The organism is Cohnella terricola (assembly GCF_007786475.1).
GTDB lineage: Bacteria > Bacillota > Bacilli > Paenibacillales > Paenibacillaceae > Cohnella > Cohnella terricola.
This window is the reverse complement of record NZ_VNJJ01000014.1, coordinates 1-115,343: the sequence shown is the minus strand read 5'-3', so window position 1 is coordinate 115,343 and position 115,343 is coordinate 1. Positions and strand designations below refer to the sequence as shown.

The following is a 115,343-nucleotide window of genomic DNA, read 5'->3' as shown; positions in this document are numbered from 1 at the left end:
CCGCCCGAGAGTTTCTGCTAGACAGTCTTCTTGCGGAATCGGGACTGGAGAACGAAGCCCATCTGATTTCCGTGCGAATCCAGGGCTCTCCCCAAGCTTTGGACGATCTGTGCGCCCACTGGCTGTTGGGGCACGCGCTCGCGGAACGGACGCCGGAGCTTGCGCATTTCAAGCTGGACGAACCGAAGCTTGCGCAGGTGGCCTATTATTTGTTGTCTTACGGCGGTACGATCAGGATCGTGGAACCCCTAGAACTGAAAGAATACATTGTAGACATCGCGGCATCTTTATCGGAGTATCATCGGACCTAGCCTAGCTTCGTGAACGCTGACCGTCTTTGTCAGGATTATTGTGGTATCGTCATATCCAAAAGCACCGGGAGGGGTGAGTGCATGGCAGGCTCCATCTTCAAGCAAGAGCTTAAGCAAGCGACAGGCAGCTCGTGGGAAGAGTGGATCGGCAAGCTGGACCGGAACGTGGACAAGCTGTGGTCTCATGAGCAAATCAAGCGGCATATCGTTGAGGAGTATGAAGTGACGGATGATTGGGGCGAATGGATCGCCGTCATGTATGAGCAATTGATGGGCCGGAATCCCGTCGGAATGACCAAAGACGCGGGCGTACAGATCGGCGTCCGAAGGACGATCGACGTTCCCAAGGAGATGGCTTGGGATTTCCTGACTTCGCCGCAAGGTTTGTCGTTATGGATTGGGGAAGCGCCCAATTTCAGGTTGCAGGCTGGTCATGAGTACGAGTCCAAGGAAGGCATATTCGGCAAAATCACGGTGGCCGTTCCCTATCATAAGCTGCGCATGACTTGGCAGCGGCCGGAATGGGATGCCCCTTCCCGACTGCAGTTATACGTTACGTCAACGAATGCCGGAAGAACGACCGTTGCGATTCATCAGGAAATGCTGGAAGACGTTTATATGAGAGAGGTTATGAGGCGGCACTGGGAAGAGATGCTGAAGCGGTTCAAAAATCATATGGAGACGGCTCTCGAGCGCCTGTAGTTCGACGAAACCGAACTAAAATGCACGAAACCGCGTCTCAGGCCCCTGTAGTCCGACGAAACCGAACTAAAATGCACAAAACCGCGTCTCGAGCGCCTGCAGTCCGGCAAAACCGAACTAACATGCACGAAACCGTGTACCAAGCACCTGTAGTCCGGCGAAACCGAACTAAAATGCACAAAACCGCGTCTCGGTCGCCTGCAGTTCGTCGAAACCTGACTAACCCCGATAACCCCAAACGATACGCTCCGCGGATCGTAGGGGTTATTTTTGTACTGCCCGTCTATGCCGAGCGAGTTATTACCGCCCGGACCAATGAGGCGGCAGGGTGAGAGAAGGTGACAGCTTGGTGTAGGCATCGCCCTTGGCAGAGTTAACCTGCATCTGTGTGAGAAAAAGGACGTCGGTCAGATCGGCTCCCCGGATATCCGCATCGCGGAAATCAGCTCCGATCAGATCGGCGTAGCGCAGATCGGCCTCTCTAAGGTCCGAGGCAATCAGATAAGCGCCTCTCAAGTTGGCGTATCGGAGGTCGGCGCCCTTGAGCTTGGCGCCGATGAGGTCCGCCCCTCGTCCCAATTTCATCCCGCGGCCCTTTGGACCCTGATGTTGCCGGCGTGCTTCGTCCCGCACCAGCTCGCTTGTGCGAAGGAGTAACGCATTAACCTCGGCGCGGTGAGCCGCAACGTTGAGCTGCAACAGGGAGGCGGGATCGAGGTCGGCGAGACGGGTCGTCTCTTCGAGTGCCCGACGAAGCTCGTCTCGGATCGAATCGGCCGGTTGCAGCGTTATCGCTTCGGTCAAATACCAGAGCAGTTCGTGAAGTTGCCACATGACGGGGAATACTTCGAACATTTGCCGCGCCGATTCCGGAGCTTGCCGCCAATCGCGACCGCCGAAGGTCGCCTGCGACACTTTCTGGCCCGCGCCGAAACAGTCATAAACCGTGCAGCCGCGTAATCCCTTCTGCCTAAGGCTCGTGTGCGTCCCACAGCGGAAATCCGTTTGCAGGTTCGTGCAAGGATTCCCCGCCTCTTTATCCATAGCGAAGTCGGTCGATTTGGCAAAGGGCAGCGCGACGCAGCACAGACCGAAGCAGCTCTCGCAATCGCCTTGCATATCGCGGCGGTTGATTGGAGCATAAGACGCCGATTGTTCGCGGTTTTCGGACATATGTTTCTTCCTTCCAGACTTATGAATATTCTTTCATGTTAATCCGAATCGTTTGCCGCGTCAAAGCCGCCCGATATCGGAAAGAGAGATTGAAAGATTCGAATTTCGCTGTTACGATAAAAATACAATATTAATCTGCGTGTGACTGGCGGAGCATGGGTAACCATGGTGGAGCACGCGGGTAACGGCCGTACGCCTGGGCAGAGGTAAGGGGAGCATGTATCCCCTTGCCTCTTTATGTTTTCAATCCCCAATAAAGGAGAAAAGAAGATGACGGCGGAAAAATTAATTTTAGACGGCAACCGAGTGGCGGAGGAGATCAAGGATCGGTTGAAAGAGAGAATCGCTCGCCTGTCCGACCAAGGCATCGTTCCTTGTTTGGCGACGATCTTGGTTGGGGACGATCCTTCGTCGGAGACTTACGTGAGAATGAAAGGGAACGCATGCAAGCGCCTCGGAATGGAGTCGATTCGGATCGATCTTCCCGAGAGCATATCGACGGAAGAACTCGTCGCGGAGATTGACAAGCTGAATGCCGACCCTGGCGTTCACGGCATTTTGCTGCAGCATCCCGTTCCAAGCCATATCGACGAGAGAGCGGCCTTCGAAGCCATCCACATTGACAAGGATTTGGACGGGGTAACTACGCTGGGTTTTGCCCGCAACGCCTTCGGCTTCGCCGATTACCCCTCCTGTACACCGGCAGCGATCTTGGCGATTCTGGACTATTACCGTATTCCGATCGAAGGCAAACACGCAGTCGTCATCGGGAGGAGCCCGATTCTCGGCAAACCGGTATCCCTCATGCTCTTGAACAGGAACGCGACGGTCACGACGTGCCACTCTCGAACCGTCCAGCTGGAAGAAGCGGTGCGCTTGGGAGACATTGTCGTGGCCGCAGTCGGCAAGCCTAAGTTCGTTCGAGGAGATTGGATCAAACCCGGGGCCGTCGTGATCGACGCCGGATACAATACCGGCAACGTCGGAGACGTGGACTACGACGAATGCCTGCAGCATGCTTCCGCGATTACTCCAGTTCCGGCGGGAGTCGGACCGGTGACGATCGCTACGCTGCTGAAACATACCGTAGACGCCGCCGAGAAGCGGGCTTAAGAACAATTGCTTTGACCTCAGTTTCGGCTTGACCTCGAACGTTCCGGACTCTATAATAAAACCAATTCTACATTTCAGGCCGTGACCAAAGACACGATCCCCTTCAAGGGCTGGACAGAGAATGAGGTGAAAGCTGAGAGCCTCTGCAGCGACCGGTGGGGGATTACCCCTTTGCAGCCGTGGCGTTGAACCCGGGATCGTACTCGCTCCCGATAGTAATCGTCGCCGTTTTATCCTCGTTACCGGATACCGAATAAGGATTTGCCCCGATGCCGCATGCGCGGAAGGAGGCAAATCGAATGAGGGTGGAACCACGAGCTGAACGCACTCGTCCCTTAGGGGATAGAGGCGTTTTTTTGCGTTCAGACAAATTCGAAGGAGGAATTTATCGTGGCGATTCAAGCGGTATTGGCGGATGGAAAAGCAAAGGAATTTCGCGAAGGAACGACGATCGGGCAAGTCGCCGAATCGATCGGCCCCGGCTTAAAGAAAAGCGCCGTCGCGGGCAAGATCGACGGAGTTCCCGTGGACTTGAGCAGGCAGTTGGAGCGAGACTGCCGGGTCGAGATCGTGACGCTCGATAGTCCGGAAGGACTGGAGATTTATCGGCACAGCGCGGCCCATCTGATGGCTCAAGCGATTAAACGGATTTACGGCAACAAAGCGGTTAAACTGGGCATCGGACCGGTGATCGAGGACGGATTTTATTACGACATCGATATCGAGAAGCCGTTGTCCGTCGACGATCTCGCCGCGATCGAGCAAGAGATGAGGAAGATCGTCTCGGAGGATCTGCCGATCGTTCGCCGGGTCGTTGGCAGGGCAGAAGCGATCGCAATCTTCGAAGAGCTGGAAGACCCACTGAAGCTGGAACTGATTCGCGATCTGCCGGAAGAGGCCGTGATCACGATCTACGATCAGGGGGAGTTTTTCGATCTATGCAGGGGGCCGCACCTTCCGTCCACGGGGAGTATCAAGGCGTTTAAGCTGTTGAGCGTGGCGGGCGCGTACTGGCGCGGGGATTCCCGCAACAAAATGCTGCAGCGGATCTACGGGACGGCTTTCCCGAAGGAATCCCAACTGGCGGAGCATCTGCTCATGCTGGAAGAGGCGAAGAAGCGGGATCATCGGAAGCTGGGCAAAGAACTGGAGCTATTCATGTTCTCAGAGGAAGCGCCGGGAATGCCGTTCTATCTTCCGAAGGGCATGACGATTCGCACGGAGCTCGAGAACTTCTCCCGCGAGATGCAAGGCCGACACGGTTACGACGAGGTGCGTACGCCCCTTATGATGAACAACCGGATTTGGGAGCAGTCGGGACACTGGGATCATTACAAGGAAAACATGTATTTTACGGACGTGGACGAGACGAAGTTCGCGCTGAAGCCGATGAACTGCCCGGGTCACATGATCATTTACAAGAACAGCCTGCATTCTTATCGGGACCTGCCTATCCGGCTATCGGAGTTCGGGCAGGTTCACCGCCATGAGTTTTCCGGCGCGCTCAGCGGGATGATGCGGGTTCGGACGTTCTGCCAGGACGACGCTCACATTTTCGCCAGACCGGACCAGATCGAAGAGGAAGTAGGGCTCGCGATCGACCTGATCGACCGTATATATCAGGTGTTCGGCTTCGAGTATAAGCTCGAGCTGTCTACGCGGCCGGAGGATTACATGGGTTCGGAGGAACTGTGGGATCGCGCGGAAGCGTCTCTGCAAAGCGTATTGGATAAGCGCGGAATCCCGTATCAGATTAACGAAGGGGACGGGGCGTTCTACGGTCCGAAGATCGACTTCCACATTCTCGACGCGCTGAAGCGCAGTTGGCAGTGCGGCACGGTCCAGCTCGATTTCCAAATGCCGGAGAAATTCGATTTGACGTATATCGGCGAGGACGGCTTGAAGCATCGTCCGGTCGTGCTTCATCGCGCGATCTTCGGCTCGATCGACCGGTTCATGGGCATTCTGACCGAGCACTACGGCGGGGCTTTCCCGCTCTGGCTTGCTCCAGTTCAGGCGAAGCTGCTACCCGTGTCGGACAATTTCATCGCTTACGCTTTGGAGGTCAAACAGGTGTTAGAGAAGGCCGGCATTCGCGTGGAAACGGATATCCGCAACGAAAAATTGGGCTACAAAATTCGCGAAGCCCAGCTCGAGAAGGCGCCGTATATGCTCGTGCTCGGAGAGAACGAGAAAAACGCGCGTACGGCCTCCATCCGAAAACGGGGAGAAGGCGACCTAGGCCCGATCGGCGTTCAAGAGTTCGCGGAGCGAATCACCGAAGAAATCCGTCTGAAGCGATAACACTCGACGCTTGGCGTTGCACGAAAGAATCGAGGGTACCTCGCCTACGTCAAATGGATTACACAGAAAATGGAGAGAGACTATGAAATTCGTATTCGATCTGGACGGCACGATTTGTTTCAAGGGCAGGCCGGTGACCGAGAAAATATTAGGCGCACTGGAGAATCTTCAATCGAACGGGCACGAGGTGATCTTCGCTTCGGCAAGACCGATCCGCGACATGCTGCCCGTGCTGCACGAACGGTTTCATAAGCACACGATGATCGGCGGGAACGGCTCGCTGATCGCCCGCCATGGCGCGCTGGAGCATGCGGCTTCATTTTCCGAGGACAAAACGAACGTCATCATACGACTCATTGCCGAGTTCGAAGCCAAGTATCTGATTGACGGAGAGTGGGATTATTCCTATACGGGCGATCCGGACCATCCCATTTTGAATAACCTTGATCCTGCGAAACTTGCGAAAAAGATTCCTTTGGACGCTCATCAGTCGATCGTGAAAGTGCTGATTCTAGCAGCCAACGACATGAAGGGGCTTGCCGAGAGATTGTCCGCGATGGACGTCGTCGTTCATAAGCACGGGAAGGAAAATGTTCTCGATATCAGTCCGAAGGGGATTCATAAATGGGACGCACTTAGCCGGATGAATGTACGGAAAGGGGAATACGTGGCGTTCGGGAATGACGCCAATGATATTACGATGTTCATGAACGCATCGCGTTCGGTCATGATCGGTCATCATGAAGAGCTCGCGAAGCATGCTTCGGAGTCGATTCTTCTGGACGAGAACGTCGAGGATCGCATCGTCTCCAAGCTGGAGAGTTTGTCTAACAATTGCAAAATGTGCAACTAATTGCGGCGAATACGGAGCGAATAGAAACTTAGTTGTATATCATGCAACTAAATTGCCCCCCACTTCGGCTGCAGGCGCGAAAACCCCAAGATTAGTTGTACAATCTGCAATTCATTGTCCGTTTGCGGCAAAATCCTGAAGATTAGTTGCACTAATTGCAACTATATAAAAATCTAGAAGTCCCCGCCTTGATCGCAAAGCGGGGACTTTATCATTAACCCATGTGAAGGCCTTCGAGCGCTTTATCCGTTGTCGGGGCTTGCACGCCTTGAGCAGCGGAAGGTTTATTTCCTCGGCGCAGCAACAATCCTAGCAGGATACCGCACAAGGCTACGCCCAGCATGACCCGGAATGTATAATCGAATGCTTTCGGCGCGAGCGCGATCATCGCCTGCAAGTTGTCGGGCGCAATGCCTTCGGCGGCGGTAATGGTTTTCAGGCGGGAGGTCAGGATGGTGACGACCCCGGCGACCGCGAGCGAGCTGATGACTTGCTGCATGGCATTGGTCAGAGAGGTGACCCTGCTGACGAGCTCGCGCGGCGCTTTGTTGATGAGATGCGAGTTCAAAGGCATCATCATCAACCCCATTCCAGCGCCGGCCATAATGAGCGGAAGCAGCAAATCCGAGCGTGTCGTCGTCATGTCTACCTGAGCGTATTGGAAGATGGCTCCCGATACGAGTCCAAGTCCGATCACGACCAGCCAGCGCACCCCGATTCGGTCGAACAGGTAACCGCCGATCGGCATCATACATGCCGAAGCCAGCGCCTGCGGGAATAGCGTGAGGCCGGTGTCGAAAGCCCCGAAGCCGCGAGCCTGCTGCAAGAATTGGGGCAGTAGGAAAATCGCGCCGAACAGGGAAAATTGAACGACCCACTGCGCCACGATGGCGAGCGAGAAATCTCTCGATCGGAAAACGCGCAGCTCAAGCAGCGGTATCTTCGCGCGCAACTCGATAACAATGAACGCAATCAGGGCGATTCCGCCGATAATAAGGCCCGACAGGGTCTGAACGGATGTCCAATCGTGAGCCCCGGAGCTAACGCCGTAAGACAACGCGGCGAACGCGATCGGCCCCGTTATCATTCCCGGCAAGTCGAAGCCTGCCACCTTCTGACGACCGATCTTCGGCAATTTCCAGAGGCCGAACAGAACGCTGAGGATGCCCACGGGAATGTTGATCAGGAAAATCCACCGCCAGGAGTGATATTCCACGAGCCAGCCGGATAAGAGCGAACCGACGGAAGGCGCGAGCAGAATCGGGATGCCGAGCATGCCCATGACGATGCCGATCTTGTTCGAAGGAGTAAGCCTATATACGTAAGCCATCGATACCGGCATGACGAATCCGCCGCCAAGCCCCTGAATAATCCGAAAGACGATCAGCCATTCCGCACTGTTCGGCGTGGCGCACAACAGCGAGCCGAGTGTGAACAGGACGACGGAAGTGAGAAATACGTTCTTCGCGCCGAACCGATCCGACAACCATCCGGCAAGCGGGATGACGGCGGCGGTCGCCAGCATGTAGCCGGTGACGACCCATTCCAGGGTAGGGAGCGTGGTATGAAATTCCCCTACCAGCTTGGATAAGGCGACATTCATAGCGGTCGTATCGAGAATGACCATGAAACAGCCCAGAATAAGGGCGAACAACGGGATGAGGATACTGATCATCCGAAATTCCGAAGGGGGTCCTCCGGCAGTGCTGGCTTGCTCCATCTTTCTTCCACTCCTTCCACGTTCGACTCCCGTATGCGCAGACATCTATATATATTTTTGCTCGGGTGAAACGCAACGGCGGTCGATTGTGTGTTATATTTAATCTACGGACAATTGTCCGCCACTAAAATATACCGGACAATTGTCCGCGGAGTCAACAGAAAATGGAATTTTTTCCGCGAGAGGAGATTTTGACGTGGAAATTAAAAATAAGTCGGGCGGTAAAACGGCCTCCGGGACGGAGTATCACCGCCGTATTCTCGATGCGGCCGCCAGATTGATGGAGCGCAACGGCATCGATTCGGTCAACATGTACCAAATCGCGCAGGAAGCCGGGATCGGGCAGGGGACGCTGTATCGGCGATACGAGCATCCGGGGGAGATCTATTCCGAGCTGCTGCGAACGAGCATGGAGCAGTTTGTCGATCGGTTGGAGGCCCAGCTAGAGCTGGACGGCGATTCGTCGGCCGCCATTCTCGGTCGTCTTCGCGACGCTATAGAGCGGGCTGTCGATTATATTGACGATCATGTCGATCTGCTGGACTCCATCAATTGTATGTATGCGGGGAAAAAGAGCTCCATGCTCGATAAGCGTCCCGTCATGATCCGTCTTCGAACTCTTGTCACCTCGTACTTGGATCTTGCCGTGGAACGCGGGGAGACGAGAGAGATCGACGTTACGCTGACTACGAGCTTCCTGCTGGCCGCGCTCGGTCCCGGGCAGTATATGTATCATCGCGATACAATGGGTTATACCAAGGAGCGATATTTAGCCGAAGTCGTTCGCCTGTTCATAGACGGTTCGCGCAAATAAGAGATCAGCGCAAGTCGGGTTCGTTCACGGCTTGCGCATTAATTGCTCCAGCTTCGTTCTCGTAGACGTATCCGGAGCGGGCGTGTAGATGCTGCATCTTAGATCCGCGCTGCCGTGAACTTGTAGAGAGGTGAGATTGAACAACATCTTTCTTGCTTTGGCATGCCGGAATTCAAGCAAGACTTCCGGGGCGGAGCTCACTTTGCTCTGCTCCCATAGCCGATTGAAGTCGGGATGCGTTTCTTTCATTTCCTCTAGGAATTCCTCGTACCATTCATCTTCGACGTATTGCCCGTAATAAGCTCTGAAGATCGCCAGGAATCCGCTGGCGAACTGTTCCCAATTCACCGCCAGCCGCTCGAATTCTTTTCTCGTAAACAGCAGTCGGATCATGTTCCGCTGTTCCGGCGGGATCTGCTCGAAGTCCAGGAAAACATGGGCGGCCGCCTCGTTCCATCCAACGATATGACATCTGCGATCGGATATGATCGTAGGACAATAGGTGAGCTCGCGAAGAATGATTTGCAGGGAAGGGCTGATCCGGGGAAGCTCATCTTCCGCCAGGCTTATCGCCGAATAACTCTCCAGCGCCAGGGAAAACAAGTATTTGCGCTCGTCGACTGACAACTGCAGCGCCGTGGCGACGTTATCCAGAACAGACGAAGATACTTTGATGTCTCGTCCTTGCTCCAGCCAGGTGTACCAGGTAGAGCTGACCCCGGCCAGCTGCGCGACCTCTTCCCTTCTTAACCCTGGAGTTCTGCGGCGGCTTCCTTCCGGCAGTCCGACGGATTGCGGGGTCAGCTTGGCTCTTTGGGCTTTCAGGAACACAGACAAGGCTTGCAGACGGGTTTGCGAATTCATTCAAAATCCTCCTTGGAACTCGTTATCATATTATCACCTATACTAGGATAATCTACAACTTGTAATAGGATAAAACGCGTGACATGATGATTATAGTTTTTGAACCGCGAACGTTCAAGGAGGCAGTATTTATGGAAAAAGAAAGAGTCGTCATTACGGGCATGGGGGCGGTCACGCCGCTTGGCAACGATGTCGAGACGTTCTGGGAGCAGCTTGTGCGGGGAGAGTCAGGTATATCTGCGATAGATTCTTTCGATACGAGCCGGTATAAAGCGAAAATCGCCGGTTCGGTACGGAATTTCGATGCCAAGGCGTTGTTTGGCGTGAAGGAGGCGCGGCGTATGGATCGATTCGCCCAGTTCGCTTTGGCGGCGGCCGATCAGGCCTTGGCGGATTCGGGCCTCGTTCTGGAACAGATCGATAAAGAAAGGCTAGGTGTCTACGTCGGCTCTGGAATCGGGGGCATTCAGACATTGCTTGAGCAATGCGGCCTGCTGAGCGAACGAGGGCCGGAGCGGGTCAGTCCGACGCTCGTCCCGATGATGATTTCCAATATGGCCGCCTCGTTGATCAGCATCAGACTCGGGGCGTTAGGCGCTACGCTGTCGCCCGTTACGGCCTGCTCGATCGGAAATACGGCGATCGGCGAAGCGTTCTTCCAGATTCAGTCCGGACGAGCCGACATTCTTTTCGCGGGAGGAACGGATGCGGCGGTCACTGAAATTTCACTGGCCAGCTTCTCGAACGCCACGGCTTTGTCGACACGTAACGAAGAGCCGGAGAAAGCCAGCAGGCCGTTCGATAAGAGCCGGGACGGCTTCGTCATGGCTGAGGGAGCGGGAATTGTGGTACTCGAATCGTTCTCCCATGCGCTGCGTCGCGGGGCGAACATCTATGCGGAAGTGATCGGATACGGAGCCAGCTCCGACGCCTACCACATGGTCGCGACCCATCCGGAAGGCGACGGGGCATACCGTGCCATGAAGTTGGCGATTCAGACGGCGGGCATCCGCCCGGACCAAGTGGACGTCATCAGTGCGCATGCGACGGGCACGGAGCTCGGGGACAAATCCGAATCGGCGGCGATCCGCAAGCTGTTCGGCCAGGACGCTTACCGGATTCCGGTCACGGCGAACAAGTCCATGACGGGACACATGTTCGGGGCCGCCGGAGGCGTGGAAGCGGTCGCGCTGGCGAAAAGCCTGCAGACCGGCATCATCCCGCCGACGATCAACCTGGACGAGAACGGAGAAGGCTGCGACCTCGACTACGTTCCGAATAACGCTCGCACCGCCGATCTCGAGATCGGGATGTCTAATTCCTTCGGCTTCGGCGGCCATAACGCGGTGATTATTTTGAAGAAAATATAAGCTCCAATTGTGCTCGCAGTTCCGGCGTGATCGGCGTCATCGGCAGGCGTACAGTATCGGAGGAAATTTCGTCCTGCCAGGCAAGCAGCCATTTTAGCGGAGAAGGATTAGACTCCTGGAACAGCGCTCGAATGAGCGGAACCAACCGGTCGAATGCCTTCTTCGCCGATCGGATATCACCCTGGCCGGCAAGGTGGGAGACTTCGACGAATTCGCTCGTGCGAACGTTCGCCGATGCTACAATGCCGCCAGTTGCGCCTTGGCTTAACATGGCGTGATAATAAATATCTTCGCCGCATAGCACCGGTTTCGCGCCAAGTCTCGTCAGCTCCGAGACGAGCTCGATTCCGCCCGAACTGTCTTTCAGTCCGATGACCCCGTCCAACTCCAATATTCTTCTAACCGTATCGACGGTTAACCTGACGCCCGTTCGCGCAGGAACCTCGTAGGCGATGACGGGCACTCCGGTCCTCGCCACCGTGCGGTAATGTTCGATGATTCCTTCCTGCGAAGGGCGATTGTAATAGGGCGTCGAGACAAGCACGGCGTCGGCGCCCAGCAATCCCGCCATTTCCGTTCGTTTGACGGTCGTGGCGGTATCGTTCGTTCCCGTCCCGATGACGATCGGAACACGCTTGTTCGCGTTCTCCGCCGCGATGCGGGACAATCGCACAAGCTCCTCGACTTCCTCCCAACGTACCGTAGGCGATTCCCCCGTAGTCCCGTTTACGACGATTCCCTGAATGTCCTGCGCCAGAAGCCGATTCAGATAATTTTCATAGGATAGCGGGTCCAATTCTCCGTTCGCGAGGAAGGGAGTGACGACCGGCACGTAAACGCCTTTCAAATCCCGTTCTTTTAGCATAGGATTGCCTCCCGTCATATTTGGTTGAAATGAATTTAACATATAATTAAGCATCAGAGTTATCTATAATAAGTGATAGACATTATCGAAAATATTGATACGACGGCTGGGAAGGGCGGAAGGCATTATGGACTTAACCTACTATCAGACGTTTCGCGAAGTCGCCTTGCGTCAGAGCTTTACGCGCGCGGCTGCGGAGCTGGGCTATGCCCAATCGAGCGTGACGACGCAAATTCAGAAGTTGGAAAAGGAATACGACGTACAATTGTTCGAGCGTTATGGCAGAGGGCTCAGATTGACTTCGGCGGGAGAAGAGTTGCTGAAGATCACCGTCGGAATGCTGGAATTGCATCAGCAGTCCAAAGAGAAGCTGACCCGGCAAGGCGGGGGAACGCTTACGATCGGGACGATCGATTCGATCGCCGCGTATTATCTTCCCCCGCTGCTGCAGCGAATCCGGCAGGAATATCCCGATCTCAGCATCCGGCTTCAGACGGATCGCGAAGACGCAATCGCAGGCAAAGTCAGGGAAGGCGATATCGACATCGGCCTGATTCTCGAAGACAAGCCTTCCGATTCCGCGTTGCGCTGGACCGTTCTCCGGGAAGAACCGCTCGTTCTTGTCGTGAATCCCGGGCATGCGTTGACCCTTACGGGACCTTTGGAGTTAGACCGTCTGGATGGAATGGAGTGGATGATGACGGAGGACAGCTGCAACTATCGAATGATGTTGGAGAAGGTTCTGCGGGCGAGCGGGATCTCGTACCGGGTCGGGCTGGAGCTCGGCAATCCCGAAGCCGTCAAAAGATGCGTCATGGCCGGTTCGGGAATCGCGATCTTGCCCCGGATGGCGGCGGAGGATGAGCTTCGGAGAGGGGAGTTGGCCGCTCTGAAGTTCGACCATCCCGAGATTAGGCTGAATCTACAAATGTTCTATCATCCCAAGAAGTGGCTCTCGCGGCCGCTTAGGACATTAATCGGGATGCTTACGGAATGAGTCCCGAATAGTAATATATACCTTAATAATCATCCGCAGTCATGCGAGGAGGAACGAAGTTGAACGAGGAGTCTGAGCAATGGGAATACGAGTCTCCCTGCCATTATCGGAGAGCGCTTGAAGTGGTGTCTAGCAAATGGACCGTTCTTGTTTTCTACGAATTGGAAAGCGGGACGAAACGTTACGGGGATCTGAAAAGGAGCATAGAAGGGGTGACGCAGAAAATGCTGACCCAGACGCTGCGCCAACTGGAAAGGGACGGATTGGTCGACCGCCGAGTGTATCCGTCCGTCCCCCCTACCGTTGAGTATTCGCTGACGCCCCTAGGCGAAACTTTGATCGAACCGATGCGAATATTGCATAAGTGGACGGATGCTCATTACGACTCCGTCTTGCAAGCCCGAAGGGAATACGATCGCGATCATTCTTAATTCAGCGATTGCAGATTCCGCTTGATCAGATCGTAGACATCGTGCCCGTCCTCGAACACGTCGGTCATGGCGTAGAAGAGATGGATCATGCCGTCATAACGCTTCAGGACCGTGCGAACGCCGCTATCGGCGAGTTTCCGCGCGTAGCTTTCCCCTTCGTCGCGTAGAGGGTCGTACTCCGCGGTAACGACCAGCGCAGGAGGCAAGCCGTTCGTGTCCCCAAGCAGAGGCGAGGCTAACGGATCGGCCTTGTCGGCCTCGTTCCTGAAATAATGCCCCGCGCAATAATCAAGCAAAGCCATCGTAAGAAAGTACCCTTCCCCGTATTGTCGCTTCGATTCATACTCTCTCGACCAATCCGTCAGAGGACATATCAGAATTTGAAAATAGATAGGTAGGGAGCCAAGCTTGCGCGCTTGCTGAGCGACTCCGGCGGCGAGATTGGCTCCGGCGCTTTCGCCGGCAACGGCGATTCGTTTCGGATCCAGCCCTAGGGAGACTGCTCGATCGTATACCCACTGCGTAGCATAGAACGCTTCGTCCGCCGGAACCGGGAACTTATGCTCCGGGGCAAGGCGATAGTCCACGGATACGACGGCGTGGCCCGTCGCCAGCGCAAGCTTGCCGCACATCGGGTCGTAGTGCTCCATCCGGTTAAAGACGAAACCGCCCCCGTGGAAAAATACGATAACGGGAAGACTGGCCTCTCTCGTCGGTCGATAAATCCGGATGACTAGTTCTCCGTGAGGGCCGTTCAGCAGCACGTCTTCCGTGCCAGCCAGATCGTGGCTTTCGGTTATCGCGTTGGCGACGACCGCTTTCCTGATTTCTTCGGGCGACATCAGATGGAGCGGCGGGAACTCGGAGACGTCCTTCAGAAACTTGCGGGTTTGTTCGGGCATGCTCATGAGCGTTACCTTCTTTCGTTGGAGGGAGTGATGAAATCTTTAACACCACATTAAACGACAACGGAAAAGTTCGTAAGAAGGCACTATAATGTGGTATAGGTACTTTAAAGTGCCTCATGTACCTGATAACGACGACGGAGGAAAGGGATCATTCGTTTTTTGTCGAATGATAGAAGTATGACAAACACAAGAAAAACTATTTTCATTCTAGGATGTTTCATCCTTGCACTTACAGGCCTGCGGCTCTGCTGGCTGTTCCTGTCGTCACCGAACAAAGCGCAGGTGATCCAAGGTACTGCGGATTTAAGGGAGTGGGATTTTTCCTCCAACCAAACGGTCTTGCTTAACGGCGAATGGGAGTTTTTCCCCTACCGATTTATTATGAATCCCGCTGAAGCTCTTTCCCCGAACGAACGGGGAGAGGCTCTTAAAGTTCCCGGGAAATGGGATGCCAAGATGGAGGAAGGGAACTCAACGTTCGGTTACGGTTCCTATCGCTTGCGAATCCACGTCGCGTCCGACGGAGAGCGCATATACGGAATCCGGATCCCCCTGATCCCTTCTTCCTCCGAATTGTTCGTGAACGGCCGCCTGTTGGCGCAGGCCGGACAACCGGGCACCGAAGCGGACCGGTATTCGCCCGGCGTCGTGCCCTATATCGGCTCTTTCGTGTCCGACCGCGATGAGATCGAGGTAGTTATCCAAGTCGCCAATTACGACGACCTGAACGGGGGCGGAATCTACGGACGGGTTCAGATCGGAAGCGATCGCGCGGTACATCGCGCATCCCAGATCTCGGCGGATCTGCAGATGACGGTCGTTCTGATCCTGGCGGTGCATGGGATCTATTCCGTACTGCTATACTTCATGGGGCTCCGCGAACGGGGGCTGCTTTATTTTTTCCTACTCGTCCTTAGTGGTATGGCGACGGTGCTGGTCGATGACGATCGGTTGCTGCTCGCGGTGTTCTCCGTCAATTATGAATGGATGATCAAGCTTCGTTATCTGGCTTACGTGGGGTCGGCGGCATTTCTATTGCAATTCGTCAGGCATCTGCTAACCGGTCGCAAGCTGAACAAGGTCATCCGCATTTATCTGGCAATCTGCGCAGTCTATGCCGTATCCGCGCTCTTCTTGCCGAGCGAGATACTGACGCTTACCGACGGTATACATACGTTGATTATCCTGTTTTCCTACCTGATCGTTCCTGTAATTGCTTTCCGATCGTTCGCGCAGAAAAACAGTAACGCGATTTTTATTTTACTCGGATTAACTACGCTGACCTTAAACTTGATCTGGGGGCTGATCAGAGCCTCGGGTTGGCTAGACATGGGCTACTACCCGATCGATATTATTTTCGTGTTCATTTGTTTCGCTTCCTATTGGTTCAAACATTATCTTCATAACTCAGCCCAGACGGCCAAGCTCGCCGAACGGCTAATTGACGAGGACAGACGTAAAGACCAGTTTCTGGTCAGAACATCGCACGAGCTGCGAAATCCGCTTCACGGGATCCTGAATATCGCCCATACGGTCATCGATAGCGGCCATTCGCCGAGCGAAGGCGAGAACCGCGAGAACATGAAGCTGCTCGTCACCGTTGGCAGGCGGATGTCCTTACTGCTTAACGACCTGATGGATATCGCTCGGCTAAAGGAAAACCGCATTCGCTTGCAGCTCGCGAACGTTCAAGTTCAAGCGCTGGTGTCAGGCGTGCTTGACATGGTTCGGTTTACGGTCGAAGGCAAGCCGATCCGGTTGCTGAATCAAGTGCCGGATACGTTCCCGCCCGTTGTCGCGGACGAGAATCGGTTGATTCAAGTCCTGTTTAATCTGCTGCACAATGCGGCGAAGTTCACGAATGAAGGAACGATCGTGGTTGCTGCCTCGGTCAGGGAAGGCCAAGCGTTCATTACGGTGTCGGACACCGGAATCGGCATGAACGCGGAGACGCTGCGAACGGCATTCGACCCGTACGTGCAGGGAGAATCCTCGAGCTCGGGGGACGTTGCCGAAGGAATCGGGCTCGGACTCAGCATTTGCAAGCAGCTCGTGGAACTGCACGGGAGCGAGCTGACGGTTGAATCCACGCCGGGCCAGGGTTCCACGTTCACCTTTGCACTGCCCATCTCCGAAGCTTCCGGTCGTCGATCGGAAACGCCCGGAATGAAGGCGGCCGACACCGTCGCCATGCAGGAAACCGCGGCAACTTCGACGGTTACTCCCGCGGAGCGAAACTTCGGTCGCCTCTCCGATCGCGCCCAGATTCTGGCGGTCGACGACGATCCGATAAACTTGAGCGTATTGGAGAGGGTTCTCTCGTCGGAGGATTACGATATCGTGAAGACGACGAGCGGCTCTGAGGCTTTGTCGCTGATCGCGGGAAGGGAATGGGATCTGATCATTGCCGACGTGATGATGCCAGGCATGTCCGGCTACCAATTGTCGAGCGCCGTGCGGGAACGGTTCACCCTGTCGGAAATGCCCATTCTGCTCCTTACCGCCCGAAGCCAGCCCGAGGATATCGAAGCAGGTTTCCGAGCCGGCGCGAATGATTACTTGATCAAGCCGGTGGACGGCATGGAGCTGAAGTCGCGCGTAAGGGCGCTGACGGATGGCAGACGGTCTTTCCGCGAGCGGGTGCGTATGGAGGGGGCTTGGCTGCAAGCGCAGATTCAGCCGCATTTTCTGTTCAACACGTTGAATTCGATAGCCGCTCTTAGCGAGATCGATACGGCAAGAATGCGCAATCTTCTTGAAGTATTCGGCAATTACTTGCGGGCAAGCTTTAATCCGCGGAATATGGAGCGATTCGTCACGCTGCAGCAAGAACTAGAACTTGTGCGTTCTTACTTATATATCGAGAAGGAACGGTTCGAAGAAAGACTGCAGGTCGAATGGGAGGTCGAAGAGGGAATCCGTCTGTCGATTCCTCCGCTATCGATTCAACCGCTTGTGGAAAACGCAGTCCGGCATGGCGTCCTTAAACGGGCCGGAGGGGGCAAGGTTCGGATTCGGATCTCGGATTGCGGAGATTACGTGGAGGTAGAAGTCGAGGATGACGGCGTCGGCATGGACGAGCATGCCGTGAGGCGGGCGCTCGGCATTCAGGGCGGCCGCGCGCGGGGCATTGGTCTGCGCAATACGGACCGGCGGCTTAGGCAGCTTTACGGCCAAGGTTTGCGCATTCGCAGCGTTCCCGGACGCGGCACCCGGATTTCGTTTTTCGTCATGAAATCGCAGCGCTAATCCAACCGAAGACGGAGCGGGAATTCCGTTCCGTCTATAAGACTTGCTCGAGGAAGCGGACGGCGCGTTCGCTCTGCGGACGAGTGAAGAAACTGTCCGGCGTCGCTCTCTCGACAAGCTTGCCGTCGTCGAGGAAATAGATCGTGTCCGCGGCTTCCCTAGCGAATTTCATTTCGTGGGTGACGATGAGCATCGTCATGCCGCTGTCGGCGAGGCCGCGAATGACGCTCAGAACCTCTTTGACCATCTCGGGATCGAGTGCCGAAGTAGGCTCGTCGAACAGCAGGATGTCCGGTTCCATAGCAAGGCTGCGGGCAATCGCGACCCGCTGCTTCTGCCCGCCAGATAGCTTGGAAGGATAGCTGTCTGCTTTGTCCGACAGACCGACCCGCGCGAGTAATTCATGCGCTTTGGATCGGGCGGCTTCCGGCGGAATGCCTTTCACTTCAATGGGAGCAAACGTAATATTATCGAGCACGGTCATATGCGGAAACAAATGAAAATGCTGAAATACCATGCCTATCCGTTGACGGACGCGGGCGATATCGGTCTGCGGATTCGTCAGTTCGATTCCGTCGATGGCGATCGTGCCGGAGGTCGGAGTTTCGAGCATGTTCAGACACCGTAGGAACGTGGACTTGCCGGAACCGGAAGGCCCGATCAGAGCGACGACTTCTCCTTGATCGACTTGGGTCGTGATACCTTTGAGTACCTGGTGTTTACCGAAGGTTTTCTTCAGATCGGTTACGTTAATCACTTCTGCGCAATCTCCTTTCCAGCACGCGTGCAAGAGATGTAAGGACGAGCACGAGCACGTAATAGATTGCGGCCACGAGCAGCAAGGCTTCGAAGGAGCGGAAGGTGCTGGCTCTGACGACATCGGCTCGCCGCATCAATTCGGTGACTCCGATGACGGACACAAGCGAAGATTCTTTAAGCAAAGCGACGAATTCGTTCACTAGCGCGGGCAAAATATGACGAAGAGCCTGCGGGAAAATAATGCGCGCCATCATCTTGCGATAAGGGACCCCTAGAGCGATCGCGGCTTCGCGTTGCCCTTTGTCGACGGCCATGATGCCGCCGCGGATCGTCTCCGACAAGTAAGCGGCCGAGTTCAGCCCGAACGCTAATCCCGCCGCGAGCAACGCGGGGATATCGAAGCCGGTGAGCTGCGGGGTGGCGTAATAGATCAAAGTCAACTGCACGAGCAACGGAGTTCCGCGGAATACGGAGGTATAAGCCGTAGCGAACCATTGAAGAGGCCGAATGCTGGAAATTTTGAAGAGGGACAGAATCGTTCCCCAGATTAACCCGAGCAGGGCGGAGACAAGAGTGAACAGCAGCGTAACGTATATGCCCTTGAGAATGTAGGGAACGTATCCTTCCAATACGCGGAAATCGATATTGAGAGAGCCAGAGCTCCCGTTATTCGAGGGTTCCATATCCGCGAACCATTTGTCGATAATTTTCTGCAGCTCGCCGTTTGTTTGCATCTCGGCAAGGACGCGATTGAAATCGTCGACCAGCCCGCTCTTCAGCGGGAATGCGACCGCGTATCCGTTATCGTCTTCCTCTGCAGGCAGAAAGTTGATCGTAAGCCCCGGATTGGCGGAGACCATATCGATGGCCACGGCGTCTTCCACGATGGCGGCATCGATTCTTCCAGTATTTAGTTCCTGAATCAAGTCGGCGATTTTGTTCAGTTTCTTATGCGAGGCACCCGGGATTGTATCCGCAAACAGATCCTGTATCGAGCCGAGCTGCGCTCCGACGACCTTGCCGGAGAGCTGATCTACGCTGTAGAAGCCGTTCGTTTTCTTGGATACGATCGTATTGCGCGCCGCATAATAGCTGTCGGAGAAAGCGACACTTTTCTTGCGCTCATCCGTCACCGACATGGCGGACATGACGAAGTCGACGCGGCCGGTTTGCAAGGCGGCGATCAATCCGTTGAAGTCCATCGGCGCGATCTCCAGCTTATAGCCTAGCCGATCCGCGATATAACGAGCAATGTCGATGTCCATTCCGATGATCTCGCCGTTATTTTTTGCATCCACGCTTTCGTAAGGGGGATAGTCGGGCGACGTCCCCAGAATGATTTTCTGGCCTGCCGCCGGCGCGGCCTCCGCGTAAGAAGCGCTCGAGCCTAGCGTAGGCGCCAGGACCGCAAAGGCAATGAGCCAGATAGGTCCGATTCGTAGCTTGTTCCTGTTCATATTTTCCTCTCTTTCGTGCGGCGATCGATTCGAACTGTTCTAACGAGCCTGCCCGGCACCCGAATGGCTGAGGCGGGTTTTTGCTATTTTCCGCGAAGGCGGGCGGTTTCCAGTTCTGTATGATCTTGTTGTTGACAAGCATTCTCCGTCATAAGTAAGATGAAGCGCATAGACATCCAATCATCCCATGTTTGTCAGTGGGGTTTTAGAAGGTGAGACGATGGATACGGGTACGGGTCCCTTGAAAAAAGAAACATTGGTGGAGCAGGCGATTAAACGAATGGAGCGGATGATCGAGACCGAAGCGTGGCCGCTCGGCAGCCGTATTCCTCCCGAGCCGGAGCTAGTCCAATTATTCGGAGTAAGCCGCAATAGTATACGCGAAGCGGTAAAGTCGCTAATTCACGTGGGCGTCCTCGAAGCCAGGCAAGGCGATGGTACGTACGTTTGTTCCAAAAGCAGCTTAAACGCGGTACTCTGCAATCAATTCCGGAAAGCGGATGATGGGGAAATCCTGGAGGTTCGCCGTTGCCTGGAGAGGGAGATTGCCCGATTGGCCTCGAAAAGGAGGACAAACGGGGATATCCTCGAAATGCAGAACTGGCTGCGTCTTACGGAGGAAGCTTATTGCATGGGCGATTATGATGCCTACGTGCAGAACGATTATCGCTTCCATCTGGCGATTGCTTCCGCGACGCACAACCGGTTGATGATCAGCTTGTACGACAGCATCGCGGAATCCGTTCAAGGAACGGTCGGCGCTTCGATCGGGCGAAGAGTGAACCAATTCGTCGAGACGATGCGCATCCATAAGGATCTGCTGGGGGCGATCGAACGGCAGGAAGAGGATCGTGCGGCAAATCATGTTGAAGAGCTGCTCTCGCTCATGAGAAGAACGTTGGACAGCTAGAGAAAGTCGAGGAGAGATTCGCGATGAGTGTGGATTTAACGGTTGAGCGCCAAACGGCTTCAACCGGCAAATTGTTGTTTTTGTTGTTGGGTATTTTATTGGCCGGCGCGAACATGCGTGCCGCGATCGCTTCGGTTGGCCCGCTTACCGGTTTTATTCGGGAAGATTTCGGCCTGTCGAATGGGGCGATGGGCTGGATGACGACGATACCGTTGATCGGCTTTGCCTTATTGTCTCCGTTTGCGCCTTCGATCGCCCGCCGGTTCGGCATTGAGCGTACGCTTATCGCCAGCTTGCTGGTTATGACAATAGGGATCGCCGTGCGTGTCATGAGCTCTGTTCCGATGCTGTTTATCGGCACTGCGGCGGTTGGCGTGGCCATCGCGATCTGCAATGTGCTGCTGCCGAGCATCGTCAAGAAAAATTTCGCGAACCGGGTAGGCATGATGACCGGATTGTACAGCATGACGATGACGATCTTCGCCTCGATCGCGGCCAGCGTCAGCGTGCCTCTCGCGCAGGGCGCGGGATGGGGCTGGCGCAACGCGCTGCTCGTATGGGCAGGTATGTCGCTCGTCGGGTTTATGGCATGGTTGCCGATGGCGCGCTTCGGTAAAGTCGGAGCGAAGAGCGTTGTCTCCGCGGCGCCGGGACAGCAATCGAATGTTTGGAAATCGGGATTGGCATGGAAAATCACGTTCTTCATGGGTTTTCAATCGTTTAATTTTTACGTATGCGTTGCTTGGTTGCCCGATATTCTGATCAGTAAGGGGTGGTCGTCGGAGAGCGCCGGGTATATGCTGAGTCTAATGCAGCTTTCCGGAATCCCCTTTAATTTCCTGATTCCGACGATCGCCGAGCGGATGAAGGACCAGAAACTCGTGGCTGTCGGCGGTGCAACCGTGAGCCTGATCGGATATGCGGGATTGTTCACGAACAGTACTGCAACGCTGACTGCTTCCATTGTACTCATCGGGATGGGACAAGGGGTCTGCATTAGCCTCGCGCTAATGTTTATCGCGATGCGGGCGAAGAACGCGACGCAAGCGGCTTCCCTATCCGGCATGGTGCAGTCGATGGGCTATACGCTGGCAGCGCTCGGCCCGATCTGCCTAGGGATACTGCACGACGCGGTCGGTTCGTGGACGTGGCCGATTGCGGCGTTGATGTGCTCTGCCGGCACGATGATTTTCTCCGGCTACGGCTCGGGTCGCAACCGGCATGTGGAATAAGTTCTAAAGGTTGAAGGGGCTGTCCCAAAGTGATAGAAGACTTTGGGACAGCCCCTTAGTGCGCTATTAGTTGTTCGATTGTTTCGAGCAATTCCCGGGGTTTGGTCCGGTGTGGCGCGAGTTGTTCGATTATTTCGAGCAATTCCCGGGGTTTGGTCCGGTGCGGCGTGAGTTGTTCGATTATTTCGAGCAATTCCCGGGGTTTGGTCCGGTGCGGCGCGAGTTGTTCGATTATTTCGAGCAATCCGGGCTCATGTCGCCAGCGTTAATCCGATTTGTTCTGCTTCTCCATCGCCGCCTTGAGCAGGTCGCCAAGACTGTTGCCCATCGACTCTTGTTGCTTGGAGAATTGGTTGACGAGACGCTGCTGCTCGCGTTTGTTCATGTGCTTGCTGTCCTTGTTCAGCGTCTCCGTCAGGCCGCAAGGCAAGCATTGCACGTACTTGCCGGCTTTGCCTTCCTTCAGCAGCATTTTCTTATGGCATTGCGGGCATCGGCGATTCGACAATTGCTGCTGATCGGAGCGGCGGTAGCCGCAGTCTTCGTTCGGACAGACGAGTAGCAGTCCGCGCTTCGTCTTCTTCTCGAGCATCCGCGTGCCGCAATCCGGGCAATGGCTGGCCGACACGTTATGCGGCACGTAGGAAGCGTCGCTCGCCTTGACGCCGGAGACGAGCTCCTTCGCCATGTCGCGAATGCCCTTCAGGAACGGATCGGGTTTGCCTTGGCCGCGTGCGATCCTCTCCAGCTCCGCCTCCCACTTGGCGGTTAGCTCCGGCGTGCGAAGATCGGCGGGAGCCAGCTCGATCAGCTGCTTCCCTTTGCCGGTCGGATGAAGCAGATTGCCTTGCCGTTCGATCGTATCTGAACCGATCAGCTTCTCGATGATGTCCGCCCGCGTGGCGGGCGTGCCCAGCCCGTGTTTCTCCATCTGCGTCAGCAGAGCGGCCTCCGTATACCGTTTCGGCGGAGACGTTCTCCCGGTCTGAATGCGGCATTGCTTGACTTCGAGAGACTCTCCTTCCCTCAGCTCGGGTAGCTTCGCGTCCCCGCCTTCGTCCGCGTCCTCTCCGTCTTCTTCGTCATCCATCGTCTGCCCGTCGTAGACGGCTCTCCACCCGGCATCTTTGATCGTCGTTCCTTTGGCCGACAGCGTCTCACCCGCAACTTCGACAGTTACGGCAACTTGATCGAAGCGCGCAGGCCCGAAGAACAAACTGATGAATCGCCTAACGATCAGATCGTACAGCTTCCGCTCCTCCGTGCTGAGCGCATTAAGAAAAACGGTCTGCTCCGTCGGAATAATCGCGTGGTGGTCGGTGACTTTGCTGTCGTCGACGACTCGTTTGCTCAGCGGCAAAGCACCTCGCAGCAGCGGACGAGCTAGCGACGCGTAAGGGCCGATTGCAACGGCGGATAAGCGTTCCTTGAGCGTGCCGGCCATATCGGACGTCAGGTAACGCGAATCCGTTCGCGGATAAGTAACCAGCTTATGCTGCTCGTACAACCGCTGTAGGACGTTGGACGTTTGCTTCGCCGAGAACCCGAGCAAGCGGTTCGCGTCCCGCTGTAGTTCCGTCAGGTCGTACGCGAGCGGATGAGGCACGGATTTCTCGCTTTTCTTCAACTTGGCGATACGTCCGGAGCGTCCGGCAAGCTTGTCTTGCAGCTCTTTCGCCTTCGCGGCGTCGAAGATGCGCGAGTCCCCGTTCGCCCCTCGCCATAACGCGTCGAACTTGCCGAGATTGACGCGCAATTGGCTATACTCCTCGGAACGGAACGCCAAAATCTCCTTTTCCCGTTGCATGATCATGCCAAGGGTCGGCGTCTGCACGCGCCCGGCCGATAGCGGGGAACCGAATTTGCACGTCAACGCGCGGGTGACGTTCAGCCCGATCATCCAATCTGCTTCCGCGCGGCAGCGAGCGGAATGATACAGCCGTTCGAACTGGCTGCCCGGCTTCAGTGTCGCGAAGCCTTCTTTGATCGCTTTATCGGTCTGCGAGGAGATCCATAGCCGTTGAAATGGCTTTGTCCACTTGACCATATCGATAATCCATCTGGCGAGCAGCTCGCCTTCCCGCGCCGCGTCGGTCGCCACGATCAGTTCTCCGATGTCCGGCCTGCGCATCAACTGCTGCACCGCCTTGTATTGATGGCTGCTCTCCCGCAGCACCTTCAGCTTCATGCGGTCGGGCAGAATCGGGAGATCCTCCAGCGCCCACGTTCCGAGTTTGCCGTCGTAGTCTTCCGGCTCGGCCAAGCCTACCAGATGTCCGAGCGCCCAAGTCACTACGTACTTCGGCCCTTCGATATAGCTTTTATTCTTATTATGGCTCCCCATCACGCGCGCGATTTCTCTCGCTACGGACGGTTTTTCCGCCAATACTAATGTTTTCATCGTTTCGTTAAGCACTCCCTTCCTTATGTTCATTATACTATTCGACTTGCGGAATGAAAGAAGAGAGCCGACGGTATTCTCCCTTCGAACGCAGGAATACACGCGGCTAGGGAAGAATAGGTTCACGATAGGTGCGATTTTATTGTCCACCTTTAAAAAGTAAACATTTCCTCTTAAGTAACTTCATTGTTTGCGTTTACACTTCGAAGGATAATGAATCTATCAAACCTCAAGGGGGATGTACCATGAAGCCAATAAACAAAAAAATGCTTATGACGACATTGGCGGGTTTGCTTGCGGTCAGCTTGTCCGCTTGCGGATCCAAGAACAACAGCGGTTCCGAGTCGAGCGCTCCGGCTAGCAGCCCGGCCGCAACAACGAGCGAAAGCCCAAGCGCAAAACCCACCAAACAAGAAAACATTACGATCACGTTCCAGAACATCTACCCGGATCCGACCGATCCGAAATACACGATGCTTCGCAAGATCGTCTCGCAATACGAGAACGACCACCCGAACATCAAGATCGAGCTCGACTCCCTGAATACCGACCAGCAGAAGGCGAAGCTGAAAACGCAAGCCGCTTCGAGAGAAGTTCCGGACATCACGATCGTGAACCCGGCCGCTCAAATGAAACCGTTCGTGGACGCCGACCTGTTCGCGCCGCTGAACGACATGGTTCAGCAGAACGGTCTGAAAGATACGTTCCAATCCGGCATTCTGGATTACTATTCCTTCAACGGCAACCTGTACGCTCTGCCTGACGGCAACAACATCGCACTGGTCTACTATAACAAGAAAATGTTCGAAGAAGCCGGCGCCAAAGTGCCGACAACGTTCGAAGAACTGGTCGATGCCGTCAAATTGTTGAAATCCAAAGGCAAGACGCCGATCACGATCGGTGAGAAAGATTCCTGGACCGGTTCCTTCCTGTTCATGAACATCCTGCTCCGCACGAACGGCGGACCGGGCTTCCTGCAAGACGTGCTTGACGGCAAGAAAAATTTCGAAGATCCAGCGTTCGTAGAAGCCGTAAACGCGTTCGAAACTCTTGTTCAAGCGGGAGCGTTCCAAGAAGGCGCGACTTCCTTCGACTACAACGCAGGTGAGAACCTGTTCAAAACCGGAAAAGCAGCCATGTACTTCATGGGAAGCTGGGCTACCGGCGGTATCGAGACTTCTACGGTCGGACAGAACGGCGAAGTAGGCGTCTTCAAATTCCCGACGGTCGGCGGCAAAGGCAATCCGGACGAATTCATGCTCGCTCCGGGCAGCGCGTTCGCGGTCTCCAAAGACAGCAAACATCTGCCTGAAACGCTCGATTTCCTGAACTACTTCATGCTGAACTATCCGAAAGAAGCGTTCGCGGTTAAAGGCGCTGTAGGCGTTGCTCAAATCATCAACGAAGATTTCAAGGCAGCCGGCTACTCCGATATGGCCATGGAAGTACTGGGCATGTTCAAAGACGTTAAAGGCGGCGACCTGGCATTCGATAACACGATGAATCCGGGAACAGCTCAAGTGCATCTGTCCAGCATTCAAAACCTGTTCGTAGCGAAGAAAGATGCGGCCGACGTGGCTAAAGAACATCAAAAAGGCTACGAAGAGAACAAGGAGTAACATCCGTCGCATCGGTACGGAGGGGGCGCCAAGCGCCCCCCTTTCGTCATCGTAGAGAGGGTCAGAAGGAGGCGGGAGCCATTGAAAGTATTAAAAGTATCTAGCTGGACGATCGCGGCATTCGTGCTGCCGTGCTTGCTCCTGTATGTCAGTCTCGTATTTGCACCGATCCTTGTTTCCGTCTATAACGGAATGCTGGATTGGAACGGAATCGGCGTTTCCAAATTCGTCGGATTGGCGAATTTCAATAAAATGCTGACGAACGATTCCCTTTTCTGGCCTGCGGTAGGCCGCACGTTCTTGCTCGCGGGTTTCTCGATGGCGATTCAATTGCCGATCGCCTTGTTCGTTGCGATCTTGATCAGCCGTTTCGTTCGCAGGACGGGATTTCTCGTCTCGAGCTATTTTTTGCCTGTCATTTTGTCCGTGGCCGTCATCGGCCAACTGTGGAAAACGATCTATAATCCCGCCTCAATGGGGGGGATGATCAACCAGATTCTCATCAAGTTCGGGTTGGAGTCCTGGACGCATTCCTGGCTGACCGAGCCGAAAATCGCGATCTATGCAATCATTGTCGTCGGTTTATGGCAGTACTTGGGTTACCATATCTTAATACAGTTTACCGGAATCCAGAATATTCCGGCGGATATTTACGAAGCCGCCAAGATTGACGGCGCCTCGGGTCTCAAGGCGGATCTCTACGTGACGCTGCCGTTGATCGTCCCGATCTTCAAAATTTCCGTCGTTCTCTCCTTTATCGGTTCGCTTCAATCGTTCGACCTAATTATGGTCATGACGGGCGGTGGACCCGCGCATGCGACCGACGTTACCGCCAGCTATATGTACAACATGTCCTTCCTGTCCATGAAATACGGATACGGCAGCGCCATCGCTTCATTCCTGGTCGTCGTCTGCCTAGCGGCAACCCTGCTCATCAACCTGCTTTTCAACCGTCTAGACAAACGATTCTCGTAATAAAGGAGGCGTTATCGCATGAGCCAATCCGCAAGCCTTGGGGCCGTCAAGCCCGCCGTTCAGGAGCGGGGCAAACGCCGCGTGTCTTTCGTCAAAATCATTGTATTCCTATTCTTCGGGATTCTGCTCGTGACGCAGCTCTATCCGCTGGTCTGGCTGCTTATTTATTCCCTGAAGACAAATGAGGAGATATTATCCGGCAGCTTCTTCTCTTTGCCGGAAGTTTTACAGTGGAGCAATTATACTGCTGCCCTCGGCGGAGGAAGCTACTGGAAGTATCTCTACAATAGCGCGTTCGTCACCATTGTTACGATGATCAGCATCATCCTGCTGGCCGCTCTCACGGCGTTCGCGATTACGCGTTTCCGCTGGAAATACGGTCAGTTTGTGATGCTCCTGTTTCTGCTCGGCATGATGATTCCTCTGCAGGCGACGCTGTTGCCGCTGATGCTTATTTTCAAGAACATGAATATCCTGAATACGCATCTGTCGTTGATCTTGCCGTATATCGCCTTTCAGACGCCGATCGCCGTATTTATTCTAAGCGGCTTTATGAGGACGATTCCGACGGAGATCGAAGAATCGGCCATCGTGGACGGTGCCGGAGTGCTGCGCATTTTCAGCTCCATCGTACTGCCGGTTTCCGTACCGCCGATCATGACCGTATGCATTCTGGCCTTCATCAACATTTGGAACGAATATATTTTGGCGGCAACCTTCATTTCCTCGGAGAAACTCAAGACGCTTCCGTTCGGGGTATACAGTTTTGTTAGCCAATATTCAGTCAATTACGGCGCGATTGGCGCGTTCCTCGTACTTGGCGCACTTCCAGTCGTCATCATTTATTTCCTACTCGCGGAAAAAATAACAAAAGGGATGGTCGCGGGTGCCGTAAAGGGGTAACATGGAAGTATGATCAATTTCCGATCCATACACGGCCGGTTATTCCTAATCTTTCTGTTCTGTATGCTCGGCCTGCTTCTGGTCGTCAGTCTTGTCTATTATCAGCGGGCGTCGGATCAGGTGAGAAGCAAGGTCAGCGTCGTTGCCGAGAAAAACATTTCGCAGACGGCGGGTTTGTTTGACCTTCTGCTGAGAAGTTACGACAGCGTAACGAAATCATTGAACAGCAATAACGAATTAATGAGATTGCTGCGAAGCTCTGCGGACGGGAGTTCGGTCGAAGGGGTAAATCTGGAACGGCGAATTACCGACACCCTTGGGGCGATTTTCTATTCGCGCTACGATATCGTCGGTATTCATATCGTTACCTACCAAGGCAAGGTGTTCAGCTTCGACCGGTCCGTCGGCGCCGCCGTTCGGGATCACTCCGAGAAGATGTGGTATACGGAGCTTAAGCAATCGACTGGTGAAATGATCTGGCTCGGTGTCTATCCCCAATCGCTGATGAGCGGGGGTATCGACCGGCCAGTCTTTGCGTTTGGCCGCAAACTATTTGAATTAAGCGCGCTGAAGCCGATCGGGATCGTCTTGATCGAGACCGACGCGGACGCCATCGTGTCTGCCTTGACGAACGCGAGCCTGGGACCGGGCAGCAGCGTCATCATTCAAGGGTCGGACGGAAGCGAGATCATTAGGACGAAGCCGGCAGAGAGTGATTGGGAACGAATTCCTCCCGGTTGGCCGGGACCGATGAAGAGCGGCGAAGTGATTCTCACCGAGCGGAAGGACGCCATGATTACCGCGGCTCCGGTCCAAATGGCGGATTGGACGGTCATCGGGGTGACGCCGACGAAGGATTTGCAGCTGGAGCTGAGGGAGACGCAGCGGTTTTTGCTCACGGTCGTAGTCTTGCTTCTTCTAGCGGCTACGCTATTGGCGACTTTAGTGTCACGGTCGTTCTCATCTCCGTTCAAACGATTGATACAGCAAATGAAACAAGTGGAATTGGGAAACTTTAAAGGCCAGGTTCACGTTCAATCTTATCAGGAGCTTAACGTGCTTGTAGGTTCTTTTAACCGCATGGTAAATCAGATGGATGAATTGATCGAGCGCATCAAGCTATCTTCAATCAGCGAGAAGAACGCCCAGCTTCAGGCCCTGCAATCCCAAGTGAATCCGCATTTCTTATTCAATACGCTCGACATGATCTACTGGATGCTCGACGAACGGGAGAACGACAGACTGGGCAAGGTCATTCTGGCTCTTTCCCAGATTTTTCGTTACGGAAGCGAGTGGGAGGAAGCATCGCGTGCGACGCTTCGCCGTGAACTCGACCAGTTACACCATTACTTAACGATCATTCAGACCCGGCTCGGGGGAAGAGTGCGAACGGAGTTCAACGTAGAAGAGCGCTGGCTCGATATCGAGGTTCCGAAGATGTTCCTGCAGCCGATCGTCGAGAACGCTGTGAAATACGGATTGGAGCCGCTCGATCGGCCCGGTCTGTTGCGGATTTCTTCGAGACAGAAGGACAATCGGCTTGAGATCGTCGTGAAGGACAACGGCGTCGGCATGGATGAAGAGACGCTTCGGCGTCTTGTTCGAACGCTCGACGAACCCGAACATGCCGAATTGGCCGGGGGAGCGACCAGTCGGAGAGGAATCGGATTGCAGAACGTTCATCTCCGGGTTCGATTAATGTTCGGAGAAGGCTTCGGAGTAAAAGTCGAAAGTCGATCGAATCAAGGGACGACCGTTTCCGTCGCGATCCCTATTCCGCCCGAGAGGGGGTAAAAGGCTACATGAACATTCTCGTCGTTGACGATGAAAGCGTCATTCGGAGCGGTATCGAGCGGACGATCCGAAACCATTTTCCGGAGCACCGCGTCTTTCAGGCCTCTAATCCGGAGGGGGCCGTTCATCTGCTCAGGAACGAGCAGATCGATCTGGTCCTTACCGATGTCCTCATGCCGGGAATGACGGGTCTCGAGCTCATGGAAATTTCCCGCAAGAGCCACGCGCACGTGAAATGGGTCGTCATCTCCGCTTATTCGGAATTCGCGTATGCAAAAGAAGCCGTTCGTCTGGGAGCCAAGGATTACTTGCTCAAGCCGATCGGCAAGGATGTCCTGGTCGAGATGATCCGGGAAATGGGTGACGAGATCGCGCAGGAGAATGAACGTTCCAAGGAAACGTATCTCCTGAAAGGCAATCTTCGGCTGTTGAGAGAAGCCGTGTTCGCCAGGTGGGCATCGGGACTGGACCTGGGCGGCATCGATATTAAAGCTTTTACCGAGAAACATCCGCACTTCCATCTGCTCATGGTACGCATGGAGAGCGACCGCGATATGAAGCTGGAGCATTTTATCGTGGAGAACGTGCTTTCCGAATTAATCGAGTCGGTGGGAATCGGTTTCGTGGCTAGCATCGACGCCAAAAGTTTGCTTGGTCTCGTTACCTTAAACGACGAAAGCGGGCTGAGCAGGCTGATCGAACAACTGCGAAGCCACTTAAAGCGATATTTGAAAGCCCCGTTCCAAGTGATGCATACCGAACGAATCACCGATTATGCCAAAGTTTCTGCCGAAGTGCTGAGCATGAGGAAAGCCGCGGCAAGCCAAGTATATGACCACTATGCAAGCGGTGGCGACCAGGCTGTCGAAGTAGCGCTCCAATACATCCAGACACAATTCTCGGCCGAGCTCTCGCTAGAGAAGGTGGCATCCATCGTATACTTGAACCCGATTTACTTCAGTCAACTATTCAAGCAGAAGACGGGCATAGGGTTTAAGGAATACGTCACCAATCTGCGCCTGGATAGGGCGATGGAGCTTCTTCGAGAGTCCGAATTAAAGATCGCCGACATTTCCGAACGCGTCGGCTATCCGGACATGCGGCATTTCTCGCAAATTTTTCGCAAGAAGAACGGGGTTACCCCGTCCGAGTACCGCCAGAGCATGAGCGCCGTCGATACGGCGGAGAAATAAGCGGGAAAGGAGTGAGCGGATGTGAAAGCGACGGATCAAGGCGAGAATGGAGAATATTACGCCGTTATATTTTCCAGCCAACGTACAGATGGAGACAACGGATATGTCCGGATGGCGGAGGAGATGGAGCGATTGGCGGCAGAGCAGCCCGGTTTTATCGGCGTGGATAGCGTTCGCGACGCTTCGGGTGCGGGTATAACAATCTCCTACTGGGAGAGCCTCGAGGCGATTGCGAATTGGAAGCGCGATGAGGCGCATCTGGCTGCGCAGCGGCGAGGTAAACAAGATTGGTACAGGGATTATAAAGTGAGAATATGCAAGGTCGAAAGAGAGTATTCGTTTCCCATGGAAATAGAACGATAATCGGAGGAGCCGCTTTCCGCAAGGGAGGTGGCTTCTTTTATGTTTCGGGCAATTTTCGCAGGGGTTCCTCGAGTAACTTTTTACCGTTCTTCGCGTCTATATATTGGATGAAATTCCTGATAGCGGATTGGATGTGATAGAGGGTTGAGGAGTATAAGGTTCGCGCTGAGTTCGAGTTTACACCGACGAACGATTAACTATACGTAAAAGCTGAATGTTCGCTGAAAATAATCATGGCTTTGCTGAAACTTTTGGCTTTATTATAACGTCAAAATACCAAGATCATGCAAGTCATTGAGAGGACATGCGATGAAAGACAACACTGGAGGATGAATCAAGTGCGAAAACTACTAGCCTCGCTAACCGCTTTTGCAATCGTATTTTCTGCTTTTAATCAACCGCAAGATGCGAAGGCCGAATCCCCGATCAGGATCTTCATCGACGGGCAGATTTTGGCAACCGATCAAGACCCTGTCGCTATCGCGGGATACACGATGGTTCCCCTTCGCGGTATTTTTGAAGCGCTGAACGCGAGAGTGCAATGGAATCAGAAAGCCCAGACGGTAACCGCTACGAAGCGGGATACGACCGTTGTGCTTACGCTCGGCGCGAAGACGGCAACGATCAACAACAAAGTCGTGACACTGGACTCGCCGGCGCGCGCGATTCACGGCAGAACGATGGTGCCCGTGCGTTTCGTGAGCGAGGCTCTCGGAGACGATGTCGCGTGGGATAAACTTTCCCAGAGCGTCCTGATTACGACGAAGGCGGTCAAAGAAGTCGGAGCCGCGTCTTCATTATCCGTATCGACCGTAAGCCAGTACGGAGATGGGCGGGATTTGCAAGTCAGCTTCGCGCCCCCCTCGGACCAATCGAACGTGGACAGCTACCGGATTCTAGTCGTGAAGGCGGAGAATGCTTCGTCCTTTAACCTGGCCAATGCTCAGAGTGTGTCCTCGTCGAACTATACGGCGATCTCCAAATCGACCCAAAGAACGACGCTTTCCTCGCAAAGCAGGGACGTAGACGGAGCATTGCTTCGGACGAATCAATCCTATCGGGTATTCGTGCTGACGCTCGGCAAAGACTCTTACGCTTTATCCAGTCCCTCGGTATCGATTAGCCTGAGCGCTATCCAGTCCGTGAACGCCGCGACGAACGTCAAGATCGAGAGCATTAGCGACCTCGGCGACGGCCGTGACATGCGGGTAACCTTCACTAAAGCATCGAATGAAAGCAATATTACCGGTTATCGCGTCATGATCGTAAAATCCTCTGATGCGTCGAGATTCGATCTGACTGCTGCTAATGGCATGTCCAGCTCGTACTATACATCCGTGTCCAAGACGGGGAACAACAACACGTTGAGCGTAACGTTGAACTCGGCGGCAAGAGATACGTCCGGCGCGTTGATCAGGAACGGCGAAGCGTATACCGCATTTGTCCTTGCGCTCAGCTCGAACACGGGAAGTATGACGCACGCGTTGTCCGCAGGCTCCGCTTCGGTGACGCTGGGCACTTCTCCTCAAACTCCTAGGATTACCGGTGTAGCAGACATCGATGATAACGGCGACGGTCGCGATCTGCAAGTCACGTTCAACAAGGCTTCCGACGAGTCGCGCATCGTCTCGTACCGTATCTTTGTGGTAAGAGAATCCGATTTCGGGAGCTTTAACTTGACGGAAGCGAACAAAACATCGTATTTTTACGACCAGTATAAAACGGGCGGCAGCAACTACAGCGTGACACTGACCTCGAACATGAGGGACGTGAAAGGTAACTCCGTAACGAACGGGATCGCTTATCGCGTATTCGTGATGGGTGTTTCCAATAACAGCGCCTATCCGAATACACTCTCGGCTTCGTCCGACAGCATTACGCTTTCGTACTCCGGCATTAGCGCCGTTACAAATGTTTTTGCGAGCGACGTTAACGATTATAATAACGGCCGCGATCTTCAGATATCTTTCACGAAAGTGGTCAATGAGTCCCTGATTAAAAATTATCGCGTATTCGTCGTCAAAGAAGCGTATGCCGCCAGCTTTAATCTGGCTGCTGCGAATGCGGTCACCAACTCGAATAACTACACGACGTTTAATAAAACGAACGCGAACATTATCCAAACGTTGAATGCCACCTCGCGCGACGTGGACGGCGCGTTGATACAGAACGGAACCCCTTACCGGGTATTCGTCATGACCGTAGGCAACGGCAGCAATGCGTTGTCAGCCGCTTCGAATCCGATCATGCTGTCGAGTAACAACGTCACGGCAATCACCAACTTGGCCGTTAGCGATGTAGGGGATTATGGCGATGGCCGCGGTCTGAAAGTTTCGTTCACGAAAGCCGCGAATGAAACGAATATCGCTCATTACCGGGTGTTCGTCGTAAAGGAAAACGCGGTAAACTACTTTAATTTGAATTACGCCAATGCGTCGAACTATTATACTGTGATCAACAAGACCGGCTCTAATATTGTTGGTCAATCGCTCAACGCCGATTCACGCGATATCGATGGGGCATTGATCCAAAACAGTATAAACTACAAAGTATTCGTCCTGTCGGTCGGAACCTCGACTGCTTACGGCAATGCGTTGTCCGCTGCATCTTCGACTATTAAGCTGACTAACAAGGGTACGGTGACTGCGGTTACGAACATCGCAGTGAGCAAAGTATCGGATTATGGCGATGGCCGGGATTTGAAGGTTTCTTTCACTAAAGCATCGCCTGAAGCCAACATTAGCCATTATCGGATCTTCGTCGTTCCGGAAGCCGCCGCGAACCAGTTTAATCTAAATGCCGCCAATGCGATTTCGGATTCGAGATTGTTCACAGTAGCTAATATTGGATCGGACTATAATCAGCCGCTCCTGCAGACTGCGAATGATATCTATTACCAACCGATTCAAAACGGCATGCCTTACAGGGTATTCGTTCTATCCGTCGGTTATGGTGTAGCAAACGGAACGAATGCATTATCTCTAGCTTCTCCGTCGATCACCTTGACCAGTACGGGCGTCCCCGCTGTGACAGGTGTAGTTGCCAGCGCCAATAACGGAACAGATTTACAAGTATCCTTTAACAAGGCTTCGGATGAGACGAATATCAGCCATTACCGCATGTATGTCGTGAAAGAAAACTCCGCTAGCGGTTTCACGGCGAACACTGCCATGAGTATTACGGATCCGGCGCGCTTTGCTATTGTCAACAAGACAGGGAACAGTCCATATTACTACAGGTTTGCTGCAAATGCTGTGGATACGGACGGAGCGCCAATCGTCAGTAATGTGGGCTATCGCGTATTCGTGGTGTCGGTAGCCAATAACGGACTCGGCGTGATCTCTCCAGCATCGAACCCTGTGACGCTTGTATCGACTGGTATTCCGGTTCAGGCAGTCACGGGCATTCAGGCGGTGCAGGTTGCACCCGGAACAATTAATGTTTCCTTTACCGCACCTACAGGGGAATTCGGGATTTCTCAATATGCCGTGTTCGTGACGCAAGGGGCATTGCAGGAATCCTTAGCCATTGATTACTTCAAGTCGGGAAATGCTTCGTTGTTCACAAATGTTTATAGGAACGGTCAGAACGGACCATACTCCGTTAATATCGCATCTAGCATTACGGGGCAAGCGCTTGTCGCTCCGAGCGTTTATCAAGTCTATGTACTTTCGATTGCCGATCAAACCAACGCGACGTTGCACAAGCTTTCTGTTCCGGCTAGCGCCAACTTGACTTATTAATCATTTGATCATGTACGAGAGAAAGCCGGAAAACTCCGAACGCGGAGTGTTTCCGGCTTCGCTCTATCCTCGGGACGATTAGCGATGAAAAACATCGTACTTCCGCCTCGTGAAGCACGTGTCGGGGGCAAGTATGATGAGAAATATCGCTATTTGAGGCGAAGTGCTACTTTTGCCCGATTCCCGAGACGAATAGTGATGAAAAACATCGTACTTCCACTTCGTGGAGCGCATGTTGAGGGCAAGTACGATGAGAAACATCGCTATTGGCGGTGTGAAGCCTATTACTCTCTTCCAAGGCGGTAGTTCACGCATCAGATCTCCCTAGCGCTCGTTATCGCTGCACAATCGTGTTAAAATTAGTAAAAAGCAAAAAGGAGTGTCCGCATGATTCTATTCCGAAAGATTCGAAGCTGGATCAGTTCCCTGGCGATCGCTTGCATTCTGTCGCTGATCATCGGTGTTTTCGTCATTCAACCTTATCGAGTGGACGGACACTCTATGGACCCGACTTTGCACGACCGTCAAAGGCTGCTCGTATCGAAGTTATCCCATACTTTCTCGTATTACCCCGACTACGGCGATATCGTCATTATCGACAGCCGAGTGGACCGCAAGCGTGGTTTCGTGGACGACGTGCTGGAAAATCCGCTGATCCAGCTTCTGACGAACAAGGACGACCGTGCCTTCTATGTCAAAAGAGTGATTGGCAAGCCCGGCGACGTGCTAGAGATCAAAGCCGGCAACGTCTACCGCAACGGCGAACCTCTAGACGAGCCGTATATTAAGGAAGCGATGAACAACTATACCGTCGGCAGGTGGGAAGTGCCGGCGAATCATATTTTCGTCATGGGCGATAACCGTAATCATAGCGAGGATAGCCGGGCGATCGGATTCATTCCGCTAAATCACGTTATCGGGAAAAAGGTGCTGTAGAACTCCATTGAGAGCGAGAATTCTTTACTTTTCGGGCGTTGTCGTCTTAATCGCGTTAGGATTGAGCTCGCGAGCATACTCCAACGAATTGCCAGCATTTGTCGCCAGTCATGCCGGCGATGCGTTGTGGGCCGGAATGATCTATTTCGGCGTGCGTGCGCTATTCGTCCGGAAAACTCGACTCTGGGCTTTCGGAGTCGGAATCGCCTTTTGCTTCGCCATTGAAATCAGCCAGCTATATCAGGCAGATTGGATCAACAGGATCAGGGCAACCGCATTAGGCGCGTTAGTTTTGGGCAAAGGTTTCTTGACCGTCGATCTTATCCGATACTTCATCGGCGCCATGGTTTTCTGCGGGATAGACGTTAGTTTGAAAACTGCCGGTTCGAAGATAAAAGCGACAACCCCTGAATAAGGACGGTTGTCGCTTTCTTTACGAGACGGGTTAACGCCGGATGGAGACTCCGTGCAGCGGGCTGAGCCGGGATTTGAGCAAGCGAGAGAGTGTGTCTTGAATCCGATGGATCGAGGCGAAATCGGGATCATCTGGGTTGAGCAAAGCTACGCCCACGAAGAATCCGGTCAGATAGCTCTCCCAGTCCTCGTAGTCCCTCCGGACGGAAGCCAGGATATCCTCGACGTATTTCCAATGTCGTTCGAAATCGATATAGCCTAGCTTACAGCCGGCCCAGCTTTTAAATATCGCCCACGTATAGTCATGGGCCGCGACTCCGCCTTTAGGCAGACGATAGAAATATTCGTTAACGACGAGAAGCTCGAGTCGATGCTTCTCGTTGGTAATCGACTGGATATAAGCGACTCGCTCGGCAACCGTTTTTCTTTCCAGCGAGCTGCATAATTTTACGTAGTCATTTTGGAGCACGCCGCGCAAATGGGAGTGGAAAGAGGTAAGAAAAGTTTCCTCGTTATGAATTCCCATGCCTTTGAAAAAGGATCTGAGATGCCTTTTCCTGATGGCGAGCGGATTCGTGACCAAGTATTCACGCCCGATCTCGGCATGACAGATTGCGGCGAAGGCGCGCATATATTTCCGCAGGATGTATTGCTTCTTATAGATGTTCATCGGGACTCCCTCCGCGTTCTTCCGTTTCCAGTGAATAGGATGAATCTCCAAATTCTCCTGATTTCCAAACCTAAGGAGCCGTAGAGCAGTACGAGCAACAGGACGCTAATATCCGCGTCGATCAGTGTGGCTTCTTCGTCGAGCTCCGACGACCGGTTGAGCGGCGGCCGCGCGTCGAGATAGGCATCCGGGAGCGTCCGATCGCCGAGCAATCGGCGGACGTCCGGGTTCGCTTTTCCCCACTCGTCGATCTTCTCCCGCAGGTTTTGCGGCATCGGCCGAAAGAGGTTGCCTTCCAGTTCACCTGCTTGAAGATTCTTGCTGTAAGACAGAATCGCGACTACGCCGCCGCCTTCTAACTCGCCGATCCAGACAAGGCCGCTGGTGGTGGGCGGATATCCGTTGTTTTTTCGGGCATCGTCGGGGGACATATAATAGATGAAGCTGCTGCCGTCTTCCGCTTTGTCACGAAATTGATAGATCTTTATAAAGGTCGCGCCGCGGAACATCAAGCTGACGGGAGACCTCTCTCTTGACTGTAAATCGTTCAATTCTTGCAACGAACGAATCGTTACGGGACCCGGGTCCTCAATCGGCTCGTAAAAAAATTGGGCTATCCGGTACCAGGGTGTCTCGCCATTAGGCGAGCCGACCGGTGACAGGATAAAAATATGGGTCGCGACGAGTAGAAGCAAAGTCAGCCACTTTCTAAACAGTAGGGTGGCGAACCCATTGAACAACCGACTGCGCAATGGAAACTTGAAGTGTTGCTTGGACCGTCCTCGAATGCTCGCCAAGTAAATGCCCGCTTCGATATCGTCGGCGTTGCGTTCAAGAAGGCGCTCGAAGGTTTTCTGGGCTTGTTCCGACATACCGAGCTTGAATTGACACTTTCCGAGCAGAGACCATGCTCTGCCTTCTTTCGGCTCGAGCGCGATCAACCGTTCCGCGTCCTTCATCGCTTCGTCCAGTTTTCCTGCCTCCAGCAGAAAGAGGGCACGGTAGTAATAGCCGTCCGCATCGCCGCCGGATGCGCGAATCCACTCGTCGCAAGCCTCCAAGGCGCGCTCGTTGTCTCCGGAGAGCCGATAGCATTCGAACCGGAGCCGCAGCAGGTTGGGATCTTGCCCGAAGATCCCATTAGCTTTCTCTAAGAACAGGGAAGCTTCGTGGCTATCCCTGTTTAACAAAGAAGAATAGGCGGCTTCTCTAAGAAGCAGATACGCCTCGTAATCGATATCCCCCGCGTTCAGGAGGACGGCGTACCCGAGAGAAGCTGCTCCGGTCTCCGAGATCGCATAAGCATGGACGTGGGGGTATCGCTCCTCGAAATCTTCCTCTTCCATAGCCCGGTTTTTCCAATGAAAGGTCGCGTCGAGAAGACGCCAGATCGGCCCGGGCAAGAAATAGTGCGTTTCTAGAAAATCGAGCATTTTCTCGGATGCGATATTATGGCGGTTAGCGTCCCAGACGATATCGGAATTTAACAGTTCAACCCATTTGTTGATATCCAACCTTGCCGGGAAATCGGCGTAGATCGTTTCGGCCTGCTCCAGAAAGGCGTTCAACTGCTTGGCGGGATCCGGCGGTCCGTCCTCGACATGGACCCATCGTTGAACAGGAGAGAACGCGTCGAAATCGCCGAAATCTTCGTCCTCTTCCTCTTCTTGTTCTTCCTCTACTTCCTCTACTTCCTCTACTTCCTCTACTTCCTCTTCTTGTTCTTCCTCTACTTCCTCTACTTCCTCTACTTCCTCTACTTCTACTGCTTCTTCCTCGTCCCATTCGTACACTTGGCGCGGAATTTCGATAGCGGCCGCAAGCTCCCGCTCGGCATTGTTCCGACTTCGCTGTTTAGCCGTCTTCACGGCTTGATCGTAGGCTTCCCGGAGTCGTTGATAGCCTACGGGGTCGTCCTCTGGATGATGAACTCTCAGTTTGAGCGAATAGGCTTTCTTGATCGAGGATACGTCGTCGGTATGGTCAATGCCTAATACATCCCATATGTTCATTAATAGTCGCGCCATCTTTCTATTTCTTCTAATTGTTTTTTAAGATGGGAAGCGGCCTTCTTTACCTCGTGATCGTTCTGGGAGGCAAGAACCCCCTCGAATTGCGTCAGCAAATTAGCGACCTCGTCGCGTTTTTCTCCGAGCATCTCTTCGTAGAGCCGTTCTCCCATGGCCAAGAGCAGCCTGTTCTCGGTTCGATCCCTGGGATGGATCTTGATCCCGTGCAATTGCTTAAGCCGCTCTTCGATTTCCTGCGGAGTCAGCTTTCCTGGCTCTTTCTCGATGACGATCTTCTTTATAGAGCCGGTACTGACCGTTGTTACTTCCACCTCGAGAATGCCGTTAATATCGTAGGTGAAACGAACGTCGATGGACTGATTGCCGGCTTCGTCGGGGGGAACCTCCGCTTCGAGTTGGCCGATCTTGATATTGTTCTCGATTTTACGGCTTTCTCCTTGGTACACGGAAACCTCGATTGCCTTCTGCTTGTCATGCATCGTACAGTACCGCTCCACCCGGCTGACCGGTATAGGGGTATTCCTCTCGATGATCGGACTGAAGTGGCCGTCTTCGAACTTGCCTTTGCCAATTCGGCGGGTGGTTTCGATCCCGAGCGTATACGGGCAGACATCCGTCAAGATCATCTCGCTTAAGGCTTCGTTGCGTTGCTTCAATGCGGCTTGAATGGCCGCGCCCAACGCGACGGTTTCATCCGGATTGATCTCCGTGTAAGGTAGGCGGCCGAACATTCTTCCGACGATCGACCGGATGATCGGCATCCGGGTGGCTCCACCGATCAAGATGACAGCGTCGAGTTCCTCTGGGGAGAGCGCGGCATCTCTTAGCGCGCGTTCGATCGGATGGCGCAGGCGCAGCATTAGTTGGCCTACGATTTTCTCGAATTCCGCGCGGGTCAATACGGATGCGTAAGACCGTTCAGAGTCCGAATAAGAGATTTTGCCGTCTTTGCCTTCGCCGATGGCTAGCTTGCAGGCCTCCGCTTGCTTCAGAAGCTGCGATCGCGTCTTGAGCTCGAATGCTTGAAAATCCAAGCCGTGCGCCTCCGCGAAATGAGAGACGAGAAGTTGAGTGAAATCTTCTCCACCCAAGTAGTTGTCGCCCGCGATCGATTTGACTTCCATGACCCCTTCGAAAAATTCCAGAATCGAGACGTCGAAGGTTCCTCCTCCCAGATCGAAGACGAGAAACTTCGTGTCGGATTGCTGTTGGTTGAGGCCGTAAGCGAGCGCGGCCGCCGTCGGCTCGCTGATGAGGCGCTCGACCTTTAAGCCGGCGAGCTCCGCGGCCCGTTTCGTGGCTTTGCGCTGCGTATCGTTAAAATAGGCGGGGACGCTAATGACCGCTTCCGTGACTTCATGTCCGAAGAAGGCATCTGCATCCGACTTCAACGACCGGATGACAAAGGAGGATAGTTCTTCTGGCGTGAACGTGTGCGGTCCCATTCGATAGAGCTTCTCGGTACCCATATATCGTTTGAAGGCAGCCGCCGTAAGAGAGGGGTGGGTGATCAGACGTTCTTTGGCGATGTGCCCGATTAGAAGTTCTCCGTTTTCGTCTACGCTGACTACGGAGGGCGTCGAAGCGCTCCCGAGCACGTTAGGGATAATAACAGGGCCGGCTTCGGTCCAATAGGCGACCAAGCTGTTCGTCGTGCCCAGATCGATTCCAATTACGGTCACTAAATTCACCTGACTTATGTCATTTATTGTATTTCCAGTTATGCTTCATATTTTATCGGCTGGAAGTACTTGATACTTAAGGGATCAGTTAGGAGAGGAAATTTGCCCTGGGCATGGCAGGGATGGATAATGGGAAGGTTTACGAGAGTGTTTCTCCCTCAACCGTTGACGTCGAGTTCCAGCACGACCGGGCAGTGATCGCTGCCCAGCACGTGGCAGTCGATGGAGGCGCCGGAGATTGAAGGGACGAGCCTCTCGGAGGCGATGAAGTAATCGATTCGCCAGCCGACGTTCCGCTCCCGGACACCGGGCATGTTCGACCACCAGGAATAGACGTCCGTCCGATCAGGGTACTGATGTCTGAACGTATCGACAAATCCGCTGCCGAGCAGACGGGTCATTTTCTCCCGCTCTTCGTCAGTGAAGCCGGAATTGCCGCGGTTGGGCTTAGCGTTCTTGATATCGATCTCCTGATGCGCAACGTTCAAGTCTCCACAAGCGACAACGGGCTTCTTCTTGTCCAAATCCAGCAGATAGTCCCGGAACCGATCTTCCCATTCCATGCGGTAATCAAGCCGCGAGAGATCGCGTTTGGCGTTCGGAGTATAAACAGTGACCAAATAGAAATCTTCGAATTCGAGCGTAATGATCCGGCCCTCAGGCTCCCGGTCTTCCTCGATGCCATATCTGACGGACAACGGCTTGACACGAGTCAGGACGGCCGTGCCGGAATATCCTTTTTTCTCTGCGTAGTTCCAATATCCTTCGTATTCTTCGCCGATCTGGAGCTCGATCTGTCCTTCTTGAAGCTTTGTTTCCTGGAGGCAGAAAATATCGGCGTCGATCTGCTTGAAGTAATCGGTAAATCCTTTGTTGACGCAGGCCCGCAGACCGTTGACGTTCCAAGATACCAGTTTCATTTTCAGGTGTCTCCTTACGTTTCTAGTCATTTTCTACCAGTGTATCACAGTTTGTCCGCTGTACAGAGTTTCCGATTGTTTTTTGCGTCGAAACTGGCTATCCTTAAAGAGGACACACGCAATCTTTCAAACTATTCAATAGGAAAAGATGAGATATGACAATCGGCTTTTTCGACTCGGGAATCGGCGGACTTACGGTGCTGGAGGAATCGCTCCGAAGGCTGCCCGCCCAGGATTACGTATATATGGCGGATACGCTTCACGTGCCTTACGGCCCGAAATCGCAAGAGGAAGTAAAGGGCTATGTTCTGAAAGCGGTCGAGACAATGATGGGCGAAGGGATCGAAGCGCTCGTCGTCGCCTGCAACACGGCTACCAGCATTGCAGTTAACGAGCTGAGGGAACTGTACCCGATTCCGATCGTTGGGATGGAACCGGCGGTGAAACCGGCCGTCGAGATGAATCGCACCACGGGCAAGAGAGTGCTCGTCTTCGCGACCCAGCTTACGCTGAGCATGCCGAAGTATTACGCCCTCGTCTCGCGCGTGGACGATGAGGGGATCGTCGATTCCTTGCCGCTTCCGGAGCTTGTTCGTTTCTGCGAGGAACTGCAATTCGACAGGCGCGTACTTGGCGAATTCTTCAAGGAGAAGTTATCGGAGTACGATCTCGACCGCTACGGAATCGTCGTGCTGGGCTGCACGCATTATCCCTTCTACAAGAACATCTTAAGGGAAATATTGCCGACCCACATTCAGATCGTCGACGGGAACGCGGGAACGATCCGCAGGTTGGCCGCTTTGCTGACCCGGTACGGCGTTGTGTCCGGCAGGGGCAGCGGAGACGTCAAATTCATGTGCACCGACGGCAACCCCGCTTATATCGACAAAATGGCGACCGCATTGCGTTTTCTTCGCGAAGGCGGCGTATAACAAACAAAAAACAACAAGGCCGCGAGATCTCCGTTTAAAGAGGCTGGCGGCCTTGTTCGGTTTACGACGCCCTTCGCAGCCGCAGTCGGCTGGCCGCATAAGTCATGAGAATAGGGACGCTAAGCACGATGCCTAATGTGCCTATAACCTGCAACGATTGGCCGAGAAATCGTGGGGCATCGAATTCGTTGGCGATATAGCGAATGACGAATAGAAGGATAGTAACGAGCGGAAAGAGCAAAAGCGGCTGCAGATTCCGGACGGAACGGCGATATTTCTCCAGATTCGTTTCTTTGTCCGAATAGATCGGCTTCGTACCGGGTACCGCTGAAAAGATGTGAATATCGGCGCCGATAGAGCATACTTTCGTCCAGCCTCCCGCTTTGAACAACCCGACGTAATCATCCATCTCGTCCGGGGCGACCCGATGGTAATCGACGACGTATTCGAGCGCCCGCGGCTCGCCTTTGCGCAGCCGGTAGCCCAAGAACGCGAAGGCTTCCAGATGCCAGCCTTTGGCCGAGAGCCGACTTAGCTTCCGCATATCCCCGCGTTCCGTGAACGCCAATCCTCCCGACGATATATATTTTGTATGTTTACCCATTGTCCGTATCCTCCATTGCGGCGTGCCAGGCGAGATCGCCGTGGTTTGCCATTCTCTTTCTGCGTTCTGTTTCTTTGCGAACCAGATTCTTTCCTTTTTCCGTGATTCTGTAGGTTTTTCGGCGGTCCTGGGCGTCGTCGTACGCCAAGAGAATGCAACCGTTGTCTTGCAGCTTCTTGATCAGGGTATACGCGGTCGCCGGTCCGATGACGACTTCTCCTCCGGTCAGTTCTTCGATATAGCTCATAAGGCCGTAACCGTGCCGGGGGAGGAGCAAGGAGAGCAGAATGTAGTAAGCCGAGTCGGTCAGCTGATCCATCTCCAACGTATTGTTTCGGGACAAGATCGTCACCTCCAATGGCGAGATCGACTATATCCATAATGGATATATCCGTTATTGATATAATATAACAACCTCCTGAAGCTTCGTCAATAACCGAGTGAACCGAAGAAAGATGAAAAAGGCCGAAGCGCTGTTGGCTTCGGCCTTTGAAACGATATTAGTAGTTTGGAGAGACGATATTCGTTTTCGCGGCTGACACGGCTACTGTGGAAGTCGTGGCGCCGACCTCGCCGATCGCTTTCACTAACGCATCCAATTCTTTCTCGACCCGCTGGATTTCGTCCATACTGTTTTCGAGCGTCCGTAGAATGCCGTCGAACGTTTCGCGCGTTTGGTCCGATTGGAGCTGTCCTCGCTCGACGAGTTGCTTGACTTCCCCAATGGACAGAATCACTTCGTCCGCATAGGCGTTGGATTGCTGAATCAGATCTTCGATTTGCTTCACGGCCGCGCCGGTTTCCTCGATTAGCCTTTCCGCTTCGATCGTCACGTGAAACACGCTCCTGTCAAATATCGGGATTCCAGCATGTCCGGGGACATAGGCGGATCGATCAAATACCCTTGTACGATATCGCAGTTCATTGTTCGAAGATCAGCCAATTGTTCATCGTATTCCACGCCTTCGGCGATGACCCGCAGATTCATGCCGTGGGCCATGTCGATAATGGCTTTGGTGATGACGGCGCTTTTTGTATCGCTTGTTAGCTCTTGCACGAAGCTCTTATCGATCTTCAGAATGTCGATCGGAAACTTCTTCATGTACCCGAGCGCCGAGTATTCTTTGCCGAAATCGTCTATGGCGATCCGGAAACCGATCGCCTTGAATTCATGCAGGATCGGCAGCACGGAATCGATATCGTTCATGCTGCTGCTCTCCGTGATTTCGATGACGATCTGCCCGGGATGGCAAGGCGCGCGGTTTACGATGTCCCTGAATGAGGCGACCAGATCGGGCGCCTTGAACTGTCTCGCGGATAAGTTCACGGCGATCGGAGGGACGTTTAACGTTCTGGAATGCCATTGCGCTAATTGGGAACAGACTTCTTTCAACACCCATCGGCCGATATCCATGATGATTCCGGTCTCTTCCGCGATCGGGATGAATTCGCTGGGGGGAACTTGCCCGAGTGTCGGATGGTTCCAACGGAGCAGAGCTTCCAGCCCTTCTACTTGACCGGTGCCGGCTTGGACTTGGGGTTGATAATGCACGTGAAGCTGATTTTTGGAAATGGCCCATCTGAGCTCGTTCTCCAGCTCCAATTTCCGTTGAAAGGTATCGTTAATGCCTGGATCGAATAATTGGCAGCCGCATTTGCGGATTTTCGCCTCGTACATGGCCAGATCGGCGTGCCTGACCAACGTTTCGAAGCTGTCTCCATGTTCGGGGTACATGCAAATCCCGATGCTCGCATTGACATAGAGTTCGTTGTCCCCGACGACAAAAGGTTTCCTGAGATCCGCGATCAATTTGCGGGCGAAGGTTACTGCCTCCTCCGGCTCACGCTGGTTTTTCAGAACAATAATAAATTCGTCTCCGCCTAATCTCGAGACAATATGGTCGTCCATCGTCGCGGAGCTCAGTCGGGCGGCAACTTGTTGCAGCAGGCTGTCCCCGACGTTATGTCCCAGAGAGTCATTGACCATCTTGAATCGATCGAGATCGATAAAGAGGACGGCGAGTTTGCAGTTGGTCCTCTGCGCGGTAATCGTCGCTTCTTTGGCCAACTCGCCCAGCAGGGTTCGGTTAGGCAGCCCCGTCAGCCTATCGAAGTGCGCCAAGTATTTCAGGTGTTCTTCGGATTGCTTGCGTTCCGTAATATCCGTAAACATGCCGATATAGTTCGTGATATGACCGTTCTCGTCCCGCAACGTCGAAATCGACAGCCATTCGGGGTAGATCTCGCCGTTTTTGCGCCGATTCCAGATTTCCCCTTGCCAGTAACCGGAAGCATGGATTCTTTCCCACATCTTGACGTAAAAATATTGATTCTGAATGCCGGAATGCAGCAGGTGCGGAGTGCGTCCGACGGCTTCCTCTTCCGTGTAACCGGTCATAGCCGTAAAGGCTTGGTTCACGGACAGGATGCAAAGCCGTTTGTCCGTAATCATGATGCCTTCGCTGGCATTGCTGAACACTTGCGCGTGGAGCCGCAATTTGGAGATCGTATTTTTGCGGTTCGTCATATCGGAGAACATGCCGACGTAATTGATCAGATTGCCGTCGTCGTCATGTACGGGATTGATGGACAGCCATTCGGGATAGATCTCGCCATTTTTGCGCCGATTCCAAATCTCTCCCTGCCATTTCCCGTTCGCGTGAATGCTAGCCCACATGTTGACGTAAAACTCGCTGTCCTGAACATTCGATTTCAGCAGGCTTGGTGTCCGGCCGATCGCTTCCGCTTCTTCGTATCCGGTAATGGCGACAAACGCCGGGTTTACGCAGACGATAATAGAGTTGCAATCCGTGACCATAATGGCTTCTTGCGAATCGCGAAAAATAGTGGCATAGGGCAGAGCCAGATGCTCGGGAAGTGGATTGGGTTTATGGGTGTGTCGAATCATGCTAGAGCCCCTCTCTGTCGCTTTCCCTTTCAATGATTGTTTAGATCGGGATTCCAGTCTGAATTAGACGCCCGCGAAGCCGATCAGGTACGTCATGGAAGGTGACGTTCGCGTTGCAATCATCGGCTATTTTTTTGACGGCGGACAGCAGTCCGAGACCCGAACTGTCCATATCCGTCACTTCGCTCAGTTGAATATCTACCGAAGCGAAGCCTTGTCGCATGAGCGGAAATAATTGCTGGCGAAGCGAGGTCGCCTCCCGGACCCCGATCGTTCCTGTAAGAGTAACGCTGATCTGCTCACCTGTTTTGCTGAGTTCATAGCACATGCGCGAGCCTCCCGTTTACGGAGTGGATAACCTATCTATACCTCGGATTCCAATAATTATCTGTGACAATTGTCACACCGTGTCGGAAAAGGGAAAAAGCCAGGCGCGCTCGCTTAACGGAAGCGGCCTGGCTATTGATTGCGCGTGCCTGACGTCAGTTTAAATTCGGAATGCTTACGTTCGGATCGACCTCGGCTTCATAATCGATCCCGTCCGTTTCAAAGCCGAACAGTTGGAAGAACTCGCGGCGATAGCCTTCGAGGTCCGTAAGGTCGTAAATATGATCAGTCGTCAACGCTTCCCAGATCTTTGCGACTTCCTGCTGAACGTCGTCGCGCATCTCCCAATCGTCGATGCGAATACGCCCTTCTTCGTCTACCGGCACAGATGCAGACTCCGGAGAATAGAGGCGATCCGCGAACAGGCGATACATCTGCTCGATACAGCCTTCGTGAATGCCCTTCTCCTTCATGACCTTGTACAGCGCAGAGATATACAGCGGCACGACCGGAATGGCCGAACTGGATTGCGTCACGAGCGCTTTGCCGACCGTTACGTAGGCGCGGCCGCCGCCGTGGCTAAGTTGCTCTTGCAGTCGCTTGGCCGTGGCTTCGAGATGGTCTTTGGCTTGTCCGATCGAGCCTTGGCGGTAGATGGCTTGCGTGATGTCGGGGCCGATATAAGAATAAGAGATCGTCGTCGCGTTCGGCGCCAGCACGCCGCCTTCGCGCAGTGCATCGATCCACATCTGCCAATCGTCACCACCCATGACATCGACCGTTCCCTGGATTTCTTCCTCCGTTGCCGGCTCCAGCGTAATCAGGCTGACTTCTCCGTCGTGGAAGTTAACGGTTTTATTCGTATACGGCTTTCCGATAGGTTTTAATACCGAGGTCGACGTCTCGCCCGTTCTCGGATTCGTTCTGCGACCCGTGGCCACGCTGTAGACCACGAGGTCAACTTGACCAAGCTCGCGGCGGATCGTCTCGACGGCTTTCGCTTTCGTCTCGTCCGTGAAGGCGTCGCCGGTCACGCTGAAAGATTTCAGACCGGCTTGCTGCGCCGCCTGTTCGAATGCGGCGGAGTTATACCATCCCGCGGATGCCGTTCGTCCGGAGCGTTCGCCTTGACGGTAGATGCCGATCGTGTTGGCTCCCGCTCCGAATGCCGCCGCGATCCGGGCCGCAAGACCGTAGCCGGCCGAAGCGCCTATGATGAGCGCGTTGCGCGGACCTTGGATGGCCGGGCGCGCCTGCACGTATTCGATCTGTTGCCTGACTTGAGCGGCGCAGCCTTTCGGATGAGCGGTCGTACAGATGAAGCCGCGCGTTCTAGGTTTAATAATCATTTAAGTTGATTTCCCTTCTTTGCTCGATTGCCGATGTCGGTTGCGGTTCCCTGCCGCGATTCGGCTTCGTACGAGAACCGGCATAGCCTCTATTTTACCGATTTTTCATGGAAACGGAAACTGGGAAAAGGCTCGGTATTTCCAGCCTTCAAATCTTCAGATAAGTTTAAGAGAATGTTAAGGATAATGCCCGATAGATTGGATACTCTATTAAGAGAACGGATTTAAGAGAATAAAGAGAGGTAAAGGGTACAAATATATATGAATACTGCGAATCACGATACCGCGGCAACGCGACCCCGGGCCGGCACCGGAAGAAAACGACGTCGTGCGCTGTTGGTATGGGCAGCCGTCTTGGCAATCGCGGTCGTCTATCTGCTCATGAACGCCGGAACGTTCGGACGGTTATTGCCTATCCAGTGGTTTCGCGACGTGCCGCCCGTCTCCCGTTTGCATCCGGTCGTAGCCGAGAAGAAGGACAAGCTGGTCGCCTTGAGCAAAAAAATCGGCATCGACGTCGTTATTACCGACGGCTTCCGAAGTTCGGACGCACAGGATGCCTTATATCGGCAAGGACGCAGCGAAGGAGGCCCGATCGTTACCCAAGTCAAAGGCGGGGAGTCCTATCACAATTACGGGCTGGCCATCGATTTCGCGATCAAGACTCGCGCGGGCAAGGTCATCTGGGACCTGAAATACGACGGCAACGGGAACGGAGAAGCGGATTGGATGGAAGTTGTGGCGATCGCCAAGGAACTTGGCTTTAGCTGGGGGGGCGACTGGAAGGGTTTCCCGGATAATCCACATCTGCAAATGGATTTCGGCTACTCGATCGCCGAGCTCCAGCGGGGATGGAGACCTCCGGATCGAATATCCGCCGTTGAATAATAGAAGGAGAAATCGGGGTTACTAAGTCTGGATCATCCAAAATCAGGAGGGATTTCAGATGGCGTTAATACCCTATGAACCGTTCAGACACCTGGAGAATATGCGCCGGGAACTGGACCGTTTTTTCTCGAACGACCTCTCACCTTTTAAGTTAAGTTTCTCCCAAGGCACGGGGCACATCAACGTAGACTTGTACGAGACGGACAACGAGATCGTCGCGTCGTGCGATATTCCGGGTCTGGAGAAAAAAGAAGACGTGAGCATCGACGTCGAGAACAAGGCGTTATCCATCAGCGGCTCCCTGAACCGGGTGAACGAGGTCAAGGAGGAGCATATGCACCGCCAAGAGCGCTACATAGGCCGCTTTCAGCGTACGATCGCCCTTCCGTCGCCCGTCTCCTCGGAAGGAGTAACGGCAAGCTACAAGAACGGCGTATTGGAAGTTCGAATGCCGAAGCACAAGGGCGAAGCGAAAAGGAAAATCGATGTTCAATTTCAGTAAGGGTTGAGCTTTATGTCAGGCTCAAAGGAGGCCGTCCGGGGAACGTAGAAGCGCTCTCTTGACGGTTTTTTGTCGCGGAACGGCCGGAGTTATCCGATATAATCGTACAACTCTCGACCGTTACGCCTCCGCCGCTAACCCTTTTTAGCCTGCTCCGCCTTCGCGATCTCTGCGAGGAAATATTCCTCAAGCTCGGCAGCTTTGCGCGGATCGGTCATGTCGATTTTACCTGCGAGGAAAGTCTCGGTATACTTCTCCCACGTCTGCGGCTTTTTCTGCGCGAGCATCGTGCGCACGCCGTTTTTGATCATTCTCCGTTCCTTCGAATTCGAGAATTGATCCTTGTACTGCTGTTTCAGATCGAAATCCAGATCGCTGAATACGGCCCGGAACACTTCTGAGGTCATTCGCGCGTCGTCGAGCGCGCGGTGGGCCGAGCCCTCCGCGGCGATGTTCAGATCGAGCAGGGCGGCTTCGACGCTGACGTCGTTCGTCGCTTTCTTATACCGCAAGTACCCTTTTAGCAGATCGAAATAATAAAGGCCCATCCAATAAGCGTCGTTTAGTTTGTGCATACGGGTGTCGAACACGATTCGCTTCATGTCCTCTCCGCCCCAGGTCAAGAGCAAGAATGATTCGCTCCGCCCGAGCCATTCCGCAAACTCGGCGATGACTTTCGGGAAACCGGGAGCGACGTCGATCTCCTCCTGCGGGATTCCCGTCTTTTTCTTAATAAAGCTATTCAGCTTGGAGAAATAAACTGGTTTGATGAGCGAGGAAAATTCGTCTACAAGCCGCAGCGACGAATCCAGCCTTACGGCCCCGATCTCGATGACCTCCATCGGCAAGCTGCTGGCGAATTTTCGTCCGTTAAATTCGATGTCCAATACAATATAATCCAACTTCGTACCCTCCGCTCTCTGTCTCGTACGTTCTATTCTACCAAAAAGCGTGCAGCAACGCTTGTCTTGCCTAATGTGATTTCGGCTCTGGATTTCGGGGGAAGATTGGTTTAAGATGAGATTAAATTATTATGAAACCTTGTTTCGTCAGATGAAACCAATCCCAAAGGAGGATCAGGCATGTCATTCGTTACTCTGGGACTGGATCATGTGCAGGTTGCGGCGCGCGAGGGCTGCGAGTCCGAGGCGAGGAAGTTTTACGGCGAGCGACGACAGAAGAGACGCGGAGAACGTGAGAAGATTTTATGCCAGCGACCCTTTCGGCAATCGGCTCGAATTTCTGGAAACGGAGGAAACACGCGATGAATAGCAAAGAACGGTTTACAAGCAGGGTGGACAAGTATACGAAATATCGTCCCGGCTATCCTTCGGAAGCGATTGACTACTTATATGAGACTGTAGGGATCGGCGAAAGCTCCGAAGTGCTGGATGTCGGGGCTGGGACGGGAATCTTCTCCAGACTTCTACTCGAGAGAGGCACGCGAGTAACGGCCGTGGAACCGAACGAGGCGATGCGGGAGGCGGCGGTCGCGGCATCGCAAGGTAATCCGAGGTTCCGCGCGGTGTCCGGTTCGGCGGAAGAGACGGGGCAACCCGCCCATGCATACGATTTTATCGTGTGCGCACAGGCTTTCCATTGGTTCGATCGGATGGCATCGCAAGCAGAGTTCAAGCGAGTGCTGAAGCCGGGCGGCAAAGCGGTCCTCGTCTGGAACACGAGATTGACGAGCGGAACGCCTTTTCTGGAAGGATACGAACGACTGCTGCATGAACTCGGTACGGACTACGGCCGCGTGAACCATCGCAATATCTCCCATGACATGCTGGTCTCCTTTTTCCAACCGGGAAGTCTGAAGGAGGCGCGTTTCGTGAATCGTCAAGTGTTCGATTTCGACGGGGTGGCCGGGCGCTTGTTGTCTTCCTCCTACGCGCCGGAACCGGGGGATCCCCGGCATGAACCGATGATGCAGAGGCTGCGCGAATTGTTCGACCGGAACGAAGAGAACGGCACGGTGAAATTCGACTACGAAACCGAGGTCTATTGGGGCGAAGTATGACGGGTTGCCGAAGAAGAACCATTCCGATACAAACGGGATGGCTCTTCTTTTATGTCCGGCATAAGGTATAATCCAATTAGAAAGCGCTTAAAGGCGGAAAATAGATAAAGGAGCCGTGCGCCTATGAAATTCGGATTCGATATTGACGATACGTTGCTTAATTTGCGGGAGCATGCTTTTCGCATTTACAATTTGAAGCTGAATCGACAGGTAGACATAGAGGTATTCCACGCTTTGACATGCATTCCGGTTCATGAAGCGTTCGGGTTGTCGACAGAGGAAGGCCGTGAGTTATGGGATCGCCATCGCAGCGAGATTTATTATTCGGCTCCTCCTTTCAACGATGCAGTGGAAGTATTGCAGGAGCTTGACCGTTGCGGGCATGAGGTATATTACATCACGGCGAGAGCCCCGGTGCATTGCGATCAAACGAAGCAGGCGCTTATTCAAACGGGATTCCCGGTTCGGGACGGGAGATTTTATTGCGGAATGGGCGATCTGGAGAAAGTTCATATTATCCGGGACTTGGGCTTGGACTATTATTTCGACGATAAGCCGGCCGTGCTCGAGACGTTGGGGGATTTGAAACTGAGCGTATACGCCAAGGATAATTCATACAATCGGCATCTTGAAGTTGCCCGGATCGTGGAATGGCGGGAGTTGCTTGATATCGTAAATGTCGGACGAAACGAGCGATGACCCAATAATGACTGACCGTATCTGTCAGAGTTAACGGGCTATAATGGGAAAAGTACTAACTCTTGTTAGGAGGCCGCGATGATGGAATGGAACTACTACGACACTTTTATCAAGCTAGCCGGGGATTGTCCCGTTGAGAGAGGCATGATACCACCGGAAAAGAAAAACGGCAAGTCGAAACCAGGGATCGAATACGATCTCGTGTTTCACCAGCCGTATACGTATACGCAAGAAGAGCTGCTTTATCAGACCTACGTCCGCCACAAGGAGATTCCAGAAGAGGAGCTTGCCTCCCGCAGCGAGGAAATCCGCGAAGCTTTTTTCTCCAAACCGATGGCCTGCTTGCGAGCATCCATGCTTCCGAAAAAATACGGCTGGGGTCTCCATTTCGACTCCGAAGGCAAGGTTGCGCTCGTTGCGCGGGAGTCGGAGGAATACGACCGGCTCGCAAGCGGCGACGGCGGGAGATTGCAGGTGCTGGCCGCTATGCGGAACAGCCGCAAATAGCTGGAATTACCAGCCGTAATTCAATACGCGGCCGGATTCCGAGAAAGTTTTGAGACTGCTAAGGATGATCGGCCAGCTCTCCGCTGTTTTGTCGAACGAGGGGTGGTCGGGTGTCCATTGGTCGTTGACGAGGGTGACTTTCGTCGTCTCGCCTACAGGCTCAAGCGTAATCGTGATTCGGCTTTCGAGCTCGGCATGCTTTGGGTTATAGGAAGGCCCGGGATGCTCGAGGCAACTGTATACTTTATGGGGCTCGAATTCGAGAATCGTACCGTAGACGTGAACCGTCTCGTCTCCGTCGTTGCCAGGCCCCACGTATTCGTAGGAACTGCCTTTCTCGAAATCCGATCGGAGGACGCAACCGAAGAAAATGGCTTTCGTACCCTCGGGAGAAACTAACGCCTCCCAGACCCTCTCCGGCGTTGCGCCGATATACGTAGTGAATTTGTGTTCCATAAATAGACTCCTTTCATTGGTCGATTTTCGGAATGCTTTTGCTTACGTGCAATCTGATACCCATCTTAAAATAAAGCGGCGGTCTCGTATTGTAAAAATGCGACAAGCCGTTAATCGGAGGAGCGTACGATGGACCCGATCGACGATCGTTCGACGAAGGGAATATTGCAGGCGGACGCGGGGAAAGGAAAGTTCAAGCTTTCCCGGTACAAACCCGCGGATGAGTTGCAAAGCTATATTCAGCATTACTGGACGGTCGAGTGGGATTTACGGGGACTACAACCTTACCGCCAAACCGTGCTTTCTCATCCAAACGTGAATCTCGTGTTCGAGCCGGGTCGAACGCGCATATACGGAATCTGGGAGAAAACCTCGTCGCAGCTTATGGAAGGTCTGGGCAGCGTCTTCGCCGTTAAATTCAACCCGGGCGGATTTTATCCTTTCTGGCGGCAGCCGCTGTCGAAGCTCACTCGTCTTTCCGCCGACATGGCCGATATTTTCGGAGCGGAGGCTCGAGCTCTGGAACATGACATTCTGGCGGCGGCCGGAGAACCGGGAGATCAAGTCGACAGGATCGACCGGTTCTTCCTGGAACGATTGCCGGAGCCCGACCGCAACGTCGAACTGGTTAACGAGATGGTCTCCGTTCTAGTGGAGGATCGCGACATGCTTCAGGTCGAACAATTAGCCGAGAGATTCGGCGTGGGCGTCCGGACGTTGCAGCGGTTATTCGATCGGTATGTCGGCGTTAGCCCCAAAGGAGTGATTCAGCGATTCAGGATGCACGAGGTCGCCGAAAAGCTCGACAAGGATGAGGCCGTCGATTGGACGAAGCTGTCCCAGGATATGGGGTATTACGATCAGGCTCATTTTATCAAGGATTTCAAAACGGTACTTGGCAAGACGCCGGACGAATATACGAAGGCGATCGGTAAAAGCGGAGCGCGCTAACGCAGGCCGTCGGACGACGTCGATTCATCGGCGATACGGATTTCGCGGCTGCCGCATTCCGCCGCCGCGAATCGAAGAAGGTTATCCCCCTCTTCGTATAAACCTGCCCGATCTTCGGGACGAAGGGGACGGAACGGCTCGATCGTTAGAATGGCGGCGTCGCGCTTGCGATCGATTCGCCACATTCCCGCGACGAATCCGTCGATCAGGAAAGTCGGGCGGATGATGCCGTTGATCGTAAATACGCGCTTCCGATCTTCTTCGGAGATGATGCGAGACCGGTCCGCGTGAGACAGGAGCGCATTGTCGAATTCGGCCATGTACCGCGGCGGTATTGGCATATCCGGATCCGGCAAGGGCGCGTCTAGTACGTCGAACAGTTCTCGCCCTTGCTCGTCATAGTAGATCCTTAAGCGGGGACGTATTCGTTTCACGACCTCTCCCAATCGGGTGAGGCCGGACCACGTCTGCATATCTTTCGCGGATGCGGGACCGAAAGCGGCTAAATAACGCTCAATCATCGTTTCCGGCGAGATTGCCGGGATTGCCGGGCTGCCGAGCCAGGCTTCAGCCGTCGTATGGACCGATTGGCCGCTCTCTCCCCATAACCCGCGCGGAGGAATTTGCACAAGCGGGAGCAACGTGCGCACCGCCGCGGCGAGCGTGTCGGGCTCGCGGTTCCGCCATCGTTCGTCTTCCGCCAGCAAACCGCCGAGCTCGCGGAACGTCATCGGCCGCTTCTCGACGAGCGTCCGGGCTTCGGCCGCTAGATCGGCTTCGTCGATGCCCGCCAGATGTTTGCCATAGTTGCCCTTTAAGCCGCGTTCAAGAGCGGGCTGTACCACAGGGCGAAGAGACAAGGCGTCGCGCGCGGACGTCAGATGGATCGTCGAGCGCATGAGCGCGATCCGCACGGCTTGGCGAGACTCGATCAACCCCGACAGCTCGTCTTGCCGGAAATCTTCCACCCGGGCCCATAGCCCGATATACGGCGGATTGGGTGCCTGCGCTTGAAGGCCGATCAGATGTTCCATGACGTCCAATGCGGGGATCTTTGTCCTTTTGATCAACATTTGCCGTTCCAGCAGGGCGCGGTTAAGCGCGCGACGACTAAGAGTGGCGCCGTTGTCCGCCATACGTCTTTCCCTCCCGATCCATAGATAATTACAGTATAGACCAACAACCCTGACAGGAGACTGTCAGGGTTGTTTCGCGAATTTGATTATTCGGCGGCGAATTTGCGTGTTATTTCATGACCATCACCGGGATGCGCGAGTGAAGAATCACGTTATGGCTGACGCTGCCGAGCATAAATTCCTTAAATGAACTCAGACCTCTGTTGCCCATGACGATCAGATCGCATCCGTTATTGTCCGCATAATCGAGAATAGCCTCCGCCGGCGGTCCAGCCAGGATCACCGCGTTCGCATGGGGGACGTCCCGGGTAATCTGCTTGATCTTATCGATGATCTTTTCTCCGTGCGCTTTGACTTGCTCCTGATAGAAATCGGGTTGGACGAACGTTACGTCCGCGAATGTTACCGGCTGAAGGTTGATCGCGTGCGCGACGGTGAGATGCGGGCCGGAGTCCTTCGCGACGATCTCCAAGGCTTTGTCTAGGGCTCTGGCGGACGGCTCGGACCCGTCGTATGGAACGAGAATGTGTCTGAATATCATAACGAGACCTCCTTCATGCTTCCTGCCGATAATTACCCCGGGTTCGCAGGCGTCAAACCGGTCATACGGTAGTTTTCCACCAATAGGGAAATTTCACTCGGACTCAGTTCCCTGAATCAGCCGGTCGTTCGGGCAATCGGAAAGCGAAGTATGATATGATACAGAAGAAATCGTACCGTACTCTAGAGTTAAAGCGAGTGGATAGCGGGATGCACTTATTATCCGTTGAAAATATAGCGAAAAGCTACAGTGACAAAATTCTGTTCGAAAACGTCACGTTTGGTGTCGAGAGCGGGGACAAGATCGGCATTATCGGCGTGAACGGCACGGGCAAGTCGACGTTGCTCAAGGTGATTGCGGGTCTGGAGCCGGCCGATTCCGGCAAAGTCTCCATCGGTCGATCCGTCGTGCTTCGGATGCTTGTGCAGGATCCGGTGTTCGGTCCGGAGGAAACGGCTCTCGAGCACGTGTTGGGCGGAGATTCGCCGCAGCTTCGGGCCGTGCGCGAACATGCATCGGTGTTAGAGGAGTTGGCGTTGCGGCCGGACGACTCAGGTCTTCAGGAACGGCTGATCGCGGTAGGCGCGCGCATGGACGAATTAAACGCTTGGCAGCTCGAGAGCGAGGCTAAGACGGCGCTGACAAAGCTCGGAATTATGAATGTGAATGATCGGGTTTCTACGTTCTCAGGCGGTCAACGCAAGCGGGTGGCAATGGCGGCGGCGCTGCTGCAGCCGTCCGACGTTCTGATTTTGGACGAGCCGACGAACCATATTGACAACGACTCCGTTGCTTGGCTCGAAGGAATGCTTCAGAAGCGCAAAGGCGCATTATTAATGATCACGCACGACCGGTATTTCTTGGACCGGGTCAGCAATCGGGTGATCGAGCTGGATCGGGGTACGGCGTTTTTCTATGAAGCGAATTACAGCCGCTTCTTGGAATTAAAGCTGGAGCGGGAGGAACGCGAGGCGGCTTCCGAAGCGAAGCGGCAAAACCTGCTGCGCAATGAGCTTGCTTGGATTCGCCGCGGCGTACAGGCGCGCTCCACGAAGCAGAAGGCGCGCATCGATCGGTTCGAGGCGCTGAAAGAACAAGGGCCGAAGGCGTCGGCGGGTAAGCTGGACGTATCGGTGGCATCGACAAGACTCGGCAAAAAAATACTGGAGATCGAGCAATTGTCGAAGCAGTTCGGTGATCGGACGCTGATCAAGGATTTGAGCTACATTGCCGTCCCGGAGGACCGCCTAGGCATCGTCGGGCGCAACGGCAGCGGCAAGTCGACGCTGCTGAAGCTGATCGCCGGGAAGCTTCAGCCGGACGGCGGGCGCGTGGAACTCGGCCCGACAGTTAAGTTGGGCTGGTTCAGTCAAGAGCACGACGAGATGGACGAGTCGCTTCGGGTAATGGAGTATATCCGCGAGGGTGCGGAGCAAGTGAAAACCGCCGACGGGACGACGATCTCGGCGGGGCAGATGCTGGAGCGGTTCCTATTTCCGTCTGCGACGCAGTGGTCGGTTATTTCCAAGCTGTCCGGCGGAGAGAAAAGGCGGCTGCAACTGCTGCGGGTATTAATGGAAGCGCCAAATGTGCTGCTGCTCGACGAGCCGACCAACGATCTCGATATCGCCACTTTAACGGTGTTGGAGGACTATTTGGACGATTTCTCCGGCGTTGTTATCGTCGTCTCGCATGATCGCTATTTCCTCGATCGGACTGTCGACCGCATTCTGGCGTTCGAAGGCGACGGCGCGGTCACGCAGTATACGGGCAATTATTCCGAATACAAGGAGCAGGCGGATCGGAAGGAAGCGGCTATTCAGGTGGGAGGCACACCTGTGAAAGCGGCGTCCGCTTCTTCGGTTTCCGAGTCGGCATCAGCGGAGCGTAAAGAACGTCCGGTCCTTAAGATGTCTTATAAGGATCAGAAGGATTTCGAGCAGATCGACGGCTGGATCGCCGAGACGGAAGAAGCGCTTGCCGCGATCGCCGCGAAGATGGATGCGGCCGCCAGCGATTCCGGGCGATTGCAGGAGCTGATGGAGGAGCAATCGAGCCTGGAGACGAAGCTGGACGGCCTGCTCGAGCGCTGGACCGAGCTGAACGAGCTTGCCGAGCAGATTGCGGCGAACAAGAGCGGGCGGGCGTAGGGGGCACGTACTTGCGCGAGCAAAAAGTGGCATTGATTCGCTAATAGGGATGTTATTCATCGTACTTTCTCTCGTGTTGAGCCACATGAGGAGGAAGTACGATGTTTTTCATCGCAAATAGTCCCGGGATCGGAGCAAAAGTGGCACCACTACGCTAATAGGGATGTTATTCATCGTACTTTCTCTCGTGTTGAGCCTCACGAGTAGGAAGTACGATGTTTTTCATCGCTAATAGTCCCGGGATCGGAGCAAAAGTGGCACCACTGCGCTAATAGGGATGTTATTCATCGTACTTTCTCTCGTGTTGAGCCCCACGAGGAGGAAGTATGATGTTTTTCATCGCTAATAGTCCCGGGATCGGAGCAAAAGTGGCGCCAATACGCTAATAGGGATGTTATTCATCGTACTTTCTCTCGTGTTGAGCCACCTGAGTAGGAAGTACGATGTTTTTCATCGCTAATAGTCTCGGGATCGGGGCAAAAGTGGCATGACTACGCTAATAGGGATGTTATTCATCGTACTTGCTCCCAACATGCACCTCACGAGGAGTAAATATGATGTTTTTCATCGCTAATAGTCTCGGGATCGGGGCAAAAGTGGTACCACTGCGCTAATGGCGATGATTTCGTCGTATTTACTCACAAAGGGAAAGTTGGCTAGGTTACTGAAATAAGTGCGTGCGGCAAGCTTATTGGCGGGAAAATTGGCTGAGTTATGGAAATAAGCGCGTGCGGCGAGATTATAGGCAGGAAAGTTGGTTGGTTTATGTCACCCCTCTAATCGAATGCCAACCCCGAGCCGTTCCGCTTTATGACGGTAAAAGGCCGCTATCGCAATATCGAAAGCCGCCATGCCCATCGGATTGAAGAAGATCGGCACGGAAGGCGCCAAGCCGTTCAAACCTTCCTCGTGTACAGCTCCTCGCAAACTGATCGTGTTCTTCTCTTGAAGCCCCGCCTGCACGTGCAGAAGCTCGATATCGGTATTTTCCCTGCACACCTCTTGCCAGTTGTCCACGACGATCGCGGTTCCTTCTCCGATGCTGTCCGGCAAATATTCGCGCAAGGAAACGTTCATCAGCAGTGCCCCGGGAACCGGAGGCTCGTCGATATAACGTTCGGCCGAGGAAGTGCAAGTAAAGACGATATCGCTCTCGCGATAAAGCTCCCTCCAGGACGATGAGATCTTCGGGCGTATCGGATGCGACGTAACATTCGCCGACTTCGAATCGATCCCTTTGATATCGAACAGCTTAACGCTCGCGATACTATCGCCGAACAGCGCGAAGACCATATCCAGGTGTCTTCTCCCGATCGGTCCCCAACCCATGATCCCAATCCGGTATTTACTCCGGCGCTGCAAGGCAAAATAGCGCCGCAACATGACCGCGCTCACGGCAGCCGTACGGAGTTGGTTAAGCAATCCGCCGCTGAAGATCGCAATGGGAACGCCGGTAGTCGGGTCATTCAACACGATCGTGCCGTGCGCGCGGGATAGCCCGCGCCGAACGTTGTCCGGGAAGCTGGCGATCCATTTGATGCCGCATATCTCTTCATTGCCGCCTACGAATGCGGGCATGGCAATGATTCTGTTCCTGGGTTGCCCGAAACGCAAATAGGGCTTCAGCGGTTGGACGATCTCCGGCGTGCCGAGTTTTCGCAGCGTCGCAAAGATCCGCTCTTCAAGAAGGACCCAATCGATGCCCAACTGCCGAATATGCCCGTCGTTTAAATAAATCATAATGCGCCACTCCTTACCGACGGATTATGGAACGTTGGCGCTAACCCATTCCTCGTTATACACGGTATCGAGATACCGTTCTCCCCGATCGGGCAGCACGGCGGCGCAGACCGCTCCGTCCGGAATCTCGCTGCTCATGGCCCGAATGGCCGCGATGACGCCTCCCGAGGAAGCTCCGGCGAGAATTCCCTCCGTTCGCAGCAATTCCTTGCAGCCTTCGATGCAGTCGCGCTCCGATACATATACGACCTGGTCGATCAGGTCCTGGCGGCTGAGTGAAGGGGATATCGCCGCGCCAAGTCCCGGCAGCCGCCTAACCCCTTTCGCGCCGCCGAAAATGACGCTCCCCTGAGCGTCGACGGCAATGATCTTCGTGGCGCGTCTTTCGTCCTTTAGCCTCTCGGCGCAGCCTCTTATCGTTCCGCAGGAGCTGACTCCACAGAACAAGTAGTCAAGATGAGGCAGCGCCTCCAGAATTTCCGGCATCGTCGTGTCGTAATGCGCCATATAATTGTTCGGATTGCCGTATTGGTTAGTCCAGTAACAATCGCCGATTTCTTCCCGCAGTCGCTGCACTCGTTTAATCCGGGCGAGCAAGTAGTCTCCGCTTGCCGAGTCCGGCTTCTCGACAAGCTCGATCTGCCCTTGAAGCTGACGAATCAGCCTTAAATGGCTCTCGGTCGTGCGCGGATCGACGACACAAATGAAACGCAGCCCCAAATACAGGCAGATCTGCGCCAAGCTGACGGCCATATTGCCCGAGCTCGATTCGATGACGGTCGTGCCGCGGCGAATTTCCCCCGTCCGGATCGCTTCTCTCATGATGCGCAAGGCGGGACGGTCCTTGGCGCTTCCTCCGGGATTCATCATTTCGAGCTTACCGTAGATGTGGCAAGTAGTTTCCGGCAACACGCGGCTCAAACGAACGAGCGGAGTGCGGCCGATCGCCGAGCAGATGCCCGATCCGGTATCCAGGGCGCCCAAATCCGCGGGGCTTCCTAAGCCGATTAACTCGTTATCGTCCAATCCCGCCGCCCCCTCTAGTCATAAAATACTTTTTTCCGTTTCATGACGTTTTCTCCGCTGTCGATGGCAGACGGCAACACCTGTATCGCATCCAGAATCCCGCCCCGAATCATCGCCCCGATCTCCGGAATCCGATCCGCTAATTCAAGTTCGATGCGCTTATAGACGTCCGGACTTTGCTCCTTGCTGTCCACGAGAACCGCAAGCTTGTTCGCGCGCACGCGGATGCAGACTTCGGCGTCCTGTAGGTGTCGATAGACGACGTTCTCGATATCGTAGACGCTTATTTTCTCCCCGTGCTTGAGCTCCGGGCCGATACGACGAACGATCGCTTGAAAGCTTGGCTTCCATACTCCGTTCACAAGAATCGGGCGGAAATCCCGCACGATATCATAAGTGACATACCTCAAGGCAGGAAAAAGATGGCGAACGTAGGAACTTACCACGAGAACGGACTCCCCATCCGGCAGAGGTTCCATGTTTTCGTCCAACGCATGGGAAGGTATTCCTTCTGCTTGGATGCCCTCCGTGAACAAATACCTGCCATGCTCATGAGAATAATAGGCGATCGTTCCGATCTCGATCGATCCATAAGTGTCGGTAATATCGTCCTCCGCCAAGCGAAGCCGTCCCGCCACGCTGCCGCGCCAGGCAGGAGAGGCAATCTCCCCGACGAGCAGGACCCGGCGAATGCCGAAGGAGGAAGCATCATTTCCTGCCGCAGTCAGCAATCGATCCAGGATCGAAGGCATCGTGTATAACACGTGAGGATGCAGCGTCTTCAGCCTCTTCAGGTGACTGCCGATCGGCAATTCGTAAGAAATCGAATCGGCCTGAATGCCGAGCCGGGCGAACACCTCCGGCGCGGTGGCGGCCGCATGTCCCGTACCCATGTCCGAGATTGCCGTGAGAACGCCGGAGGGCGCGAGTAGACGGCGAAAAAGGTCGCTCTTCACCCGGATATAGTTCCGTTCGTCTTCCCCGGAATAAAAAATCGTCTTGCGGATATGAGAACTCGTTCCCGAAGTGCGGTAAGAATAGACTCGATCGGGCGACTCATCGATCGCATAAGGATGCTCCCGGCCGTAATAATAACGTTCCAGTAGCCCGGCTGTTACGAGGGGTAATTGTCCGAGCGCCCGTACAGTGAAGCGATCGATGCCGCTGTCGGCAAGAAGCCTTCCGTACCAGGGGAACGTTCGCGCTGTCCGGTCGATCTTGTCGTGAAAAGGCGATGAGCGCATGTTTTTCCCTCGCTTTCGTCTGAACTGGGCCGATATTCATATATATGTCGGCAAGAGCGTCTCGTTCTTCGTTCGCCGCTGGGCGATCGCCCTTCCTTCCCGGGAGAAATGCCATATTTTATCCTAAGGGCGCTATCCTGTTTTCCCTGGAGGAGAGGAAGACGTACGAACTCAAAAACGGCGGTATCGAGCAAGTGGATCAAAACCAAAGTGCTGGCGGCATCTCCCATGCTGTCGGCGCATATTCCGATGACGCTGCGGCTTTCGAACGATTCGCTCGAACGCATGTTGAGCGGTTTCGGAATGGTGTACGTAAAACCGGAATCTGGTTCTTGTGGAGTGGGCGTGATGAAAGTCGAACGCGCCGGCGGAAAATGGGTCGTTCAGTCCGGGCGGCAACGCAAAACGTTTGGCCGCTATGCGGAACTGATTAGGTGGCTTCGTTGGAGAATGAAAGGGAAGCCTTATCTGGTGCAGAGGGGCATCCGCATGATACGGCGGAACAGCCGGCCGATCGATTTTCGCGTCATGATTCAGAAAGGGAGGAAGGTCGGATGGAAGGTGACGGGGACGGCGGCGCGGGTCGCGTTCCCCGGCAAAGCGGTGACCAACGGCAGCCAAGGCGGGAGCATTCACGGAACCGAAGCGATATTACGCGAAACTTTCGGGCCGCAACGATCGATTCGCATTTTGAACAAATTCGATGCCCTGGCTCATGCAACCGCGCTTCGATTCTCCCGGGTTTATCCCAAGATGAGAGAATTAGGACTGGACATCGCGGTGGACCGGAGGGGGCGGTGCTGGATTCTCGAGGTGAATACGCGGCCCGATCCCTGCCCATTTACGAAACTGTCCGATCCCTCCATGCTTCGCACGATCGTCAAGTTTGCCCGCGAATACGGACGAACGTACAACTTAACTTGCAGGAAAGCGAGAAGAGGAGGCGGTTGACGCTTCACGGGTGGACATGTTCGGCGATTTGTTCGATGAAGTGCCGATGGGCAATGCCGACATTCGGGCTGACCGGGAATTCCCGGTCGGCTTTGTTTTTGGCCGGAATCTTTCGTAATTTTATGATTCTGGGAGGATACGCCTCGATTGCCGTCGAAAAGAGGAAATATAAATCGAATGAGCAAAGGTTGTGTAGACATTGATCTGTACGCAGTGCGGACAAATTTTGCCCGATAACGCCCGATTTTGCAGCAAGTGCGGATCCGAGACGGCTATTGTGGCGGAGGAACGACTAGCGGAACAGCAAGTGAATCAGCAGGAGGAACGGCCGGCAGATCATTCAACGGAATGGTCGACGACGGATCGGCCGGATATCGCGGAGAGCCCGGGTTTGCCTAACGATCCCGAGGATGAGGCAAAAGTCTTCGTGGGGCGGAATGCGGATTACTATATGCGCAAGTGGGGCGGAAAAGCCTCTCCCGGAAAGGACATCAGTTGGAACTGGGCCACGTTTTTCCTTTCCTATTTTTGGCTGGGGTATAGGAAGCAATACGGAGTTTTACTTCTGATCGTAGGCATATGGCTGGCGATTGATGTCGTGGATTTATCTGCGGATTTGGGACTGAACAACAGCAGCATCGGCATTGCCTTGTCGGCCGGATTCGGAGTGGGCGGAAACGCGATGTATTACAGGTATATGATCAAACAAATCGGGAAAATCAATCGTTATCCTCTGGATCGCACCGCCAAATTCAAAGCGCTGGCCGATAAGGGCGGGACGAGCTGGGGCGGCGTATTTTTGGCGATCGGATTGGTCGTCGCGTACCTCGTTATTTTCACTTTCTTCTTGTTTCCGAGTATGGGGAAGACGGAGGTCGAATTCGGGCGCTCGGTATCTGACGGCATCGTCAGGGAGAGGACGAGCGTGTTCGATGAAAGGGATTCGATTCATTATAGGTTCGAGTTCCCGGGAAGCGGCGGGAATGTTGAAGTCGTGCTCGAAACAAGGGAAAGATCCGTTAATGAGGTCGTAGAGCGCTGGCCGCTGGACGTTCCTGCGGATTGGCTGGGGGCAACCCACAGCTTCGATGCTCCCGAGGCAGGGGAATACATACTCAAGGTCATTAAGGACGGCAGAGTGATTTCCAAAGGGAAATTCACGGTGGGAAAATAACGTTCCCGAAAGAAAGGACTTTCCCATTACGTACAAACTGCCACGAAATCGTTATTGACTTTGCTGTTGAGAACGATTATCATTCAACTCATAGATGTTTATTGAGAATCGTTTTCAACAAAGGGTGGATGTAACGATGTCACGTTTAAGCACAGATCAGTTATCCCTCTCCTACGGCAGCCGGCCTATCGTGCAAGGGTTGAACCTGCGCGTACCGGACGGTCTGATCACGGCGCTCGTAGGCGCGAACGGGTCGGGTAAATCGACGATCCTGAAATCGATGGCGCGTATTCTGACCCCGGCGCAAGGCGGGGTTTACCTAGATGGAAAGCTGATTCACCGGCAACCGACGAAAGAAGTCGCCAAGAATTTGGCCATTCTGCCGCAGAATCCGACTTCCCCGGAGGGTCTGACGGTTCGCGAGCTTGTCTCGTTCGGAAGGTATCCCCACCAGAAAGGGTTCGGAATCCTGTCGGCGGAAGACAACCGGATGATCGAATGGGCGATAGAGGCCACGGGCATGACGATGTTCAGGGACAGACCCGTCGATCATCTTTCCGGCGGACAGCGCCAGCGGGCATGGATCGCAATGGCTTTGGCGCAAGGCACGGAAATGCTGCTGCTGGACGAACCGACGACGTTCCTCGACATGGCCCATCAGGTGGAAGTCATGCTCCTGCTGGAGAAGCTCAACAAGGAACAGAAGCGGACGATCGTCATGGTCGTGCACGATTTGAACCACGCGGCAAGATTCGCTCAACATCTCGTGGCGCTTAAAAACGGAACGGTATTGTACGAAGGACATCCGGAAGTCGTCATGACTTCGCAGATGCTGCGAGACGTATTTAATATTGACGCCGATATCATTCCGGATCCCCGGACGGGCGCTCCGCTCTGCCTTCCGTACGGCTTGGCGGAAGAACCGGCAGGGTCTGCCGCTTCCATCGGAGAGCCGGCTACGGCCGACTACCGAGACGAACGCGTTCAAGCGATGGCATAAAAAAGAATATGTGAGTTTTTACAGTTCACACCCTTCTCCGGCATTGTTAAAATATAGAAAACGGAGGAGGGTGTTTTTGTCGTGGATAAACATGAATTGGAGCAGAGGATTTCGACCGTGATCAAGAACGTAGGCTCCGTCGTCGTCGGCAAGGACGGCGTATTGGAACACCTTCTAATCGCGCTGCTAGCATCCGGACATGTGATCCTGGAGGACGTTCCGGGAACGGGTAAGACGCTTCTTGCCAAGTCGCTGGCGAAATCGCTGGCTTGTCAGATGAGACGCATTCAATTTACGGCGGATTTGCTCCCTTCGGATATTACGGGCATTAACTACTACAACCGCCAAACCGATCAGTTCGAGCTTCGGCAAGGCCCGGTGTTTACGAACATTCTGCTGGCGGACGAGCTTAACCGGGCGACTCCGAGAACGCAATCCAGCTTGCTCGAATGTATGGAGGAGCGTCAGGTGACGATCGACGGCGTGACTTACCCTCTGGAAGCTCCGTTCATCGTGGTCGCCACTCAGAATCCGATTGACAATCACGGTACCTTCCCGCTGCCTGAAGCCCAACTGGATCGCTTCATGTTATGCGTCTCGATGGGGTATCCGACGGAAACGGAAGAAGAGGCGATATTGCGGCGGTTTACGGCCGGCAATCCGCTCGAATCGCTTCAGGCTGTCCTTAGCCGGCAAGACATCATAGAGATCCAGAAACTCGTCCCATCCGTGCACGTCAGCGACGAAGTATACGGTTACCTGATCGCGATCGTGACGGCTACGCGTTCTCATCCGGACATCTCGTTCGGGGCGAGCCCTCGCGCAAGCCTCCAGCTTCTGAAGGCGGCACAAGCCCGGGCGTTGCTGGCGGGCAGGGATTACGCGCTTCCCGACGACGTCAAAGCGCTGGTCCGTCCGGTTCTTGCGCATCGTATCATTCTGAAAGATACGTTCAGAGGCGAGACGAACGGCGCAGACCAGCTCTTGGACCGCTTGGTCGCGGACATTACCGTGCCGACGGAAGCCGCATTGGAGACGAGGTAAAATGGCGGTCATCCTGTGGATCGTATTGGTTATGACAGCGCTTTATTTGTTGCAGCGGATATTCTTTTCGATATTTGGCTTTAAAGCCCTGTCTTATACGCGGTCGTTCAGTTCGACCCGGGTTCATGCCGGACAGACGGTATGGATGCGCGAGACGATCGCCAACCGTAAAAGGCTTCCGCTTCCCTGGCTGCGCGTCGAATCGATGCTTCCCGCCCAGCTCGTGTTCAAGCATCGGGAAGCGGATATGTCCATCAACCGAGGAGACCGGCTGCAGAATCATGCCAGCTTGTTCAGCATTCCTTCGTATACGGAGATCGTGCGGAAACACGAAATTGCTTGTCCCTTTCGCGGCAAATACCGAGTGACCAGCTACACGTTATCCATGGGAGATCTGGTCGGATTGTCGGGCAAGTCGATTCAACAGCAAGGAAACTGCGAGGTTGTCGTCTATCCCGCGCTCAAAGAGATTCGCGAGTTCCCGCTCGGCGCGAGGAAGTATCTGCAGAGCGTAAGAAGCATGATTAGTCCGATCATGGAGAACCATCATCATGTGGCTGGAATCAGACCGTACCGGGAAGGGGACTCCTTCCGAATGGTGAACTGGAGCGCGACGGCGAAGACGGGTAACCTTCTGGTCCACAAGCGGGAAAGCATGCAGGACAACGATCTGACGATTATCCTAAACGCAGAATTGCTGGATTCAGCACATAACGCAAGAATAACGTCCGAGGAATTCGAAGGGGCTTTGAGTTACGCCGCATCTGCCGCGCAGTACGTTATTTCCGGCGGAGGCAAAGCGGGGTTTATTTTTAACGGGGCTAATGACGGAGCGGAGAATAGCATATTCCGAGCGCCGGCGCGAGCCGGATCGGCGCATATGGACATGCTGCTGGAGGCAATGGCGGGATTTCGCCCCGTCACGGCACTTGGTTTGTCGTTCCTGCTCGAGCAGCTCGTCGCAGAACGAACCCGCGGAATGAATTATTTTCTGATTACGGGGTTTATCGACGGGAAACAAGAGCAACTCGTTAGCAAACTGAGGGGGCAGGGCAATACGGTTCAGTTGCTTCTTCTCGGGAAAGGGGCGGTCGCGTGATGGAGCGGGTCGGAAAGCTAATCTTGCGCGTACTGGCGGAATGTCTGATCTGGCTGCCCCTGTGGCTGCTTTTTACGGCGAACATGGGACTATCGGACAAGCTGCGGCTAGGCATGGTCATTCTTATTACGATTATCGCCGGTCTCGCCCTGAATCGTCTGCCCGCACTGTGGCGAAAAGTCGTGGTGATCGTCGCCATCTTCGCGCTTGTGGCCTTCGGGATCGTGAACTATACGGATCACCTTCCGATACTCATCTGGCTGGGCATCATGCTCTGGAGAGGGCGCTATGCGAGTCTTGGGTATTGGCATTATGGATTAGGGTTTGGCGTATGCACGCTTGGTTTGATCGCGATTGCCCAGAACGAAGCTTGGACCGATTACCGGCTGCCGTTGATTTTGTTGGCATTGGCATGGGTTGTGGTCTGGTTTGTCGCGTTAAACCGGTCTCTCGTCCAACGTGCTGGTCTTCTCAGCGGTATCGCGACCAAACCGGTCATGCGCGCCAACAGCAAATACGTCATGATCTTCCTTGCCGTAAGCATGCTGGCGATTGCTTTGACCGTCGGTTATGGAGAGAAGCTTTTGACGCCAAAGCAGATCGTTAACCCGAACAATAGTTGGATCGACCCGGAACGCTTCATCCCGCCTCCGCAAGATGCGGGCAGACCCGAATGGCTCGATCAGTTGGGGAAACCGAAGAAGCCGTCCGTCGTGTGGGACTATTTGCTGGGAATCGTGATTGTTTTCGCTGTGATAGGGCTTGTACGTTTTGTTGGCTTGCTCTGGAAGGATAAGAACTGGACCCTTAAAGGAATTTTGGATGCAATTAAAAGTTGGTTCCTAAGGGAGAAACAGCAAGAGACTCTGCCGTATATCGAAGAACAGCGCAGCTTGCGAAAAGAAAAGAAACAAGGAGGCGGCGTGCTCGGAGGCTTGTTGCGCAGGCAGCCTCGCCGAATGGACTGGGAGCGGTTAAGCAATCCGGATAAGGTACGGCGTCTGTACGAGGACGCAGTGGCGGAGGGCATTCGGCAAGGCTACGAGTTTAGAACGTCCGATACGCCGAGCGAAACGCTGGCAGCGCTCGAACGCTGGCAGGCCGACCAAGTAACTGCAACTCACAAGGAGCGTCAATCCGACTTCGGGAACTGGCTTCATCGCGTCCGTAACGCACTAGCTAGTTTATACGGCAAGGCCAGATACAGCCCTCACAACATTTCCTCAGAGGATGTGGAGGAATTGCATTCGGGTTCGCCTCATCGCTATAAATAAGAAATCGGGTGCAACGGCACCCGATTTCTTATTCGGCATCGATGCTTATTCGTTGACGACCCTGATTTCCAACGTTCCCTTTATAAAATAAGAATGAGCGACATGGAATTCGATCCGATTGATCCCTTCTTTGACTCCTTTGATTACGAATTCGCCCGTGTCCACATCTTCGCTCCATCCACCCGTCACTTCGTTATCGCTCTCCTCGTATAGAAGACTCAGCTTCTGCGATTGGGGACGTAGAATCAATTCCTCTCCTATTTTAAGAGTAACCGAAGATTTCGAGAATCGGATGGCTTCCTCTTGATCATAGTCTTTGACATCGTTGATCTCGTAAGTGACTTCGGGTGGATTCGCGACCTCGCGTGATGCTTCCCACGGCTCTCGCCGACTTAATTTCTCTTGCTCATCTTGAACGGTTACAGTATATATCCAGTAATCTTCATTACTTTGAGCATCCTGTTTCGGCTTTTTACTGGAAATCGTCTCCCGGACATAAAGCTTAATGCTGGAGTCGTTTTCTTCGATTTGCTCCAAATCATAATTCTCTAATTCTAGCGCAATGCCATCGTTTGCTTGTTCCTTCATATACTCCTTAAGAAAGCTTGATAATTGGCTATCAGATTCGACATATCGCTCTACGAGAGAATAGTCATTTTGATTGATGGCCTCTATGACGGCGGATTCATAGGCTTGCAGCAGCAATTCCGAATTGTAGGTATCCGCTTTTGCCGAGCCGGGAAGCATCGACGGACTTAGGTTCGACGGACTCGGGTTCGACTGACTAGGCGAATTTGATGTAAACGGGCTGAACTCTTGTACGTCGGAATTGGAACGTGAACACCCCGTAGATACCATGATCATGAAAATCACAATGAAAACATAATAAACGCGCAACAAGTGTTAATCCCCCACTCAACGATTATTGATTAGTATTAGTCGAACGTAATCGAATTAGCCATCTCAAGAAGGGCCTCATAGTTGGCGCTATAGAAATCTTCGGTAACCATAGCGTAGAGGTGACATTGAATCGTACTGCCTTTCACGATAAAGTGAAACAAGCGCTGATTGTCCACCGATGTTTGAATTAACTGTCCATCCCCTGCCGCAATCCCGATCGTTTCGATGCTCCAATTATTGGCCTTCGCTTCATCGATTTCCATATTGTCCAGGGGATCTCCAAGCAAATATCCGCCATAAACGCGAATATCGTTCCCGTCATCGCTATATAGAACTACCCCGTCTCCCGAAGGAGATTCTTCTCCCGCAGGCCATTGCGAAGGATAGTGTATCTCGTACCCATAGCGATTATTGGCATATACAGAATCCGTATCAAGGGGGATAAAATTCTTAGCGTCATCCAATAACAAATTCTGACCCTCGTCCCTCGAAGAGGAATTCATATTTGAAGAAGTATTCATTTCCTTCTCCTTATCATTGGAATTGCACCCGGCTAAAAATGTTATGACCCCCAAAATAAGGAGCGCAGAACGTAACTTTTTCATGCGACACATCCTTTGTAATTGTTTTCGTCTCAAACGTCGGGTAGATGAACAAGATAATATTTCCTTATTCTAACATTTATTGAATTCGAAAAGGCCCACTTTAGGCAGAAAAAAAGAGAACAGCAGGAGCGATAACGCGCTTCCTGACGTTCCCTTTTTTAATGTTTATTTTAACGAACCGTAATACTCGGAGAAAACATCCGCGAATGCCTCCGCAGCGAGCTTGCTCTCTTCCAGCGTATTGTTCACGCCACCGACCTCGAGCAGCAAGCTGCCGGGGGAAAGGGATTGGTTGTATTCCCCGTTTCCTTGATGGACGCTCTTGGAGATGACGCCGCGCGACAATCCGGGGTATTTCTTGTTCAGACGCGTATTGAGTTCCTCGGCGAGTTTTTTGTTAGCCGCATGGTTAGGATGCGCGGTCCCGATGACAAATAGAATGCGCGCGTAGGCTTTGCCTTTGATCGTAACCGTTGTGGTCTTGCGCGGAACGTTGGCGTCACGATGAATGTCGAAAAAATAAGATAACGACGGATTGGCTTTCATTGCCTTGGTGACGGCTTTACGGGATTCAGAGTAAGAAAGGGAATAGCTCAGGTTCTGCAATTTCAGCTTCTCGTTGAAATCGTCGTTCCCGACCAGAGTCAGGATGCCTTTCTTTTGCAACTGGTCGCCCAGATGCTTGCCTACCATAGTAATGTTCACCACAGGATCATCGACGGAAGATCCTTTCGTGTTGCGGGCGACGTTCGCCCATGACTCGCGGTTGTGCGTGTGATAGATATATACTTTGAGATTCGAATCCTGTTCATCGCGATCGGTTTTGACGACCCAATTCGCAACGTAAGCGCGATCGCCTGTCGGAAGCGATATGAGATGCCAGTCCGCTTCGGCGCCGATGATCGGGAAAGAATCACCCGGCGAAGCTTTGCCCACGATCTCGTACTCAAGCCCCGGCCCGCTGCGCAGGTTGGTTTTATCTACGATATAGACGAAGCGCTCAGGAGTTTCAATTGTGACGACCCAACCGGCGACATAGACGCTTTCCCCATTCAGAAGCGAGACGTTATACCAATCTCCTTCTACGCCGATGATCTGATAAGAGTCACCAGGGGCGGCTTTGCCCACGATCTCGTATTCAAGCCCCGGTCCGCTGCGCAGATTCGTAATATCCACGATCTTAACGACGGTTCCTTCTATGAATGAATCCGTTCGTTCTACCTGTTCGATTGCCGTGTCGGCTTCAAGATCCGCTGATTCGGATTGGTTGGCGCCATAAGCGGGAACGAAAGAGACAAAAAGCATCAGGACGACAATTATTGCACATGTTGTAGTTTTTCTAAGGAACAATGCTTACTCTCTCCCATTCTAGTATTCGTAAAAACAATATTCGACATAAAATAGGGGAAAGCCTGCTAATCTCCCAAAAAAACAAAGAAGGCCCGCATGGCGGGCCTTCACGGTTCTTGCGCGTATTACTCCTGAACGGCTACTGCGGCTTCTTCGACTTCGATTTCCTTGGCAATTTTCTTGTAAGTCTCGTCGCCGAGAATGCGGCGAGCTCCAAGATAACGCTTCGAGTAGTAGTTCTCGTCAAGGGAAGTGATCGTTACGCCTTTAGAAGCGGCATGGGCGAACTTGTTGTTGCCCACATAGATCCCGACGTGAGATACGCCGCTGCCGCTCGTATTGAAGAATACGAGATCGCCTGCACGTAGATCATCTTCGGCGATTTTCTTGCTTTTTTCCCAACTGAACAGGTCTCTCGAAGAACGGGGGAGATCGATGCCGAGTTCATTGAACACGTATCCGGTAAATCCGGAGCAATCGAATCCCTTCGTTGTCGTTCCGCCGTACTTGTAATCGATTCCGATGAGCGGAGCGATCGTCTTATCGAGCTTGGAGTCCGCAAAGGCGCTGCCGACCTGGAAAGCCAAGAATAATGCAAGAGAGAACATGAAGACTGAAACTTTGCGCAAAACCTGTGACTCCTTCCACTGCCTACGAGGTTAGCTTGAGGGTTCGGTAGAAGGTATCCCCTATGGCTCCTTTGTTGCAAAGCCAACTCACCCGAAAGATGGTTCCCCCGTTTCCCGATTCACGGGAACTCGGCAATTTTAGATTACTTTAGTTTTATATATTCTGTTATTCTGACAAATTTCCTGCATCTTCTAGATTAGAATTCACTAATCTTGAGAGAAGAGGTAGGAATTAAAGCCCCCCTTTCGCGCAAATGTGTCCCGCCCGATAATAACGCCAAACCCCGGCTGCGACCCGAAATCAGGCGCGGCCGGGGAATGTCCCGTGTCAGATATTGTCGGTTGTTGGGACGGATTTAGCTTAAGACTCCGTTTCACGCCAAACTTGATACTGAGTAGCGGAAGTCCACAGCTTCAGCAGTGAGCGAACGAAGTGGAAAGCCTGGTGCAATGCGACGGCGAGGAAACCCGACCAGAGCAGGGAGACGGCCCAAGCTGCGGCGGACAGGGCTAATCCGATGCCGAGCAGCGCGAAGGTGACTCCTAACAACGGGAGCGCTCGGCGAAGCGCCAAGAGAAGACTTTTCACGATTCCCTCCTGCGACGCCGCTCCGAATTGCATGAACTGGCAGACCAGGTGAACGACCAACCCATACAGCAGCCACATTGCCGCATAGGGCAGCAACCCTTGTATCCAGTTCGTCAGGGAGGGTTCGGAGAAAAAGCGGTCTTTGGCCAACGGCAGCAGCCATGCGGCGGGAAGTAGGATCAGTCCGTTCTCCAGCCAATAGAGCAAAGCGACCGGTTTCCAAGCCCTTCGCATTCCGGACAATACCCGGGTACCGTCTTCTTCCGATGCGTGATGGAAGGAGTAAAATATTCCGGCATTCAGCAAGGGAGTCAGCACCATTCTCATCAGAAGGAAACCGCACAATACCAAGAGAACCTCGTCGAGCATATCTGTTTTCAGCAAGCGGAACTGGGCTTCGATAAGGAACAGATGGGCCGCGTCCGAGTTGGGATGATCCCCCGGATAACGCGCCAATACGGGCGTAACGACCGAATCGACGAACCGATATAGGAAAAATCCCCACAACAGGCGGTACAAGAACAGGAGAACCAATACATACTTATGCCGGACGGTCATGTCCCATCCCATTTTTAATCGTTGGCGCATTTCCTCGTCACCTCACCATGCCATTGATCCGAACAAGCCTTCGATCATTTGCGCGATGCTGGTTGCAAAGCGAGTTCGCTGTTTCGCGGGCACTTCCGCCTTGAGATAGTTATTATATTTACGATTGTCGAGAACGACGTTGTTGCTCGGATCGATGGCCGCGTAGAGGAGAGGCGACGGGGATTCCAGCTTGATGAGCATCTGGGATTGCGCGCCGTCCCACTTCTTGCGAAGGGATTGTCCGTCCTGGAATTGCAGCCAGATCGATACGGGCTCGGGACTGCCTCCGTCACGTCGAATCAGGACGCTGTTCTCATACCCGGAATCCGTTTTGCGCGTCTGAATGCTCTGCACGGAGTAATCGGCCGCTTCGCCCTTTCGAACGTAGGCAAGGAAAAAGTCGTCCCAGTTTTCCTTTGTTACGCTCTCGACGACCTTCTGGAAATCGGAGAAGGAGGGGTGCTTGAATTTATATTTTTGAAAATAAGTGCGCATAATCTTGCTCATCGTTTTGTCGCCGACTTGGCGCTCCAGGGAAGTCAGGACGAGTTTGCCGCGCAGGTAGACGTTCTCGGCGTAGCCTTCGGATGAGCTGTATTTCCAGGAATAAAGATTCAGCGGTTCCGGTCGGGTCAGATAGCTGGCTTCGACCGGCAGATTCGACAGCACGCCGTAAATACTGGCCATCAGCTTATCTTCCGTGTAGGAAGTGAAGCCTTCGTCGAGCCAGGCTTCTTCGAATTCATTGGACGCGACCAAACCGTACCAATATTGATGGGCGACTTCATGCACCAACGTACGCTCCAGCTCGTATCCCGGATTGTCGTTCTGCGCCGAAGCGGCGGTCACGAGCGTCGGATACTCCATGCCGCCCGCGCCGTTGCCGCTTGCCGGAGGAACGATGACCGACAAGGTGGAATAGGGATACTCGCCGTACCACTGCCCGAGCTTGGCAAGCGCGGATTTGGCCGCATGCATGTATCGATCCTTCAAATCTTTGTGAAGAGGATCGATGTACAGCTTGATCCGAACTCCAGGGATGCCCGGAGAGGAGAACGATTCTTCCACGTACTCGAAGTTCGGGGAAGCGGACCAGGCGAAGTCGTGAACATCCTCGGCATAGAACAGGAAGCTTTTCCGGCCGCTTGAGACGCTTGGCGATTTCGTCAGGAATCCGGTGGCCGCGACTTTATAAGATTCGGGCACATCGATGCGTACGCTGTAAATGCCGAAGTCCGCATAGAACTCGGAATTGCCGTGATATTGATGCAAATTCCAGCCTTCGGCGGCTCGTCCCCGCATACCAGCCGTCTCGTATACGGCGACTTTCGGAAACCACTGCCCCGCCATTACGAAATCCCCCGCTTTACCCATGCGGGCAAAAACGTCGGGAAGCTTCACCTTGAATTTCATTTGGAGAGTAACGGATTTTCCGGGCTGGATCGGTTCGGGCAGACGGAAGGCAACGAGCGTCCGATCGTTCTTGTTGCCGTCATCCGGCTGCACATAGCGGATACGGGGCATTAAAGTTTCCCCTTGCATCGTCGTCAGGGAGGTGAGCTCCACGCTGCCGTCGCTGCCCTCTTTCTTTTTGTCGCCTCTAAGTTGGCCGCCGGACTCTTTCAAGAACGTGCTTCCGGGTGCGAACGCGTTCGGATAGAGATGGAGATAAAAATCCGAGACGGCTTTGCGCCCGGGGTTTTTCCATGTCACGGTTTGTTCCCCGCTCAAGGCTCCGTTCCGTTCGTCGAGTACGACGGAAATGTGGTATTCCGTGATCCGGTTGCTGAGAATGGCGGCTTGAAGGGTCTGGGGAACGTCTGGCCCAGGTTCCGACTTCGCCTCAATGGCGGAAGGGGCAGCGGCGGCTGGGAGCTCGTATAGCGAGGAAGCCGGAAAAGCATAATGGTCCACCCAAGCGTCGGCAAATCCGAACCGGACAGACATGACAAGTACAGCAGCGGCGGCGACGAATAGCAGCATTCGCAGCGAACGGCGCTTAGGCATACGGATAACCCTCCCGTTGACAAGCATCTACGAGATATATATGTGGGTTGTCCGCGGATTATATCTAGTGAATTGCGGGCAGGGGATGAAGGGGAAGGAGTTCTTTTTAATCAAGAATGGCAAGAGTGCGAGGCAATAGTGAAACTTTTTGAAATCAATTCCGTCTATAATACTGGAAACCAATTACATAAGTGGAATTCCATAAAAGAAATGGAGGAATGTATTATGACGAATGATATTCGAAAGGGACCGCTGAAGAGCCTTCGTAAAGTGGTTCTTCTTGCGGCAGCATTATCTTTGGTATTGGTCACTGAAGCGATGGCGGCACCCAAGCCGGAAGTAAAAACAAATCCGCTGATCGTCACGGCTTCCAACTATCATAGCACAGCCTATACTTCCGATGGTGAAGTCTGGTATTGGGGAGGAGTAGCGGACGTGATTCTCGGCAAGCATACTTTCCGCGATAATCGCCCGGAGCTTATGCAGGATCTGAAGAACGCGGTCGAAATCCAATCTTACCAATATAGAGAACTCATCTTAAAGAAAGACGGAACGGTATGGGAGTGGGGACCCGTTTATGAACAGGCTTCTACCGAAAATAATGATGGGAAGACCGGGTTCCCCGTACCCGAACAGATTAAAGGCTTACCTCCAATCGTCAAAATATCGGCGAGCAGTATATCTTCTGCTATCGACAAAGACGGTTCCGTATGGGTGTGGCATCCCGATAGGTACTTCACGGGAGTCCACAAGCTTAAGAACATTACCGATGCTAAAGATATTTCCGCTAACGGCAGCGGACTCCTTGCCATACTGAAGAAGGACGGAACCGTTTGGGAATGGGAAGCTTATAAAGAAACGAACGCCAACACCGATTATACGGCAACGCAGATCAAGGAATTGAAGGGGGTTGCGGCCCTTTCTTCGGGTCATGGAACCAATTATTTTGCGATCAAGAAGGATGGAACGGTCTGGGGGTGGGGGAAAAACCCTGGCGGGGCGTTGGGCCTTCCGATAGCGACAGATTTTGAAGAATCTCCAGTTCAAATCAAGAGTCTTAAGGATGTTTCGTCGATTACGACAGGTTATCTGAGAACTTTGATCATAAAAAAAGATGGCTCTTTATGGGTGATGGGTTACGACGTAGCTGACGTTAGCTATGATCTGAAGCGCGGTCCTGAGTTAAGGCGCGTTAAGGGGCTAGAGAAAGTAACATCGGTGGCACTGGGCTACAACCATGCAGTGGCCGTCACCGAAGACGGCAAGCTATGGGCTTGGGGAGGCAATGCGGCCGGGCAGCTCGGGGATGCAAGCTTTAAAGATAATTCTGCTCCGACCCCCGTTCGATTGCCTAAGTAAACCGGTTCATGGAAAAGCGATGGCTTCCTGATCTTAGGAGGCGCATCGCTTTTTCTCGTTATGCATCAACCAGAGGGCTCGCCTTATCTTCGAAGATTAGCGTAAGCCGGTGCAAGGCGCGGGTGCAGGCAACGTACAGGAGCTTGGCGTCTTGCGGGGTCGGCGCGTAGTGGCGTTCATCCGCATCGGCGACGAGAACGGCATCGAACTCGAGGCCTTTGGCCAAATAGACGGGAACGACGGTAATGCCGCCGCGGTACTGGGTTTGGCCTTCGGAGATGAGATTCGCCTCGATGCCGGCTTGTTTCAGCTCATCGCCAAGCTTGGCACAAACTTCGTCCGTGCGGCCGATGATCGCGATCGTCTGCATGCCGCGTTCCCGGTTGTCGCGAATGAAGCGCTCCAGGAAGCCGATCCGCTCCGTTCCGGCTTCGAGCCGTTCAAGCTCGACAGGATCGCCGCTGCGGAACACGGGAACCGCGGGCGGCAGTCCCGTATCGGTATGCGGCAGTATCCGGTTGGCGAATTCGATAATTTCCAATGTAGAGCGATAGCTTTGCTGCAACGCGTGATAGGAACGGTATTCCTCAGCGAAGACTTCGGACAGCTCTTCCCAGCGCATGACTCCGCGATACGCGTGAATGCCTTGCGCCAAATCTCCGAGAATCGTAAAAGACGGCTCGTTCATGAACGCATTTAGCAACGCGATCTGCAGCGGCGAGACGTCCTGGGCCTCGTCCACGACGACATGGTCGAACGACAATTTCTCCGTGCCGTTAAAGATGTAGTGAATCCAAACGAGAGCGGGCAGGTCCTCGGGTCGAGCAGTCCCCTTTTTCAAATATTTCTTCGTGCTGTTGATCACGCTTTGCGGAATTCCTTCCGAATCTTCCTCGGTGAACAGGCTCTGATAGAAGCCGAATGCATCGGCTTTCGGAAGTTTGTTCGTATAGGCGCGAAGCCGTTGCTTGCCCGTCTTGCTTTTTTCTTTGCGGATTTTCGGGTCGCCGATCGCGTTCAATTGCATCTCGAGCCAGCGGTTGATTCTCGCGCTGAGCCGTTCCAATCGAGGAGCGAGCGGATAATGCCGGTATTCGACCTCGAACCATTCCCGGATCGTCGCTCCCGGCAGCGTCCGTCCTTCCCAGGCCTCGAATGGCCGCGCCTCTAGGAAATCCGCTTCGAAACGCCGCATCCGTTCGTCGAGCAGTGCCTTGAAGGAGAGCGAGCCTTTGTAACGCCCCGGCGTCCCGTCGTCGATCTCGGGCCGCTTTTCTTGAAGGGAGAACCAGAGCTCGCCTTCCGACGAATCTTTGGCCAGCTGCACACTGCCGCCCAAGCGATCCAGCGCCCATTCTGCGAACGTCGTCTGCTTGACGTTGCCGACGCCGAGCTCGGGTAGCACGCCAGAGATATAATCGAGGAACATCGTGTTCGGCGCGAAAATAATCATCCGTTCCGCGCGGACTTGCTGTTGATATTGATAGAGAAGGAAGGCCAGGCGATGCAAGGCGACTGTCGTCTTCCCCGACCCGGCTAAACCTTGGATCACGAGTGCCTTGTATCTCGGAGCCCGAATGATGCGGTCTTGCTCGGCTTGGATCGTGGACACGATATCTCTAAGCCGGTTGTCTTTCTTATCGCCGAGTTTGTAGAGCAGGAATTCGTCGTTTAAGCCGATATTATCTCCTCCGCGTTCATAGCTGTCCACGATGCGGCCCAGCTTCTTGTCGCGGATAGAGATGTTCCTTTTGCGATAGATATCGCCTTGAATGGTGCCGTCAGGAGCTTCGTAGGTAACGGCGGCGTCACCGCCGGTGAAGGAGTAGAACAGGCTGGCGACCGGTGCCCTCCAATCAATGACGTAAGGCTCGCCCGTATCCCTGCGGTCCATGCCTCTCTTGCCGATATATAGAGGAAGCGCCTCGGGTTTGCCCTGTTCTCGGAAATCCAGTCGCCCGAAGTACGGTTCGTTGTGGAGCAGGTTCAGCCGCTGGCGTGTTTCCTCTCTTCTGGCTTCGAGCAGTTGCTCGACATAATCGTCTCCGTAATAGACGGGGCCGATCTCGGCCCGTTGCTCTTCGATTTCCAGAAACGTCATCCGAAGTCTTTCGAGTTCTTCCAGGTAAACGGGATTTTGCTGCGATTCCATTTGCGATGGCCTCCTTGCGCGTGTAATTGACTTCACCTATTGTGGCGCATTTTCGCAAAAAACAATAGACTTATGTTTTGCGTTTTGTTATGATGTTGAGTACAGGATTACCTAAAAAATACAGAACAAACGTTCGCGTTAATATGCACGACCAAGGAAGCGGGGAAGATCTCGATTATGCGGGATCCGGCACCCGGTTTTTTCATATCTATCGGAAATTTACGGAGGTTGAACATGGATAATCAGGACAAACCGGTCGAGAAGAAGAAGCTGTCGCTGAACGTCGTCAGCGGCAAGGAACATAGAGGATTCGGAGCGGGTTCGATCGATTTGAGCCAAGTCGCTTGCGTGATCATCGATGCGGGCGAAGCTTATATCGACGTCGGCGCGATGCACGCGAAGAGTAAGATCGAGAAGGGGATCAGATTCTCCCCCGACAAGTCGACCGTGCCGAATGGCCGTCCGGCTTGGGTTGTCTGGGTCGCCGTTGATCGCGGCGAGAACGGATCGTATTATGCAGGCGCGACGTCTTGCGAGATGCTGGTCGACACCGAGGCGAGAAGAGGCTGGAAGCTGCTGCCGGAACACGTCAACCGGCTGGACGCCGCGATTAAACGCAAATACATGCTGGACAATATCGGCCCCGCGGAGAAGGAAGCGCTTCGCAAGCTTCTGGTCGAGCACAATGAGGAATGGTGGAACAACTCGCCGCAGACGCTTAAAGACTTGTTAGCGTAATACGTAAGAAAGCCCCGGACTCCGAAAAGTGGAGGTCTGGGGCTTTCTTGTTATAGGGGCTGCCTTATTTCCCGCGCCCGGGATGATTAGCGATGAAAATCATCGGACTTCCGCCTCGTGGAGCGCGTGTTGGTGGCAAATACGATGAAAAGCATCGTTTTTAGTGGGCTGGTGCCGCTTTTGCTCGCTCCCCGGGATGATTAGCGATGAAAATCATCGGACTTCCGCCTCGTGGAGCGCGTGTTGGTGGCAAATACGATGAAAAGCATCGTTTTTAGCCGAGAGGCGCCATTAATGGGAGTTTCCGCATAGTATATTGCTGGCAAGCCGGTTTACGGAGTCGTCGGAGTGCCGTCGGGCAACCGAGCGTTCGTCCAAGCCGGAAGAATGTTCTCGCAAGGGAACTTCGCAGCCAGTTTTTCGTCGATGTCGATGCCAAGTCCGGGTTTGTCGTTCGGATACACGTAACCGTTGCGCACTTCGGGGCATCCCGGGAACACTTCCTGGATGGCGTCGTTGAATCCGTTCCATTCCTGGATACCGAAGTTGATGCTGCTCACATCCAGGTGTACGTGTGCGGCATGGCCTACGGGCGAAGTGTCACCCGGCCCGTGCCAAGCCGTTCTGACGCCGAAAGAATCGCAGAGCGCGGTCAGCTTCCTGGCCGGCGTAATACCGCCGATCTGACTGATGTGGACGCGGATGTAATCGATAAGCCGTCCCGTGATCAGCGGCATCCATTCGTTCGGATTGTTGAACAGCTCGCCCATAGCAAGCGGAATGGTGGAGTGCTGGCGGATCATGCGGAACCATTCCAGTTGTTCCGGAGGCAGCGCGTCTTCTAGGAAAAATAATTGGTACGGTTCGAGCTTCTTGGCGAAATTGACCGCGTCGATCGGCGCAAGCCGCTCGTGGATATCATGCAGCAGCTCGATCTCCCAGCCGACCGTGGATCTAAGATGCGCGAACAAGTCGACGATGCTCTTCATGTAAGCTTTCGGGTCGTAGTAGACCCCGGCCGGAGCGCCGTCCGGAGAGACGAAGGACTGGCCCGTGCCGCCGTAAGTACCCATTTGGCAGCGAATATAGCGGTACCCCTGCTCCATGTAGGCGTGCACGTTCTCTTCGACTTCGGCAATGCTGCTGCCGTCCGCATGACGGTATACAGCAGCGCCTTCGCGAACCTTGCCCCCGAACAACTCGTACAGCGGCATGCCGGCCATTTTCCCCTTAATGTCCCATAAAGCCATGTCTACGCCGGACAAGGCGTTGTTCAAGACGGGACCGTTGCGCCAGTAGCTGCTGACGATCGAGGAATGCCAGATGTCGTTGATGTTATTCACTTCTTTGCCAATAAGCATTGGCTTGATATATTGTTCGATCGCATTCTGCACGGTCAAATAACGTTGAGTGAACGTAGCGCAGCCTACGCCATAAATTTCCGGATCGGTGGTTTCGACTTTCACGACAACCAGGTTAATGCCTTCGGGTGCCGTTAAGATGGTCTTGATGTTGCGAATCTTCAGTTTCTCCATGTCCACTCTTCCTTATCTCTGTTTTTACTGTTTCACTGCGCCTGCGGTGAGGCTGCTTATAAAATATTTCTGCATGAACAAGAACAACACGATCAGCGGCAGGCTGGAAATAATGGACGCGGCCATCATATCGTTCCAGACGACCCTATAGAATCCGTTTAATTGACCGATTCCGACCGGCAGCGTCTTCATCGTCTCCGTCGTAACGAGGATGAAGGCGAACATATACTCGTTCCAGCCCATCAGGAAAGAGTAGATCGCCGTCGCGGCAATGCCTGGCAAGGATAAAGGCAGAATAATCTGGACGAAAGTCCGCATTTGGCTACAGCCGTCGATCATGGCCGCTTCGTCTAGTTCTTTCGGGATGCCTTGGAAGAAACCGAGCATCATCCACGTACACATCGGTAGAGCAAATGCGATATACACGACGATCAGTCCCCAGTGCGTATCGATGAGGCCGAACGTTTTCAACACTTTATAGAACGGAATGAGCAGCATGATCGAAGGAAACATCTGCGTAACGAGCAGGAACGACAGGAAAGTCCCTTTGCCGCGAAATTTGAAGCGCGATGCGCCGTAACCGGCCAGCGCGGCGAATGCGATCGTAATCGCGGTCGACGCGACGACAATAAATACGCTGTTAAGAAAATAATCAAGGAAAGGGTAGTCCTTCCATATGCGCGTAAAGCTCTCGAACGTCGGATGATCCGGTATCCATTTCGGAGGAGAAATCATCACCTCTTCGTTCGATTTCAGCGAAGTGGAGACCATCCATAACGCGGGAATCAGCACGAGGCAGGAAGCCACGATCAGGATGGCGTACATCCCCATATTAAAAATGGAAAACTTGCGTTTAGTCGTCTCCATTGCCGAACAACCTCCTATACCCGTACCCCATTAACCAGCAGACGAAGAATACCAGGATCGCCATTGCGGAAGCTTTGCCGAAGTTGAAAAATTCGAACGCTTGCTTGAAAATGTCGATGCTGACCACGTTGGTCGCATTGCCCGGTCCGCCTTGGGTCAGAATCCAGATCATCGTAAAATGCTTGAACCACCATACCGTATCTAAGATGAGCGTCACGACCATGACGGGCATGAGTGCGGGCAGCGTAACATAACGGAAGGCGGCGGAACGCGTACAGCCGTCGATACGGGCGGCCTCGTAGATGTCCTCCGGAATGCTCTGAAGCCCCGCGAGCAACAGCATCATCACCATCGGGAAGCCTTTCCAGATCGATACGACGATGACGGCCGCAAAGGCTGTTTTCTCGTCGCCTAGCCAAGACACCGGATCGTCGATGAGACCTACTTTCATGAGAACGGCGTTGAAGAGTCCATATAAAGGGTTAAAAAGCCACTTCCACAACAGGCCGACGACAACTTCGGGGAACAACCAGGGCAAGATGAGAATGACGCGGAACACCGTGATGCCTTTCAGCTTCATGTTCAGAATCAAGGCCAAGCCCGTTCCAATTACGAAGTGGCCTACGACTACCCAGAACGTATAGTGGAGCGTAAGGAGAATCCGTTCGACGAACTCGGTATTGGAGAAGATGTTTACGTAATGCTTCAACCCGACGAAATTCCATTTCGTGATCAGGTTCGTATCGAAGAAGCTGATGTACGCCCCGTATATGAGGGGATAGGTTATTAACAAGAGCAGCGTGACAACGGCGGGCATAATGAACCATAGCCCTCTCATTCCGCTTTTCGAAGATAGCATCATAATTCCCCCATCGTGATGAACAAGGCCCAAAGGGAGCCAGAGGCTCCCTTCAGAGGCCCGATTGTAAGACCGTTACTTGTTCGCTTGGATCACTTCGTTCGCGCGTTCCGCCGCTCGTCTGGTTGCGGCGTCGACGCTCTGGTTAGCGGCGATCATCGACTGATAAGCTTCGGCTACGATGTCTTGGAATTGCGAGTATTGATCGAATGCCGGGATCGTAAAGGAATACTCAAGCGCTTTCACGAAACCTGCATATTCCGGAGTGGTCAACTGCTGCTGCTTGCCGACCTCGATTTTCGTTGGCAGCCGGCCACTAAGCTGGTTCCAGGCTAACGCGTTCTCGTCTTCGACCATGAATTTCAGATAATCGGCTACGGCTTCTTTGTTTTTGCTAGATTCGGCGATCGAATAGCCGAGCAGTCCGAACGTTGCCGTATGCTTCACTTTCATTGGAACAGGCACGCTGTGCAGCTTGCCTTTCAGATCGGGGTTCTGGCTAACGATATTTCCGAGGGCATTCGGACCGGTCAGCATCATCCCGACTTTGCCGGTGGCCATCAAGCTCGCTGCTTCTGGAAAGCCCGTCTCCGTTACTCCCGGAGGGACGACGCCGTGCTTGTTGTTCAGATCAACGAAAAATTGGAAAGCTTCTTTGGCTTCGGGCGTATCGAGATCCGATACCCAGTTGCCGCTCTCGTCTTTTCTCAATTCTTCGACGCCGAAGGAACGCAGGATGACGATGAAGCGGTCCGCCCCGGATCCGTTGCGGGTGCCGATCATGCCGAAGCCCCATTGATCTGTTTTGCCGTCGCCGTCCGTATCCTTAGTCAGCTTCTTGGCCGCTTCCAGGAAATCGTCCCAATTCTCGGGAGCTTTTAAGCCCTCTTGCTCGAACCAGTCTCCGCGATAGACGAGAGCCATCGGAGCTGCGTTCCATGGAAGAAATTGCAGTTTGCCTTCTACGCTTGATTCCTCGATGATGTTAGGATAGAACTCTTTGATGTAATCCTCGCCCAGTAATGGTTTCAAATCCGCAGTGATGCCCATTCCGTGCGCGGTACGGGCAAATTGAGGCGTCATCGTGAAGGCGTCCGGGAGGTCTCCCGAGGTAGCCATCGCGGTAATTTTTTTATACAGGTCGTTCATAGGTACGCCGATGAATTCGATTTTTACTTCGGGATGAAGCTTCATGTAACGCTCGGCCATTTCTTTCTCTGCCGGACCGTCGGGGTTTTCCGTTTGGGATACCGACATGATTCTGATCGTCGTTTGCTTCGCTCCATCTTTGCTGTCGGCATTGTTTCCGCTTTCACTTTTGCCGCAGGCGGCAAGAACGAGCGACGATGCGAGAACTAGAGAAACCAAACTGCCAACCTTTCTGACTTTCATACTGATGACCTCCTGAAGGATCTTATATATTGTTTGTCCGGCCGCGAAAGGTTCGCGGCTAGAACAAGAACAATCGAGCAGAGATATAACATAGGATATCGGATGTCATACAAGTTACCGAAAAAGAAAAAACTATCTTTTTTCTTTTTGCTCATGGAGCCTTTTGATGGTCTGAACGGTAACGTTGTTGTTGCCCTCATGAACGAGCCTTCTAACCGCTTCCATATCCCTCGATTTGATCGCTTCCAACTGTTGGGAGTGTCCGGACAAGCTGTCTTCCATATCGGCCAGAACTCTGTTCAATTCTTTCAGATGATAATAATAGACATTCTTAAGCCGGTCGATAATATGTACGAACAATTCATTCTTGGAAGCTTTAACGATGGCCAAGTGGAATTGGTAGTCGGCGATAGAGTACTTCGAATAGTCATGCTGATTCGCTTTCATATCGTTAAGCGCTTTCTCGATGGCGGCGATATCATCGTCGTCCGCGCGCAAGACGGCCAGCTCGATGCATTTGATCTCGACCAGCTCGCGGAATTCCATAATGTCCAGAAATTCTTTCTCGCTTAAGTTCATGATCGGAGCCGTCATGTGGATATCGAAGCTAGTGGCGCGATCGGATACGAAGGAGCCTTTGCCATGTCGCGTAGCGATGAGGCCGAGATCGCGTAGCTTCTGAACGGCGCTGCGAATGCTGACCCTGCTGACGTTGAACATGCTGCACAATTCGTTTTCCGAGGGGATTTTCTGCCCGGCTTGCCACTCCTCGCTTACGATCTTTTCCTTGATTTGTTCGAACACATCGTCCACGATATTTTTTTTCTCGATGGCTTTAAAACCGTTTTTCATATCCGGCACACCTCCCCGCTCCTTATAACATGTCATACAAGTTACTTGTCCTATATTAGCATCCCCTCCGAATGACGTCAATCCCTGGAAATTGATTTTGATAGAAACAACTCCCCTTGGCTTATGCCAAGAGGAGTTGAGCGAGTACGTCGGCTTTACACGAACAGACGGGCGTCGTTATTGCGATTGAAACGATAGACCGCGATAAGGGCAAAGGCGGCCGCAAAGCCAATCAGAATGGCAAAGTTCAATCCTAAGCTGCCGAAGCTCTCTCCGTGCTGAAGCTTGTTTATGGAGTCCAATAGCCAGTGCTGAGGCAGGAAATGGGAGATTTTCTTTACCGAATCCGGCATGATGTCCATCGGGAAGAAACAGCCCGAGAGCAAACATGTAGGCGTAATGATCAAGTTCTGCATGGCCCCTGCCGCCTTCGTGCTCTTCGCGAACGCAACGATCATGAGAGATAAGCCGATCGATGCCAAGGCGAAGAGCAGCAGGACGAAGACGAGTTGTGTATAAGGAATGCCCGAGTCGATGTGGAACACGGCTTTCATTAAAAATACGGTCAGGACGATCTGCAGCAGCAGAATGATGATATTGACCGCAACGTTAGAGAGCACGTAAGATCGTGCAGAGAGCGGCGAAGACAACAGACGATTAAACGTGCGGTTCTCCTTCTCGCGCAGAATCAATTCCGTCAGGTTGACCGCGGAGAACATCATGAACGTGACCAGAAATCCGATGGATTGATAAGTCATGTCTTTCATATTGGTCGTGTCTTCGATGGTCGTGGCATTCAGTTTGAAGCTGTTCTCGCGATAGTCCGCGTACACCTTGTCGAAAGCGGAGGCGTCACCTTGAGTAACTCGCCCGATGGCCGCCGAGTTGCCGACATAATTCTGCAGCATGGAACGGATATAGGCCGTAACCTGTGCGCCTTTCGCCGAGACGATATCGACTTTACCCGCGATTGGATCTCCGTTGCGAATGGCGGCCGCGAACCCTTGGCCGAAGATCAATCCGCTGTCCAGCTTGGAGGCTGCGATATCTTCGCGAAGAGAGGCCTCGTCGGTCAACGTGATCTTAATTTGGCCTAAATCCTCGATAAATTTGATCGCGTCCTGCGTCACTACCTGATCGCCGTCGTTGTTCACGATGCCAACGCGAAGATCTCCTCCCGTGGAGTTTCCGTACAGGGTCATGGAGATCAGAATGCCTACGAGCGGCAGTCCGATATAGACGATCCAGCTTGATTTGCGGCGCAGGGAACCGCGCAGAACTCTGCGCATTAGCCATATTACGTCTTTCATCCTATAACACCTCCCGTTTACGCATGATAACAATCGAGATGAGCAGGAATGCCGCGGCAATGCCGACGTTAAGTCCAATCGTCTGCCATGCGGCGCTCATGTCGTCCGTATAAATCGCGCCAATGAGTGCGGTATTCGCCCAGCGCAGGGGCGATAAATAAGTGAGGACGCCCATAAAAGAGCCGTCGCTTTCGACCGGAAAGTAGGCGCCTCCCACGAACGAAGCGATCTGCGTGAATATCATGACGACCGCGCGGGGGGATTCTCCTTGAACCAAATAGCCGACTCCGAGCCCCAGGCTAACGGCGAGAACGACTTCGGTGCCCAAGACAAGGAAAACGATGCCGTAATGGCTGCCCCAATCGGCTTGAAAAACGAATTTACTAAACAGGACGACAACAAGAACGGAAAGGAAATTGATGAGCGTACAGCCGATCACTTTGCCCGCGAACAGCTCCCCTTTGGCGATCGGCGCCGCCATTAAGCGAATAGCCGTATGGCGCGTTCTTTCTCCCCGGAACAGGTAACTGCCGGATATGGCGGCATAGAGCGCGATCATCGTCGTCATTGCTATCGCGTAATAATCAATGGAGCCCGGCGATTTGTTCGGATTCAGCGACGTCTCGCGGATAAACTCGCCGCCTGTTACCGCTCCGGCGTTGGCCAGGATCGCTTCCGCCTTGGAGGGGTCGCTTCGAAACGCGGCCGCGGCCAGATTGTAGCGATCCGCGAAAGCGGTCAGCATACCTTGCGCGATATTGCTTTCAATCGACTGCTTGCTGCTTCCGTATAGCTGCATACCATCCGCTTTTAGCTCGACATATGCGGTATATTGGCCCTCCCGCACTTGTTCACGCCCGACTTGCCCGCTTGCGATCGGGGCGATGTCGATTCCTTGCCGCCCCATTTCTTGGGAGAAGCTTTCCCAATATTGCGTCAACTGCGGCTGACCGGACTCGTTGCTATATAGTAAACGAATGTTATCGACAGGTGTAAAGTTCGAGAATACGTTGGAAAGCGCGGTGCCGAGAATGAGCATCAGTACGATCGGGAACGCCAGCATGAACAGCATGGTACGCGGCTCCCTTAACGAGGATTTGATTTCCCTCAAGGCGATATTGTAGACGTTCATCGCGGTTCGCCTCCTTAATCGCGGAGATTCCGACCGGTCAAGGTCAGGAACACCGTCTCCAGATTAGGCGCCTGCTCTTCGATCGAACGAATTTCGATCCGGTCCTGAATGAGTTGTTGAAGGATCAGATTCAGATTGTTGATCTCGCCTTTGGAACTGATTTTGAGCATATGGTCGTCAAGCCGCACGGAGAGAACCCCTTGAATGTGCTTAACGCTGTTGATGTTAAGATGATCGCCGCCGCGCACTTCGATCCAGACGTTTTTCGTATCGGTGACGATCGCTTTCAACTGTTCTTTCGTTCCCTCGGCAATGATCTTGCCGTGGTCGACGATGGCGATGCGGGTACAGATTTCTTCGACTTCCTCCATATAGTGGCTTGTGTAGATGATCGTGCAGCCCATGCGGTTCAACTGCTTGACGGAATTCAAAATGTAATTGCGCGATTGGGGATCGATGCCGACCGTCGGTTCGTCCATGATAATGAGCTTTGGCCTATGCGCGATGGCGCAGGCGATGTTCAGCCGGCGCTTCATGCCGCCGGAGAAGTTTTTCGGCAAGCTCTTCTGTTTGTCGCCAAGCCCGACGAAGTTGAGCGCTTCTTCCGTACGTTCCTTCAGATGAGCTCCTCTCAAGCCGTACAAGCCCGCGAAAAAGCTGACGTTCTCGTAAGCGGTCATATCTTCGTAGATCGCGATGTCCTGGGGGACGATGCCGATGTTCATTTTCGCGAATTGGACGTCCGAGGCGATGCTTCGTCCCAGAATGACGATTTCTCCCTTGGTGCTTCGAAGCAGGGACGAGATCATGTTGATCGTCGTGCTTTTGCCCGCGCCATTAGCGCCGAGGAAGCCGAAGATTTCTCCTTCGCGGACGTTTAAGGACATGTTGTCAACGGCGATAAAGTCGCCGAATTTCTTCGTGAGATTGCGAATCTCGAGTACGTTCATCCGAATCACTCCATCTTGTTAAGAGGTTATGACCGTATTGTAAAGAAAAAGGATGCCCTTATGTCAGTGCATAAGTTCATCCTTTCGGCATGAGAAATTTCATGTTCGCGAGCATGATATAGTTCATTCGCTTCCGCGAGGAAGAAGCGTCGTCACACTAAAGCCATTCGTACCGTCGACGATGACAGTCCCTCCGATGGAAGCCGCTCTCTCCTCCATTCCGACGATGCCGAGCCCTTTCACGACTTTCTCCGCTCCGATCCCGTTGTCTGCGACGGCCGACTTCACGAATTTGTTCAATACCTGAATCTCGATATGAATGGAAGTCGCTTTGCCGTACTTCAGCGAATTCGTGATCGCTTCGACCGCGTTCTCCTGGATAATCTTCCATTGAATCGGCGAGACGGCGTCGATATCGCCCTGATGGGATAGCGAGGCTTGCACGGGATGTTTGACAGACAAATCTTCTGCAAGCAGACGAAGTCGATTGATCCCAAGCTCTTCCGATTTCGGCTTCAGGTCTTTCAGCGTCAGCCGGATCTTCTCCAACCCTTCCTTGGAGATCGAGATGGCATTGCCGAGTAGTTCTGAAGCTCTGCCTGAGTCCGCATCCAGCAATCTTCTCGAGGCTTCCATCTGGATAAGCGCTCCGGCCATCGCATGGCCGATATCGTCATGGATTTGCTGAGACAGGCGATTGCGTTCCTCCAGCTTAATCGTGTATTCGGATCTACGAATATATTCGTTGTTCTCGTTAAGGGAGCGGGTAATCCGTTGTAGTTCTTCGCGCATTTTGTCCGCTTCGTTCCGGGCGCGCGCCAGCTTGTCCGTCGAATTTCGTCCACCTGCGTACAGCAGCAGGCAGAGCGAAGCCGCGAGCAGAAATTCGGGGAGTTCCGCGTGGGGGACGAACGGAATCGGCGCGATCGCCGCCGGAATCAGAAGAAGCTTGCTCCTGCCGACATATCCGGCAAGCTCGTATAGACTCGCCGGCAGAAGCAGCAGGAAAGCCGGATTCAGGCTGTAAGCGCTGTATGCCGCGAGGGCGATCGACGCACAGGCGAGCGGCAGCTTCGGATGGGCATGCTTGAAGATCGGCAGGGCGATGTTCAGGCAGATGTAAGATAAACAGACGAGAATCGTCCAAGGGTTGGCCGACGGTTCCGGAAAGAACGAGACGGCAATGACGTAGACCAACAGGCAGGACTTAGCGCCGATGCTCCAGAAATCCATGATCCGTCTCCTATTCGTCGGACATTTTGGTTTCACCCGTCAGATAATAGATTGCGATTTGCGTCCGGTGCTCGAGGCCCGTTTTGTTCAGAATCGAAGTAATGTAATTGGCGATCGTTCCTTCGGAAATAAACAGCTTCTTGGAGATTTCCTTATTGGCCAGGCCTCTGGCGATCTGTGCCATCACTTCCAGTTCGCGTTCCGTGAAGATTCCGCGGTCGATTGACGGGTGACCCTCCGTATGGCAGACGGGGCTGGCAGGGGGAGAAGGCGATACGGCGGCGCTCCCGGCGTCGGAGAGCAAACCAGATTTGAGTTTATCCAGCACGACGTCTTGCAGGACGCGATGGTCGTGATACACGCTTCTAATCGCGTCGCGAATTCGTTCGGGGTCGTTGTTCTTCAGCAGATAACCTCTAGCGCCGGCTTTGACCGCTTCCAGAATAAATTCGTCGTCGTCGAAGGTTGTTAGAATAAGCGGTTTCGTCTTGGTCTCCGCCGCCAGGATGCGCGTGGCCTCCACGCCGTTCATGTTCGGCATCCGCACGTCGAGCAGGGCAACGTCGACCTCGTTGCCGCGGCAGAAAGCGACTGCTTCCGAGCCGTCCTCCGCCGTGCCGACGACCTCGAAATCGCCGAATGTGGACAGAATGATCTTCATCCCTTCGCGGATAAACGAATTGTCATCGGCGATCAGCACTTTGATTTTCATCATTCGGGCAGCCTCCTGGGCAACGATACTTCAGTAATCCAATCTTACTCGATTATGAAAACCTGTGAAAGGAAAAAGGTGTCTAAAGCGGAAAAAGAGCATGTCCCATATGTCGCTTTTCTACAATCGTACAGCAACAACCCTGCACCACCGAGCTTGACGGACCTGACGGCACTATTTGCCCGATTATCCGCCGATTGGAATTCTAACGGACTTGGCAGCCGCTAATCGCATGAAGAAGGTCGAAATCATGCTTTTCGAGGCCAATAAAGTCCCTGGTGTCCGCTAGATTTCGGAAAACGATGATTTGGAAGAAATAACGGCGCTGACGTCCTTTAGCCATGCGGGCATGGACATACTAGCATCGGCGGACACATAAACGTACCCGCGCCATGCGTAGAGCGGCATTCCCTTGCCGACAATTTTCTAAGAATGCAGCTGTGAACGCAAAAAACCAAGGAGCTTAGCAAACGCATGCCGCATAGCTCCTTGGTTTCTCCCGAATATGATCCGGCGTCATGAACCCCACATGCGGCGCAGCTTCTTCCACCAATGACGGACCGGAGGAGGCGAATCCGGCTTGGCTCGAGGCTCGTCTCCGAGCGGGGCGCAGCTCAGCGTCGGTTCCGTTCCCTCGAGGAAAACTTCCATGACGCCGCGGCCGGGGCATATCGGGGATGAGAGCAAGCCTGTCGCAGGATCGATATAGGCTTGCGCAACTCCATCGGGCATGCGGAAAGCTTGTGGAGACGCATCCCCGAGAGACCCCTCCGTAAACCGCGCGAAGATCGGCGCGGCCCGATGAGCCTCGCTGGAAGTAATCGCTCGCCCGCGATCGTAGCCGACCCACACGGCGGTCGCGAGCTCCGGCGTATACCCGACGAACCAGGCGTCGGAGTCCGTCGTGCCCGTCTTGCCGGCAACGGGACGGTGCAGCATCTTCGATATGCGGCGAGCCGTGCCCCCTCTCTCGAACACGCTCTCCAGCAGATTCGTCGTGACGTAAGCGAGCGCCGGGGTGATGACCTGCTCTTCCTTCGGATGGCTCTCGTACAGAACCCGTCCGCTCCGGTCCTGTATTCGCGTAATCGCGGAAGGCTCCGTCCGGCGCCCTTCGTTCGCGAATACGGAGAATGCGAATGCCATCTCGAACGGGCTCACCGGGAACGTGCCAAGGGCAAGGGAAGGAACCGCATTGAGCGTCGACGTAATGCCGACTTTCCTCGCCATTTCGATCACGGCCTCCGGGCCGGTCTGCATGATCGTATGGACGGCATAGATGTTGTCCGAGGCTGCGATCGCTTGACGCATGGCGATATCCCCATGAAAATAATGCCCGTTGTAATTGCCGGGCCGATAAATCTGCCGATCATGGTCGAAATAAAACAAAGTCGGCTCGCTCCGGAACCGGGACGCCGGCGTAACCGCATGACGTTCCAAAGCGGTTGCGTACACGATCGGTTTGAAGGAGGAACCGGGCTGCCGCGTTTTGGCGAAGACGCGATTGAATTGATTGTTGCGATAGTTTCTTCCCCCGACCATTGCTTTGATGTAGCCGTTGCGCGGATCAACGGCGATCAGCGCCGTCTGCAGTTCCTCGTTCCCGCCTTGCAGCCCTTTCTTGACGGCGTCCTCGGCGATCCTCTGCATTCGCAGATCAAGCGTCGTTCGAATCGTCAGCCCGCCTTCGTTCATCAGCCGCTCGTCAATGCCCAGCCGTTCGATAGCGATCTTCTTGACGTAATCCGCGAAGTAAGGAGCCGCGCGCTGATCTTCCTCCGGCAGGGACCGGACGTTCACCACTATGCTTGCAGCTCGATTGGCTTGGGCCTCCGTTAACCGGTTCGTGTCCCGCATCGCTTGCAGAACCGTGCGCTGCCTGGATCTCGAGCCGGCCGGGTTCAGATGCGGGGAATAATAGCGGGGACCTTTCGGTATGCCGGCCAGCAGAGCGCTCTCCGCGATCGTCAGATCCTTGGCAGACTTGTTGAAATAGAGCCTAGCCGCCGCTTCGGCGCCGTAAGCTCCATGGCCGTAGTAGATTTGGTTCAGGTACAGCTCGAGAATCTCGTCTTTGGAATACGATTGTTCCAGTCTGGCAGCGTACCAGGCTTCTTTGAGCTTGCGAGTCCAGGTACGTTCGTGGGACAAATATAGATTTCGGGCGAGTTGCTGGGTTAACGTACTCGCGCCTTGTTCCTTGGACATATGCCGGATATCCACCCAGGCGGCTCTGGCGAGTCCGCGCCAATCGACGCCGGCATGCTCGTAGAAGCGACGGTCTTCGACGGCGAGCGTAGCCTTGACGAGCCAAGGAGAGATATCGGCGAGCTTGGCGATCGGCCGATTGACGCCTCCTTGCAGAGAGGCGATCGTCTCTCCGTTCGCGTCGAGAATTTGCGTTGCTTGCATCGACGCCCCGGCGGGAAGGGGAGCGTATCGCAGCAGCAGAAAGCCGGCCGCGGACAACGACAGGAGGGTGAACAGTGTCATCCACCCGATTCTTCGCCGCAGCTTGCTCCATCGGGATAGCGAACGGGCCGCGACTTGTTCGTCTTTGTTGTTGAGATCCATGAAGACGCCCCTTTGCAGCGGATAAGGAATGATTGGTTTCCTTAGTATGGAAAAGGACGAAAGAGGCTATTCTTCGAACGCGGACAGGTGTTTGTTAAACCGCGATTAAATTCCGTTTCGAATTGTTGCTTTTTAGCGTTGATTTTATATAATACATCTAGTTTGATACAATAACGGTAGCGGTCAGCTCATAGAAAGAAGGGATTGTGCATGTCTTCTATGGAACTGTGGTATACGGAGAAACAAACCGAAAATTTCGGTATTACGATGAAAATCAAACAAACGATGGTGCACGAGCAGACGGATTTCCAGGAACTTGCGATGATCGAAACGGAAGAATACGGCAACATGCTCGTTCTGGACGGCATGGTCATGACGACGGTGAAGGACGAGTTCGTCTACCACGAGATGGTGGCGCACCCGGCGCTGTTCACTCACCCGAATCCGGAGAACGTGCTTGTGGTCGGCGGCGGCGACGGCGGCGTTATTCGCGAGGTTCTTAAGCATCCGAAAGTAAAAAAAGCGGTGCTGGTCGAAATCGACGGCAAAGTCATCGAATACTCGAAAAAATACCTACCTTCCATCGCGGGCCAATTGGACGATCCGCGCGTCGAAGTCATCGTGAACGACGGGTACATGCACATCCACGACCATAAGAATACATACGACGTCATCATGGTCGATTCCACGGAGCCGGTTGGGCCTGCCGTGAACCTGTTCACAAAAGGTTTCTACCAAGGCATTCACGACGCGTTAAAAGAAGACGGAATTTTCGTGGCCCAGACAGACAACCCGTGGTTCAAGGCGGATCTGATCAAAAGCGTTAACCGCGACGTCAAAGAGGTGTTCGACATCGTCCGAGTATACGTGGCGAATATTCCGACGTATCCGAGCGGCTTGTGGACGTTCACGATGGGCAGCAAGAAGTACGATCCGCTAGCCGTGGACGAGAGCCAGATTCCCGAGCTCGACACCAAGTACTACACGTCTCGCCTGCATAAGGCCGCGTTCGCGCTGCCGAAGTTCGTGGAAGATCTAACGAAATAAAAAGGAGACTCACTATTTCTATGCGCTTAAATCAAGCTTACTCAGGCAATGTGTTCATCTGCAGCTCCGACGATTACGCGGCTTCCAAAGCCGTTATTTACGGCATGCCGATGGATTATACCGTATCCTTCCGTCCCGGCTCGCGATTCGGCCCGGGCAGAATCCGCGAAGCATCCGTCGGATTGGAGGAATACAGCCCTTATCTGGACCGCAGTCTATACGATATGGCCTATTTCGACGCCGGCGATTTGCTGCTTCCGTTCGGCAACGCGGCCAAAAGCCTCGACATCATCGGGGAATACGTGCGCGGCGTGCTGAACGACGGTAAAATTCCGGTCGGACTCGGCGGAGAGCATCTCGTCAGCTGGCCGGTCATTCAAGAGGTATACAAGAAGTATCCGAATCTCGCAATTTTGCACTTCGACGCGCATACCGATCTGCGCGAAGATTATGAAGGCGAGCCATTGTCGCACTCCACGCCGATTCGCAAAGCGGCTGAGCTGATGGGGCCGTCCAACATTTATCAATTCGGCATCCGATCCGGTTCCAAAGAGGACTGGACATATGCTCAGGAATCAGGCATCCACTTTCATCCGTTCGAAGTGGCCGAACCGCTCAAGAAAGAGCTTCCTTCTCTCGCGGGCCGTCCGGTCTACGTCACGATCGACATCGACGTGCTCGATCCGTCTGCCGCTCCGGGAACTGGAACGACGGAAGCGGGCGGCATTACGTCGAAGGAATTGCTCGAGGCGATTCACGCGATCGCGCGTTCCGGAGTGAACGTCGTCGGCTTCGACCTTGTCGAGGTCGCCCCGATCTACGACCCGACGGAGATGACGCCGATCGTCGCTTCGAAGATGATCCGCGAGATGCTCCTCGGCTTCGTAAAATAATCTCACAAAACACGCAAGCCCCTGTTTCGACGTTTGAACGCGTCGGCTCAGGGGCTTGCTTTATAGAGTCTGGGAATTACTCGATTAATTCGAGTAACTCCCGCCGTTTCGCGCCTCGGTCACAGAATTACTCGATTGTTTCGAGCTACTCCTGCGGTTCCCTACCACTCTCCCAGAATTGATCGACTTTTTCGAGCTACTCCTTCGATACTCCGTCGTCTTGGCAGAATAACACGATTCTTTCGAGCTACTCCCGCCGGTTCGCGCCCCAGTCACAGAATTACTCGATTGTTTCGAGCTACTCCCGCCGGTTCGCGCCCCAGTCACAGAATTACTCGATTGTTTCGAGCTACTCCTTCGCTACTCCGACGTCTTGGCAGAATAACACGATTGTTTCGAGCTACTCCCGCCGGTTCGAGCCCCGTCACAGAATTACTCGATTGTTTCGAGCTACTCCTTCGCTACTCCGCCTTCTTGGCAGAATAACACGATTCTTTCGAGCTACTCCCGCCGGTTCGCGCCCCAGTCACAGAATTACTCGATTGTTTCGATCAACCCTCGCCAATTAGCCTCGCAGGCCGCACTCGTTACATCTCCGAAGGCGCTTGTATGCCCAGCAGATTCAGTCCTTGCTTTAACACGTTGGCAACGGCCGCAGACAGACTGAGTTTAGAGATGATTTCGGCATCGCTCACACCGTCGGCCAGAATTTTGCCGGAGTTATAGAAACGATTGAAGTCTTTGGCCAGACTAAGCAAATACTTCGCCACGACGAACGGCTCATCGAGACGCACGGCTTCGAGGATGGCGGCCTCGTATCTGGAGAGCGTCTTGATACACGCCCAAGCGGAATCTGACGATAAGTATGTCCCGTCGACGGCCGTCTGTTTGAGAAGTTTCTCGTAGTTCCCTTTTTCGAGCAAAGTGCATATCCGCGCGTGGGCATATTGCAGATACGGTCCCGTCTCCCCATCGAAGCTGACGGCTTCCTCCAGATCGAAATCCACGGACAATTGCCTGTGATGCTTCAAGTCGCCGAAGATAATGGCGCCGACGCCGACCGCTTCGGCAATGGCTTCTTTGCCCGCCAGTCCGGGATTTTTCGCGTCGATGATGCGCAAAGCGCGATCTGTCGCTTCGTCCAGCACCTCTTCGAGAAACACGACTTTGCCTCTGCGCGTGGACATCTTCTTGCCGCCGAAAGTCATCAAGCCAAAAGGAATGTGCCGGCAGCCCGACGCCCAATCGTACCCCATTTTGCCGAGTACCGAGAACACTTGTTGGAAATGCAAGCTTTGCTCCGCGCCGACGACGTAGAGAATCTCGTCCGCTCCGAGCACATCTTTGCGGTAAATGGCCGTAGCTAGGTCGCGAACGGCGTAGATGGTTGAACCGTCTTTCTTTAGAACAAGACACGGAGGAAGGTTGAGCTCTTCCAGGCGGACGATCCGGGCGCCGTCGTCTTCTTCCAACAAGGAGAGGTCCTCCAGCTTGCTCACGACGGGAGCGATCTTGTCGTTATAGAAGCTCTCTCCTGCATAGGAATCGAAGCTTACGCCAAGCCGCTCGTAAACGCGCTGAAACTCCTTCATGCTCTCGTCGATGAAATATTGCCACAGCTCGCGCGTCTCGGCGTCCCCTTGCTCAAGCTTCGCGAACGCTTCCCTCGCCTCGTCTTCAAGACCGGGGTCCAACTCCGCTTGCTGGTGGAACTCAACGTACAAGCGCAAGCTTTCCCGGATCGGTTCCCGATCGAGCACGGCCTTGTCGCCCCATTTGAGGTAAGCGACGATCAGCTTGCCGAATTGAGTTCCCCAGTCCCCGATATGGTTGACGTTGACGACTTTATGGCCGGTAGCGCGGTACAGGTGAACCAAAGCGTTCCCGATCATCGTTGAGCGAAGATGTCCGATGCTGAACGGCTTGGCGATATTGGGCGAGGACATGTCGATGACGACGCGCTTGCCTTGGCCAATGTCGGAGCGTCCGTAATCGGCGTCCAGTGCGCGTTCGACGATCTCGGTTCTCCAATGTCCGCCTTGAAAGAAAAGGTTGAGATAACCGCCGGCGGTTACGGCGCGCACGTCGGAACGGTCGGCGTTCACGCGTTCGGCAATCTGTTCGGCGATCGCTTGCGGGGCTTGCTTGCGGATTTTGGCGTACGCGAAGCAGGGCAACGACACGTCGCCCATCTCTTCGTGGGGCGGAGTTTCAAGCATGGCAAGCAACTGTGCGGGCGATTCGGCGAAGTACGGAGACAATATGGACGCAGCGCTGCGTAAGAGCATAAAGCAATTCCTCCTTCATAGTCAGGATTTAAAACAAAAAGCCCCCGTCTCGCAAGAGACGGAGGCTGGGTCCGCGGTGCCACTCTTATGGTATTCCCCATAGGGAATCCACTTCATTAATGGTAACGGCACGTTGCCGGGCTTCCCTATTCCGCTGTTTCGGGTTCAGGAAGCCGACTCCCGAGTGCGGTTCTCTCAAGCGCCTGCGCCGGCTTCCACTATTCCGGCTCGCTGTCGTCAGGACGGGATGAGATACTCTCTCGTTCATCGTCGTTTTCGTTATTTTTCATCATTATAGCGATTGGCTGCTTGACGATCAACCCCAAAATCCCATTTGAATTGGCGGTCCGATCTGTATATAGTATTAACATAAGTAAAGGGCAACTGGGAGAGAACGTCATGCCAGACAAGCGTAGCGTAACCGTCGGATTCAGAAGTCGGCAGCAGGATGGCGGAGAACAGCGTTCCGAAATGCGCGGAGAATTGTTCCGCCTTCAGTCGGGGTGGGCACTTACCTACAAAGAGCCGCCCGACGAGAACGGCGTCGAAACGAACAACACGCTGTTCATTCGCGAACGGGAACTGCAGCTCAGGCGCCGCGGCTCGATCTTTTTCGAGCAAGCGTTTCGACGGGACGAACTGCTGACGGGTAAAATGGAGACGCCTTACGGCCTTCATGCCGTGCAGGCCAGAACGTCCCGCTTGGAGAGCGAGCTGTCGGACTCCGGCGGATATGTCGAATGGGAATACGACTTGCTTATGCAAGACCAAACGGTCGGAAGCTTTCGCATCCGGCTCGATATTCGGGAGGAACGTACAGAATGAGCGTATTGGAACAATTGCAATTATCGGTAAAAGGGGCACTGGCCGACGCGGCCCTCAAGGCAGGCATCGTTTCGTCCCGCGAAGATTTGCCGGCGATCGTGCTAGAGGTGCCAAAAGATAAAACGCACGGAGATCTAGCGACGAACTTGGCAATGCAGCTTACGAAGATCGCGAAGAAAAATCCGCGGCAGATCGCCGAGGAGATCATCGCGAATTTGGACGGCGGAAGCGCCTCGATCCAATCGGCGGAAATCGCGGGTCCGGGTTTCATCAACTTCCGGCTCGATAGAAGCTACTTATACCCGGTCATCGGCGAAGTGCTGAGCCAGGGCGATAACTACGGCGGCGTCAATGCGGGCAAAGGCAAAAGAATTCAAGTCGAGTTCGTCAGTGCGAACCCGACGGGAAGCCTGCACTTGGGACATGCCCGGGGAGCGGCGGTCGGAGACGCACTCTGCAACGTGCTGGCGGCCGCCGGGTATGACGTGACAAGAGAATACTATATCAACGATGCGGGCAATCAAGTGAACAACTTGGCCAAGTCTCTAGAAGCGCGCTATCGCCAGGCTCTCGGGCAAGAGGCGGAAATGCCGGAAGACGGCTACTTCGGAGAAGACATCGTCGGATTCGCGAAGGAATTGGCTGAAGAGCAGGGAGATCGTCTGCTCTCGCTCGGAGAAGAGGAGAGATTCGTCTTTTTCCGCGGCTACGGATTGGAGAAGGAACTTGCCAAGATCAAGCGCGATCTGGCTCGTTTCGGAGTGAAATTCGACGAATGGTATAGCGAAACGTCGCTATACGAGAACGACAAAGTGACCGAAGTGCTGGGTGCGCTGCGAGCTCAAGGCCACGTGTACGACCAGGACGGGGCGGTCTGGCTGTCTTCGACGACGTTCGGCGACGACAAGGACCGGGTTCTCGTCAAGAACGACGGCAGCTACACGTATTTGACGCCGGATGCGGCGTACCATATGGATAAGTACAAGCGCGGCTACGATCAATTGATCAACATCTGGGGAGCGGATCATCACGGCTATATCCCCCGGATGAAGGCGGCGATGGCGGCGCTCGGCAACGATCCGGACAAGCTTACCGTGCTGATTGCGCAGATGGTCAGCCTGTTCCAGAACGGCGAGAAGGTCAAAATGTCCAAACGGACGGGTAAGGCCATTACGATGGAGGATCTCATGGATGAGGTTGGCGTAGATGCCATCCGTTATTTCTTTACGATGCGGAGCATGGATTCCCATCTCGATTTCGACATGGACCTCGCCGTATCGAAGTCGAACGAGAATCCCGTATTCTACGTACAATACGCTCACGCACGGATTTGCAGCATTTTCCGCCAAGCCGAGGAGCAAGGCGTCGAGATCAAGCCATGGCAAGAAGCCGATTTCGGCAAGCTGACGTCGGAGCACGAGCTCGACCTGCTTAGGAAAATCGGAGAATTGCCGGAAACGATCGTGGAGGCGGCCCGAATCTATGCGCCGCATACGATTATCCGTTATGTGTACGAGCTTGCTTCTCAGTTCCACAGCTACTATAAGGCGGAAAGAGTCATTACCGAAGACGCGGAGCAGAGCCAGGCTCGCTTGCAACTGCTGGCCGCTATTCGGATTACACTTGCCAATACGCTCAAGCTCGTCGGAGTCTCCGCTCCGGACAAGATGTAAGCTACGCGTTCTCTGAAGCTTTAATCATACGCGTCACGTTCAGCTCTCCGGCCGACCGGAGAGCTTTGCCGTTTTTTAAGGGTTTAGCGGAGTTCTTGACGATCGTTTTGATCTGCGCCGGAGTCAGTTCCGGCTTATGCGAGAGCAGCAGGGCGACCGCTCCCGTCACATGGGCGGTCGCCATCGAAGTGCCGCTCATCTCGCGTTGTTTGCCGCTCAGCCAAGAGGATACGATGCGGTCTCCGGGAGCGTATATATCAATCGACGAGCTGCGGTTGGTGAATTTGGCGATGCGGCTTGCCCGATTGGTCGCGCCTACGGCGATCGTGTGGGGATAACCGGCCGGGTAGTCGATATCTCCGACACGGCCGTCGTTGCCGGACGAAGCGACGATCAGCACGCCGGAATGATAGGCGTGATTGACGGCGTTCAACAACGATCTGCTTTTGGTTTTCATGCCGAAGCTCATGTTGACGACATCCATCTGATGACGAACGCACCATTCAATACCCAGAATGATATCCGAGACATACGCCGTTCCGTTATGATCGAACGCTTTGACGGGGTAGATCGTCGAGCGCGGCGCCACTCCGATCATGCCGTGAAGCGCGTTGGCCGCGGCGATCGTCCCGGCGATATGCGTGCCGTGGCCGTTATCGTCTTGCGGCGGAGCCAGTCGATTTAATAGGTTGATGCCTCTTTCCAGGGAGTGGTGCAGATCGGGATGTCCGAAGTCTGCTCCCGTATCGATGACGCCGACTTTAACGCGAAGGCCAGTCGTTCTGCTCCAAGCTCGCGGCGCCTGAATGTGCCTCACGCCCCAGGGAATGCCCTTCTCGGATACGATCGCTCCTTTGGGCAGCGCGTGCAGCTGGATCGGAGCGTCTTCTTCCCAATAGACTTGGCCGTTTAACGAGGGAAGCAGACAAATCGTATCGGAGGGGCAGGATACCGCGTGGACGAGGTCCAAAGTCCGGATGTCGCGAAATCTCTTGCCGGATGAACTCCTCGAACTTAAAGTTTGCAGAAAACGATCGTAATCGTCGGGATCCAGGAAACGGAAAATGCTCCTGCGCCCGACGTCCTTCAAGGTGCTGGGGGATTCATAGAGCCTCTCTACGATTTCGCTTGCGTCCAATGCGCTTCCCTCCCGGACGTGTGTGCGGGGAAAGCACCTTAAGGAGGCGCTTTTCCGTCGTGTCCTCTACTGTATGAGAGAAAGGCGGCAAAAGCTTGGGAGTGTGGCCTTTTTTGCGTGGAAATAGGCGACGTTCCGTGTCATTTTCCCGGCCCCGACATAGGATGGATGGAGAGTTTCCCCGGTGAGACTCTTGGTCATGCCGGTTCCTCCGACCCGCGGAGCGGCCGGGAAGGATACAGTCGAAAAGCGAAGGCGCTGTCTCTCGGTGACACGCCTTCGCTTTTTCGGCGTTCCGGAAATTAATCTTGCAAAGATCCGCGGCGCGACTTGCTTTTTGATACGAAATACGGTTTACTATAGGATGATAAAATCAACGTGAAGGTTAATACCGGTTCACATACAAGAGAGGATGGAAGTCACGTGAGCGCCAATTACGTGCTGAAACTCGACTCCGAGAAAATTCGCGAGATGCCAATGGTCGATTTGGCCTACGAATTGCTGAAGACTGCCAACACCCCGTTCTACTATCGCGACCTGATGATGGAAATCGCCAAGATGCGCGGTTTGACTCAAGATCAAATCACGGACGTCATTGCCCAACTGTATACGGAAATCAATATCGACGGGCGTTTCGCATGCGTCGGCGGGAACGTCTGGGGACTGAAGCGCTGGTATCCGGTCGAACGTTCCGACGACCAGCTGAACGGCACCTCCAAACGTCCGCGTATCATTAACGACGATCAAGACGACGATGATGACGATCTCTACGGAGAAGACGACGATACGACGGTTGCGGACGACGAGAGCTACGATCTCTTCGACGAAGACAGCGACGAAGTGTTCGAAGAAGGCGAAGAAGCTGCAGACGCCGACGAAGAAGTGATTCTCGAAGATGACGAAGAGGCAGACCTCGACGAAGACATCGAAGAGAAGGACGAAGAGGACGACGATTTCGACAACGACGACGATGCGGACGACGAGTTCGAAGAAGACGAGGAAGACTAATAACGGTTCACAAGAAGCTTCGCGTATATGGCTTCGCCGCCCTCGGGACGGCGAAGCCGTTTCGTTCCTGCGGGGTTCGCGGAGGTTTAAAAACGGCATGGCCGTTTTACTTGACACCGCCCATCCCAGACGTTAAACTTATGCTTGGGCTTTAGAAGTACGGTTTTCCATAGTTCAGGAATTTGAAAAGTGCCCCCATTTAATGGGTGTCACTTTTTTGTTTTTTCCCCCTTTTTTTCAAGGGAAGACCTGGGTTCAAACAAAGATCATGACGGTGCCGCAAAGGCATGCAGCGGGAGGTTTCGTACAGAGTGACCAAATATATTTTCGTAACGGGAGGCGTCGTCTCCTCGCTCGGCAAAGGCATTACCGCCGCTTCGCTCGGCAGGTTGCTTAAAAATCGCGGGCTGAAGGTGACGATTCAGAAGTTCGATCCTTATCTTAACGTCGATCCGGGGACGATGAGTCCCTATCAGCACGGCGAAGTGTTCGTGACGGACGACGGAGCGGAGACCGATCTGGATCTGGGGCACTACGAACGTTTTATCGATATTAATTTATCGAAGAACAGCAACGTGACGACGGGCAAAATTTATTCGACGGTCATCAGCAAAGAACGCCGCGGCGAATATCTGGGCGGCACGGTTCAAGTTATTCCGCATATTACGAACGAGATTAAGGACCGCGTCTTCCGCGCGGGCAAAGAGGCCGGATCGGACGTCGTCATCACGGAGATCGGCGGCACGGTCGGAGATATCGAAAGCTTGCCGTTCCTGGAAGCGATCCGCCAGATCAAGAGCGACATCGGCCGGGAGAACGTCATGTATATTCATGTGACGCTAATCCCTTATATTAAAGCCGCGGGAGAAGTGAAGACAAAGCCGACCCAGCATAGCGTGAAGGAACTGCGCAGCATCGGGATTCAGCCTAACGTCATCGTCTGCCGTACGGAGTATCCGCTCGCCGAGGATTTGAAGCGCAAGATCGCATCTTTGTGCGACATCGACGCGAACGCGGTCATCGAATGCCGCGATGCTTCCACCTTGTATGAAGTGCCGCTTAACCTTCAAGCCGAAGGATTGGACGATTACGTCGTCAAGCATTTGAATTTGCCGACCGGCGCGCCGGATATGACGGAATGGGAAGCACTCGTCGCTCGGGTCAAATCGCTTCAGAAGAAAACGGAAATCGCCATCGTCGGCAAATATGTCGCGTTGCACGACGCTTATTTGAGCATCGTCGAGTCTCTTGCGCATGCCGGAATCGACGCGGATTCCGAAGTGGACATCCGTTGGGTGAACGCCGAGGAAGTGACTCCGGCCAACGTGAACGAACTGCTGGGCGGCGTGCACGGCATTCTCGTGCCGGGAGGCTTCGGAGACCGGGGCATCGAAGGCAAGATTGCCGCGATCCGTTATGCCCGCGAGAGCGGAACGCCTTTCTTCGGTATTTGCTTGGGCATGCAAGTAGCGGTCGTAGAATACGCTCGCCACAAGGCCGGCTTCGATGGGGCGAACAGCTCCGAGATTCATCCTGCGACTCCGTATCCGGTGATCGATCTTCTGCCGGAACAGAAGGATATCGAAGATCTTGGCGGTACGATGCGTCTGGGCCTATATCCTTGCAAGCTGGTGCCGGGAAGTTTGGCGGCGCAATGTTACGGAGATGAGCTCGTATACGAACGCCATCGCCATCGCTACGAGTTCAACAACGAATACCGCGAGCGCATCGAAGAGGCCGGCCTGCGCATTTCCGGGACTTCCCCGGACGGACGCCTCGTGGAAATGATCGAGCTGCCGGATCATCCGTGGTTCCTGGCCGTGCAATTCCATCCGGAATTCACTTCCCGTCCGAATCGTCCGCAGCCGTTGTTCCGGGAATTCGTAAAGGCGGCCCTTCGCCGCTCCGAAGCTTAATTTCATGTACATCAGACCGCCTTGGCGAATGCCGGGGCGGTTTTTGCATAAACGGGCGATATCTTGAATGGGAGGAGCCTAGTAAGGCTAATAATATATTTGAGAGATCAACAGTTTTTTACATGGAAATAGAAGGAATTTGAGCTTGCGGTCACGAATAAGGCTACAACAGTGATTCGGGGGGATGAGTTCTTGGACAAGAAAAGGTTATTGATCGTGGATGATCAAGTCGGGATCCGCATTTTGTTGCTCGAAGTTTTTGCCACCGAAGGCTACGATACTTTTCAAGCGGCTAACGGAAGGGCGGCTTTGGACATTGTAAAGAACCATCGTCCCGATCTCGTCTTGCTTGATATGAAGATTCCGGGCATGGACGGGCTCGAAATTTTGAAGCAGATTAAAGAATACGATAGAGGAATTAAAGTGATCATGATGACCGCGTACGGCGAGCTGGACATGATCAAGGAAGCGACCGATCTGGGAGCGCTGATGCATTTTACGAAACCTTTCGATATCGACGAGATGAGATTGGCCGTAAATATGCAGATGGGACAAGGCTCGTCCTCTCATTTCGCGACGGGCTCCTGAACCGGTAAATCGGGAAAGGGAGGAAACACCCGTTCTATTTACTTCGTCCGATTATTTTGTGGTATAATAACGCAGTATGTACGATACGTGACAAAACGAATGAAATCGCAGGAGGAATTGTAGACTATGCCATTAGTATCGATGACTGAGTTTTTACCGCAAGCCAAAGCAGGGAAATATGCAGTTGGACAATTCAACATGAACAACCTTGAGTTTGCCCAAGCGATCACGGACGCGGCGATCGCTGAGAACTCCCCGTTTATTTTCGGCGTTAGCGAAGGCGCTTTGAAGTACATGGGAATCGAATACACGGTGGCGATCGCCAAAGCGGCTGCCGAGAAGTCCGGTCTTCCGATCGCTCTGCACTTGGACCATGGCAGTAACTTCGACATTGCCATGAAATGTATCCGCGCAGGCTTCTCTTCCGTTATGTTCGACGGATCGCACCATTCCTTCGAGGATAATATCCGTCTGACCAAAGAAGTCGTGAAAGCTGCCCACGCGATGGGCGTATCCGTTGAAGGCGAGCTGGGCACGATCGGCGGCGTCGAAGACGATCTGAGCGTCGACGAAGCGGATGCATCGCTGGCTAAGCCGGAAGAAGCGATCCGTTTCTATGAAGAAACGGGAGTAGACTGTCTGGCGATTGCTGTTGGTACGGCGCACGGCATGTACAAAGGCGAAGTCAAAATCCATTTCGATATTATTAAAGAAGTTGTTGCGAAAATTCCTGTTCCGATCGTTCTTCATGGCGGCTCCGGCGTTCCGGACGACATGATCCGCGAAGCGATCCAAGCCGGCGCAGGCAAAATCAACGTCAACACGGAGAACCAAGTCGCTTGCACGGAGGCGATTCGCGCGAAGCTTGCGAAAGACGCTGACGTCATCGATCCTCGTAAATACTTGACGCCTGCCCGCGATGCGATGCAAGCGGTCGTGCAAGAGAAAATCCGTTTGTTCGGAAGCAACAACAAAGCTTAATTTCCATATTACTTTATCATCGAACTACACTGCGGGAAAACGTCCAAGGGCGTTTTCCCGTTCCTTCATGTGCCGGAGATTCCGGTCTGCAACAACACGAGGAGGAAGACGGCATTCATGGATAAATTAATGGTCCGGGGAGGCCGGCCGCTAAGAGGTACGGTCGGAATCAGCGGCGCGAAGAACAGCGCGGTCGCCCTCGTTCCTGCAGCGATACTGGCAGAATCCGAAGTGAGGCTGGACAACCTTCCTCAACTTAGCGATGTGGCGGTTTATGCGGAATTGTTGGAGGAGCTGGGGGGCACGGTAACCTGGCAAGACGACACGATGACGATCGATCCCTCTTCCATGCGGTCGGTTCCAATGCCCAATGGAAGGGTAAAACTATTAAGGGCCTCTTATTATTTGATGGGGGCTCTGTTGGGCAGATTCGGGGAAGCGACAATCGGCTTGCCCGGGGGTTGCAACTTCGAACCTCGTCCGATCGATCAGCATATTAAAGGCTTCGAGGCACTAGGGGCCGAAGTGACTAACGAGCATGGTTCCATACGGATTCGAGCCAAGGAATTAAGAGGGGCGAAAATCTATTTGGACGTCGTCAGCGTCGGAGCCACGATCAATATCATGCTTGCGGCATCCAGAGCCAAAGGGGTCACCTTGATCGAGAATGCGGCGAAAGAGCCTGAGATTATCGACGTGGCGACGCTCTTGAACGCCATGGGAGCGAAGATCAAAGGAGCCGGAACGGAGACGATCCGAATTGAAGGCGTTCGCGAGATGCACGGGTGTCGGCATTCTATCATACCTGACCGCATACAAGCGGGAACCTATATGATTGCCGCTGCGGCTACCCGCGGCGACGTTCTTATCGATAATATTATTCCTAAACATCTTGAAGCGATGACGGCGAAACTTCAAGAGATGGGCGTTCACGTGTACGAGATGGACGAATCGATTCGCGTGGTCGGGCAATCCCTGTACGAAGCGGTCGACGTGAAGGCGCTTGTCTACCCAGGCTTCGCGACCGATCTGCAATCGCCAATGACCAGCTTGCTGACGCAAGCGCGCGGAGTAAGCGTTCTGTCCGATTACGTATACAATAACCGCTTTAAGCACGTTCCCGAGCTCGTCAGAATGGGCGCGCAAATCCGGGTCGAGGGCCGTTCCGCCATCATTGAGGGAGGACCGCTCAACGCCGCGAAAGTGAGAGCTGCCGATCTTCGGGCGGGAGCCGCGCTAGTTGTGGCTGCGCTAACCGTAGAGGACGGAACGACGGAAATCAGCGGAGTGGAATACATCGACAGAGGTTACGAACGCTTGGTGACGCAGCTTAGCAATCTAGGTGCGGAAGTCTGGCGTCACGGTTAACTTGCGCTCGTCGTAATTATTGAATAAAAGTGGGGATACTTTTGACCGATTTAATGATGGCCGATTTGGAAGGGTTAAAGCTGACCGAGCTGTATAAGCTTGCAAAGCAGCACCAAATCAACAATTATGCCCAAATGAAGAAAAAAGAATTGATTATCGCGATCCTGCGCGCGCAAGCCGAGAGAAGCGGTTTGATGTACATGGAGGGCGTGCTTGAGGTGCTGCCCGAGGGCTTCGGATTTTTGCGGCCGATCAACTATCTGCCAAGTGCGGAGGACATCTACATCTCCGCTTCGCAGATTCGCAAATTCGATTTGCGAACAGGGGATTTAGTGTCCGGCAAATGCCGGGCGCCGAAAGAGAACGAACGTTATTTCGGGCTCCTGCAAGTGAACGCCGTCAACGGCGTCTCTCCGGAAACCGCCGCGGAACGCCTGCATTTTCCCGCTCTTACCCCGTTGTATCCGCAGAAAAAAATCAAGCTTGAAACCTCTCCCACGAACTTGTCCACGCGCATTATGGATCTTGTCGCTCCGGTCGGGCTGGGCCAGCGTGGTTTGATCGTCGCGCAACCCAAAGCAGGGAAAACGCTTCTGCTTAAAGAAATCGCCAACAGCATCGCGACGAATCATCCGGATATCGACTTATTCGTGCTGTTGATCGACGAACGTCCGGAGGAAGTGACGGACATGCAACGTTCGGTCAAGGGAGAGGTCATCGCGTCTACTTTTGACGAGGTGCCGGAAAACCATATCAAGGTTGCGGAACTCGTACTGGAGAGGGCATTGCGTCTTGTTGAGCATAAGCGCGACGTTGTTATTTTGCTGGATAGTATCACAAGGCTTGCGAGAGCGTATAATCTGGTCGTTCCGCCGTCCGGGCGCACGTTGTCCGGGGGGATTGATCCGGCGGCTTTCCATCGTCCGAAAAGATTCTTCGGTTCGGCACGCAACATCGAGGAAGGCGGGAGCTTGACGATTCTAGCGACGGCGCTCGTAGAGACCGGTTCGCGTATGGACGATATCATTTACGAGGAATTTAAGGGAACGGGCAACATGGAGCTTCACCTGGACCGCAAGCTTTCGGAACGGCGTATCTTCCCGGCTCTGGATATTAGACGATCGGGTACGAGACGCGAAGAAATGCTGCTCGACAAGGAAGCGCTCGACAAGCTGTGGGCGATTCGCAAGAGCATGAACGATTCCATGGAATACGTGGAAGGGTTCCTGAAGAAATTGGCCAATACGAAAACAAACCAAGAATTTTTGGATATGCTGGACACTAGCGGTGGGCCGAGTACGCCCAGTCCGTCGTCCAACTCCGGCGGAGGACGCCGCTCGACGCGAAGCAGCTCCTCTTAATCGGAAATCGTGAGGAGGGCTTAGCCCATGCATCTTGTATACGCAGACGAACAAGGCAACGTATTTGATCATCCCGAGCTGTACGGAATTGCCCGCAGCGGAGGCGATCTCGTGGAGCTTCTCGAGGATGAGCTGATTCCGTTGCCTGCCGGAGCCACATTGGTTGGGCTCCCTCATACCCGCCCGATCGGCATGGATCCGGAAAGTGGGAAAATGCAGCTTCTTCCAGGCGACTATCAGGCGGTCGGGGCCCTGTTGCCGCAAGGCTTCACCCGATTTTACGTACCGGGGTATTACAAAACGGATAAGACGCAGAAGTTTCCTTTGTTCGGATATACGGCGGTCGTCTGGAAAGACGGCGGTTTTTACGTCGCCGCGGCACAGAGCGACGATCCGGAGCCGTGGAATCCCGAGAACTGCGATCGTACGGAACTGAAGCTTGAAGTCGATAGGCTTTTAAAGACTTATCCGGACAACCGGCTGTATAAGCATCTTTCCAATTGCGCGCTCGGGTACGAGTGCTTGACGGCCTCCAATACGTTCCTTCAACGGTTGGAAGGCGCGGTTCCCGTATCTTTCGCGTGTAATGCCGGCTGTTACGGCTGCATCTCGGAGCAACCCGACGACAGCGGATTCGTCGCCCCGCAAACCCGGCTGAAATTCCGGCCCGAAGCCGACGAAGTTGTCGAAATCATGCTGGAGCATCTGAAGACGCCAAGATCGATCATCAGCTTTGGCCAGGGGTGCGAAGGCGAGCCTTCAACGCAGGCGAAGACGATTATCGAAGCGATCAAGCGGGTACGCGCCCAGACATCTCTCGGCTATATCAACATCAATACGAACGCGGGCTTGTCCGATCATATGCGGGCGATCGTGGACGCTGGATTGGATCTGATGCGGGTGAGCACGATCAGCGCGATTGACGAGCATTATAACGCCTATTACAAGCCTCGCGGTTACACGCTTAAGAACGTGGAGAAGTCGCTCAAATATGCGGCGGACAAAGGCGTATACACGTCGATCAATTACTTGATCTTCCCAGGCGTAACGGATCGCGAAGAAGAGATCGAAGCCATGATCGATTTTGCTCGCCGGACCGAACTCAAGCTCATTCAGATGCGCAATCTCAACATCGATCCGGATGCTTATCTGGAGTTGATCCCGCCTGCCAAAGGCGAGATTTACGGAATGAAGACGTTGCTCGATATCTATAGACAAGAACTGCCTGACGTGGTTATCGGTTCATACACTCACGTTCCTCCAGGCGTTTCTTTGTAATCGCGCGTCTGTTCGCTGCTGTCCAGGCTTCCGCGATCCATAGTTGTCACCTTCGGCGCATGGTGTTATAATCTTTTATGTGTTTATTTACTCTGGGTCCGCATGTGATCCAGGGCGGAAAGAGGTGAACCCTTTGAAACCATCCATTCATCCGCAATACAATGTGATTACGGCGTCTTGCGCATGCGGGAACACTTTCGAAACAGGTTCGATCAAATCGAATCTGAAAGTCGAAGTTTGTTCAGCTTGCCACCCGTTCTACACAGGTAAACAGAAGTTTATCGATGCAGGCGGTCGCGTTGACAAGTTCAAGAAAAAATACGGTATTTAATAGCCCGGCCATCGGCCCGTGCGGAATATCGCGCGGAGCGGCTTAAAATTCACGTATAGAGACAAGCCTCCTTTGAAATCCTACGGGATAAAAGGGAGGTTTTTTTCATGAGCAAACTGTTGCGAAAATGGATGCCGGCGGGTCTGGCGGTCTGCGCGCTGATGATATCGGCCGGTTGCGGCACTCACGGAGGCGTTAAGACGCAGAGCTACAAACCGGACGGATACATGGGAAGGACAAGCACTCACCCGGGCCTGCCCGGTCATCACATCGTAACGAACTACGCCACCGATAATACGTCCATGCGGAGGGCGATCAAGAACGTGCCCGGCGTTGTCGATTCGAATATCACCTTTAACGGAGCGGATGCTTACGTCACGATCAAGCTCGCTCCCGGCCTTGAGGCAAGGGAGATCCCTACGGTGGAACAACAGGCGGCTACGGTACTCAGGTTTAATTATCCGAGATATACGATCCACGTCAAATCGATGAAATAAATATTCCGAGGGAATGGTTTCCTTCGGTTGCACTTCCCGCCGCAATTCGTTATACTTAGTTTTGCCGTGCTAGACGGGGAGGTAGCGGTGCCCTGTAACTCGCAATCCGCTCCAGCGAGGTTGAATTCCTGTTTTAGGTTTTGTGATGCAGGTTCCGGTAGGTTCGATGCCGTGTTGACGGCAGGGTCCTCCGCGAGGGACGGCCATGAACCCGGTCAGGTCCGGAAGGAAGCAGCCGTAAGTGGTTTAGTTCTTGTGCTGGAGGGTAGCTCGGCCCGAGCGACTCGTTCTTATTCGGCTGGTTCACAATTATCGAGATCAGGTGCACGGTCCTGATCCACATAGGATCTCAAATATGAGATGAACGAAACGAAGCGACATGACGGATTCCGTTATGCCGCTTTTTTTGTGTAGAAAATCCTTCCATCGATATAGGTCCAAAGGAGGGAATTGGCGTAATATACCGAATATTTACAATTGGCGGATCGTTGACCGGAGGTGATTATAATGATGGACGAACCGGCAATGCTCGCGAATGATGTCATGCATGCGTATGGGGTGAAACGAGAGCGTTTCGTTCGGCAATTCGTGAATCGGTTTCTAACGTTGGAGGGAATAGGGGTTCTATTTCTGGATTCGGAATTTCGCGTCGTGGAAGTCAGTGAGATGATCTGTTCCTTTTTCGGCTTTGCCCGGGCCGATATCGCGAACAAGTCCGCCGAGGAGTGGTTCGAAGCGGCCGGCTTGCGGCCCTATCCGTTTGACCGAAGCCTGCTCGAGGGTCAAGCGTTCCGCAACCGCGTGCTGGACTGGAAACAAGGTCCGTTCAGCCGGAAGCTGATGATCGACGGGGAGGCGCTAGAGGACAACGGAGAGAGAACAGGCGCCTTCATTCTTTTCCGGGACGTCTCGCATCAAATGGTGTTGGAGGAGCAGATCAGGCGGTCCGACCGGTTGAAGACCATCGGCCAGATCGCTGCGGGAACGGCTCACGAGATACGCAATCCGTTAACGGCCATCAAAGGATTCATGCAGCTGTTGAATAAATCTCTTAACGATCGCGGGATGGACAAGGAACAAGGATACGTGGGAATCGTGCTTTCGGAGCTCGAGAGGGTGAACGGACTCGTTAGCGAATTTCTGCTGCTGAGCAAGCCGAAAGAAATCAAACGGGATTGGATGGAAATTGGGCAGGTTGTACAGGAGATTATGCCAATGATTCAAAATGAAGCAATTATGCATAATGTAACGGTACTTTATTATCCCCAACCGGGATTGCCTCCGATCTTGGCGGACAAAGAACTATTGAAGCAAGTGTTCTTGAATCTAGGAAAAAACGCGATCGAAGCAATGGGCGAAGGAGGGACTTTAATAATTCGCGAGCACGGCGATCCCGGCGGATCGGACAAATTGGCGGCGGAATTTATCGACACGGGGCCGGGGATACCGCCCGACGTTCTGGATAAAGTGTTCGACCCGTTCTTCACGACGAAACCGCAGGGCACGGGACTCGGCCTTTCCGTTTGTCAGCGAATTGTGGATGATCTGGGGGGGACCATCGAAGTATCGTCGGATGAGCATGGGACGGAGTTTACGGTATGGCTGCCGTGCGCGAAGACTTAGAGAGGGATAAGAAATCGGGGTAGGCGGTGGAGCGCCGCCTTGCGATGATGTATAATGAGTGAAACGGCAAGCCGACGGGAGCGACAAGCATGGCACATCTTGCTTTGTACCGGGCCTGGCGTCCCCAGACGTTCAAGGACATGGTCGGGCAACAACATATCGTACAGACATTGCAGAACGCGATTCGCGAGAATAGGCTTTCCCATGCTTATTTGTTCAGCGGCCCGCGAGGCACGGGCAAGACGAGCGCCGCGAAAATATTGGCGAAAGCGGTGAACTGCGAACACGGACCTTCCCCAGAACCCTGCAATCAATGTTCGCGGTGCGAACGAATTACGAGCGGGTCCGTCATGGACGTTGTTGAGATCGATGCGGCATCCAATCGCGGGGTTGAAGAAATTCGCGATATTCGCGATAAAGTCAAATACACGCCGACGGAAGTCCGGCGTAAAGTGTATATTATCGATGAAGTTCACATGTTGACGACGGAGGCTTTCAACGCTCTGCTTAAGACGTTGGAAGAGCCGCCGGCTCACGTCATGTTCGTCTTGGCGACGACCGAGCCGCACAAGCTGCCTCCGACAATTATTTCTCGTTGCCAAAGGTTCGATTTCCGCAGAGTTCCGCTAGAGGAACAAACGGGACTTATGCGGGAAATATGCGAGGAAGAGCAGATCGACGCGGAAGAAGAAGCGCTTCGTTATATCGCTCGTCTATCGGACGGAGGGATGCGCGACGCGCTTAGCCTGTTGGATCAGATCGCTTCGTTCACGGGCAGTCGCGTAAGTCTCGCGCAAGCGGTCGAGGCAACGGGAGGGTTGCCCTCGGAACAGTTCGCAAGGCTGGCGATCGCCATCCGGGAGAACGATGCTTCCAAGGTGTTGCTTGAGATCGATGAAATGATGAAAGCCGGTAAAAGCGCGGACAAGTGTCTCGAGCAGCTGATGCATTATTTCCGCGATTTGCTGCTGGCACAGTTGGCGCCGGAAGCCGGAGACTCCTCGGGGCGCATCGCAAATCCCGCGGAACTGAAAGAGATGGCAGATGGATTTTCCAGACAGCGGTTATTTGATATCATTGATCTGTTAAACCGTTACCAAGGGGAAATGAAATACGCGGCCCATCCGCAGACGATGTTCGAAATCGCCTTGCTCAAGGTTTGTTCGAACAGCCCGGGCGCAGCCGCTTCGGAGCCGCGGGATTCTGCCGCAAGCACCGATGGAGCGGGAGTAAGCCGGGGCGAGCTCGGACAGTTGAAGCAGCAGATCGCCGCCTTGGAGAACAAGCTGGGAACGATGATTAGCGAAGGCGCTTCGCTTCATTCGGGGGGGAGAGGAACCTCCTCCGGGGGAACGGGCAATGCCAGGGGGAGCGCCGGCGGAGGAGCGTCCGCGACGCCGCGTCCTTCGAATGTGTCCCGCCAGAAGCTGGTCTCTTTCGCGGAAGCGCGGGCTTCATCCGGAGCTTCGCTCGCCAAATGGCCTCAGATTATGGAAGGCGTCAAGGAGAAGGGGCGAACGATTCACGCTATGCTGCTGGATGGCGAGCCTGTCTCCTATACCGGCGATACGTTCGTTGTCGCGTTCCGCAATACGTTTCATCGGGAGAATACAGAGAGGCCGGCGAACAAAGGGATCGTCGAAGGCGTGCTGAGCACGGTCTTCGGAAGCCCCACTCAATTGGTGACGGTCATGCAAAAAGAGTGGCAGGAAGCGCTCGCCGATAGCTCCGGATCTCCGAAGGAGCCTGCTGGTGCTGAGGAATTGCTGCTCGTGCCGGAGGAAACCGCCGAAGCGGGCGAGCCTCTGATCGATGAAGCCGTTCGGCTGTTCGGAGAAGACCTAGTGACAGTTAAAGAAGATTGAAGTTAACTTGGGAGGTTGCTAACCATGAACAACATGAACCAAATGATGAAACAAGTCAAAAAAATGCAAGAGCAAATGCTGAAAGCGCAAGAAGAACTCGGCAGCAAGACAATTGAAGGAACGGCAGGCGGCGGAGTCGTCTCCGTTACCGTCAACGGCCACAAGAAATTGCTTGATATCAAGATTAAACCGGAAGCCGTAGATCCGGAAGACGTCGAAATGCTTCAAGACCTCGTCCTAACGGCGGTGAATGACGCATTGACCAAAGCCGACGACCTGGCTAACCAAGACATGAGCAAGTATACCGGAGGCATGAAAATTCCCGGCTTGTTCTAAGCGGGTGACCGGCCGCCTATGGCGGCTGCCGGCATAAGACGAATGGAGGAGACTGGAGCCCTTGTTCTATCCGGAACCGATTGCCAAGCTGATCGACTCCTTCTCCCGCCTTCCGGGCATCGGGCCGAAGACGGCCGCAAGATTGGCGTTTCACGTCTTGCGAATGAAAGAAGAAGACGTGATCGATTTCGCCAAAGCGCTTGTGAGCGTCAAGCGTAATCTGACTTATTGCTCTGTCTGTTGCAATATAACCGACACGGACCCATGCCGCATTTGTTCGGATAAATCGCGCGATATGTCCGCCATCTGCGTCGTACAGGAGCCGAAAGATCTTGTTGCGATGGAGAGGACGCGGGAATATAACGGGCACTATCACGTGCTTAATGGCGCGATCTCCCCGATGGATGGTCTTGGGCCAGACGATATTCGAATCGCCGAATTGGTCCGACGTCTCGGAGACGAGCGAGTACAGGAACTGATTCTGGCGACGAATCCCAATATCGAAGGCGAGGCTACGGCGATGTATCTTTCCCGGTTGGTTAAGCCTTTCGGGATTAAAGTAACTCGCATCGCGCACGGATTGCCGGTTGGCGGAGATTTGGAATATGCGGATGAAGTGACGATCTCCAAAGCGTTGGAGGGTCGAAGAGAGTTGAACTAAGTTGAACTGAGCAAATAGGCTTAAACCCCGAAATTCGCCGTTAGGCGGGTTTCGGGGTTTTCTGTATTATTCAGAAGTTATAAGTTTACTTGGTTCTATTGGAAAGGGGTTGGCCATAGAAATAGTAATGGGTTGTCCTTTGGGACGGGCCAATTGATGATGCGGAGGGATGATCTTGCGGTTGAAAACGAAACGCGAGCAGGCCTCGGTGCAGTCCGTTGAACGCCAAAGTCTCATAGCGGACATCCGTAGGGCAGAACAGGAGCGGAAAGTGGCCGAATGGAGATTCCACCACGCTCTGGGGGAAGATCATGTAGACTATGCGATCTATAGTTTGGAAGCCGCAGAGAAAAAACTCGGCATGCTGCTTAGGCAGGCGAAGCTTCAATGGGAAGATCGGCCGGAGCGGAAGGAGGGCGAGGGGGCGGGATGAAAACCTTCTGGCTTGTTTTGTTGATCGCATCAGGATTATCCTTGGGCATCGTCCTGCTGCGGCGAAACGTTCCCAAAGGATGGTTAACCAGGTTCGGGTTGCATTTGGCATTGGCCGCCGCGGCGTTATATGCGCTGAATTTCTCGGGATGGGTGACCGGTTGGTACGTTCCGCTCAATCCATTTACGATCGGAACGGTTGCCGTTCTCGGACTTCCCGGAATTGGTCTTGTGTTAGGTCTGCAATGGGCATTGCTTGTCTGAACTGTCTGCGGCGCGGACGGTTTTTATCATGAAGAGGATTTTCCGCGAAAAATGTCTGATTTGTGGTTGACGGGCCAGGTGCGGATGTGATACATTAGTTTTCGCGCCTCTTGGGCAAGCCGAAAGGCTAACGAGAAACATCGGAATTTGGAATAAATTACTTGTTGCAAATGAGATGGGCGCTGTGGTATATTATTAAAGTCGCCGTTAGCGCGGACGACGAAAACGAAACACCGATTGTTCTTTGAAAACTGAACATTGAGCGTAAGAAACAAAAACGTCGAAAGACGAAACCAGCAATACAGATTGAGCCTTCTGGCTCTCTATTATGGAGAGTTTGATCCTGGCTCAGGACGAACGCTGGCGGCGTGCCTAATACATGCAAGTCGAGCGGAGTTATTTAGGAGCTTGCTCCTGAATAACTTAGCGGCGGACGGGTG

At 53.8% G+C, this 115,343-nt stretch carries 102 protein-coding genes, 1 rRNA gene, 1 other RNA gene, 2 pseudogenes, 2 riboswitches and 1 other annotated feature (1 of these 109 running past the window's edge); of the genes and pseudogenes, 61 read left to right on the top strand and 45 right to left on the bottom strand.

The genetic code is table 11. The features are described from left to right. Both FPZ45_RS20155 and FPZ45_RS20150 read left to right on the top strand, forming a co-directional pair. A protein-coding gene (locus FPZ45_RS20155) for a helix-turn-helix transcriptional regulator (protein ID WP_144705847.1) crosses the window boundary here: on the top strand, positions 1–311 show its 3' portion. Its footprint begins 655 nt before the window's first position; 311 of the gene's 966 nt are visible here — the last part of the coding sequence; its start codon lies beyond the left edge, outside the window; its stop codon occupies positions 309–311. A gap of 81 nt (positions 312–392) precedes the next feature. Then, complete coding sequence (locus FPZ45_RS20150; protein WP_144705845.1) at positions 393–1,013, top strand: SRPBCC family protein; 621 nt, start codon at positions 393–395, stop codon at positions 1,011–1,013. Between the two features lie 300 nt (positions 1,014–1,313). Here the strand turns inward: FPZ45_RS20150 and FPZ45_RS20145 are convergent, their stop codons facing one another. After that, on the bottom strand, positions 1,314–2,186 hold the full coding sequence (locus FPZ45_RS20145) for a pentapeptide repeat-containing protein (RefSeq protein ID WP_144705843.1): 873 nt from the start codon (positions 2,184–2,186) through the stop codon (positions 1,314–1,316). A 131-nt stretch (positions 2,187–2,317) separates the two neighbouring features. Continuing rightward, a riboswitch (ZMP/ZTP riboswitch) is annotated at positions 2,318–2,395 on the top strand. A gap of 61 nt (positions 2,396–2,456) precedes the next feature. Here FPZ45_RS20145 and FPZ45_RS20140 point away from each other — a divergent pair. From FPZ45_RS20140 to FPZ45_RS20130, 3 genes are all read left to right on the top strand, one after another. Then, entirely contained in the window at positions 2,457–3,299 is an 843-nt protein-coding gene (locus FPZ45_RS20140; protein ID WP_144705841.1) for a bifunctional 5,10-methylenetetrahydrofolate dehydrogenase/5,10-methenyltetrahydrofolate cyclohydrolase, read from the top strand. A 390-nt stretch (positions 3,300–3,689) separates the two neighbouring features. Then, entirely contained in the window at positions 3,690–5,603 is a 1,914-nt protein-coding gene (gene thrS / locus FPZ45_RS20135) for a threonine--tRNA ligase (RefSeq protein ID WP_144705839.1), read from the top strand. An 82-nt stretch (positions 5,604–5,685) separates the two neighbouring features. Then, a complete protein-coding gene (locus FPZ45_RS20130) occupies positions 5,686–6,456 on the top strand; it encodes an HAD-IIB family hydrolase (RefSeq protein ID WP_144705837.1) in 771 nt (256 codons plus the stop codon). A gap of 214 nt (positions 6,457–6,670) precedes the next feature. On the opposite strand, the gene FPZ45_RS20125 is transcribed toward FPZ45_RS20130, so the two are convergent. Next, complete coding sequence (locus FPZ45_RS20125) at positions 6,671–8,176, bottom strand: DHA2 family efflux MFS transporter permease subunit (protein ID WP_144705835.1); 1,506 nt, start codon at positions 8,174–8,176, stop codon at positions 6,671–6,673. Between the two features lie 196 nt (positions 8,177–8,372). On the opposite strand from FPZ45_RS20125, the gene FPZ45_RS20120 reads away from it, so the two are divergent. Next, on the top strand, positions 8,373–8,990 hold the full coding sequence (locus tag FPZ45_RS20120; RefSeq protein ID WP_144705833.1) for a TetR/AcrR family transcriptional regulator: 618 nt from the start codon (positions 8,373–8,375) through the stop codon (positions 8,988–8,990). A gap of 24 nt (positions 8,991–9,014) precedes the next feature. Here the strand turns inward: FPZ45_RS20120 and FPZ45_RS20115 are convergent, their stop codons facing one another. Further along, on the bottom strand, positions 9,015–9,854 hold the full coding sequence (locus tag FPZ45_RS20115) for a helix-turn-helix transcriptional regulator (RefSeq protein ID WP_144705831.1): 840 nt from the start codon (positions 9,852–9,854) through the stop codon (positions 9,015–9,017). A gap of 131 nt (positions 9,855–9,985) precedes the next feature. Between FPZ45_RS20115 and fabF the strand changes: the two genes are divergently transcribed. Further along, positions 9,986–11,224 carry a beta-ketoacyl-ACP synthase II gene (gene fabF / locus FPZ45_RS20110; protein WP_144705829.1) on the top strand — a complete coding sequence of 413 codons (1,239 nt, stop codon included), beginning with the start codon at positions 9,986–9,988 and terminating at the stop codon, positions 11,222–11,224. Here the strand turns inward: fabF and dapA are convergent. After that, entirely contained in the window at positions 11,205–12,089 is an 885-nt protein-coding gene (dapA, locus tag FPZ45_RS20105) for a 4-hydroxy-tetrahydrodipicolinate synthase (protein WP_144705827.1), read from the bottom strand. The two genes, fabF and dapA, sit on opposite strands and share 20 nt — an antisense overlap. Positions 12,090–12,216: 127 nt before the next feature. Between dapA and FPZ45_RS20100 the strand changes: the two genes are divergently transcribed. After that, complete coding sequence (locus tag FPZ45_RS20100) at positions 12,217–13,086, top strand: LysR family transcriptional regulator (RefSeq protein ID WP_144705825.1); 870 nt, start codon at positions 12,217–12,219, stop codon at positions 13,084–13,086. 59 nt (positions 13,087–13,145) lie between these two features. Then, positions 13,146–13,517 carry a winged helix-turn-helix transcriptional regulator gene (locus FPZ45_RS20095; RefSeq protein ID WP_246120521.1) on the top strand — a complete coding sequence of 124 codons (372 nt, stop codon included), beginning with the start codon at positions 13,146–13,148 and terminating at the stop codon, positions 13,515–13,517. Here FPZ45_RS20095 and FPZ45_RS20090 read toward each other — a convergent pair. Continuing rightward, positions 13,514–14,425: an alpha/beta hydrolase gene (locus tag FPZ45_RS20090; RefSeq protein ID WP_144705821.1), complete on the bottom strand. Its 912-nt coding sequence runs from the start codon at positions 14,423–14,425 to the stop codon at positions 13,514–13,516. The two genes, FPZ45_RS20095 and FPZ45_RS20090, sit on opposite strands and share 4 nt — an antisense overlap. A gap of 177 nt (positions 14,426–14,602) precedes the next feature. Between FPZ45_RS20090 and FPZ45_RS20085 the strand changes: the two genes are divergently transcribed. Then, a complete protein-coding gene (locus tag FPZ45_RS20085) occupies positions 14,603–17,674 on the top strand; it encodes a hybrid sensor histidine kinase/response regulator (RefSeq protein ID WP_144705819.1) in 3,072 nt (1,023 codons plus the stop codon). A gap of 34 nt (positions 17,675–17,708) precedes the next feature. On the opposite strand, the gene FPZ45_RS20080 is transcribed toward FPZ45_RS20085, so the two are convergent. Together FPZ45_RS20080 and FPZ45_RS20075 are read right to left on the bottom strand one after the other, a co-directional pair. After that, on the bottom strand, positions 17,709–18,431 hold the full coding sequence (locus FPZ45_RS20080) for an amino acid ABC transporter ATP-binding protein (protein WP_144705817.1): 723 nt from the start codon (positions 18,429–18,431) through the stop codon (positions 17,709–17,711). After that, on the bottom strand, positions 18,424–19,890 hold the full coding sequence (locus FPZ45_RS20075) for an ABC transporter substrate-binding protein/permease (RefSeq protein WP_144705815.1): 1,467 nt from the start codon (positions 19,888–19,890) through the stop codon (positions 18,424–18,426). Before FPZ45_RS20075 ends, FPZ45_RS20080 begins: the two co-directional genes overlap by 8 nt. 220 nt (positions 19,891–20,110) lie before the next feature. On the opposite strand from FPZ45_RS20075, the gene FPZ45_RS20070 reads away from it, so the two are divergent. Further along, positions 20,111–20,800 (top strand): FadR/GntR family transcriptional regulator, encoded by a 690-nt coding sequence (locus FPZ45_RS20070; protein ID WP_186438481.1) that lies wholly within the window; start codon positions 20,111–20,113, stop codon positions 20,798–20,800. Positions 20,801–20,823: 23 nt separating this feature from the next. Then, entirely contained in the window at positions 20,824–22,032 is a 1,209-nt protein-coding gene (locus tag FPZ45_RS20065; RefSeq protein WP_144705811.1) for a CynX/NimT family MFS transporter, read from the top strand. A gap of 265 nt (positions 22,033–22,297) precedes the next feature. On the opposite strand, the gene FPZ45_RS20060 is transcribed toward FPZ45_RS20065, so the two are convergent. Next, positions 22,298–24,433 (bottom strand): DNA topoisomerase III, encoded by a 2,136-nt coding sequence (locus FPZ45_RS20060; protein ID WP_144705809.1) that lies wholly within the window; start codon positions 24,431–24,433, stop codon positions 22,298–22,300. 245 nt (positions 24,434–24,678) lie between these two features. Between FPZ45_RS20060 and FPZ45_RS20055 the strand changes: the two genes are divergently transcribed. The 9 genes from FPZ45_RS20055 to FPZ45_RS20015 all read left to right on the top strand — a co-directional run bounded on the left by FPZ45_RS20055 (position 24,679) and on the right by FPZ45_RS20015 (position 36,374). Beyond that, the gene (locus tag FPZ45_RS20055; protein ID WP_144705807.1) at positions 24,679–26,052 is read left to right on the top strand and encodes an extracellular solute-binding protein; all 1,374 of its coding nucleotides are present in this window, start codon (positions 24,679–24,681) and stop codon (positions 26,050–26,052) included. An 81-nt stretch (positions 26,053–26,133) separates the two neighbouring features. Continuing rightward, on the top strand, positions 26,134–27,027 hold the full coding sequence (locus tag FPZ45_RS20050) for a carbohydrate ABC transporter permease (RefSeq protein WP_144705805.1): 894 nt from the start codon (positions 26,134–26,136) through the stop codon (positions 27,025–27,027). Positions 27,028–27,045: 18 nt separating this feature from the next. Further along, the gene (locus tag FPZ45_RS20045; RefSeq protein WP_144705803.1) at positions 27,046–27,930 is read left to right on the top strand and encodes a carbohydrate ABC transporter permease; all 885 of its coding nucleotides are present in this window, start codon (positions 27,046–27,048) and stop codon (positions 27,928–27,930) included. A 9-nt stretch (positions 27,931–27,939) separates the two neighbouring features. Further along, positions 27,940–29,724 (top strand): sensor histidine kinase, encoded by a 1,785-nt coding sequence (locus FPZ45_RS20040; RefSeq protein ID WP_144705801.1) that lies wholly within the window; start codon positions 27,940–27,942, stop codon positions 29,722–29,724. A gap of 8 nt (positions 29,725–29,732) precedes the next feature. Next, the gene (locus FPZ45_RS20035) at positions 29,733–30,917 is read left to right on the top strand and encodes a response regulator (protein ID WP_144705799.1); all 1,185 of its coding nucleotides are present in this window, start codon (positions 29,733–29,735) and stop codon (positions 30,915–30,917) included. Between the two features lie 21 nt (positions 30,918–30,938). Further along, complete coding sequence (locus tag FPZ45_RS20030) at positions 30,939–31,280, top strand: antibiotic biosynthesis monooxygenase family protein (RefSeq protein WP_246120520.1); 342 nt, start codon at positions 30,939–30,941, stop codon at positions 31,278–31,280. Positions 31,281–31,618: 338 nt separating this feature from the next. Beyond that, positions 31,619–35,023, top strand: coding sequence for a copper amine oxidase N-terminal domain-containing protein (locus FPZ45_RS20025; protein ID WP_186438480.1), 3,405 nt, complete (start codon positions 31,619–31,621; stop codon positions 35,021–35,023). Between the two features lie 387 nt (positions 35,024–35,410). Continuing rightward, positions 35,411–35,959: a signal peptidase I gene (lepB, locus tag FPZ45_RS20020; RefSeq protein WP_144705795.1), complete on the top strand. Its 549-nt coding sequence runs from the start codon at positions 35,411–35,413 to the stop codon at positions 35,957–35,959. A 7-nt stretch (positions 35,960–35,966) separates the two neighbouring features. After that, positions 35,967–36,374 (top strand): ribosomal maturation YjgA family protein, encoded by a 408-nt coding sequence (locus FPZ45_RS20015; RefSeq protein WP_246120519.1) that lies wholly within the window; start codon positions 35,967–35,969, stop codon positions 36,372–36,374. A gap of 30 nt (positions 36,375–36,404) precedes the next feature. On the opposite strand, the gene FPZ45_RS20010 is transcribed toward FPZ45_RS20015, so the two are convergent. The 4 genes from FPZ45_RS20010 to FPZ45_RS19995 all read right to left on the bottom strand — a co-directional run bounded on the left by FPZ45_RS20010 (position 36,405) and on the right by FPZ45_RS19995 (position 41,675). Beyond that, positions 36,405–37,043, bottom strand: a complete 639-nt coding sequence (locus tag FPZ45_RS20010) for a DUF1266 domain-containing protein (protein ID WP_144705791.1) — start codon at positions 37,041–37,043, stop codon at positions 36,405–36,407. Beyond that, positions 37,040–39,070 carry a J domain-containing protein gene (locus FPZ45_RS20005; protein ID WP_144705789.1) on the bottom strand — a complete coding sequence of 677 codons (2,031 nt, stop codon included), beginning with the start codon at positions 39,068–39,070 and terminating at the stop codon, positions 37,040–37,042. Before FPZ45_RS20005 ends, FPZ45_RS20010 begins: the two co-directional genes overlap by 4 nt. Further along, complete coding sequence (locus tag FPZ45_RS20000) at positions 39,055–40,755, bottom strand: molecular chaperone HscC (RefSeq protein WP_144705787.1); 1,701 nt, start codon at positions 40,753–40,755, stop codon at positions 39,055–39,057. The genes FPZ45_RS20005 and FPZ45_RS20000 overlap by 16 nt, the downstream gene beginning before the upstream one ends. Before the next feature lie 158 nt (positions 40,756–40,913). Further along, complete coding sequence (locus tag FPZ45_RS19995; RefSeq protein WP_144705785.1) at positions 40,914–41,675, bottom strand: exodeoxyribonuclease III; 762 nt, start codon at positions 41,673–41,675, stop codon at positions 40,914–40,916. A 155-nt stretch (positions 41,676–41,830) separates the two neighbouring features. On the opposite strand from FPZ45_RS19995, the gene murI reads away from it, so the two are divergent. Further along, positions 41,831–42,607, top strand: a complete 777-nt coding sequence (gene murI / locus FPZ45_RS19990) for a glutamate racemase (protein WP_144705783.1) — start codon at positions 41,831–41,833, stop codon at positions 42,605–42,607. A 61-nt stretch (positions 42,608–42,668) separates the two neighbouring features. On the opposite strand, the gene FPZ45_RS19985 is transcribed toward murI, so the two are convergent. The 6 genes from FPZ45_RS19985 to fabV all read right to left on the bottom strand — a co-directional run bounded on the left by FPZ45_RS19985 (position 42,669) and on the right by fabV (position 47,795). After that, entirely contained in the window at positions 42,669–43,211 is a 543-nt protein-coding gene (locus tag FPZ45_RS19985) for a DUF2812 domain-containing protein (protein ID WP_144705781.1), read from the bottom strand. Continuing rightward, positions 43,204–43,554: a PadR family transcriptional regulator gene (locus tag FPZ45_RS19980; protein ID WP_425457030.1), complete on the bottom strand. Its 351-nt coding sequence runs from the start codon at positions 43,552–43,554 to the stop codon at positions 43,204–43,206. Before FPZ45_RS19980 ends, FPZ45_RS19985 begins: the two co-directional genes overlap by 8 nt. A 157-nt stretch (positions 43,555–43,711) precedes the next feature. Next, the gene (locus tag FPZ45_RS19975; protein WP_144705779.1) at positions 43,712–44,044 is read right to left on the bottom strand and encodes a hypothetical protein; all 333 of its coding nucleotides are present in this window, start codon (positions 44,042–44,044) and stop codon (positions 43,712–43,714) included. Further along, complete coding sequence (locus tag FPZ45_RS19970) at positions 44,041–46,119, bottom strand: EAL domain-containing protein (protein ID WP_144705777.1); 2,079 nt, start codon at positions 46,117–46,119, stop codon at positions 44,041–44,043. Before FPZ45_RS19970 ends, FPZ45_RS19975 begins: the two co-directional genes overlap by 4 nt. A 40-nt stretch (positions 46,120–46,159) precedes the next feature. Then, positions 46,160–46,447 carry an STAS domain-containing protein gene (locus tag FPZ45_RS19965; RefSeq protein WP_144705775.1) on the bottom strand — a complete coding sequence of 96 codons (288 nt, stop codon included), beginning with the start codon at positions 46,445–46,447 and terminating at the stop codon, positions 46,160–46,162. A gap of 154 nt (positions 46,448–46,601) precedes the next feature. Next, complete coding sequence (gene fabV / locus FPZ45_RS19960; RefSeq protein ID WP_144705773.1) at positions 46,602–47,795, bottom strand: enoyl-ACP reductase FabV; 1,194 nt, start codon at positions 47,793–47,795, stop codon at positions 46,602–46,604. 261 nt (positions 47,796–48,056) lie between these two features. Between fabV and FPZ45_RS19955 the strand changes: the two genes are divergently transcribed. Continuing rightward, complete coding sequence (locus tag FPZ45_RS19955; protein ID WP_281284920.1) at positions 48,057–48,683, top strand: M15 family metallopeptidase; 627 nt, start codon at positions 48,057–48,059, stop codon at positions 48,681–48,683. A 58-nt stretch (positions 48,684–48,741) separates the two neighbouring features. After that, positions 48,742–49,185, top strand: coding sequence for an Hsp20/alpha crystallin family protein (locus FPZ45_RS19950; RefSeq protein ID WP_144705771.1), 444 nt, complete (start codon positions 48,742–48,744; stop codon positions 49,183–49,185). 134 nt (positions 49,186–49,319) lie between these two features. On the opposite strand, the gene FPZ45_RS19945 is transcribed toward FPZ45_RS19950, so the two are convergent. Beyond that, the gene (locus FPZ45_RS19945; protein ID WP_144705769.1) at positions 49,320–50,087 is read right to left on the bottom strand and encodes a 3'-5' exonuclease; all 768 of its coding nucleotides are present in this window, start codon (positions 50,085–50,087) and stop codon (positions 49,320–49,322) included. Positions 50,088–50,267: 180 nt separating this feature from the next. Here FPZ45_RS19945 and FPZ45_RS19940 point away from each other — a divergent pair. The 4 genes and pseudogenes from FPZ45_RS19940 (at position 50,268) to FPZ45_RS19925 (ending at position 52,411) form a co-directional block, all read left to right on the top strand. Then, positions 50,268–50,457 (top strand): annotated as a pseudogene (locus FPZ45_RS19940) (hypothetical protein). After that, positions 50,450–51,205 carry a class I SAM-dependent methyltransferase gene (locus tag FPZ45_RS19935; protein WP_144705767.1) on the top strand — a complete coding sequence of 252 codons (756 nt, stop codon included), beginning with the start codon at positions 50,450–50,452 and terminating at the stop codon, positions 51,203–51,205. The pseudogene FPZ45_RS19940 and the gene FPZ45_RS19935 overlap by 8 nt, the downstream one beginning before the upstream one ends. A gap of 123 nt (positions 51,206–51,328) precedes the next feature. After that, the gene (locus tag FPZ45_RS19930; protein ID WP_144705765.1) at positions 51,329–51,904 is read left to right on the top strand and encodes a 5' nucleotidase, NT5C type; all 576 of its coding nucleotides are present in this window, start codon (positions 51,329–51,331) and stop codon (positions 51,902–51,904) included. A 78-nt stretch (positions 51,905–51,982) separates the two neighbouring features. Further along, positions 51,983–52,411 (top strand): DUF6157 family protein, encoded by a 429-nt coding sequence (locus FPZ45_RS19925; RefSeq protein WP_342780078.1) that lies wholly within the window; start codon positions 51,983–51,985, stop codon positions 52,409–52,411. Positions 52,412–52,417: 6 nt separating this feature from the next. Here the strand turns inward: FPZ45_RS19925 and FPZ45_RS19920 are convergent, their stop codons facing one another. Then, positions 52,418–52,867: an SRPBCC family protein gene (locus tag FPZ45_RS19920; RefSeq protein ID WP_144705763.1), complete on the bottom strand. Its 450-nt coding sequence runs from the start codon at positions 52,865–52,867 to the stop codon at positions 52,418–52,420. 129 nt (positions 52,868–52,996) lie between these two features. On the opposite strand from FPZ45_RS19920, the gene FPZ45_RS19915 reads away from it, so the two are divergent. After that, entirely contained in the window at positions 52,997–53,818 is an 822-nt protein-coding gene (locus FPZ45_RS19915; protein ID WP_144705761.1) for a DUF6597 domain-containing transcriptional factor, read from the top strand. Here the strand turns inward: FPZ45_RS19915 and FPZ45_RS19910 are convergent. Both FPZ45_RS19910 and FPZ45_RS19905 read right to left on the bottom strand, forming a co-directional pair. Next, positions 53,815–54,954, bottom strand: a complete 1,140-nt coding sequence (locus FPZ45_RS19910; protein ID WP_144705759.1) for a winged helix DNA-binding domain-containing protein — start codon at positions 54,952–54,954, stop codon at positions 53,815–53,817. The two genes, FPZ45_RS19915 and FPZ45_RS19910, sit on opposite strands and share 4 nt — an antisense overlap. A gap of 109 nt (positions 54,955–55,063) precedes the next feature. Then, positions 55,064–55,495 carry a universal stress protein gene (locus tag FPZ45_RS19905; protein ID WP_144705757.1) on the bottom strand — a complete coding sequence of 144 codons (432 nt, stop codon included), beginning with the start codon at positions 55,493–55,495 and terminating at the stop codon, positions 55,064–55,066. A 209-nt stretch (positions 55,496–55,704) separates the two neighbouring features. Between FPZ45_RS19905 and FPZ45_RS19900 the strand changes: the two genes are divergently transcribed. Next, complete coding sequence (locus tag FPZ45_RS19900; RefSeq protein WP_144705755.1) at positions 55,705–57,645, top strand: ABC-F family ATP-binding cassette domain-containing protein; 1,941 nt, start codon at positions 55,705–55,707, stop codon at positions 57,643–57,645. A 768-nt stretch (positions 57,646–58,413) separates the two neighbouring features. Here the strand turns inward: FPZ45_RS19900 and FPZ45_RS19895 are convergent. The 3 genes from FPZ45_RS19895 to FPZ45_RS19885 are packed head-to-tail and all read right to left on the bottom strand — an operon-like array spanning position 58,414 to position 61,655. After that, positions 58,414–59,385 (bottom strand): 2,3-diaminopropionate biosynthesis protein SbnB, encoded by a 972-nt coding sequence (locus FPZ45_RS19895; protein WP_144705753.1) that lies wholly within the window; start codon positions 59,383–59,385, stop codon positions 58,414–58,416. A 24-nt stretch (positions 59,386–59,409) separates the two neighbouring features. Beyond that, a complete protein-coding gene (gene sbnA / locus FPZ45_RS19890; RefSeq protein WP_246120518.1) occupies positions 59,410–60,411 on the bottom strand; it encodes a 2,3-diaminopropionate biosynthesis protein SbnA in 1,002 nt (333 codons plus the stop codon). A gap of 14 nt (positions 60,412–60,425) precedes the next feature. Further along, positions 60,426–61,655 carry a phenylacetate--CoA ligase family protein gene (locus FPZ45_RS19885; RefSeq protein ID WP_144705751.1) on the bottom strand — a complete coding sequence of 410 codons (1,230 nt, stop codon included), beginning with the start codon at positions 61,653–61,655 and terminating at the stop codon, positions 60,426–60,428. Between FPZ45_RS19885 and FPZ45_RS25915 the strand changes: the two genes are divergently transcribed. The 8 genes and pseudogenes from FPZ45_RS25915 (at position 61,654) to FPZ45_RS19855 (ending at position 68,197) form a co-directional block, all read left to right on the top strand. Continuing rightward, positions 61,654–61,782 (top strand): hypothetical protein, encoded by a 129-nt coding sequence (locus tag FPZ45_RS25915; RefSeq protein ID WP_281284919.1) that lies wholly within the window; start codon positions 61,654–61,656, stop codon positions 61,780–61,782. The two genes, FPZ45_RS19885 and FPZ45_RS25915, sit on opposite strands and share 2 nt — an antisense overlap. Continuing rightward, positions 61,764–62,606: a YheC/YheD family protein gene (locus FPZ45_RS19880; protein ID WP_144705749.1), complete on the top strand. Its 843-nt coding sequence runs from the start codon at positions 61,764–61,766 to the stop codon at positions 62,604–62,606. Before FPZ45_RS25915 ends, FPZ45_RS19880 begins: the two co-directional genes overlap by 19 nt. 199 nt (positions 62,607–62,805) lie before the next feature. Next, positions 62,806–63,780: a zinc-ribbon domain-containing protein gene (locus FPZ45_RS19875; RefSeq protein WP_144705747.1), complete on the top strand. Its 975-nt coding sequence runs from the start codon at positions 62,806–62,808 to the stop codon at positions 63,778–63,780. A gap of 136 nt (positions 63,781–63,916) precedes the next feature. Beyond that, positions 63,917–64,780: an ABC transporter ATP-binding protein gene (locus FPZ45_RS19870; protein WP_144705745.1), complete on the top strand. Its 864-nt coding sequence runs from the start codon at positions 63,917–63,919 to the stop codon at positions 64,778–64,780. An 81-nt stretch (positions 64,781–64,861) separates the two neighbouring features. Continuing rightward, positions 64,862–65,437, top strand: a pseudogene (locus FPZ45_RS26070) (AAA family ATPase); the annotation flags it as partial. 72 nt (positions 65,438–65,509) lie between these two features. Next, positions 65,510–65,824 carry an AAA family ATPase gene (locus FPZ45_RS26065; RefSeq protein WP_425457031.1) on the top strand — a complete coding sequence of 105 codons (315 nt, stop codon included), beginning with the start codon at positions 65,510–65,512 and terminating at the stop codon, positions 65,822–65,824. Position 65,825: 1 nt separating this feature from the next. Continuing rightward, a complete protein-coding gene (locus FPZ45_RS19860; RefSeq protein WP_144705741.1) occupies positions 65,826–66,923 on the top strand; it encodes a DUF58 domain-containing protein in 1,098 nt (365 codons plus the stop codon). Then, on the top strand, positions 66,923–68,197 hold the full coding sequence (locus tag FPZ45_RS19855; protein ID WP_144705739.1) for a DUF4129 domain-containing protein: 1,275 nt from the start codon (positions 66,923–66,925) through the stop codon (positions 68,195–68,197). The genes FPZ45_RS19860 and FPZ45_RS19855 overlap by 1 nt, the downstream gene beginning before the upstream one ends. A gap of 45 nt (positions 68,198–68,242) precedes the next feature. Here the strand turns inward: FPZ45_RS19855 and FPZ45_RS19850 are convergent, their stop codons facing one another. The 6 genes from FPZ45_RS19850 to FPZ45_RS19825 all read right to left on the bottom strand — a co-directional run bounded on the left by FPZ45_RS19850 (position 68,243) and on the right by FPZ45_RS19825 (position 74,865). Then, positions 68,243–69,097, bottom strand: a complete 855-nt coding sequence (locus FPZ45_RS19850) for a TcaA NTF2-like domain-containing protein (protein WP_144705737.1) — start codon at positions 69,095–69,097, stop codon at positions 68,243–68,245. 35 nt (positions 69,098–69,132) lie between these two features. After that, positions 69,133–69,618 (bottom strand): hypothetical protein, encoded by a 486-nt coding sequence (locus FPZ45_RS19845; protein WP_186438479.1) that lies wholly within the window; start codon positions 69,616–69,618, stop codon positions 69,133–69,135. Between the two features lie 249 nt (positions 69,619–69,867). Beyond that, the gene (gene spoIIP / locus FPZ45_RS19840; RefSeq protein WP_144705733.1) at positions 69,868–71,052 is read right to left on the bottom strand and encodes a stage II sporulation protein P; all 1,185 of its coding nucleotides are present in this window, start codon (positions 71,050–71,052) and stop codon (positions 69,868–69,870) included. A gap of 125 nt (positions 71,053–71,177) precedes the next feature. Next, positions 71,178–71,681, bottom strand: a complete 504-nt coding sequence (locus tag FPZ45_RS19835) for a C40 family peptidase (protein ID WP_246120516.1) — start codon at positions 71,679–71,681, stop codon at positions 71,178–71,180. 4 nt (positions 71,682–71,685) lie between these two features. Next, a riboswitch (cyclic di-AMP (ydaO/yuaA leader) is annotated at positions 71,686–71,826 on the bottom strand. A gap of 216 nt (positions 71,827–72,042) precedes the next feature. Then, positions 72,043–72,858, bottom strand: coding sequence for a hypothetical protein (locus tag FPZ45_RS19830; protein ID WP_144705731.1), 816 nt, complete (start codon positions 72,856–72,858; stop codon positions 72,043–72,045). Positions 72,859–72,870: 12 nt separating this feature from the next. Then, the gene (locus tag FPZ45_RS19825) at positions 72,871–74,865 is read right to left on the bottom strand and encodes a M1 family metallopeptidase (RefSeq protein WP_144705729.1); all 1,995 of its coding nucleotides are present in this window, start codon (positions 74,863–74,865) and stop codon (positions 72,871–72,873) included. Between the two features lie 225 nt (positions 74,866–75,090). Here FPZ45_RS19825 and FPZ45_RS19820 point away from each other — a divergent pair, with 225 nt between their 5' ends. Continuing rightward, entirely contained in the window at positions 75,091–76,224 is a 1,134-nt protein-coding gene (locus FPZ45_RS19820) for an RCC1 domain-containing protein (protein ID WP_186438478.1), read from the top strand. A 58-nt stretch (positions 76,225–76,282) separates the two neighbouring features. Here FPZ45_RS19820 and FPZ45_RS19815 read toward each other — a convergent pair whose 3' ends face one another. After that, positions 76,283–78,376, bottom strand: coding sequence for a HelD family protein (locus FPZ45_RS19815; protein ID WP_144705725.1), 2,094 nt, complete (start codon positions 78,374–78,376; stop codon positions 76,283–76,285). A gap of 234 nt (positions 78,377–78,610) precedes the next feature. Here FPZ45_RS19815 and FPZ45_RS19810 point away from each other — a divergent pair, with 234 nt between their 5' ends. After that, entirely contained in the window at positions 78,611–79,114 is a 504-nt protein-coding gene (locus tag FPZ45_RS19810) for a YwhD family protein (RefSeq protein ID WP_144705723.1), read from the top strand. A gap of 332 nt (positions 79,115–79,446) precedes the next feature. On the opposite strand, the gene FPZ45_RS19805 is transcribed toward FPZ45_RS19810, so the two are convergent. The 11 genes from FPZ45_RS19805 to FPZ45_RS19755 all read right to left on the bottom strand — a co-directional run bounded on the left by FPZ45_RS19805 (position 79,447) and on the right by FPZ45_RS19755 (position 92,530). Continuing rightward, positions 79,447–80,649 (bottom strand): enolase C-terminal domain-like protein, encoded by a 1,203-nt coding sequence (locus tag FPZ45_RS19805; protein WP_144705721.1) that lies wholly within the window; start codon positions 80,647–80,649, stop codon positions 79,447–79,449. A gap of 24 nt (positions 80,650–80,673) precedes the next feature. Then, positions 80,674–81,516, bottom strand: a complete 843-nt coding sequence (locus FPZ45_RS19800; RefSeq protein WP_144705720.1) for a carbohydrate ABC transporter permease — start codon at positions 81,514–81,516, stop codon at positions 80,674–80,676. Beyond that, positions 81,503–82,378: a carbohydrate ABC transporter permease gene (locus tag FPZ45_RS19795; RefSeq protein ID WP_222430792.1), complete on the bottom strand. Its 876-nt coding sequence runs from the start codon at positions 82,376–82,378 to the stop codon at positions 81,503–81,505. The genes FPZ45_RS19800 and FPZ45_RS19795 overlap by 14 nt, the downstream gene beginning before the upstream one ends. A 72-nt stretch (positions 82,379–82,450) precedes the next feature. Next, positions 82,451–83,767: an ABC transporter substrate-binding protein gene (locus tag FPZ45_RS19790; RefSeq protein ID WP_144705718.1), complete on the bottom strand. Its 1,317-nt coding sequence runs from the start codon at positions 83,765–83,767 to the stop codon at positions 82,451–82,453. Positions 83,768–83,899: 132 nt separating this feature from the next. Beyond that, entirely contained in the window at positions 83,900–84,619 is a 720-nt protein-coding gene (locus FPZ45_RS19785; RefSeq protein WP_144705716.1) for a FadR/GntR family transcriptional regulator, read from the bottom strand. A 155-nt stretch (positions 84,620–84,774) separates the two neighbouring features. Next, complete coding sequence (locus tag FPZ45_RS19780) at positions 84,775–85,929, bottom strand: ABC transporter permease (RefSeq protein WP_144705714.1); 1,155 nt, start codon at positions 85,927–85,929, stop codon at positions 84,775–84,777. A gap of 1 nt (position 85,930) precedes the next feature. Then, positions 85,931–87,061, bottom strand: a complete 1,131-nt coding sequence (locus FPZ45_RS19775; protein WP_144705712.1) for an ABC transporter permease — start codon at positions 87,059–87,061, stop codon at positions 85,931–85,933. 14 nt (positions 87,062–87,075) lie between these two features. Next, positions 87,076–88,011 carry an ABC transporter ATP-binding protein gene (locus FPZ45_RS19770; RefSeq protein ID WP_144705710.1) on the bottom strand — a complete coding sequence of 312 codons (936 nt, stop codon included), beginning with the start codon at positions 88,009–88,011 and terminating at the stop codon, positions 87,076–87,078. A gap of 123 nt (positions 88,012–88,134) precedes the next feature. After that, positions 88,135–89,244: a sensor histidine kinase gene (locus FPZ45_RS19765; RefSeq protein ID WP_144705708.1), complete on the bottom strand. Its 1,110-nt coding sequence runs from the start codon at positions 89,242–89,244 to the stop codon at positions 88,135–88,137. A gap of 10 nt (positions 89,245–89,254) precedes the next feature. Further along, entirely contained in the window at positions 89,255–89,956 is a 702-nt protein-coding gene (locus FPZ45_RS19760) for a response regulator transcription factor (RefSeq protein WP_144705871.1), read from the bottom strand. Positions 89,957–90,472: 516 nt separating this feature from the next. Then, complete coding sequence (locus tag FPZ45_RS19755) at positions 90,473–92,530, bottom strand: transglycosylase domain-containing protein (RefSeq protein WP_144705706.1); 2,058 nt, start codon at positions 92,528–92,530, stop codon at positions 90,473–90,475. Between the two features lie 219 nt (positions 92,531–92,749). Between FPZ45_RS19755 and speE the strand changes: the two genes are divergently transcribed. Together speE and speB are read left to right on the top strand one after the other, a co-directional pair. Next, on the top strand, positions 92,750–93,577 hold the full coding sequence (gene speE / locus FPZ45_RS19750) for a polyamine aminopropyltransferase (RefSeq protein WP_144705869.1): 828 nt from the start codon (positions 92,750–92,752) through the stop codon (positions 93,575–93,577). Positions 93,578–93,597: 20 nt separating this feature from the next. Further along, on the top strand, positions 93,598–94,470 hold the full coding sequence (gene speB, locus FPZ45_RS19745) for an agmatinase (protein ID WP_144705704.1): 873 nt from the start codon (positions 93,598–93,600) through the stop codon (positions 94,468–94,470). A 587-nt stretch (positions 94,471–95,057) separates the two neighbouring features. On the opposite strand, the gene argS (FPZ45_RS19740) is transcribed toward speB, so the two are convergent. Beyond that, positions 95,058–96,758: an arginine--tRNA ligase gene (argS, locus tag FPZ45_RS19740; protein WP_144705702.1), complete on the bottom strand. Its 1,701-nt coding sequence runs from the start codon at positions 96,756–96,758 to the stop codon at positions 95,058–95,060. 51 nt (positions 96,759–96,809) lie between these two features. Continuing rightward, positions 96,810–97,035: a binding site (T-box leader), on the bottom strand. 122 nt (positions 97,036–97,157) lie between these two features. Between argS (FPZ45_RS19740) and FPZ45_RS19735 the strand changes: the two genes are divergently transcribed. Together FPZ45_RS19735 and argS (FPZ45_RS19730) are read left to right on the top strand one after the other, a co-directional pair. Next, positions 97,158–97,583, top strand: coding sequence for a YwiB family protein (locus FPZ45_RS19735; RefSeq protein WP_144705700.1), 426 nt, complete (start codon positions 97,158–97,160; stop codon positions 97,581–97,583). Further along, complete coding sequence (argS, locus tag FPZ45_RS19730) at positions 97,580–99,256, top strand: arginine--tRNA ligase (RefSeq protein ID WP_144705698.1); 1,677 nt, start codon at positions 97,580–97,582, stop codon at positions 99,254–99,256. Before FPZ45_RS19735 ends, argS (FPZ45_RS19730) begins: the two co-directional genes overlap by 4 nt. A gap of 1 nt (position 99,257) precedes the next feature. Here the strand turns inward: argS (FPZ45_RS19730) and FPZ45_RS19725 are convergent, their stop codons facing one another. Then, positions 99,258–100,394 carry a S8 family peptidase gene (locus FPZ45_RS19725; protein ID WP_144705696.1) on the bottom strand — a complete coding sequence of 379 codons (1,137 nt, stop codon included), beginning with the start codon at positions 100,392–100,394 and terminating at the stop codon, positions 99,258–99,260. A gap of 423 nt (positions 100,395–100,817) precedes the next feature. Here FPZ45_RS19725 and rpoE point away from each other — a divergent pair, with 423 nt between their 5' ends. The 17 genes from rpoE to FPZ45_RS19640 all read left to right on the top strand — a co-directional run. Further along, positions 100,818–101,402, top strand: a complete 585-nt coding sequence (gene rpoE / locus FPZ45_RS19720) for a DNA-directed RNA polymerase subunit delta (RefSeq protein WP_144705693.1) — start codon at positions 100,818–100,820, stop codon at positions 101,400–101,402. 311 nt (positions 101,403–101,713) lie between these two features. After that, positions 101,714–103,318, top strand: a complete 1,605-nt coding sequence (locus FPZ45_RS19715) for a CTP synthase (protein WP_144705691.1) — start codon at positions 101,714–101,716, stop codon at positions 103,316–103,318. A gap of 192 nt (positions 103,319–103,510) precedes the next feature. Beyond that, positions 103,511–103,906 carry a response regulator gene (locus FPZ45_RS19710; protein WP_144705689.1) on the top strand — a complete coding sequence of 132 codons (396 nt, stop codon included), beginning with the start codon at positions 103,511–103,513 and terminating at the stop codon, positions 103,904–103,906. 126 nt (positions 103,907–104,032) lie between these two features. Beyond that, positions 104,033–104,887, top strand: coding sequence for a class II fructose-1,6-bisphosphate aldolase (fba, locus tag FPZ45_RS19705; RefSeq protein WP_144705688.1), 855 nt, complete (start codon positions 104,033–104,035; stop codon positions 104,885–104,887). 117 nt (positions 104,888–105,004) lie between these two features. Beyond that, positions 105,005–106,255, top strand: coding sequence for a UDP-N-acetylglucosamine 1-carboxyvinyltransferase (locus tag FPZ45_RS19700; RefSeq protein ID WP_144705686.1), 1,251 nt, complete (start codon positions 105,005–105,007; stop codon positions 106,253–106,255). A gap of 53 nt (positions 106,256–106,308) precedes the next feature. Further along, complete coding sequence (rho, locus tag FPZ45_RS19695) at positions 106,309–107,616, top strand: transcription termination factor Rho (RefSeq protein ID WP_144705867.1); 1,308 nt, start codon at positions 106,309–106,311, stop codon at positions 107,614–107,616. 27 nt (positions 107,617–107,643) lie between these two features. After that, entirely contained in the window at positions 107,644–108,894 is a 1,251-nt protein-coding gene (locus tag FPZ45_RS19690; RefSeq protein WP_144705684.1) for a radical SAM family protein, read from the top strand. A gap of 133 nt (positions 108,895–109,027) precedes the next feature. Then, positions 109,028–109,225 carry a 50S ribosomal protein L31 gene (rpmE, locus tag FPZ45_RS19685; RefSeq protein WP_115995094.1) on the top strand — a complete coding sequence of 66 codons (198 nt, stop codon included), beginning with the start codon at positions 109,028–109,030 and terminating at the stop codon, positions 109,223–109,225. Between the two features lie 107 nt (positions 109,226–109,332). Beyond that, a complete protein-coding gene (locus FPZ45_RS19680) occupies positions 109,333–109,722 on the top strand; it encodes a hypothetical protein (protein WP_144705682.1) in 390 nt (129 codons plus the stop codon). Between the two features lie 64 nt (positions 109,723–109,786). Beyond that, positions 109,787–110,052: signal recognition particle sRNA large type (gene ffs / locus FPZ45_RS19675), an RNA gene on the top strand. Positions 110,053–110,229: 177 nt separating this feature from the next. Beyond that, positions 110,230–111,345 (top strand): two-component system sensor histidine kinase NtrB, encoded by a 1,116-nt coding sequence (locus FPZ45_RS19670; RefSeq protein WP_246120515.1) that lies wholly within the window; start codon positions 110,230–110,232, stop codon positions 111,343–111,345. 89 nt (positions 111,346–111,434) lie between these two features. Next, positions 111,435–113,210 (top strand): DNA polymerase III subunit gamma/tau, encoded by a 1,776-nt coding sequence (gene dnaX / locus FPZ45_RS19665; protein WP_144705680.1) that lies wholly within the window; start codon positions 111,435–111,437, stop codon positions 113,208–113,210. A gap of 24 nt (positions 113,211–113,234) precedes the next feature. Continuing rightward, the gene (locus FPZ45_RS19660; protein WP_144705678.1) at positions 113,235–113,546 is read left to right on the top strand and encodes a YbaB/EbfC family nucleoid-associated protein; all 312 of its coding nucleotides are present in this window, start codon (positions 113,235–113,237) and stop codon (positions 113,544–113,546) included. 61 nt (positions 113,547–113,607) lie between these two features. Next, positions 113,608–114,207 (top strand): recombination mediator RecR, encoded by a 600-nt coding sequence (gene recR / locus FPZ45_RS19655; RefSeq protein WP_144705676.1) that lies wholly within the window; start codon positions 113,608–113,610, stop codon positions 114,205–114,207. A 175-nt stretch (positions 114,208–114,382) separates the two neighbouring features. Further along, positions 114,383–114,640 (top strand): DUF2508 domain-containing protein, encoded by a 258-nt coding sequence (locus FPZ45_RS19650; RefSeq protein ID WP_246120514.1) that lies wholly within the window; start codon positions 114,383–114,385, stop codon positions 114,638–114,640. Beyond that, positions 114,637–114,903, top strand: a complete 267-nt coding sequence (locus tag FPZ45_RS19645; RefSeq protein ID WP_144705672.1) for a pro-sigmaK processing inhibitor BofA family protein — start codon at positions 114,637–114,639, stop codon at positions 114,901–114,903. The genes FPZ45_RS19650 and FPZ45_RS19645 overlap by 4 nt, the downstream gene beginning before the upstream one ends. Before the next feature lie 325 nt (positions 114,904–115,228). After that, a 16S ribosomal RNA gene (locus FPZ45_RS19640) occupies positions 115,229–115,343 on the top strand; the annotation flags it as partial.

What these genes read in the sequence shown, in the direction of transcription:
- FPZ45_RS20035 (WP_144705799.1), top strand. Translation starts at nt 29,733, where the DNA reads ATGAACATTCTCGTCGTTGACGATGAAAGCGTCATTCGGAGCGGTATC.
- FPZ45_RS20075 (WP_144705815.1), bottom strand. Translation starts at nt 19,890, where the DNA reads ATGAACAGGAACAAGCTACGAATCGGACCTATCTGGCTCATTGCCTTT.
- FPZ45_RS19830 (WP_144705731.1), bottom strand. Translation starts at nt 72,858, where the DNA reads ATGCGCCAACGATTAAAAATGGGATGGGACATGACCGTCCGGCATAAG.
- lepB (WP_144705795.1), top strand. Translation starts at nt 35,411, where the DNA reads ATGATTCTATTCCGAAAGATTCGAAGCTGGATCAGTTCCCTGGCGATC.
- FPZ45_RS19800 (WP_144705720.1), bottom strand. Translation starts at nt 81,516, where the DNA reads ATGGAGACGACTAAACGCAAGTTTTCCATTTTTAATATGGGGATGTAC.
- fba (WP_144705688.1), top strand. Translation starts at nt 104,033, where the DNA reads ATGCCATTAGTATCGATGACTGAGTTTTTACCGCAAGCCAAAGCAGGG.
- FPZ45_RS19855 (WP_144705739.1), top strand. Translation starts at nt 66,923, where the DNA reads ATGGAGCGGGTCGGAAAGCTAATCTTGCGCGTACTGGCGGAATGTCTG.
- fabF (WP_144705829.1), top strand. Translation starts at nt 9,986, where the DNA reads ATGGAAAAAGAAAGAGTCGTCATTACGGGCATGGGGGCGGTCACGCCG.
- FPZ45_RS19765 (WP_144705708.1), bottom strand. Translation starts at nt 89,244, where the DNA reads ATGGATTTCTGGAGCATCGGCGCTAAGTCCTGCCTGTTGGTCTACGTC.
- murI (WP_144705783.1), top strand. Translation starts at nt 41,831, where the DNA reads ATGACAATCGGCTTTTTCGACTCGGGAATCGGCGGACTTACGGTGCTG.
- FPZ45_RS19925 (WP_342780078.1), top strand. Translation starts at nt 51,983, where the DNA reads ATGATGGAATGGAACTACTACGACACTTTTATCAAGCTAGCCGGGGAT.
- FPZ45_RS20100 (WP_144705825.1), top strand. Translation starts at nt 12,217, where the DNA reads ATGGACTTAACCTACTATCAGACGTTTCGCGAAGTCGCCTTGCGTCAG.
- FPZ45_RS19810 (WP_144705723.1), top strand. Translation starts at nt 78,611, where the DNA reads ATGGATAATCAGGACAAACCGGTCGAGAAGAAGAAGCTGTCGCTGAAC.
- FPZ45_RS20140 (WP_144705841.1), top strand. Translation starts at nt 2,457, where the DNA reads ATGACGGCGGAAAAATTAATTTTAGACGGCAACCGAGTGGCGGAGGAG.
- FPZ45_RS19645 (WP_144705672.1), top strand. Translation starts at nt 114,637, where the DNA reads ATGAAAACCTTCTGGCTTGTTTTGTTGATCGCATCAGGATTATCCTTG.
- FPZ45_RS19660 (WP_144705678.1), top strand. Translation starts at nt 113,235, where the DNA reads ATGAACAACATGAACCAAATGATGAAACAAGTCAAAAAAATGCAAGAG.
- FPZ45_RS19970 (WP_144705777.1), bottom strand. Translation starts at nt 46,119, where the DNA reads ATGATTCGACACACCCATAAACCCAATCCACTTCCCGAGCATCTGGCT.
- FPZ45_RS19935 (WP_144705767.1), top strand. Translation starts at nt 50,450, where the DNA reads ATGAATAGCAAAGAACGGTTTACAAGCAGGGTGGACAAGTATACGAAA.
- FPZ45_RS20065 (WP_144705811.1), top strand. Translation starts at nt 20,824, where the DNA reads ATGAGTGTGGATTTAACGGTTGAGCGCCAAACGGCTTCAACCGGCAAA.
- FPZ45_RS19680 (WP_144705682.1), top strand. Translation starts at nt 109,333, where the DNA reads ATGAGCAAACTGTTGCGAAAATGGATGCCGGCGGGTCTGGCGGTCTGC.
- FPZ45_RS19985 (WP_144705781.1), bottom strand. Translation starts at nt 43,211, where the DNA reads ATGGGTAAACATACAAAATATATATCGTCGGGAGGATTGGCGTTCACG.
- FPZ45_RS19900 (WP_144705755.1), top strand. Translation starts at nt 55,705, where the DNA reads ATGCACTTATTATCCGTTGAAAATATAGCGAAAAGCTACAGTGACAAA.
- FPZ45_RS19700 (WP_144705686.1), top strand. Translation starts at nt 105,005, where the DNA reads ATGGATAAATTAATGGTCCGGGGAGGCCGGCCGCTAAGAGGTACGGTC.
- FPZ45_RS20005 (WP_144705789.1), bottom strand. Translation starts at nt 39,070, where the DNA reads ATGGCGCGACTATTAATGAACATATGGGATGTATTAGGCATTGACCAT.
- FPZ45_RS19775 (WP_144705712.1), bottom strand. Translation starts at nt 87,061, where the DNA reads ATGAACGTCTACAATATCGCCTTGAGGGAAATCAAATCCTCGTTAAGG.
- FPZ45_RS19825 (WP_144705729.1), bottom strand. Translation starts at nt 74,865, where the DNA reads ATGCCTAAGCGCCGTTCGCTGCGAATGCTGCTATTCGTCGCCGCCGCT.
- FPZ45_RS19895 (WP_144705753.1), bottom strand. Translation starts at nt 59,385, where the DNA reads ATGATTTATTTAAACGACGGGCATATTCGGCAGTTGGGCATCGATTGG.
- FPZ45_RS19755 (WP_144705706.1), bottom strand. Translation starts at nt 92,530, where the DNA reads ATGGATCTCAACAACAAAGACGAACAAGTCGCGGCCCGTTCGCTATCC.
- FPZ45_RS20045 (WP_144705803.1), top strand. Translation starts at nt 27,046, where the DNA reads ATGAGCCAATCCGCAAGCCTTGGGGCCGTCAAGCCCGCCGTTCAGGAG.
- FPZ45_RS19905 (WP_144705757.1), bottom strand. Translation starts at nt 55,495, where the DNA reads ATGATATTCAGACACATTCTCGTTCCATACGACGGGTCCGAGCCGTCC.
- argS (WP_144705698.1), top strand. Translation starts at nt 97,580, where the DNA reads ATGAGCGTATTGGAACAATTGCAATTATCGGTAAAAGGGGCACTGGCC.
- FPZ45_RS20115 (WP_144705831.1), bottom strand. Translation starts at nt 9,854, where the DNA reads ATGAATTCGCAAACCCGTCTGCAAGCCTTGTCTGTGTTCCTGAAAGCC.
- FPZ45_RS19950 (WP_144705771.1), top strand. Translation starts at nt 48,742, where the DNA reads ATGGCGTTAATACCCTATGAACCGTTCAGACACCTGGAGAATATGCGC.
- FPZ45_RS20145 (WP_144705843.1), bottom strand. Translation starts at nt 2,186, where the DNA reads ATGTCCGAAAACCGCGAACAATCGGCGTCTTATGCTCCAATCAACCGC.
- FPZ45_RS19870 (WP_144705745.1), top strand. Translation starts at nt 63,917, where the DNA reads ATGTCACGTTTAAGCACAGATCAGTTATCCCTCTCCTACGGCAGCCGG.
- FPZ45_RS19885 (WP_144705751.1), bottom strand. Translation starts at nt 61,655, where the DNA reads ATGCGCTCATCGCCTTTTCACGACAAGATCGACCGGACAGCGCGAACG.
- argS (WP_144705702.1), bottom strand. Translation starts at nt 96,758, where the DNA reads ATGCTCTTACGCAGCGCTGCGTCCATATTGTCTCCGTACTTCGCCGAA.
- FPZ45_RS19845 (WP_186438479.1), bottom strand. Translation starts at nt 69,618, where the DNA reads ATGAATACTTCTTCAAATATGAATTCCTCTTCGAGGGACGAGGGTCAG.
- FPZ45_RS20085 (WP_144705819.1), top strand. Translation starts at nt 14,603, where the DNA reads ATGACAAACACAAGAAAAACTATTTTCATTCTAGGATGTTTCATCCTT.
- FPZ45_RS19690 (WP_144705684.1), top strand. Translation starts at nt 107,644, where the DNA reads ATGCATCTTGTATACGCAGACGAACAAGGCAACGTATTTGATCATCCC.
- FPZ45_RS19780 (WP_144705714.1), bottom strand. Translation starts at nt 85,929, where the DNA reads ATGAAAGACGTAATATGGCTAATGCGCAGAGTTCTGCGCGGTTCCCTG.
- FPZ45_RS19995 (WP_144705785.1), bottom strand. Translation starts at nt 41,675, where the DNA reads ATGAAACTGGTATCTTGGAACGTCAACGGTCTGCGGGCCTGCGTCAAC.
- FPZ45_RS25915 (WP_281284919.1), top strand. Translation starts at nt 61,654, where the DNA reads ATGTTTTTCCCTCGCTTTCGTCTGAACTGGGCCGATATTCATATATAT.
- speB (WP_144705704.1), top strand. Translation starts at nt 93,598, where the DNA reads ATGCGCTTAAATCAAGCTTACTCAGGCAATGTGTTCATCTGCAGCTCC.
- FPZ45_RS20060 (WP_144705809.1), bottom strand. Translation starts at nt 24,433, where the DNA reads ATGAAAACATTAGTATTGGCGGAAAAACCGTCCGTAGCGAGAGAAATC.
- FPZ45_RS20070 (WP_186438481.1), top strand. Translation starts at nt 20,111, where the DNA reads ATGGATACGGGTACGGGTCCCTTGAAAAAAGAAACATTGGTGGAGCAG.
- fabV (WP_144705773.1), bottom strand. Translation starts at nt 47,795, where the DNA reads ATGATTATTAAACCTAGAACGCGCGGCTTCATCTGTACGACCGCTCAT.
- FPZ45_RS19805 (WP_144705721.1), bottom strand. Translation starts at nt 80,649, where the DNA reads ATGGAGAAACTGAAGATTCGCAACATCAAGACCATCTTAACGGCACCC.
- FPZ45_RS20150 (WP_144705845.1), top strand. Translation starts at nt 393, where the DNA reads ATGGCAGGCTCCATCTTCAAGCAAGAGCTTAAGCAAGCGACAGGCAGC.
- FPZ45_RS19880 (WP_144705749.1), top strand. Translation starts at nt 61,764, where the DNA reads ATGCCATATTTTATCCTAAGGGCGCTATCCTGTTTTCCCTGGAGGAGA.
- FPZ45_RS20130 (WP_144705837.1), top strand. Translation starts at nt 5,686, where the DNA reads ATGAAATTCGTATTCGATCTGGACGGCACGATTTGTTTCAAGGGCAGG.
- FPZ45_RS19820 (WP_186438478.1), top strand. Translation starts at nt 75,091, where the DNA reads ATGACGAATGATATTCGAAAGGGACCGCTGAAGAGCCTTCGTAAAGTG.
- FPZ45_RS19735 (WP_144705700.1), top strand. Translation starts at nt 97,158, where the DNA reads ATGCCAGACAAGCGTAGCGTAACCGTCGGATTCAGAAGTCGGCAGCAG.
- FPZ45_RS19920 (WP_144705763.1), bottom strand. Translation starts at nt 52,867, where the DNA reads ATGGAACACAAATTCACTACGTATATCGGCGCAACGCCGGAGAGGGTC.
- FPZ45_RS19790 (WP_144705718.1), bottom strand. Translation starts at nt 83,767, where the DNA reads ATGAAAGTCAGAAAGGTTGGCAGTTTGGTTTCTCTAGTTCTCGCATCG.
- FPZ45_RS19915 (WP_144705761.1), top strand. Translation starts at nt 52,997, where the DNA reads ATGGACCCGATCGACGATCGTTCGACGAAGGGAATATTGCAGGCGGAC.
- FPZ45_RS19785 (WP_144705716.1), bottom strand. Translation starts at nt 84,619, where the DNA reads ATGAAAAACGGTTTTAAAGCCATCGAGAAAAAAAATATCGTGGACGAT.
- dapA (WP_144705827.1), bottom strand. Translation starts at nt 12,089, where the DNA reads ATGCTAAAAGAACGGGATTTGAAAGGCGTTTACGTGCCGGTCGTCACT.
- FPZ45_RS19760 (WP_144705871.1), bottom strand. Translation starts at nt 89,956, where the DNA reads ATGAAAATCAAAGTGCTGATCGCCGATGACAATTCGTTTATCCGCGAA.
- rho (WP_144705867.1), top strand. Translation starts at nt 106,309, where the DNA reads ATGATGGCCGATTTGGAAGGGTTAAAGCTGACCGAGCTGTATAAGCTT.
- FPZ45_RS19770 (WP_144705710.1), bottom strand. Translation starts at nt 88,011, where the DNA reads ATGAACGTACTCGAGATTCGCAATCTCACGAAGAAATTCGGCGACTTT.
- FPZ45_RS20055 (WP_144705807.1), top strand. Translation starts at nt 24,679, where the DNA reads ATGAAGCCAATAAACAAAAAAATGCTTATGACGACATTGGCGGGTTTG.
- FPZ45_RS20125 (WP_144705835.1), bottom strand. Translation starts at nt 8,176, where the DNA reads ATGGAGCAAGCCAGCACTGCCGGAGGACCCCCTTCGGAATTTCGGATG.
- dnaX (WP_144705680.1), top strand. Translation starts at nt 111,435, where the DNA reads ATGGCACATCTTGCTTTGTACCGGGCCTGGCGTCCCCAGACGTTCAAG.
- FPZ45_RS20010 (WP_144705791.1), bottom strand. Translation starts at nt 37,043, where the DNA reads ATGAACATCTATAAGAAGCAATACATCCTGCGGAAATATATGCGCGCC.
- speE (WP_144705869.1), top strand. Translation starts at nt 92,750, where the DNA reads ATGGAACTGTGGTATACGGAGAAACAAACCGAAAATTTCGGTATTACG.
- FPZ45_RS19670 (WP_246120515.1), top strand. Translation starts at nt 110,230, where the DNA reads ATGATGGACGAACCGGCAATGCTCGCGAATGATGTCATGCATGCGTAT.
- FPZ45_RS20090 (WP_144705821.1), bottom strand. Translation starts at nt 14,425, where the DNA reads ATGAGCATGCCCGAACAAACCCGCAAGTTTCTGAAGGACGTCTCCGAG.
- FPZ45_RS19795 (WP_222430792.1), bottom strand. Translation starts at nt 82,378, where the DNA reads ATGATGCTATCTTCGAAAAGCGGAATGAGAGGGCTATGGTTCATTATG.
- FPZ45_RS19860 (WP_144705741.1), top strand. Translation starts at nt 65,826, where the DNA reads ATGGCGGTCATCCTGTGGATCGTATTGGTTATGACAGCGCTTTATTTG.
- FPZ45_RS19955 (WP_281284920.1), top strand. Translation starts at nt 48,057, where the DNA reads ATGAATACTGCGAATCACGATACCGCGGCAACGCGACCCCGGGCCGGC.
- FPZ45_RS19910 (WP_144705759.1), bottom strand. Translation starts at nt 54,954, where the DNA reads ATGGCGGACAACGGCGCCACTCTTAGTCGTCGCGCGCTTAACCGCGCC.
- FPZ45_RS20040 (WP_144705801.1), top strand. Translation starts at nt 27,940, where the DNA reads ATGATCAATTTCCGATCCATACACGGCCGGTTATTCCTAATCTTTCTG.
- FPZ45_RS19965 (WP_144705775.1), bottom strand. Translation starts at nt 46,447, where the DNA reads ATGTGCTATGAACTCAGCAAAACAGGTGAGCAGATCAGCGTTACTCTT.
- FPZ45_RS19815 (WP_144705725.1), bottom strand. Translation starts at nt 78,376, where the DNA reads ATGGAATCGCAGCAAAATCCCGTTTACCTGGAAGAACTCGAAAGACTT.
- FPZ45_RS19930 (WP_144705765.1), top strand. Translation starts at nt 51,329, where the DNA reads ATGAAATTCGGATTCGATATTGACGATACGTTGCTTAATTTGCGGGAG.